General features: G+C 63.7%; 100 protein-coding genes and 1 pseudogene (1 of these 101 running past the window's edge). 56 read left to right on the top strand and 45 right to left on the bottom strand.

Annotated features, from left to right (window positions below; all coding sequences use genetic code 11):
* The 5 genes from WDU96_RS10860 to WDU96_RS10840 form a co-directional block, all read left to right on the top strand.
* Nucleotides 1-337: the 3' portion of a DUF305 domain-containing protein gene (locus WDU96_RS10860; RefSeq protein ID WP_337338539.1), read on the top strand. 119 nt of this gene lie to the left of the window's left edge; only the last 337 of its 456 coding nucleotides appear in the window; the start codon falls outside the window, past its left edge; the stop codon is at nucleotides 335-337.
* A 144-nt stretch (nucleotides 338-481) separates the two neighbouring features.
* A complete protein-coding gene (locus tag WDU96_RS10855) occupies nucleotides 482-1,321 on the top strand; it encodes a F510_1955 family glycosylhydrolase (protein ID WP_029153981.1) in 840 nt (279 codons plus the stop codon).
* 258 nt (nucleotides 1,322-1,579) lie between these two features.
* Nucleotides 1,580-1,774 (top strand): hypothetical protein, encoded by a 195-nt coding sequence (locus WDU96_RS10850; RefSeq protein WP_337338538.1) that lies wholly within the window; start codon nucleotides 1,580-1,582, stop codon nucleotides 1,772-1,774.
* 134 nt (nucleotides 1,775-1,908) lie between these two features.
* Nucleotides 1,909-2,310: a four-helix bundle copper-binding protein gene (locus WDU96_RS10845; RefSeq protein WP_247963183.1), complete on the top strand. Its 402-nt coding sequence runs from the start codon at nucleotides 1,909-1,911 to the stop codon at nucleotides 2,308-2,310.
* 156 nt (nucleotides 2,311-2,466) lie between these two features.
* Nucleotides 2,467-3,063 (top strand): DUF305 domain-containing protein, encoded by a 597-nt coding sequence (locus WDU96_RS10840; protein ID WP_337338537.1) that lies wholly within the window; start codon nucleotides 2,467-2,469, stop codon nucleotides 3,061-3,063.
* A 657-nt stretch (nucleotides 3,064-3,720) separates the two neighbouring features.
* Here the strand turns inward: WDU96_RS10840 and WDU96_RS10835 are convergent.
* From WDU96_RS10835 to WDU96_RS10815, 5 genes are all read right to left on the bottom strand, one after another.
* Nucleotides 3,721-4,170: a hypothetical protein gene (locus WDU96_RS10835; protein WP_337338536.1), complete on the bottom strand. Its 450-nt coding sequence runs from the start codon at nucleotides 4,168-4,170 to the stop codon at nucleotides 3,721-3,723.
* 9 nt (nucleotides 4,171-4,179) lie between these two features.
* Nucleotides 4,180-4,641, bottom strand: coding sequence for a hypothetical protein (locus WDU96_RS10830; RefSeq protein WP_337338535.1), 462 nt, complete (start codon nucleotides 4,639-4,641; stop codon nucleotides 4,180-4,182).
* A gap of 170 nt (nucleotides 4,642-4,811) precedes the next feature.
* Entirely contained in the window at nucleotides 4,812-5,567 is a 756-nt protein-coding gene (locus tag WDU96_RS10825) for a hypothetical protein (RefSeq protein ID WP_337338534.1), read from the bottom strand.
* Nucleotides 5,551-6,141 carry an RNA polymerase sigma factor gene (locus WDU96_RS10820; RefSeq protein WP_337338533.1) on the bottom strand — a complete coding sequence of 197 codons (591 nt, stop codon included), beginning with the start codon at nucleotides 6,139-6,141 and terminating at the stop codon, nucleotides 5,551-5,553. Before WDU96_RS10820 ends, WDU96_RS10825 begins: the two co-directional genes overlap by 17 nt.
* 184 nt (nucleotides 6,142-6,325) lie before the next feature.
* Nucleotides 6,326-6,502, bottom strand: a complete 177-nt coding sequence (locus WDU96_RS10815) for a thioredoxin domain-containing protein (protein ID WP_337338532.1) — start codon at nucleotides 6,500-6,502, stop codon at nucleotides 6,326-6,328.
* Here WDU96_RS10815 and WDU96_RS10810 point away from each other — a divergent pair.
* From WDU96_RS10810 to WDU96_RS10790, 5 genes are all read left to right on the top strand, one after another.
* Nucleotides 6,489-6,707: a hypothetical protein gene (locus tag WDU96_RS10810; RefSeq protein WP_337338531.1), complete on the top strand. Its 219-nt coding sequence runs from the start codon at nucleotides 6,489-6,491 to the stop codon at nucleotides 6,705-6,707. The two genes, WDU96_RS10815 and WDU96_RS10810, sit on opposite strands and share 14 nt — an antisense overlap.
* 333 nt (nucleotides 6,708-7,040) lie before the next feature.
* On the top strand, nucleotides 7,041-7,652 hold the full coding sequence (locus WDU96_RS10805) for a class I SAM-dependent methyltransferase (RefSeq protein ID WP_337338530.1): 612 nt from the start codon (nucleotides 7,041-7,043) through the stop codon (nucleotides 7,650-7,652).
* Nucleotides 7,653-8,563: 911 nt separating this feature from the next.
* On the top strand, nucleotides 8,564-8,803 hold the full coding sequence (locus tag WDU96_RS10800) for a helix-turn-helix domain-containing protein (RefSeq protein WP_337338529.1): 240 nt from the start codon (nucleotides 8,564-8,566) through the stop codon (nucleotides 8,801-8,803).
* Entirely contained in the window at nucleotides 8,800-10,026 is a 1,227-nt protein-coding gene (locus WDU96_RS10795) for a type II toxin-antitoxin system HipA family toxin (RefSeq protein WP_337338528.1), read from the top strand. The genes WDU96_RS10800 and WDU96_RS10795 overlap by 4 nt, the downstream gene beginning before the upstream one ends.
* A gap of 111 nt (nucleotides 10,027-10,137) precedes the next feature.
* Nucleotides 10,138-10,521, top strand: coding sequence for a YciI family protein (locus WDU96_RS10790; RefSeq protein WP_337338527.1), 384 nt, complete (start codon nucleotides 10,138-10,140; stop codon nucleotides 10,519-10,521).
* Between the two features lie 146 nt (nucleotides 10,522-10,667).
* On the opposite strand, the gene WDU96_RS10785 is transcribed toward WDU96_RS10790, so the two are convergent.
* The 3 genes from WDU96_RS10785 to WDU96_RS10775 all read right to left on the bottom strand — a co-directional run bounded on the left by WDU96_RS10785 (nucleotide 10,668) and on the right by WDU96_RS10775 (nucleotide 11,593).
* Nucleotides 10,668-10,826: a hypothetical protein gene (locus tag WDU96_RS10785; RefSeq protein ID WP_337338526.1), complete on the bottom strand. Its 159-nt coding sequence runs from the start codon at nucleotides 10,824-10,826 to the stop codon at nucleotides 10,668-10,670.
* Nucleotide 10,827: 1 nt separating this feature from the next.
* A complete protein-coding gene (locus WDU96_RS10780) occupies nucleotides 10,828-11,283 on the bottom strand; it encodes a DUF6325 family protein (protein ID WP_337338525.1) in 456 nt (151 codons plus the stop codon).
* Between the two features lie 136 nt (nucleotides 11,284-11,419).
* Nucleotides 11,420-11,593 carry a hypothetical protein gene (locus WDU96_RS10775; RefSeq protein WP_337338524.1) on the bottom strand — a complete coding sequence of 58 codons (174 nt, stop codon included), beginning with the start codon at nucleotides 11,591-11,593 and terminating at the stop codon, nucleotides 11,420-11,422.
* 205 nt (nucleotides 11,594-11,798) lie between these two features.
* Between WDU96_RS10775 and WDU96_RS10770 the strand changes: the two genes are divergently transcribed.
* The 6 genes from WDU96_RS10770 to WDU96_RS10745 are packed head-to-tail and all read left to right on the top strand — an operon-like array spanning nucleotide 11,799 to nucleotide 17,459.
* Complete coding sequence (locus WDU96_RS10770; protein WP_337338523.1) at nucleotides 11,799-12,494, top strand: DUF1684 domain-containing protein; 696 nt, start codon at nucleotides 11,799-11,801, stop codon at nucleotides 12,492-12,494.
* A gap of 47 nt (nucleotides 12,495-12,541) precedes the next feature.
* Nucleotides 12,542-14,032, top strand: a complete 1,491-nt coding sequence (locus tag WDU96_RS10765) for an ABC transporter substrate-binding protein (protein WP_337338522.1) — start codon at nucleotides 12,542-12,544, stop codon at nucleotides 14,030-14,032.
* A gap of 52 nt (nucleotides 14,033-14,084) precedes the next feature.
* Nucleotides 14,085-15,047 (top strand): ABC transporter permease, encoded by a 963-nt coding sequence (locus tag WDU96_RS10760; RefSeq protein ID WP_337338521.1) that lies wholly within the window; start codon nucleotides 14,085-14,087, stop codon nucleotides 15,045-15,047.
* Entirely contained in the window at nucleotides 15,044-15,898 is an 855-nt protein-coding gene (locus WDU96_RS10755) for an ABC transporter permease (RefSeq protein ID WP_337338520.1), read from the top strand. Before WDU96_RS10760 ends, WDU96_RS10755 begins: the two co-directional genes overlap by 4 nt.
* Entirely contained in the window at nucleotides 15,895-16,707 is an 813-nt protein-coding gene (locus WDU96_RS10750) for an ABC transporter ATP-binding protein (RefSeq protein WP_337338519.1), read from the top strand. Before WDU96_RS10755 ends, WDU96_RS10750 begins: the two co-directional genes overlap by 4 nt.
* Nucleotides 16,704-17,459, top strand: a complete 756-nt coding sequence (locus tag WDU96_RS10745; protein WP_337338518.1) for an ABC transporter ATP-binding protein — start codon at nucleotides 16,704-16,706, stop codon at nucleotides 17,457-17,459. The genes WDU96_RS10750 and WDU96_RS10745 overlap by 4 nt, the downstream gene beginning before the upstream one ends.
* Nucleotides 17,460-17,562: 103 nt before the next feature.
* Here WDU96_RS10745 and WDU96_RS10740 read toward each other — a convergent pair whose 3' ends face one another.
* The 3 genes from WDU96_RS10740 to WDU96_RS10730 all read right to left on the bottom strand — a co-directional run bounded on the left by WDU96_RS10740 (nucleotide 17,563) and on the right by WDU96_RS10730 (nucleotide 20,853).
* The gene (locus tag WDU96_RS10740) at nucleotides 17,563-18,660 is read right to left on the bottom strand and encodes an ABC transporter permease (protein WP_337338517.1); all 1,098 of its coding nucleotides are present in this window, start codon (nucleotides 18,658-18,660) and stop codon (nucleotides 17,563-17,565) included.
* Nucleotides 18,657-19,637: an ABC transporter ATP-binding protein gene (locus tag WDU96_RS10735; protein ID WP_337338516.1), complete on the bottom strand. Its 981-nt coding sequence runs from the start codon at nucleotides 19,635-19,637 to the stop codon at nucleotides 18,657-18,659. The genes WDU96_RS10740 and WDU96_RS10735 overlap by 4 nt, the downstream gene beginning before the upstream one ends.
* A gap of 205 nt (nucleotides 19,638-19,842) precedes the next feature.
* Entirely contained in the window at nucleotides 19,843-20,853 is a 1,011-nt protein-coding gene (locus WDU96_RS10730; protein ID WP_337338515.1) for a glycerophosphodiester phosphodiesterase family protein, read from the bottom strand.
* A gap of 155 nt (nucleotides 20,854-21,008) precedes the next feature.
* Between WDU96_RS10730 and WDU96_RS10725 the strand changes: the two genes are divergently transcribed.
* The gene (locus tag WDU96_RS10725) at nucleotides 21,009-21,926 is read left to right on the top strand and encodes a Bax inhibitor-1/YccA family protein (RefSeq protein ID WP_337338514.1); all 918 of its coding nucleotides are present in this window, start codon (nucleotides 21,009-21,011) and stop codon (nucleotides 21,924-21,926) included.
* A 261-nt stretch (nucleotides 21,927-22,187) separates the two neighbouring features.
* Here the strand turns inward: WDU96_RS10725 and WDU96_RS10720 are convergent, their stop codons facing one another.
* The 3 genes from WDU96_RS10720 to WDU96_RS10710 form a co-directional block, all read right to left on the bottom strand.
* A complete protein-coding gene (locus WDU96_RS10720) occupies nucleotides 22,188-24,074 on the bottom strand; it encodes a glycosyltransferase (protein WP_337338513.1) in 1,887 nt (628 codons plus the stop codon).
* Between the two features lie 1,414 nt (nucleotides 24,075-25,488).
* The gene (gene guaA, locus WDU96_RS10715) at nucleotides 25,489-27,072 is read right to left on the bottom strand and encodes a glutamine-hydrolyzing GMP synthase (protein ID WP_337338512.1); all 1,584 of its coding nucleotides are present in this window, start codon (nucleotides 27,070-27,072) and stop codon (nucleotides 25,489-25,491) included.
* Nucleotides 27,069-27,572 carry a DUF3817 domain-containing protein gene (locus WDU96_RS10710; RefSeq protein WP_337338511.1) on the bottom strand — a complete coding sequence of 168 codons (504 nt, stop codon included), beginning with the start codon at nucleotides 27,570-27,572 and terminating at the stop codon, nucleotides 27,069-27,071. Before WDU96_RS10710 ends, guaA begins: the two co-directional genes overlap by 4 nt.
* A 338-nt stretch (nucleotides 27,573-27,910) precedes the next feature.
* Here WDU96_RS10710 and WDU96_RS10705 point away from each other — a divergent pair, with 338 nt between their 5' ends.
* Entirely contained in the window at nucleotides 27,911-28,687 is a 777-nt protein-coding gene (locus WDU96_RS10705; RefSeq protein WP_337338510.1) for a siderophore-interacting protein, read from the top strand.
* 773 nt (nucleotides 28,688-29,460) lie between these two features.
* Here the strand turns inward: WDU96_RS10705 and WDU96_RS10700 are convergent.
* On the bottom strand, nucleotides 29,461-29,631 hold the full coding sequence (locus WDU96_RS10700) for a hypothetical protein (RefSeq protein WP_337338509.1): 171 nt from the start codon (nucleotides 29,629-29,631) through the stop codon (nucleotides 29,461-29,463).
* Between the two features lie 22 nt (nucleotides 29,632-29,653).
* Here WDU96_RS10700 and WDU96_RS10695 point away from each other — a divergent pair, with 22 nt between their 5' ends.
* Nucleotides 29,654-30,505 (top strand): hypothetical protein, encoded by an 852-nt coding sequence (locus WDU96_RS10695; RefSeq protein ID WP_337338508.1) that lies wholly within the window; start codon nucleotides 29,654-29,656, stop codon nucleotides 30,503-30,505.
* A gap of 432 nt (nucleotides 30,506-30,937) precedes the next feature.
* Here WDU96_RS10695 and WDU96_RS10690 read toward each other — a convergent pair whose 3' ends face one another.
* The 4 genes from WDU96_RS10690 to guaB all read right to left on the bottom strand — a co-directional run bounded on the left by WDU96_RS10690 (nucleotide 30,938) and on the right by guaB (nucleotide 35,020).
* Nucleotides 30,938-31,984 (bottom strand): SURF1 family protein, encoded by a 1,047-nt coding sequence (locus tag WDU96_RS10690; RefSeq protein ID WP_337338507.1) that lies wholly within the window; start codon nucleotides 31,982-31,984, stop codon nucleotides 30,938-30,940.
* A gap of 5 nt (nucleotides 31,985-31,989) precedes the next feature.
* Nucleotides 31,990-33,108, bottom strand: coding sequence for a GuaB3 family IMP dehydrogenase-related protein (locus WDU96_RS10685; RefSeq protein ID WP_337338680.1), 1,119 nt, complete (start codon nucleotides 33,106-33,108; stop codon nucleotides 31,990-31,992).
* Nucleotides 33,109-33,180: 72 nt separating this feature from the next.
* Nucleotides 33,181-33,459 (bottom strand): DUF2277 domain-containing protein, encoded by a 279-nt coding sequence (locus tag WDU96_RS10680; protein WP_337338506.1) that lies wholly within the window; start codon nucleotides 33,457-33,459, stop codon nucleotides 33,181-33,183.
* A gap of 58 nt (nucleotides 33,460-33,517) precedes the next feature.
* Nucleotides 33,518-35,020 carry an IMP dehydrogenase gene (guaB, locus tag WDU96_RS10675; protein ID WP_337338505.1) on the bottom strand — a complete coding sequence of 501 codons (1,503 nt, stop codon included), beginning with the start codon at nucleotides 35,018-35,020 and terminating at the stop codon, nucleotides 33,518-33,520.
* A 262-nt stretch (nucleotides 35,021-35,282) separates the two neighbouring features.
* Between guaB and WDU96_RS10670 the strand changes: the two genes are divergently transcribed.
* From WDU96_RS10670 to WDU96_RS10655, 4 genes are read left to right on the top strand one after another with little or no spacing between them, the layout of a single operon-like run.
* Nucleotides 35,283-36,605 carry a branched-chain amino acid ABC transporter permease gene (locus tag WDU96_RS10670; RefSeq protein WP_337338504.1) on the top strand — a complete coding sequence of 441 codons (1,323 nt, stop codon included), beginning with the start codon at nucleotides 35,283-35,285 and terminating at the stop codon, nucleotides 36,603-36,605.
* 9 nt (nucleotides 36,606-36,614) lie between these two features.
* Complete coding sequence (locus WDU96_RS10665; protein WP_337338503.1) at nucleotides 36,615-37,598, top strand: branched-chain amino acid ABC transporter permease; 984 nt, start codon at nucleotides 36,615-36,617, stop codon at nucleotides 37,596-37,598.
* 49 nt (nucleotides 37,599-37,647) lie between these two features.
* Nucleotides 37,648-38,664, top strand: a complete 1,017-nt coding sequence (locus WDU96_RS10660) for an ABC transporter ATP-binding protein (RefSeq protein ID WP_337338502.1) — start codon at nucleotides 37,648-37,650, stop codon at nucleotides 38,662-38,664.
* Nucleotides 38,661-39,398 carry an ABC transporter ATP-binding protein gene (locus WDU96_RS10655; RefSeq protein ID WP_337338501.1) on the top strand — a complete coding sequence of 246 codons (738 nt, stop codon included), beginning with the start codon at nucleotides 38,661-38,663 and terminating at the stop codon, nucleotides 39,396-39,398. Before WDU96_RS10660 ends, WDU96_RS10655 begins: the two co-directional genes overlap by 4 nt.
* Nucleotides 39,399-39,523: 125 nt before the next feature.
* Here WDU96_RS10655 and WDU96_RS10650 read toward each other — a convergent pair whose 3' ends face one another.
* Nucleotides 39,524-40,792, bottom strand: coding sequence for an ABC transporter substrate-binding protein (locus WDU96_RS10650; RefSeq protein ID WP_337338500.1), 1,269 nt, complete (start codon nucleotides 40,790-40,792; stop codon nucleotides 39,524-39,526).
* A gap of 240 nt (nucleotides 40,793-41,032) precedes the next feature.
* Here WDU96_RS10650 and WDU96_RS10645 point away from each other — a divergent pair, with 240 nt between their 5' ends.
* The 3 genes from WDU96_RS10645 to WDU96_RS10635 are packed head-to-tail and all read left to right on the top strand — an operon-like array spanning nucleotide 41,033 to nucleotide 43,847.
* The gene (locus tag WDU96_RS10645) at nucleotides 41,033-41,242 is read left to right on the top strand and encodes a heavy-metal-associated domain-containing protein (protein WP_337338499.1); all 210 of its coding nucleotides are present in this window, start codon (nucleotides 41,033-41,035) and stop codon (nucleotides 41,240-41,242) included.
* Nucleotides 41,242-43,533, top strand: a complete 2,292-nt coding sequence (locus WDU96_RS10640; RefSeq protein ID WP_337338498.1) for a heavy metal translocating P-type ATPase — start codon at nucleotides 41,242-41,244, stop codon at nucleotides 43,531-43,533. The genes WDU96_RS10645 and WDU96_RS10640 overlap by 1 nt, the downstream gene beginning before the upstream one ends.
* Nucleotides 43,533-43,847, top strand: coding sequence for a metal-sensitive transcriptional regulator (locus WDU96_RS10635; protein ID WP_337338497.1), 315 nt, complete (start codon nucleotides 43,533-43,535; stop codon nucleotides 43,845-43,847). The genes WDU96_RS10640 and WDU96_RS10635 overlap by 1 nt, the downstream gene beginning before the upstream one ends.
* 7 nt (nucleotides 43,848-43,854) lie before the next feature.
* Here the strand turns inward: WDU96_RS10635 and rarD are convergent, their stop codons facing one another.
* Nucleotides 43,855-44,793, bottom strand: a complete 939-nt coding sequence (gene rarD, locus WDU96_RS10630) for an EamA family transporter RarD (protein WP_337338496.1) — start codon at nucleotides 44,791-44,793, stop codon at nucleotides 43,855-43,857.
* 1,563 nt (nucleotides 44,794-46,356) lie between these two features.
* A complete protein-coding gene (groES, locus tag WDU96_RS10625; protein ID WP_337338495.1) occupies nucleotides 46,357-46,653 on the bottom strand; it encodes a co-chaperone GroES in 297 nt (98 codons plus the stop codon).
* A gap of 284 nt (nucleotides 46,654-46,937) precedes the next feature.
* Here groES and WDU96_RS10620 point away from each other — a divergent pair, with 284 nt between their 5' ends.
* The 4 genes from WDU96_RS10620 (at nucleotide 46,938) to WDU96_RS10605 (ending at nucleotide 53,162) form a co-directional block, all read left to right on the top strand.
* Nucleotides 46,938-49,001 carry an Hsp70 family protein gene (locus tag WDU96_RS10620; protein WP_337338494.1) on the top strand — a complete coding sequence of 688 codons (2,064 nt, stop codon included), beginning with the start codon at nucleotides 46,938-46,940 and terminating at the stop codon, nucleotides 48,999-49,001.
* Between the two features lie 30 nt (nucleotides 49,002-49,031).
* Nucleotides 49,032-51,533 carry a LuxR C-terminal-related transcriptional regulator gene (locus WDU96_RS10615; protein ID WP_337338493.1) on the top strand — a complete coding sequence of 834 codons (2,502 nt, stop codon included), beginning with the start codon at nucleotides 49,032-49,034 and terminating at the stop codon, nucleotides 51,531-51,533.
* A 97-nt stretch (nucleotides 51,534-51,630) separates the two neighbouring features.
* Nucleotides 51,631-52,572 (top strand): IniB N-terminal domain-containing protein, encoded by a 942-nt coding sequence (locus tag WDU96_RS10610; RefSeq protein ID WP_337338492.1) that lies wholly within the window; start codon nucleotides 51,631-51,633, stop codon nucleotides 52,570-52,572.
* A gap of 17 nt (nucleotides 52,573-52,589) precedes the next feature.
* A complete protein-coding gene (locus WDU96_RS10605; RefSeq protein ID WP_337338491.1) occupies nucleotides 52,590-53,162 on the top strand; it encodes a hypothetical protein in 573 nt (190 codons plus the stop codon).
* Here the strand turns inward: WDU96_RS10605 and WDU96_RS10600 are convergent.
* From WDU96_RS10600 to WDU96_RS10585, 4 genes are all read right to left on the bottom strand, one after another.
* Nucleotides 53,103-54,611 carry a dynamin family protein gene (locus WDU96_RS10600; RefSeq protein ID WP_337338490.1) on the bottom strand — a complete coding sequence of 503 codons (1,509 nt, stop codon included), beginning with the start codon at nucleotides 54,609-54,611 and terminating at the stop codon, nucleotides 53,103-53,105. The genes WDU96_RS10605 and WDU96_RS10600 overlap by 60 nt on opposite strands.
* The gene (locus tag WDU96_RS10595; RefSeq protein WP_337338489.1) at nucleotides 54,608-56,506 is read right to left on the bottom strand and encodes a dynamin family protein; all 1,899 of its coding nucleotides are present in this window, start codon (nucleotides 56,504-56,506) and stop codon (nucleotides 54,608-54,610) included. The genes WDU96_RS10600 and WDU96_RS10595 overlap by 4 nt, the downstream gene beginning before the upstream one ends.
* A 60-nt stretch (nucleotides 56,507-56,566) precedes the next feature.
* Nucleotides 56,567-56,830 carry a hypothetical protein gene (locus tag WDU96_RS10590; RefSeq protein WP_337338488.1) on the bottom strand — a complete coding sequence of 88 codons (264 nt, stop codon included), beginning with the start codon at nucleotides 56,828-56,830 and terminating at the stop codon, nucleotides 56,567-56,569.
* A 115-nt stretch (nucleotides 56,831-56,945) separates the two neighbouring features.
* Nucleotides 56,946-58,370 carry a midas domain-containing protein gene (locus WDU96_RS10585; protein ID WP_337338487.1) on the bottom strand — a complete coding sequence of 475 codons (1,425 nt, stop codon included), beginning with the start codon at nucleotides 58,368-58,370 and terminating at the stop codon, nucleotides 56,946-56,948.
* A gap of 210 nt (nucleotides 58,371-58,580) precedes the next feature.
* Between WDU96_RS10585 and WDU96_RS10580 the strand changes: the two genes are divergently transcribed.
* Nucleotides 58,581-59,777: a class I SAM-dependent methyltransferase gene (locus WDU96_RS10580; RefSeq protein WP_337338486.1), complete on the top strand. Its 1,197-nt coding sequence runs from the start codon at nucleotides 58,581-58,583 to the stop codon at nucleotides 59,775-59,777.
* A gap of 9 nt (nucleotides 59,778-59,786) precedes the next feature.
* On the opposite strand, the gene WDU96_RS10575 is transcribed toward WDU96_RS10580, so the two are convergent.
* Genes WDU96_RS10575 through tsaB form a run of 4 tightly spaced genes read right to left on the bottom strand, consistent with a single transcriptional unit; the run spans nucleotide 59,787 to nucleotide 62,606 of the window.
* On the bottom strand, nucleotides 59,787-60,380 hold the full coding sequence (locus WDU96_RS10575) for a hypothetical protein (protein ID WP_337338485.1): 594 nt from the start codon (nucleotides 60,378-60,380) through the stop codon (nucleotides 59,787-59,789).
* Nucleotides 60,377-61,441, bottom strand: a complete 1,065-nt coding sequence (gene tsaD / locus WDU96_RS10570) for a tRNA (adenosine(37)-N6)-threonylcarbamoyltransferase complex transferase subunit TsaD (RefSeq protein WP_337338484.1) — start codon at nucleotides 61,439-61,441, stop codon at nucleotides 60,377-60,379. Before tsaD ends, WDU96_RS10575 begins: the two co-directional genes overlap by 4 nt.
* Nucleotides 61,438-61,929 (bottom strand): ribosomal protein S18-alanine N-acetyltransferase, encoded by a 492-nt coding sequence (rimI, locus tag WDU96_RS10565; protein WP_337338483.1) that lies wholly within the window; start codon nucleotides 61,927-61,929, stop codon nucleotides 61,438-61,440. Before rimI ends, tsaD begins: the two co-directional genes overlap by 4 nt.
* Nucleotides 61,926-62,606, bottom strand: a complete 681-nt coding sequence (gene tsaB / locus WDU96_RS10560; RefSeq protein ID WP_337338482.1) for a tRNA (adenosine(37)-N6)-threonylcarbamoyltransferase complex dimerization subunit type 1 TsaB — start codon at nucleotides 62,604-62,606, stop codon at nucleotides 61,926-61,928. The genes rimI and tsaB overlap by 4 nt, the downstream gene beginning before the upstream one ends.
* A 65-nt stretch (nucleotides 62,607-62,671) precedes the next feature.
* Between tsaB and WDU96_RS10555 the strand changes: the two genes are divergently transcribed.
* Complete coding sequence (locus tag WDU96_RS10555) at nucleotides 62,672-63,643, top strand: alpha/beta fold hydrolase (RefSeq protein WP_337338481.1); 972 nt, start codon at nucleotides 62,672-62,674, stop codon at nucleotides 63,641-63,643.
* Nucleotides 63,644-63,834: 191 nt separating this feature from the next.
* Here the strand turns inward: WDU96_RS10555 and tsaE are convergent, their stop codons facing one another.
* The 6 genes from tsaE to coaA form a co-directional block, all read right to left on the bottom strand.
* Nucleotides 63,835-64,338, bottom strand: coding sequence for a tRNA (adenosine(37)-N6)-threonylcarbamoyltransferase complex ATPase subunit type 1 TsaE (gene tsaE, locus WDU96_RS10550; protein ID WP_337338480.1), 504 nt, complete (start codon nucleotides 64,336-64,338; stop codon nucleotides 63,835-63,837).
* Nucleotides 64,339-64,372: 34 nt separating this feature from the next.
* Nucleotides 64,373-65,497 (bottom strand): alanine racemase, encoded by a 1,125-nt coding sequence (alr, locus tag WDU96_RS10545; RefSeq protein WP_337338479.1) that lies wholly within the window; start codon nucleotides 65,495-65,497, stop codon nucleotides 64,373-64,375.
* Complete coding sequence (locus tag WDU96_RS10540; protein WP_337338478.1) at nucleotides 65,494-65,859, bottom strand: holo-ACP synthase; 366 nt, start codon at nucleotides 65,857-65,859, stop codon at nucleotides 65,494-65,496. Before WDU96_RS10540 ends, alr begins: the two co-directional genes overlap by 4 nt.
* A 240-nt stretch (nucleotides 65,860-66,099) precedes the next feature.
* On the bottom strand, nucleotides 66,100-71,433 hold the full coding sequence (locus WDU96_RS10535; protein ID WP_337338477.1) for a metallophosphoesterase: 5,334 nt from the start codon (nucleotides 71,431-71,433) through the stop codon (nucleotides 66,100-66,102).
* A 240-nt stretch (nucleotides 71,434-71,673) separates the two neighbouring features.
* On the bottom strand, nucleotides 71,674-73,527 hold the full coding sequence (glmS, locus tag WDU96_RS10530) for a glutamine--fructose-6-phosphate transaminase (isomerizing) (protein WP_337338476.1): 1,854 nt from the start codon (nucleotides 73,525-73,527) through the stop codon (nucleotides 71,674-71,676).
* Nucleotides 73,528-73,580: 53 nt separating this feature from the next.
* A complete protein-coding gene (gene coaA, locus WDU96_RS10525) occupies nucleotides 73,581-74,534 on the bottom strand; it encodes a type I pantothenate kinase (RefSeq protein WP_337338475.1) in 954 nt (317 codons plus the stop codon).
* Between the two features lie 40 nt (nucleotides 74,535-74,574).
* Here coaA and WDU96_RS10520 point away from each other — a divergent pair, with 40 nt between their 5' ends.
* The 4 genes from WDU96_RS10520 to WDU96_RS10505 are packed head-to-tail and all read left to right on the top strand — an operon-like array spanning nucleotide 74,575 to nucleotide 78,859.
* Nucleotides 74,575-75,519: a Ppx/GppA phosphatase family protein gene (locus tag WDU96_RS10520; protein ID WP_337338474.1), complete on the top strand. Its 945-nt coding sequence runs from the start codon at nucleotides 74,575-74,577 to the stop codon at nucleotides 75,517-75,519.
* Nucleotides 75,520-75,567: 48 nt separating this feature from the next.
* Nucleotides 75,568-76,878: a right-handed parallel beta-helix repeat-containing protein gene (locus tag WDU96_RS10515; RefSeq protein WP_337338473.1), complete on the top strand. Its 1,311-nt coding sequence runs from the start codon at nucleotides 75,568-75,570 to the stop codon at nucleotides 76,876-76,878.
* Entirely contained in the window at nucleotides 76,875-77,621 is a 747-nt protein-coding gene (locus WDU96_RS10510; protein ID WP_337338472.1) for a hypothetical protein, read from the top strand. The genes WDU96_RS10515 and WDU96_RS10510 overlap by 4 nt, the downstream gene beginning before the upstream one ends.
* Nucleotides 77,618-78,859, top strand: a complete 1,242-nt coding sequence (locus WDU96_RS10505) for a Dyp-type peroxidase (protein ID WP_337338471.1) — start codon at nucleotides 77,618-77,620, stop codon at nucleotides 78,857-78,859. Before WDU96_RS10510 ends, WDU96_RS10505 begins: the two co-directional genes overlap by 4 nt.
* 189 nt (nucleotides 78,860-79,048) lie before the next feature.
* Here WDU96_RS10505 and WDU96_RS10500 read toward each other — a convergent pair whose 3' ends face one another.
* On the bottom strand, nucleotides 79,049-84,931 hold the full coding sequence (locus WDU96_RS10500; RefSeq protein ID WP_337338470.1) for an SdrD B-like domain-containing protein: 5,883 nt from the start codon (nucleotides 84,929-84,931) through the stop codon (nucleotides 79,049-79,051).
* A 459-nt stretch (nucleotides 84,932-85,390) separates the two neighbouring features.
* On the opposite strand from WDU96_RS10500, the gene WDU96_RS10495 reads away from it, so the two are divergent.
* The gene (locus tag WDU96_RS10495) at nucleotides 85,391-86,140 is read left to right on the top strand and encodes an LPXTG cell wall anchor domain-containing protein (RefSeq protein WP_337338469.1); all 750 of its coding nucleotides are present in this window, start codon (nucleotides 85,391-85,393) and stop codon (nucleotides 86,138-86,140) included.
* 216 nt (nucleotides 86,141-86,356) lie between these two features.
* Here the strand turns inward: WDU96_RS10495 and glmM are convergent, their stop codons facing one another.
* Genes glmM through rplM form a run of 3 tightly spaced genes read right to left on the bottom strand, consistent with a single transcriptional unit; the run spans nucleotide 86,357 to nucleotide 88,680 of the window.
* Nucleotides 86,357-87,715 carry a phosphoglucosamine mutase gene (glmM, locus tag WDU96_RS10490; protein ID WP_337338468.1) on the bottom strand — a complete coding sequence of 453 codons (1,359 nt, stop codon included), beginning with the start codon at nucleotides 87,713-87,715 and terminating at the stop codon, nucleotides 86,357-86,359.
* 7 nt (nucleotides 87,716-87,722) lie between these two features.
* Nucleotides 87,723-88,205, bottom strand: a complete 483-nt coding sequence (gene rpsI, locus WDU96_RS10485; RefSeq protein WP_337338467.1) for a 30S ribosomal protein S9 — start codon at nucleotides 88,203-88,205, stop codon at nucleotides 87,723-87,725.
* A gap of 28 nt (nucleotides 88,206-88,233) precedes the next feature.
* A complete protein-coding gene (gene rplM / locus WDU96_RS10480; RefSeq protein WP_337338466.1) occupies nucleotides 88,234-88,680 on the bottom strand; it encodes a 50S ribosomal protein L13 in 447 nt (148 codons plus the stop codon).
* 196 nt (nucleotides 88,681-88,876) lie between these two features.
* Between rplM and WDU96_RS10475 the strand changes: the two genes are divergently transcribed.
* A complete protein-coding gene (locus WDU96_RS10475; RefSeq protein ID WP_337338465.1) occupies nucleotides 88,877-89,833 on the top strand; it encodes a glycoside hydrolase family 6 protein in 957 nt (318 codons plus the stop codon).
* A gap of 105 nt (nucleotides 89,834-89,938) precedes the next feature.
* Nucleotides 89,939-90,907 (top strand): response regulator transcription factor, encoded by a 969-nt coding sequence (locus WDU96_RS10470; protein WP_337338464.1) that lies wholly within the window; start codon nucleotides 89,939-89,941, stop codon nucleotides 90,905-90,907.
* Here the strand turns inward: WDU96_RS10470 and WDU96_RS10465 are convergent.
* Nucleotides 90,904-92,412: a glycosyltransferase family 2 protein gene (locus WDU96_RS10465; protein WP_337338463.1), complete on the bottom strand. Its 1,509-nt coding sequence runs from the start codon at nucleotides 92,410-92,412 to the stop codon at nucleotides 90,904-90,906. The two genes, WDU96_RS10470 and WDU96_RS10465, sit on opposite strands and share 4 nt — an antisense overlap.
* A gap of 210 nt (nucleotides 92,413-92,622) precedes the next feature.
* On the opposite strand from WDU96_RS10465, the gene WDU96_RS10460 reads away from it, so the two are divergent.
* Genes WDU96_RS10460 through WDU96_RS10450 form a run of 3 tightly spaced genes read left to right on the top strand, consistent with a single transcriptional unit; the run spans nucleotide 92,623 to nucleotide 96,544 of the window.
* Complete coding sequence (locus WDU96_RS10460) at nucleotides 92,623-93,714, top strand: hypothetical protein (protein ID WP_337338462.1); 1,092 nt, start codon at nucleotides 92,623-92,625, stop codon at nucleotides 93,712-93,714.
* Nucleotides 93,714-95,348, top strand: coding sequence for a sensor histidine kinase (locus WDU96_RS10455; protein ID WP_337338461.1), 1,635 nt, complete (start codon nucleotides 93,714-93,716; stop codon nucleotides 95,346-95,348). The genes WDU96_RS10460 and WDU96_RS10455 overlap by 1 nt, the downstream gene beginning before the upstream one ends.
* Nucleotides 95,345-96,544 carry a nucleotidyl cyclase domain-containing protein gene (locus tag WDU96_RS10450; protein ID WP_337338460.1) on the top strand — a complete coding sequence of 400 codons (1,200 nt, stop codon included), beginning with the start codon at nucleotides 95,345-95,347 and terminating at the stop codon, nucleotides 96,542-96,544. Before WDU96_RS10455 ends, WDU96_RS10450 begins: the two co-directional genes overlap by 4 nt.
* On the opposite strand, the gene WDU96_RS10445 is transcribed toward WDU96_RS10450, so the two are convergent.
* The 4 genes from WDU96_RS10445 to WDU96_RS10430 all read right to left on the bottom strand — a co-directional run bounded on the left by WDU96_RS10445 (nucleotide 96,531) and on the right by WDU96_RS10430 (nucleotide 99,576).
* Nucleotides 96,531-97,133 carry a hypothetical protein gene (locus WDU96_RS10445; protein WP_337338459.1) on the bottom strand — a complete coding sequence of 201 codons (603 nt, stop codon included), beginning with the start codon at nucleotides 97,131-97,133 and terminating at the stop codon, nucleotides 96,531-96,533. The two genes, WDU96_RS10450 and WDU96_RS10445, sit on opposite strands and share 14 nt — an antisense overlap.
* A gap of 103 nt (nucleotides 97,134-97,236) precedes the next feature.
* The gene (locus WDU96_RS10440) at nucleotides 97,237-97,986 is read right to left on the bottom strand and encodes a CPBP family intramembrane glutamic endopeptidase (protein WP_337338458.1); all 750 of its coding nucleotides are present in this window, start codon (nucleotides 97,984-97,986) and stop codon (nucleotides 97,237-97,239) included.
* A gap of 35 nt (nucleotides 97,987-98,021) precedes the next feature.
* Nucleotides 98,022-98,567, bottom strand: coding sequence for a hypothetical protein (locus WDU96_RS10435; RefSeq protein WP_337338457.1), 546 nt, complete (start codon nucleotides 98,565-98,567; stop codon nucleotides 98,022-98,024).
* A gap of 184 nt (nucleotides 98,568-98,751) precedes the next feature.
* Nucleotides 98,752-99,576 carry a CPBP family intramembrane glutamic endopeptidase gene (locus tag WDU96_RS10430; protein ID WP_337338456.1) on the bottom strand — a complete coding sequence of 275 codons (825 nt, stop codon included), beginning with the start codon at nucleotides 99,574-99,576 and terminating at the stop codon, nucleotides 98,752-98,754.
* 34 nt (nucleotides 99,577-99,610) lie between these two features.
* On the opposite strand from WDU96_RS10430, the gene WDU96_RS10425 reads away from it, so the two are divergent.
* The 14 genes and pseudogenes from WDU96_RS10425 to WDU96_RS10370 all read left to right on the top strand — a co-directional run bounded on the left by WDU96_RS10425 (nucleotide 99,611) and on the right by WDU96_RS10370 (nucleotide 114,590).
* Nucleotides 99,611-100,225, top strand: coding sequence for an arsenate reductase/protein-tyrosine-phosphatase family protein (locus WDU96_RS10425; RefSeq protein WP_337338455.1), 615 nt, complete (start codon nucleotides 99,611-99,613; stop codon nucleotides 100,223-100,225).
* Nucleotides 100,226-100,255: 30 nt separating this feature from the next.
* On the top strand, nucleotides 100,256-101,737 hold the full coding sequence (locus WDU96_RS10420) for a tyrosine-protein kinase domain-containing protein (RefSeq protein ID WP_337338454.1): 1,482 nt from the start codon (nucleotides 100,256-100,258) through the stop codon (nucleotides 101,735-101,737).
* A complete protein-coding gene (locus tag WDU96_RS10415) occupies nucleotides 101,737-102,681 on the top strand; it encodes a hypothetical protein (RefSeq protein ID WP_337338453.1) in 945 nt (314 codons plus the stop codon). Before WDU96_RS10420 ends, WDU96_RS10415 begins: the two co-directional genes overlap by 1 nt.
* Nucleotides 102,682-102,858: 177 nt before the next feature.
* On the top strand, nucleotides 102,859-104,415 hold the full coding sequence (locus tag WDU96_RS10410) for a sugar transferase (protein ID WP_420063957.1): 1,557 nt from the start codon (nucleotides 102,859-102,861) through the stop codon (nucleotides 104,413-104,415).
* A gap of 59 nt (nucleotides 104,416-104,474) precedes the next feature.
* The gene (locus tag WDU96_RS10405) at nucleotides 104,475-105,608 is read left to right on the top strand and encodes a glycosyltransferase (RefSeq protein ID WP_337338452.1); all 1,134 of its coding nucleotides are present in this window, start codon (nucleotides 104,475-104,477) and stop codon (nucleotides 105,606-105,608) included.
* Complete coding sequence (locus tag WDU96_RS13615; protein ID WP_420063956.1) at nucleotides 105,520-106,269, top strand: acyltransferase; 750 nt, start codon at nucleotides 105,520-105,522, stop codon at nucleotides 106,267-106,269. Before WDU96_RS10405 ends, WDU96_RS13615 begins: the two co-directional genes overlap by 89 nt.
* Nucleotides 106,259-107,374, top strand: a complete 1,116-nt coding sequence (locus WDU96_RS10400; protein WP_337338451.1) for a glycosyltransferase family 4 protein — start codon at nucleotides 106,259-106,261, stop codon at nucleotides 107,372-107,374. Before WDU96_RS13615 ends, WDU96_RS10400 begins: the two co-directional genes overlap by 11 nt.
* A pseudogene (locus tag WDU96_RS13610) lies at nucleotides 107,350-107,697 on the top strand (glycosyltransferase family A protein); the annotation flags it as partial. The gene WDU96_RS10400 and the pseudogene WDU96_RS13610, both read left to right, overlap by 25 nt.
* Nucleotides 107,698-108,015: 318 nt before the next feature.
* Nucleotides 108,016-108,237, top strand: coding sequence for a hypothetical protein (locus tag WDU96_RS10395; protein ID WP_337338450.1), 222 nt, complete (start codon nucleotides 108,016-108,018; stop codon nucleotides 108,235-108,237).
* Nucleotides 108,234-109,508 carry an MATE family efflux transporter gene (locus tag WDU96_RS10390; RefSeq protein WP_337338449.1) on the top strand — a complete coding sequence of 425 codons (1,275 nt, stop codon included), beginning with the start codon at nucleotides 108,234-108,236 and terminating at the stop codon, nucleotides 109,506-109,508. The genes WDU96_RS10395 and WDU96_RS10390 overlap by 4 nt, the downstream gene beginning before the upstream one ends.
* Before the next feature lie 3 nt (nucleotides 109,509-109,511).
* Entirely contained in the window at nucleotides 109,512-110,789 is a 1,278-nt protein-coding gene (locus WDU96_RS10385; RefSeq protein WP_337338448.1) for an O-antigen ligase family protein, read from the top strand.
* A complete protein-coding gene (locus WDU96_RS10380) occupies nucleotides 110,782-112,635 on the top strand; it encodes a DUF2264 domain-containing protein (RefSeq protein ID WP_337338447.1) in 1,854 nt (617 codons plus the stop codon). The genes WDU96_RS10385 and WDU96_RS10380 overlap by 8 nt, the downstream gene beginning before the upstream one ends.
* A gap of 687 nt (nucleotides 112,636-113,322) precedes the next feature.
* On the top strand, nucleotides 113,323-113,496 hold the full coding sequence (locus WDU96_RS10375; protein ID WP_337338446.1) for a hypothetical protein: 174 nt from the start codon (nucleotides 113,323-113,325) through the stop codon (nucleotides 113,494-113,496).
* On the top strand, nucleotides 113,493-114,590 hold the full coding sequence (locus tag WDU96_RS10370) for an acyltransferase family protein (protein ID WP_337338445.1): 1,098 nt from the start codon (nucleotides 113,493-113,495) through the stop codon (nucleotides 114,588-114,590). Before WDU96_RS10375 ends, WDU96_RS10370 begins: the two co-directional genes overlap by 4 nt.
* The last annotated feature ends 753 nt before the right edge of the window (nucleotides 114,591-115,343 follow it).

The following is a 115,343-nucleotide window of genomic DNA, read 5'->3' as shown; positions in this document are numbered from 1 at the left end:
GCAGGGCCCCGAGATCGACAAGATGCTCGGATGGCTCGAAGATTGGGGTGTGGAGTACGACCCCGACTCCATGGGAGGCATGGATCACGGTTCGATGGGCGGTGACGACAGCATGATGTCCGAAGAGGACATGACCATGTTGGAGAGCGCGGATGCTGTCGAGGCGAACAGCCTGTTCCTGGAGCAGATGATCGTGCACCACGAAGGTGCCGTCGACATGGCGCAGACGGCGCTTGATGATGCGCAGAACCCGGACGTCCTCGAGCTCGCGCAACAGGTGATCGAGGACCAGACGGCGGAGATCGCCACGATGCAGGAACTCCTCGGCCAGCTGTAGGAATCCTCCGGGCGGGCCGGTATCCGATCGTCCCGCCCGGACCTGTCATCCGTGCTGCCCCATTGCGGCAGCAGTCAGACGTCGGCGTGCTCTTGTTGCGCGTCGTGAAGCCAGGCCCGCTTGAGGCCACTAACGGAAACCATCATGAAACGCTCACTCCTTCTCGCAACCGTCACTGTGACCGTCCTGGCGGCTGTCGCCACCGGATGCACCGCGACACCGCTCGGCAACCCGGACTCAGCTCCCCGCATCGACCACATCCACGGCATCGCCCAAGATCCCCGGGGCGATGATCTGCTGGTGGCCACGCACAACGGAATCTTCACTCTCACACCAGATGGGGATATCTCCGGCCCGATCGGCGGTCACGCCTTCGACGCCATGGGATTCACGGTCTCGGGAGACGCGCTGTTCGCCTCCGGGCATCCCGGCGAAAAGACCCCGGCCGAACTCGGATCGCCCAACCTCGGCATCATCCGCAGCGACGACTACGGGAACACTTGGTCGCCTATTGCTCTCAACGGAACCACCGACTTCCACATCCTCACCGCGGCCCCGGACGGCACCCTCTACGGCGTCCCCTCTAGCCAAGTGAACCTGCTCACCAGCACAGACGAGGGAAACAACTGGACGGAGCGTGCGTCCCTCGGCGCCGCTGATCTCGCGGTCACCGAATCCGGTTTGTACGCTGCAGCCGAAGAAGGCGTTCTCTTCAGCAGCGACGGCGGTAACACATTCACTCCAGTCGACGGAACACCTGTGCTCTACGCGCTGGAGGCTCGCACTGACGGCACTCTTCTCGGCGCAGGCACCGATGGCGTCCTGTGGACAGAGGATGAAAATGGAACCTGGCATCAGCTCGAATCGCTCCAAGGCGCCGTTCAAGCCCTCACTGTCATCGACGACCGCGTCATCCTCGTCGATGACCGGGGCATCGTTGAAGTCTCACCGGACAGCACCACTGTGCTGAGTCCCGCCCAATAACGCGGCCCGTGCCCAAGGATTCCTCGTGAAAGCGCCCAAGAACCCCTTTCGGAACCTCGTGTTGTTCGTCATCGTGGCGACGATCGCCGTTGTCCTCCTCGCCGCTGCTAGTTTTCTCGCGATTGGAGCGATCTTCTGATGACCCCCACCGGCTCCAGATCACCCTTCGACCCGCTACACCATCTGGCGGCCGTGCACTCGTCCTCACCCGGCGCGCCTTCGCCTCGCAGTCCCGCGGAGCGGACGCATCGAAGGCTCGTGCGTCTTGGATATATGCTCTTGATCTGCGGTCCAGCCCTCGCGCTCGCGCATCTGATCAATGATGCCCAATCGACCGACGTCGCTTGGTGGACGTACACGATCGCCAGCTTTGACATCGCCGTAATCATGGTCATTGCCGCCCTGGCTCTGATCCTTCGAACTCCACCCAGTCACGCTGCAGAAACGGAATAATCGTCACCGCACAGCAATCGCTGCGACGATGATCTGCCGCTGAACTACCATGCCCTCCCGGGGTATTCAACGGGGTCCTCGGGAGCGAGGTGCGGTCGTAGTTTGAAGACTCCACAATGACGAGAGGAGCCACTATGACTGTCGCGGCGGAAATGCTCCGCACCTACCCGAAGGACCTTGGTCAGGCTGACCGGAAGGTGCTGGTGGAGTGTATCGAGGCGTGCGTTGAGTGCGCGCAATCATGCACCGCATGCGCCGACGCGTGCCTGAGCGAGGAAATGGTTGCCGAGCTGACGAAGTGCATCCGCACGAACCTGGACTGCGCCGACCTCTGCGAAACCACCGGACGCATCCTGTCCAGGCACACCGGGTACGACGCCAACCTCACCCGCGCGACCCTCGAAGCGTGCCGCACGGCATGCGCGAGCTGCGCCGACGAGTGCGAGAAGCACACGATGCACGAACACTGCACGGTGTGTGCTGCGGCCTGCCGGCGATGCGAAGACGCCTGCGCCGCGCTCCTCGCAACGCTCTGAATAGCCACCTCGACGGCGTCGTGCAGTTCTTCGCTACCCGCATCAATCCAGTGATGCCCGTTGACCGAGCCGAAGCAGACTAGCGAGCGCTCTTGCGCCACACGTCGTCATCAATCGCGCTACCGCGCAACGAGCTGAGACGAACAGGTGAGGCATATGTCGAAGGACACGCACGAAACAAGTGGACGACAAGCGGGGACGAAAAAGCACGGATCGCTGACGATGTACTTGCGATTCGCGGCGATGATTCTCACCGGCATGGTCGTGATGTATTGGACGATGTTCGCTGGAGTGTGGGAATGGGGGCACATACGCTTCAGCGAAAGCCGCGTCTTCATGGCGCTCACTATGGGCGGCGCCATGGGGCTGGTCATGCTGGCCTGGATGCTCAACATGTACAAGCACAGGAAAGCGAACATTGCGGTCATCATCGTCAGCGTTCTCCTCCTCGGAGGAGGCATCGCCCTCGACCGCAGCCAGATCACCGTCGACGACACCGCGTACATGCGCGCAATGATTCCGCATCACTCGCTCGCGATCACCCGATCCGAGCGAGCACAGCTGCAGGATGTCCGCGTCTGCGAACTTGCGGTTGAAATCAGTGAAGCGCAGCGCCGGGAGATCCTCGAAATGGACTGGCTCATCGCCGACATCGAAAGCAACGGACTCGCGCTGACGGCCGAGGACGCGCAAGACCGACCCGTTCCAGACTTCGAACGGGCAGCCGACCGCCAGTGCTCGGACGACGGATGACGATTGGTAGCGATAATCGGCCGATCATGGCTTGTGCTCCGAGAGCCTGCCGGAAACGATCGATTCCGGCGCTCACGCCGACGATGATGATCAAGTGCGCGACACGCCGAAGCGTGAGCCGCCGAAACCCCCCACCGAAACTTAACCGCGCCGAAACGCGTGTGGTAGGTATTCGGCGGAGCGCCGGACAACTGCTCTCGACGTTGGATGCGTCGATCACGATTACGTCGGAAGGTCCGGAACGAACAACTCCCCAGCGCTTTGTGGACTTCCTCAATCGGTCCGTGATTTCAGCTCGTCGAGGTGTCTCGTAACCTATCTGCCTCATAACCCATGGGATACGGGACAATTGCCCCGCCATGTGACATCGGCCGACGCTCATGAGTGTTGAGGACTTCGACAGAAGTGTCGACGACGTCGGACATCGAGGTGTGCGCCAGGTCGTAGGCGAGCTGCGTCCGCTGCTCTTCGGTGAGGTTGGCGCAGTATTGCGCGGGGCGGATCGAGCGAACTTATCCCTTGATTTCAGCGTCAGTCTCTGCGTTTCCGATGCCGACCAACTTGCTGCACTTTGACCAGTCCCGCTCTGCTGTGTCAGGAGAGAGGAGAGCTTGCCGCCGGCGACCGCGAGTCGGCCGCCGGAGGCAAGCCTCCTTGCTATTTACGCCCGTCTACGAGAAATGTCCCCACGACCGTTCTCCCGTCCTGCTCGTAGACAGTGACCGGGATCGGCTCCGCGCTCCGTGCTTCTTGCCATGCGAGCGCTTCCTCCGGCGACTTGAACGTGGCTACCGCAGCTGCGCCGGTAGCGATATCGAGCTCCGACTTTATGACGTAGCCGATTTTGCCGTTCGTGGCCATCGCCTCAATCAGGTCAGGTTCGAGTTCGGGGGTCGGTGCGAGTGCAGCGGACCCGTAAGTCTGCCCGGCATGGTTTGTGTTGTAGTCCGGCTTCGGCATCGTCTGCTCGTCGCCATCTTCGGTGGTGACTCCCCACGGGGCGAGTATTCCGCTGGTCTGCGCGACCGCTGCACCCCCGACCGATCCGACGGTGAGTGCACCGAGCGCGACGCCGACAGTGAGGATGATTTTGCTGATTCGCGTCATGATCTGCTCCTAAGAGGTCTGGTTGGGGCTTTGAAAGGTATAGTGCGCGTTGTACCCGGATCCGTTCCAGCCATAGGTAACCCCATAGCTTTTCCAAGTGCCTGATGAGTACCTGGTCGTTCCGGTCCCGATGGAAGTCGCCGACCCGCCGTTGTATTGCGTCCCGCCCTCCTGAATGAGAGTTGACCCACTGAACAGGCGTGCGCGGAGACCGATCCAGCCGCCGGGCACTGAGCCGCTTGTGGCCCAGACAGTTGTGCCGGCGACAGCTTTTCCGGCTGAGGTGCTGATCGTGGCCTGGTTTCGGTAGCTCACTCCACCGTCGGTGTAGTAGCCGTAGCTACTGGAGGCTGTGCCCGCGTTGGCCGCAACGGGAGCGTACGCGGTGGCGAAGCCGAACATCGCCATGATGAGTGCTACCAGCACCAATCGGCGCCGAGCTGCTGATTGAGGTGAAACTGCTGATTCCATCGTTTCCTCTTCCGCTGATCTGTGAGGACGAATTTGCCCGTCACCGGACGGTAGCAGCGGAATCGAAAGTTCCGCAAGGGACGTTTTGCAGGTCTGATCAGGCTTTTATTCACCAAAAGCAAACCTTTCGCTGAAGGGTTTGCGAGAGGCGTTGACACCATGGGAGATTTTTACCGGGTGATATCGAAACCACCGATCTGAGTAGTGCCGTCCGACTCGAATACGGGAATAGTCACTGTCGTTCCGCGCATCTCCTTCTGCCACTCGAGCGCGTCCGCCGGGGAATCAAAGCCGTGTGCGTTCGGGTCACCGTCCGCGTAGGCGATGTCGGTTGCGTACGCATAGCCGTTCTTCCCATTGGTCGCTTCCACTGCAACGAGGTCCGGAGCCCCCAAATCGTTGATGGCCCCGTAGGTGTCGCCGTTCTCATTGGTCGCCCACGGGCTCGTGTTCTTGTTGACGTACGCCGCGCGCAACTCCCACCCACCGTCCGGTGGGTTGACTTGAACGGTGAGGCGACCGCCTGGCACGGCCGCGATCGGAAGGTCGAAGGTGGTGGCAGACTGAATATCGCTGCCATCGCAGGTGATCGCTATGTCTGCGATAGTGAACGCCCCGGGCGTAGTGCACTTGAACTCGACTGCCAGGTCTGTTGTGTTGTCCGGAACAGCCCCAAGTTGCGTGTCAGCGGGCCCGGTTCCCGTGAAGGTCATCTCCTCGCTCAGCGCGACCACAACCGGCGCACCGGGCAGTCCAAGGATTGCGGCAGTCGCGACACCAACGCCCGAGAGAATCAAGACACCCGTGAACGTCGCGGCAGTAAGCTTCCACCGTCGGCTGCGCCGCGGCGGTAGCCGCACGAAGTCGACGAGCTCGCCGCGGAGAGCGGCACCGAACGCAGAGTTGAGTTCAAGAGCGGAGCTCATCGGGCACCTCCAAAGGAATCGATCCGAGCTGGTCACGGAGACGGGACTTGATGCGGTGCAATCGCGTCCTCGCCGCGCCGGGTGTCAAGCCAACCGCAGTCGCGGCAGTCGCGACGGGCATGCCTTCGACGGCGGTGAGCATCAGGAGTGCATGATCGGACGACGACAGCGCCCGCAGCGATGGGACTACGGTCGATAGTCTCCGTTGCGCGTCAAGGCGTGCGACGGAGAGCGCCTCCACCTCGTCGACTGTGGGGGCTTCCCGCGGGAGCCGATCCAGCACCGCGCGGTACCGGCGGCGAGAGCGGCCAAGGTTCCGTGCGACGTTAGTCGCCGTCACCAGCAACCACGGCAGCACGGACCCGTCGACGAGGACCACACGGTTTCGAAGCCGCCACAGCTCAAGAAATGCCCCCGCGGTAGCATCCTCCGCGTCTTCGCGTGTGCCGAGGTGCCACACGGTGTGGCGGTAGACCCGGTTCCGGTGCAAATCGAACAATCGGGCGAACGACCCCTCATCGCCTTTGCGCGAGAGCGCCCACAGCGCTGACTCGTCGTCTAGTTCGCCATTCATACTCTGAAATGTCCGTAGATGTAGGAAGCGTTACACGGCGACCACAAGCGTCAACGCGCATTGGAGGCCGACTCAGATGGATTCCGAAGGTGAAGACGTAAGCTTCGAGTCCGCGGCATGACTCTGAGGGCAACCGACTCTGGAACCCAACAGGTGGGCAAGCTAATTGTCACCGATTCGATTGTCATGCCTTTGCATCAGATGGCAATATCGCTTGTTTGACAAGTCGGTCGATCTGGTCGGGTTGAAAGCCGCTCCAGTGGTCCTGGTCTGAAAGGACTACGACAGGGGCCCCTGTGTAGTCGAGATCTTCGACCACGTCGTCACGAGCTGCGGTATTCTCTCGGATGTTGATCACCATGGAGGGCACCTTGCGCGACCTCACACGTGCGGCCCAACGCGGCGGGCGCTCAACTGTGGACGGCCTCGAAGCCCGGTTCGCTCCGCTCTGGGACCTCATGGCTCGCTGCGGCGGCTATCGCGTCGTGACGCAGCTCGCCGCGATCCTCGGACTGATCGACGCCGTGACCCTCCCCTCCCTCGCCCCGTGCGGCCACCGAACTTGAAGCGATCACGCCACAGCTTGCTGCACGCTGACCGATCGACTTGCGCGCGATCTGCTGCGTCACACTGTCTCATAACCGAACTGTCTCTAAACACATGCGATACAGGACAGCTCTGTCCCGGAGTTGCGACATAAAGCGTTCACAAAGGGCCGCCACCAAGCGATCAACTCCACAACCTCGGCGGTCACGACACCGTCGAGGCGCGCGTGGATTCGCGAGCGGAAGAGCTCGCGCCGTGCGACCCTGAATGCGCGTACGGGATCCCCCTTCGCGCACCGCGCGTATGGCGATCCTGAGTCCAGTGTGGCGAATCGGGCACGTAGGCTCTGGACGATGGACGTGAACGTCGCAGCGTCGTACGCGCACCGCGCGGACGAGTACATCGCGCTCCTCGGCTCGATGGAGAGCGTGCATCCCTCGGATGTACAACTCGTCTCGCACTGGGCGTCTCAGGTCGCAGGACCGATCCTGGATGCCGGCTGCGGGCCCGGCCACTGGACGGGATACCTCAGCGCTCGCGGCGCTCAGGCGAGCGGGATCGACCAGGTGCCGGCGTTCCTGGAGCACGCCCGCGCCCGTTACCCCGGCATCCCGTTCCTCGAGGGCAGCATCGACGAGCTGCCACTGGCATCACGCAGCGTCCGCGGGGTGCTCGCCTGGTACTCAGTGATCCACCACGATCCCGACACCATCGACCGCGCGCTCGATGAGTTCGCCCGCGTCCTGACACCAGGCGGAACCCTCCTCGCCGGGTTCTTCGTCGGCGCGAACGTCGAATACTTCGACCATGCTGTCGTGCGGGCATGGCGCTGGTCGCCCGACGCGTTCGCCGAGCGGCTCGCCGCGGCAGGCTTCGAGGTCATCGAGACACATACCCGCGTCGTGGCGCAATCGAAGCCGCGACCGCACGGCGCGATCCTCGCACGACGCTTGCCCGACCGTTGACACTCGTCGACGGATGCGGCCCCCTGGCAGACAGCGTTCCCTTCGTCGAGCGAGACCCCGATTGCGATCCTCAATGGCCGCGCTTCGCCACCCGCACGATGATCCCTCGCGGCGCTCCTTGCTTCCCAGCACGTCCGTCGCGCGGAGTGCGGTGACCGTGGAGTACCGCAGGACCGGAGCGCAGCGGAGGACCGAGGCTACGCCGCGAAAGCGCCGCATGGAGCGCGCCGGATGTGCCACGCTTGCGGAGGAGCCGTGATGGTTCGCATCGCGGTCAACGTCGTCGACCGGCATCCCTTCACCGGCTGCGGATCAGGCACGTCGCGGCATCCAAACTTGCCCACATTTTGCCCACACTTTCGCGAAAACGACCCCCGATTGACGTGACCGAGGAGCACCGAAGAGGCGTCAACTTCCGCGGAATTACGCGGAATTTGCGGGTACACGTCGTTCGACGTTAACGCGAAGGTTCAGTTCGACTCCCGCCGTCGCGTCGGTCAGCGCGGGCGACATATTCTGGGTCAAAGGGTATTTCCGACTTCCCCGCGGAGGTTTGAAAAGGCGATTTGCCACATTTTGCCCACACTTTTTGTGGGCACGCTTGTGCAGAAGCAGCGAGGCCGAATGCTGCAACTTCGAACCTTCCGGTGGCAGCCGCGTACTCGAGCCCAGCCCTTCACTCGTCGGCGTCGTCTGCCGCGTCGGCATCCGCGGCGGCCTCGGGCTTGTCGACAGCATTGCCCAAGGCCGACTCTGTAGACGTCGGGCGGGATCCTCGATCGACTGACTCGAGGCACGGCTATTACGAATTCGTAATAGCCTTCCCTTATCCGGAAATCGTAATATAGTAGCGCTATCCGGAAAACGTAATAGCGAAGTACTATCCGGAAATGTAATAGGAGGTTCGCCGCGTGGGTACTCAAACAACGACACTTCGATCGCCGGGAGACATCGGCCTTGCTCTCCAGCAAGCGAGACTCGAACGCGGACTCTCGCAGAATGCCCTAGCCCAAGAGCTCGGCATCTCGCAGCGCTCCGTGAGCGAGATCGAATCGGGGAAACCCACCATCTACATGCGCAAGGTCTTCGACATGCTTCGAGCCACAGGAGTCGAGCTCAGCGCGAAGTGGGATGACGGGAGTGCCGAATGAAGCTCGCCTTGGATCTATACGGCGTGAACGTTGGCCACCTGGAAGGTGTGGACGCTCGGACGTTCGACTTCGTCGCGACAGGCGACGCAACCGCAGCCTTCGGCGTGAATAGTCGGGTTCTTTCTGTCCTTATGCCCCTGACAAAGGCGGGTTCGCGCCAGCACGCGGGACGCCGTCGAAATTGGTTCGCCGAACTGTTGCCGGAGGGTGACCAGCTGGACTACATGCTCGCGCAGAGCGCGATACGACGTGGCGACGCGCCAACTTTCTTGGCCAGGTATGGACGCGATGTCGCCGGCGCCCTGCAAATTTGGGACCTGGATGACCCTACAGAGCCACAAACGCCAGACATCCTCCCGGTAGACGCACGCCGAATTCGGGAGCTTCTTCAAGATCCGCTTGGCGCGCCGCTTGCTAACGCGCCGGGCGCAGGGAAATCGTCGCTCGGGGGTATACAGCCCAAGATCGTCCTGGCGTGGGCCAGCGATGCCTGGAATCAGGCCCTCGGCGGATACCCATCGACTCACATCCTCAAGCCACAGATCGAGAAAAAGCCGACGGTCATCTTCGACGAAGAGTATGGTGCGCGCATCGCTCGCGGACTAGACCTCGCACGTTTCGACACCCGGGTTGAGGAGTTTGACGGACTGCCAGCATTGGTGGTCGAGCGGTTTGATCGCGCTCACGGATTGCGGGTGCATCAAGAAGACTTCAACCAGGCGCTCGGTGCGGCCGGCAACCAGAAATACCAGGAGATTGGCGGCGTCGTGAGCCTGCGCCGCGTCGCAGACACTCTCTACCGGTACGCGACCACCAGCGACATCGACAAGCTCGCTCAAATGACGACACTCGCCGTAGCGGTCGGCAACCTCGACATGCACACGAAGAACTTGGGACTGCTTCACCCTGCCTCCGGCGATGTGACGCTCGCGCCCGCGTATGACGTTGTGCCCATGGCACACCACCGCGATTCAGACGGGAAGATGGCCCTGGCAGTCAACAAGAAGTACCGTCACTCGGAAGTCACTCAAGACGACCTGATAGCGGAGATGCAAACTTGGGGGGTACGCCGACCAGAGCAACTCGTGCGGACCACACTCGAGCAGTTGTTCGAGACCGCCGAGCGTGAGCACCCGCTCGAAGGTGCGCACCCGCCATTGCGAGAGGACGTCCTCCGCTTCACTCGCAACTTGATTGAGGGTCGCGCCGTCGGAGGCGAGTGAGCACGCTTCGGCTGGGGTGAAGATCAGATTTTGCGCGACTGGCGGTATGGTCTGTCCGTTGGGTGAGCCGAAGAGCCGCGACATGGCTCTCGTTCCGATGAGGAGAGAACATTGCCGAAGTATCTGATCGCATTCAACGATGAGTGGGTGCCCGCGCACACCCCCGACCAGCTGCGCAGCAAGAGCGAGGCCTCGTCTGCACTGCTCGAGGAGATGAAAGAGGCCGGTGTCTTCCTCTATGCGGATGGAGGGATCGATGCCTCGACGGCGGTTTTCAGCGTCGTGAGCAAGGACGGGAAGGCGGTCTTCACCGATGGGCCGTTCGTCGAGTCCAAGGAGCACCTCGGCGGCTTCACCGTCGTGGAGGTCGCCGACGATGAAGCCGCGCGGTACTGGGCCGGACGGCTGGCCGTCTCGCTGGACTGGCCGCAAGAGGTGCACCGGTTCCCCTCCGACATCGCGGAGATCGTCGAACGGCACGCATCGGAGTCGTGACCGAGTCCGCCGTCGAGGATGCGATCACGCGCGCCCATGGCGAGGAGTAGGCGCGGCTGGTCGGCGATCTCGCCCGCTCGCGAAGAGGGCTAGAGCCTCGCCGCCCTAGCCCTCTTGCTACTTCGCTGACCTACTACGGCCGCCTACTAAAAGCGGCGACGTCGGCGGGGGGTCACCGCGGCGCCGACAACGGCAGCCTTGGCAACGGGCGCCGGGCCCGGCTTGATTGCAGCGCCGACAACGGCGGCTTTGGCGACGGGTGCGCCGATAACTGGACGTCGTCCTACTCGTGCGGCTCTGAGCATGTCATTCTCCTGCTGTCTCGAGGGTGTCTGCTTCGATCGAAGCAATGATGGCTTGGATAGGAATGCGGCCGTCAGCGATGAGCTGTCCGCCCGCGCGACGTGCAGCCGATGCGAACGGTGCAGCCCAAAGGTTCTCGTAAACGAGCACGCCAGCGACAGTTCCTGGATCCATTGCCGCTGCCAAGTGGGCAACGTCGTCAGCGGCCAAGAGTTCTGCAAGCTCCGCCTCGATCTGCACCAACGGCCCGAGGTTCTCAATATCCGACAGCTCGACGGCGTCAATCTCGCCGTTTTCATCTTTGGTCAGCACCAGCATGTCTACGACGCGTATCGTTCCTGCTTCAACGAGCTTGACGAGCTCGTCTGCCATCTCTCCGTTGAAGCTTGAGCTGCCTTCCGGAAACTCGATAATCAGGTAGTCGACGGGCCCATACTGGTCCAGCTCGCTGGCGGTCATCGAAAAGCTCCTCATATGTAGCCGTGCGGTGTGGTTCTGACCCTACGGGCGCACACCAACGAGGGCATCATGCGATCAACATGAAGGTAGCGTCGTGACACCGCCAAGCCAGGGCGGCCTCGAAGCGAGCGCGAACCTAGCGCCGAAAAGTGCGCTTCAGTCGGGCGACGATACGACTCGTCCATTCGTCGGTGAACTCGTTCGACAGTTTGAGAGTCTCGTCGCTCACGTTTGCGCCGTCGGCCACTGCCTTCATCACCTCTTCTGCGCGCTGCTTGCGCGCAGCTGCGGATTCCTCGGGGGTAGGCATGGCATTACGCTAACACTCGCATGTGAGGCCGAGAGGCGGTCATCGGCAGCTGGGATTGGTTCTGCGCTCGCATTGCGAGGGCCGCGCCGTCGCCTTATGTGACGAAAGATTTCATTGCTCGGGAATACGCGCCTTGCCCAGCGCCTTTGCTTGCGTGATGGTCGCTGCGCCGTCCACCCCCGCCCCCCAAAAGATTGATTTCACCATGCCTGCCACCTCTCACTCCGCCTGGCGCGAACAGCGTGCCCGCGCGGTCACCGCTGCCACCGGCAACCTGGCGCTGATCGAAACCCGCTGGACGGGAGCGAAGCCCGATCTCGCCGCAGAACGAGCCGCTTCGGCAGCCACCGTGACAGTCACCGAGCTCAAGCGCACCTCGCTCGAGAGCGGTGAGATCGAGCACGGGCTTCGTCGTTGGGATGCTGATTCGCCGGCGATCCGTGCGTTCGAGCGCATCGACGCGTTTGAATACGACGAGACCTGGGTGATCAGCGGCGAGTTCGTTCCCGTCTCGGGCGAACGCACCGTGCCGTTCGAGCACATTCGCGACAACGGCAGCACCCGCGAACTTGTCGTTCCGGGCGACATCACCGTAGAGATCGCTGGCGAGCAGTTCACCGTCGCCGCCTTCGACGATGGTGGAAAACTGTTGCTGGTCTTCGGTGATGCAACCAACGGCTCCGAGACCTACGCGCCCGGACGTTTTCTGTTCGTTGACCGTCCTGCGGGCGACACCGGGTTTGTCGAGCTCGACTTCAACCGTGCGTTCGTGCCGCCATGCGGCTTCTCGGCACAGTTCAACTGCCCGCTGCCCCCAGCATCCAATCGCTTCCCCTTCCCGATTCGCGCGGGCGAAAAGAACGTCGTCTTCGGTGACGACTTCGACATCTACACCGCCTGATCGACCACGCATTTCGACCTCCCCCGCACCACTACTGGAGTACCCGCATGAAAAAATCTCTGCTTTCTGTGTCTGCCCTCGCCGTGTCAGCCATCGTGCTGGCCGGTTGCAGCTCGTCTGGCGACACCACCGACGCCGCTTCTGACGACGCCACCATCTTCGTCGGCTCGCTCTACGAGCCGCAGAACCTCAGCAACACCCAGGGCGGCGGCCAGGGTGTGACCGAGGCGCTCAACGGCAACGTCTATGAGGGCCTCTACAAGCTCACCGACGGTGGCGAAACCGAGCCTCTGCTGGCCGACAGCGTCGAAGTCAGTGACGACGGCCTCACCTACACGGTCACCCTGCGCGATGGCGTGACCTTCCACTCTGGCGCTGAGCTCACCTCGGCTGACGTGAAGTCGAGCGTTGAAGCTGTCATCGCTGAAGACTCGCAGTCTGCCCGCAAGTCGAGCTTCGGCCCGATCAGCGAGATCACCACCCCCGACGATCAGACTGTCGTGTTCACGCTGTCAGAGCGTTCGATCTCGTTCCTGTACAACCTCACCTATGTGTGGATCGTCGGTCCTGAAGCGAGTGTGGATGCTGCCGATGGCACCGGCCCCTACACCCTCGATGAGTGGCGACAGGGCTCGACGCTGACGCTCGACCGTTGGGACGACTATGCCGGCGAGCCCGCCTCGAACGCCGAGGTCGTTTTCACCTATTTCACCGACGCCACTGCCGAGAACAACGCCTTGCTCACCGGCGAGGTCGACATCGTCACCAGCATTCAAAGCCCTGACGCACTCGCCCAGTTCGAAGACAACTCTGACTTCACGGTGAGCGAGGGCACCTCCACCACCAAGGAGCTGCTCGCATTCAACGACCGCGTGGCACCGTTCGATGACGCTCTGGTGCGCAAGGCTGTCTACTCGGCGATCGATACCGAACAGCTGCTCAGTGCAGTGTGGGGTGACTACGGCACGCTCATCGGCTCGATGGTGCCGCCCACCGACCCCTGGTACCTCGACTTGACCGACGTGAACCCCTACGACCCCGAGCTCTCGGCCGAATTGCTCGCCGAAGCGGGCTACGAAGACGGCTTCACCTTCACGCTCGACACTCCCAACTACGACCCGCACCCGGTCGTCGCGGAGTTCTTGCAGTCACAGCTGGCAGAGGTCGGCATCACCGTAGAGATCAACACGATCAGCGCCGACGAGTGGTACACGAAGATCTTCCAGGAGCGCGATTTCGACGCGACCCTGCAAGAGCACGTGAACGACCGCGATGTCGTCTGGTATGGCAACCCCGACTTCTACTGGGGCTATGACAACGCCGATGTGCAGCAGTGGGTTGCTGAAGCTGAGCAGTCTGAGACGATGCTCGGCCAGACCGAGCTGCTGATGCAGGTCAACCGTCAGATCGCCGAAGACGCCGCCAGCGTGTGGCTCTACCTCTACCCGCAGATCGTCGTCGCCGACAGCGATTTGAGTGGCTACCCGGTCAATGGCTTGAACTCGCAGTTCTACGTCTACGACATCGTCACTTCCTAGCTAGTCTCGGGGTGGGCAGCCCTCACGCCGCCCACCCCAACTCCTCTTCCTTATGCGCGCCTACCTGCTTCGCCGATCAGCTTTCCTCGTGCTCTCGCTCGTGGTGGCGATGGTCGTCATCTTCGTGCTGCTTCGGCTGCTGCCCGGCGACCCCGCAAACGCGCTCCTGTCGATCGACGCGACACCCGAGCAGATCGCCGCAGCGCGCGCACAGGTCGGCTCAGACCAACCGGTCTGGCAGCAGTTCGCCACGTGGGCCGGTCAGCTGCTGCGCGGCGACCTGGGCGAGTCATACATCAGTTCGCGCGAGGTCGGTCCAGAGATCACCGCCCGCCTGGGAGTCACGATTCCCCTCACCCTGATGTCCTTCGCTCTTGCGCTCGTGCTGGCACTCGTGATCGGCATCACCGCTGCGGTGAAAGCCGACCGTTGGTACGGCATCGCGCTTTCTGGGTTCTCGCAGCTGGGCGTCGCTGTGCCGGTGTTCTGGGTGGGTGTGCTGCTGGTGTGGATCTTCGCACTCCAGCTCGGCTGGCTGCCATCTGGCGGGTTCCCGCGAGACGACTGGGAAGACCCCGCCGATGCGCTGCGCTCACTCGCGCTCCCGATCATCACGATTGCCATCGTGATGAGTGCCTCTCTGGCACGGTACGTGCGCTCGGCCACCATCGACGTATTGGGCAGCGACTACCTGCGCACCGCCCGCGCCGGCGGGGCAAGCATGAACGAGGCGCTGTTGAGGCACGGTGTGCGCAACGGTTCTGTGCCGGTGATCGCGGTGCTCGGCATCGAACTGTCGACCACGCTTCTGGGTGCAGTCGTTGTCGAGAGTGTTTTCACACTTCCCGGTCTGGGCAGCATGCTTCTCACCGGAATCGAACAGCACGACTTCGCGAACATTCAGGGCGTGCTGGTGATCAGCACCCTCTTCGTCGTCTTGGTTGGCTTCGCCGCCGACATCGTGCAACGCGTGGTCGATCCTCGGCTGCGCGCGAGCATTGCGGGCCAGCGTTGACCGCCGCGATCGAAGTGCCCACCGCCGCGCCATCTCGGCGTCGGCGCAGACCAACGCTGATGATCGGCATCGTCTTCACAGCAATCGTCGTCGTGATGGCGGCGATATCGCTGTTCTGGCTGCCCTACTCGCTCACCGACATCAGCGGCGGCAGGCTCAGCGCACCCAGTGCCGAGCATCTGCTCGGCACCGACCGTCTGGGCCGAGACCTGCTCTCGCAGCTCATGGTCGGCGCTCGCATTGCCCTCACTGTCGGTGCGGGTGCGGTGCTCATTGCGGCAGTGCTCGGCACCGCGCTCGGCCTCGCTTCAGCGTTCGCTAGGCCGTGGCTTGACGATGCGTTCTCGGCTGGCCTTGATGTCGTGATTGCCTTTCCGGTGCTCTTGCTGGCGATGCTGGTCGTCGCCGTGCAGGGCCCGTCGCTCGGCTCAGCCATACTGGCCATCGGCCTGGCGATGTCAGCGGTGATCGCTCGCCTCACCCGCATTCTGGCGCGTCGTGTTCTACAGGAGCAGTACGTCACCGCCGCGCGCACCAGCGGCACCCACACGAGCGGAATCGTGTGGCACCACATTCTGCCGAACATCGCCCCTACGCTCGCCGTGAGCCTCGCGCTGCAGTTCGGTGTCGCGGTGCTCGCCGAGGCGAGTCTTTCGTACTTGGGCTTGGGCGCGCCGCCGCCCAACGCGTCTTGGGGGCGCATGCTGCAAGAAGCCCAGGGCACCGTGCTCACCGCCCCAGTGGGCGCGATCGCACCCGGCATCGCGGTGATTGTGCTCGTGCTTGGCGTCAACTTTCTCGCCGACGGTCTGCGCGACTTCACCGACCCGACGAGGAGGCGAAGTCGATGAGCTTGCTGAAGATCAGTCACCTCACCCTGCGCGCCGGGTCTACGACGCTCGTCGACGATGTGTCGTTCACCGTCAGCGCCGGCGAACGCCTCGGCCTGGTCGGCGAGTCAGGCTCGGGCAAGTCAATGACCGCTCTTGCGGCGCTAGGACTGTTGCCTGACGCGGTGACGGCATGGGGTTCGGTCATTCTTGACGGTCACGAGTTCGTCGGCACTTCGGATGCTGCTGTTCGTGGCCTGCGCGGTTCGGTGGCGAGCATCGTGTTCCAAGAGCCGCTCACTGCACTCAACCCGCTCATGCGTGTCGGCAAGCAGATCGCCGAGCCGCTGCGGCGGCACCTGGGTCTTCGCGGTGATGCTCTGCGCGCGGCAGTTACCCAAGGCCTCGCCGATGTGGCATTGGAAGACCCGCGCATCGCTCGCTCGTACCCACACGAACTCTCGGGTGGGCAACGCCAGCGTGTCGCGATCGCGATCGCTCTCGCGGCGAACCCGAGGCTGCTGATCGCCGACGAACCGACAACGGCTCTCGACGTCACTGTGCAAGACGGCGTGCTGACGCTGCTTGAGCGACTGGTGGCAGAGCGTGGGATGGCGCTGCTGTTCATCAGCCATGACCTTGCTGTCGTGTCGCGCATGGTCGAAGAGGCGCTCGTGCTGCGGCAGGGTGTGGTGGTCGAAGAGGGTGCGGTCACTCAACTGCTTCGCGCGCCTCAGCGTCCCTACACCCGCGCGCTTGTCGACAGTGCGCGCTATCTCGACGCCGCTCTTGACGTGCCTCGCTCAACAACCGGGGAGGCAACGCAATGACCCTGCTCGCTCTGCAATCGGTCGGCTTCTCGTACGCGAAGACAGCGGTGCTCGATGACGTCTCGCTCGCCATAGCACCGGGAGAGGCGGTCGGTCTTGTGGGAGAGTCCGGCGCCGGAAAGTCGACAGCGCTGCGACTGCTCCTCGGCCTCGACTCCCCCAATACCGGACGAGTCATCTTCGATGGCGAGTCACTAGATCGGCGCAACCGTCGCCTCATGCACCAGTTTCGGCGCAGCGTGCAGCCGGTGTTTCAAGACCCCTACTCGTCGCTCGATCCGCGCCAGCGCGTCGACCGGATCGTGAGCGAACCGCTGCGATCGCTGCGCATCTCTTCGGGCGATGCGGCGCGAGACGCCGTGACGACGGCACTTTCGTCTGTCGGCCTCGACGCCGACGCGCAGCGGCGATATCCCCACGAATTCTCGGGTGGGCAACGCCAACGCATCGCCATTGCGCGCGCGATCGTGTCACGCCCGCGTGTGCTGTTAGCAGATGAGCCGGTGTCGGCACTCGACCTGACCACCCGCGTGCAGGTGATCGATCTGCTCGCCAGCTTGCGCGCAGAAACCGGCCTTGCTCTCGTTATGGTTTCGCACGACCTCAGCGCGGTAGCTGCCGTGTGTGAGCGCACTGCAGTGCTGCGCGGGGGACGCATCGTCGAACAGGGCGCAACGTCTAAAGTGCTGAGCGATCCCGAGAGCGACTACGCCCGCACGCTTATCGCCGCAGTTCCGCGGCTTCCGATCTGATCAGAGCTGCGAGAGCGTTGCGCAGGCACCTGCGACACGGCGCGGCGGCTCGCGCCACGCATCCCGCGCGCCGGCGCGGCGCCGCCAACGGTCCCCTCGCGAACTACGCGATGCGCGTGCCTGGCGGCAGCTTGCGCGCGGGTGTGCGCGTGCGCGCCCAGGCCCACCACAGCAGCGCGGCGGCCAGCAGCATCTGCAATGACAACCCGACAAACCAGCTCGGCGTGCTGCCCTCGATGGTCTCTTCGGGCGTGGGGTAATACTCGTCTTGATAGGGCGCACACCCATCCCAGACATGTTCGAGCTCTGGCGGTTGCTGCGCCGAACGCACTCCGAGCTTGACCTGACCGAAGAGGTCTTCTGGGTAGCCCTGCGCGTTGAACGTCGTCGGCGTCGCATCGGCAAGGATCACGAATGGGTTCGCCGCCAGCATCCACCACACGCGGTCAAAGCGCGGCACGCTGTAGGTGTAAGTTTCCCACTCCGAACAGACTTCCCCGATGTCAGGGTTGCACGGGTATGCCTCGCTGGGCACTTCGCCGGGATAGCAGGGAAACTCGTCGCCGTCAGGCTGCGGGTATTCGGCGTAACGACTCGAGTTGGTGGCCTCGGACTGCACCGCGAATCCCACCAGGCTGAACGCGATGAGGGTTCCCACGGTGAGCGCGGCGACAACGAGATAGGTTGCCGCGACCGAGAACAGCGGCCGCGCCAGAATGCCGCTGAGCCCGACGCCGATTGCCGCGACCACGCCAATCTCGAGAATCATCACCGCGAGCGACACCATAACGGTCAGCGGGTGCGACTCGCCTATCAGGGTGGCGATGATCAAGAACGGCACCGAGACCAGCACGAACGCGAGGCCGGCAACCCACGCCGCTAAGAACTTGCCGATCAGAATCTCGCCGGTGGTTGCGAGCGTCACTTGAACGGGCGCGAGCACGGCAGCATCCCGATCGCCATTGATGGCGTTGCCACTCAGCGTCGGTGAGACGAGCACGACCAGAAGCAGCGTGATGTAGACGATTGTCGAGAAGATCCACTGGCCCGGCTCGGGCGCCCACGCCAGAGCGACGAACGAAAGCAGTGTGACAATCAGCAGCACTGCGGCGAATATGCCGAGCAAGACATACCAGGCGACGCTGCGCGTGCGTTGAATCAGTTCCAGGCGAATAATCGTGCCGAGTCGGGCAGCATTCATGACGAGTGCTCCTCACCAGAATCGGTGGATGCTGCCCCTTGCGCGGGTGGCACCCCTTTGCCCAAGTCCAAGAAGGTGTGCTCGAGGCTGCCCTGAGCAGCTGCGAACTCTGCCACCGGCAGTCCGGCTTCGACCAATCGCCGCAATGCCCCTGCCGCGGCATCATCAGTGATGAAGGAAACAAGCACGTCCTTGCGCTCTGTCACCACCATGGCGGGGTCGGCGTCAAGCGCTGCAGCGATGCGGTCCCGCGCTACGCCGGCCTCAACGTCGGCGAGGCGCACCCGCCAGGTGCGAGCACGCTTCGCGGCAGCGGCAACCCGGCGCGAGTCGACCGTTTCGCCTTCGAGCATGAACACCGCGTCGTCGACGACCTCTTCAAGCTCGGCGAGAACGTGGCTCGACACCAGGATGGTTCGCCCCTCGGCAGCGAAGCGACGCAACAGCACCCGCAGGTCGATACGCGCCTGCGGGTCGAGACCCGACGCTGGTTCATCGAGCAGCATCACCCGCGGGTTGTGCACCAGGGCGCGGGCTAATCCGAGCCGTTGCTTCTGGCCGCGCGACAGCACGCGCGCCGGGGCGGTAGCAAGGTCGTCGAGGCCGACTTCGGTCAGCAGCGCTTCTGCTCGTGTTGTGGCTTGCTCTTTCGTCATGCCATACAGTCGCGCCGTCACTTCGAGCGTCTCGGTGCAGTTCAGCGAGTTCCAGGCGCCGAGTGCGTCGGGCATCCAACCCAGAATGGCCCTGACTCCCTGGGGGTCCGCGATGGGGTCCATGCCCTCGATGCGAATCTCTCCCGCGTCGGGCGCCAGCAGCGAAGACAACATCAACATCAACGTCGTCTTGCCAGAGCCGTTGGGGCCCACAAGGCCCGTTACCCGTCCCGGGTGTACCTCGAGCGAGACGTTGCGCACCGCGGCCACCTCGCCGAACGAGCGCCTGATGCTGTGGGCCACTATGCCTGGAATCGTCACCGTCTCACCCTAAGACGAGTGGGCGCGAATGGCACAGCGCAACAAGCTTTACGCGTCGGGTTGGATGCTCGCCGGGCGCCAGGTCGAGCGACGCTGACGGCGCCGACCGGCACCTATCGCGGCCAAGAGACCAGCAAACGTCTTGCGAAACATGCCCCCATCGTGGCGAGGGCAGGTGAACGAGCGGAAAACGTCGACCTACGGCTCAACGACGAAAGAACGAAACTCCCAGATCAGGATGATCTACGAAGACACCGTCGATGTCAGCATCCCGAATCATCGCCCACTCGGCTTCGTAGTCGCCAAAGTCGGCCGGGTCGCCCTTGGTGCGCAGCGTGCGCGCGAGAAATCTGTTCTCGGGCCGGCAAGTCCACGTGAACACGAGCAAGCCACGCGCGTGCGCATCGCTGACAACATTTGTCGGGCCGCTCAGTCGCCCGAGTTTGTCGGGCGCCAGAATCATGCGCTTGTCGACGCTGATTCCGTCAACCCGGCCGGCGAGCGCATCGAGTCCCTCGGGTGCGGCAGTCTGCTGATAGGTGATCGCAGACTTTCCCTCGGTCGACGCCAGGTCGAACGGTCGGCCAGATGATTCGAGCAGATATATGAAGGATGCCGCGACGCCCCGCCGCTGCAGGTCGAACAACACCGTCGACTCGAACGACTCGATGGTGAGGGGCAGCTCTCCACTTGCCCAGCCAGCGGCGGCGAGTTCTGCTGCGACGACCTCGCCCATATTCCACCCCAGCGATGCGAAGTAGGTGGCATGTTTCACCTCGAGCACCACCCCGATGCGGCGCCCATGCTCGCGCGAGCCAGCGCGCACCAGGTCGAGCACATCGCGCAGTCGGAGCACTGGTTGCGAATCGTCAAAGGTGGCGCTGGCGGGGCGAATCTCGGCGAGCCGCTCCCGGCAGCGCAGGGTTGAGAGCTCATTCCAGGTGAAGTCTTCGGTGAACCAACCTGTCAGCGTCACCCCGTCAATGCTCTTCGTCGTGCGCCGGTCAGCGAACTCGGCGCGGTCGGCGACGTCGGTTGTGCCCGATATCTCGTTCTCGTGCCGCACCACCAGCACCCCGTCACGAGAGAGCACCACGTCGGGTTCGACTGCATCCACCCCCATCGCGAGGGCAAGGTCATACGACGAGCGGGAGTGCTCGGGGCGGTATCCGGGCGCGCCGCGGTGTCCGATCACGAGCGGGTTGCGGCGAGGCACCCGTCAAGGCTAGCTGGCGCGCAGCCCCGGTCTGATGCTGGCTGTGCGCTCATAGCGCACTCCCAGCCATACGGGTGATACACACGCCATAGTCCGATATCGTTGACTTCAGCACCTTTTTGGCGTCTATCCCACAACTTTGGAGTGTGAGAGCAGTGGCCCTCAACAACCCCGCATTCAATGACCCAGCGTTCCAAGACAAGAACGCTGTGAAGACTTACCCGGGCGGCTCGAGCGCCGCTAACCTCGGCAGCCAGACTCAGTTCGCTGCGACGCAGCACGCGGGCACGAATGCTGCAGCCCAGGCTCACATGGAGGGCATGTACGCAGCCCCCTCCGCTGGATCGATCGAGACCCAGCGCATGTCCGTCGAAGACACTGTCGCCAAGACGGTTGGCCTTTTTGCTGTTCTGCTCATGACGGCCGTTGTCGGCTGGATCTGGACGATGGCCCCCGTCACCGCACAGAACCCGAACCCTTCGGTGCTCCCGTGGGTCATCGGCGGTCTGGGTGGCTTCGTGATGTCGATGGTCGTCATCTTCGGCTCACGCAAGAAGATCCGCCCCGGCGCGATCTTCGCGTACGCCGCTCTTGAGGGTCTCTTCGTCGGTGGCATCTCGGCGTACTTCGAAATGCTCTTCCCCGGCATCGTCGTTCAGGCGTCGCTCGCAACCTTCTCGGTTGTCGGTGTCACCCTGGCGCTCTTCGCCAGCGGCAAGATCCGCGCGTCGAAGAAGGCCACCAAGGTCTTCATGATCGCGATGATCGGATACCTGGTCTTCTCGCTCGTCAACCTAGGCATGATGTTCTTCGGTGCCACCGACAGCGCCTTCGGCCTTCGCAGCGAGCCCAGCTTCATCCTCGGCATTCCGTGGGGTGTCATCATCGGCGTCTTCGTGGTCATCATGGCGGCATACTCGCTGGTACTCGACTTCGACTCGATTCAGCGCGGTGTTCGCAACGGCGCACCCCGCCAGTACGGCTGGATGGGTGGCTTCGGCATCATGGTCACCGTCGTGTGGCTCTACGTCGAGATGCTTCGCATGATCGCGATCATCCGCGGCAGCAACTGATCTAGCACCGCATACGAACGGCCGTCCAGCTTCTGGGCGGCCGTTCGTCGTTTGTATCGGGCTCGCTGAGGCGGGCTGCATGGGCGCGGCGAGGGCGTCACTCAACGCCACATGAGGGTCATCAGCCAGCGAGCCGCAGCAGTCGCAGCTAACGCGACACGAGGGTCATCAGCCAGCGAGCCGCAGCAGTCGCAGTCAGCGCGACACGAGAGCCTCAGTCAGCGCGACGCGAGAGCCTCATTCCGCGCGTCGCCAGGGTCGTCAGGGTGCGCGCCGCGAGGGCGTCGCGAGCACGCGCTCCAGCACGGGGACCAGCGCACGCGTCACGGCTTCCGGCGCCAACCGTCGACCCTCCTCGATTGCACGAACGGCCAGAGTCCTGCGGCGCTCGTCGTCGCTCAGCAACGCGATGACGGCGTCAGCGAGTGCTGCCACGTCGCCGGGCGGCACCAGCACTCCCGCATCGCCAATCGTCTCGCGCGGACCGTAGCGAACGTCGAACGAGACCACGGGAAGCCCCCGAACGAGCGCTTCGGCAATCGACAGCCCCTGCCCCTCATATGCCGTCGAGACGAGCATCAGCGCGGCACGCGAGAAAGCAGCGTCGCGATCATCAACGTGTCCGTGGAGAGTGATGGATGCTGCCACGCCAAGCTCGTCGATCAGCTCGCCGATCTGCTCTCGCAGCGGGCCATCGCCGTAGATGTCGAGGTGCGCGTCGGGCACCTCGACAATCACCCGAGCCCACGCATGAACCGCGAGGTCGACCCGCTTCTGCGCCGCTATGCGGCCGAGCATCACTACTCGGTGCGGATCGGTGGCGCCTCGGTGCAGGTCAGTGGCAGCACTCCGCGGATCGATGTCGCCAGCGCGGGGTTGGAGCAAGTCAGCATCGCTCGCACCAGCGCCGCGCTCCGCGGGTGCGTTCGTGCCGTTCTCCGCATCCGCCCCAGCACGGTGCCCCATATTCGCGGTCCGGCCGCGGTGCGCATTGGCACCAACGCCGTGCTCCACGTGCGCACCAGCGTCGTGCTCAGCGTGTGCGGTCGCGGTCCTGCCAACGCCGTGCTCCACGTGCGCACCAGCGCCGCCCTCCGCGTGTGCGGTCGCGGTCCTGCCAACGCCGTGCTCCACGTGCGCACCAGCGCCGTGCTCCGCGGGTGCGTTCGTGCCGTTCTCCGCATCCACCCCATTCGCGGTCCTGCCAACGCCGTGCTCCACGTGCGCACTAGCGCCGTGCTCCGCGTGTGCGATCGTGCCGTTCTCCGCATCCGCACCAGCGCCGTGCTCCGCATTCGCGGTCGTGCCGCGATGCGCATTGGCGCCAACGCGTTGCTCCACGTGCGCACCAGCGCCGTGGCTGTGCATCTGCTCGACGGGGTTCGGCACGACCGCGAACGTGTCGCGAGCGCCGAACCGTGCTTCAACGTCTGCGCGCTGCGCCGCGGTCGGCCACAGTACGGCGTCGAAACGATTGATCACGTCAAACCAGCGGGTCCACAGGCCGTTTATCGCACCGTTGGGGTCTTCATACGGCGGCTCTAGGTGCGAGTTGTGCACCGTGTGGATGATGCGCACGTGCGGGTCGCTCCACCCGGCGATCAGCTCCCCTAGTTGTCGCGACTCGCAAACGACCACCACGATTCGTTCTGGGTCTTCTGCGCGCAACCCGGCCACGACGTGTTGTAGCCAAGTGAGATAGAGCGCACCAAAACCGCCGGGAATCACTCCGTATCCGTGGACCACCACCGCGGCGTCGGTCAGATGCCAGTCGGGGTCACCGGCGATCACGGGAATCGAGAGCACGGGGCCGGTATTTTCACCCGCGATCTCACGATATTCCACACCAATGGCAGGTTCGCCCGACACCGCTGCCGCTCGCAACCACAACGGGTCGGCGAGTGCGTCGTCGAAAAGGTTGCGCATCCGGTCCACCGATGCGATCTCACCGCGATCGGCAAAAACCCGGCGGTGTTCGGCATGCGCCGATGGCGCTGCCGGGTCGAGCGTCAACAGCAGCGGGGCGGTAGCGCCAGCATCCTGAATCGAACGAGCGCGCGCCAGCGTCGCCACGGTATACCCACCGTCGAGTCCGGGCACGAGCCTGCTCGAAAGCACAAGGTAGGCAGCGTCAGCGATTGCGGTCACGCTTCCATCTTGCCTGTTCGCCCCGCGCTGCCTGCACCCCGCGCGCAGCGACAGCCCGCGCGCAGCGATACCTGGCGCGGGCGACACCCGGTGCGTAGCATCACCCGCGCGGGCGAAACCCGGCGCGGGGACACCCCGTGCGTAGCATCACCCGCGCGGGCGAAACCCGGCGCCATGCTTCCCCGCGCGCGACGCCCGGCGCGGCCGACACCCGGAGCCATGCTTCGCCGCGCGGTCTGGGCCCGGTCTCGGTCTCGCGACCCGCGTACAAGCGCGCCGGCCACGCAAAACGGCCGGGCATTTCGAAAGAACGCCACCAAACGGCCCGTCCCCACGGCATGTCACGCAATCCCCCGGCCGTTCCACACCTCCCCCAGACACAAGACACGGCAACGCCCCCTTGCGAGACCACCACCGCACACCCCTCGCGAGAGCACCACCACACACCAAGCCGCGTCAGCTACTCACGCAAAACGGCCGGACATTTCGAAAGAACACCACCAAACGGCCCGTTCCGACGGCGTGTCACGCAATCCCCCGGCCGTTCCACACCTCCCCCAGACACAAGACACGGCAACGCCCCCTCGCCACCACCACCGCACACCCCTCGCGAGAGCACCACCACACACCAACCCGCGTCAGCTACTCACGCAAAACGGCCGGGCATTTCGAAAGAACACCACCAAACGGCCCGTTCCCACGGCGTGTCACGCAATCCCCCGGCCGTTCCACACCTGCCCAGACACAAGACACGGCAACGCCCCCTCGCGAGCACCACCGCACACCCATTCGCGCGAGCGGCACCGCACACCCACCCGCCCGCAGGCACACCGGTCGCGCGGCACATCGGCGACGCAAAACGGCCGGGCATTTCGAAAGAACGCCACCAAACGGCCCGTCCCCACGGCATGTCACGCAATCCCCCGTCCGTTCGGCACCTGCCCAGACACAAGACACGGCAACGCCCCCTCGCGAGCACCACCGCACACCAACCCGCGCCAGCTACCCACGCGAAACGGCCGGGCATTTCACCGGAAATACCGACATTCGACCCGGGCGGCGGCGCGCCGCGTAAACCCCCGGCCATTCGGTCGTCCGTGACCACAAAGCGCCGCACGCCCCCGGCCATTCGGTCGTCCGCTACCCCGCGACACACGCACGGCTGGCGCTGCGCGCGCGTCGGCTGCGACCGCGCACCGACCACGACCCGGCGCGCTCGTCGAGCAGTGTGAGGCACTCGTAGCGCGGCACACGTCGCGCGACACTCGCACACGTCGGTCGCGCAACATCCGCATGTCGCGCTACCGTCGCCTGCACCCGCGCGCATCGCGTGCCCCGTCAACCCCGCGCAAGCACGACTCCACGCAAACGCCGCGCACGAGCACAACGCCGCGCACGTCGCGCTACCGCGCGACTACTCCCACTCGATGGTTCCCGGCGGCTTCGACGTGACGTCGAGCACGACGCGGTTGATGTCGCGCACCTCGTTGGTGATGCGATTGGAGATCTTCGACAGCACGTCGTAAGGCAGCCGCGTCCAGTCGGCGGTCATCGCGTCTTCGCTCGATACCGGGCGAAGCACGATCGGGTGCCCGTAGGTGCGACCGTCGCCCTGCACGCCCACCGAACGAACGTCGGCAAGCAGCACGACCGGGCACTGCCAGATCTCATTGTCGAGGCCTGCCTTGGTCAGCTCTTCGCGGGCGATGGCGTCGGCATCCTGCAGAATCGCGAGACGGTCAGCGGTAACCTCACCGACGATCCGGATGCCAAGACCTGGCCCCGGAAACGGCTGACGCCCGACGATCACCTCGGGCAGGCCGAGCTCGCGGCCAATTGCGCGCACCTCATCTTTGAAGAGGGTGCGCAGCGGCTCAACCAACTCGAACTGCAGGTCTTCAGGCAGCCCGCCCACGTTGTGGTGGCTCTTGATGTTTGCGGTTCCGGTGCCGCCGCCTGACTCGACAACGTCGGGGTACAGCGTGCCCTGCACCAAGAAGCGGATCGGCTCACCGTCGGCCGCGGCCTCAGCAATCAGCGCCTTCTCTGCAGCTTCGAACGAACGAATGAACTCGCGTCCGATGATCTTGCGCTTCTGCTCGGGGTCGCTGACGCCGGCGAGCGCACTCAAGAACTGCTCGCGCGCGTCGATGGTGACGAGGCGCACACCGGTGGATGCGACATAGTCCTGCTCGACCTGTTCGCGCTCGTCCTTTCGCAGCAGCCCGTGGTCAACGAAGATGCAGACCAGCTGGTCACCGACAGCTTCGTGAACGATCGCGGCTGCGACCGCCGAATCGACGCCGCCCGACAACCCGCAGATCACACGGCCGGTGCCGACCTGTTCGCGAATCTTTGCGACCTGCTCGGCGATGACGTTGCCGCTGTTCCAGTCGGCAGGAAGCCCCGCTGCGCGGTGCAAGAAGTTTTCCAGCACGGCCTGCCCGTGGTCGGAGTGCTTCACCTCGGGATGCCACTGCACACCATAGAAGCGCTTCACATCGTTGCCGAAGGCAGCAACCTGCGTGGCCGACGTCGACGCGAGAACGTCAAAGCCCTCGGGTGCTTTCGAGACCTGGTCTCCGTGGCTCATCCATACGTTCTGCGTGCCTGGCTGACCGGCGAGCAAGGTTCCGCCGTCACCTGAGACGACAGCATCCGTCGCCCCATACTCGCGAAGGCCGGTCTGCGAAACCACTCCGCCGAGAGCCTGCGCCATGACCTGAAAGCCGTAACAAATACCGAGCGTGGGAACGCCGAGTTCGAAGACACCAGCGTCGAGCGAGGGGGCGCCTTCTTCATAGACCGACGACGGTCCGCCCGACAAAATGATGCCGACCGGGTTCTTCGCGGCGAATTCTGCCGCTGTCGCCGTGTGCGGCACGATTTCGCTGTAGACGCCCGCTTCGCGCACGCGACGTGCGATCAGTTGGGCGTACTGCGCGCCGAAGTCGACGACAAGAACGGGCCGCTGTTCGGTTTCAGTCTGCTGTGTCAACGCTTGTTCTCCGTCGGGATGGCGTGGGTAAGAGAGGAGTGCTCGGAACGAGTGTGGTGCTCAGCAGCCTCACGCTCGTCGAGGTAGGTCTTCACTTCGCGGCCAACTCTGGCCTCCATGAAGAACGAGAGGAAGGGAATCACGCCGCCCGCGGCGAGGGTGGCAAGGCGCACGATGTTCCAGCGCATGAGGCTCCACATGCGGAAGCAAGCGAAGAGGTATACGACGTAGAACCAGCCGTGCACGACCAGAATGCCGAGCGAGAGGTTGAGGCCGTCGCCCGTCGAAACGAGCCCGTCGACGCCCTCGACAACCGGGGCGAACCACAGGAATCCGCCTGATCCGCCGAGGAAGAGCTCGACGTGAAGCGGGGTGTACTTGAGCACCATCTCTGCGCACAGCAGCAAAAGGCCGACACCCGTGATGACGGAGCACACCTGATAGAACTTCAGGGCTCCGCGAATCGCCGGGAAAGAAGCGAGTTTCGGGGCACGGGGCATGCGGTCCAGTCTACCCGCGTGCGTGTTGGGGCTCGCCTCGCGCAGGACCGCGGGTGCTCGTGCGCACGCGGGGGTGCGTGCGTGGCGTTGCGTGCGTGGCGTTGCTTGCGTGGCGTTACTTGTGTGGCGGGTGCTTGTGTGGCTGCACGCGGGTGCTTGTGTGCGGGGGTGGGTGTTTGTGCGTCGTGGGCGCCGCGTCGCATGGGGCGCCCCATCGCATGGCGTCGAGCGCTAGGCGCGCTGTTCCCTTTGCGCGCACATGCCGCGAGCCGTGACGCTACGCTGACGGCGCATTGTTGAGGCCCCGCGCCGCAGGCGTGCCGGGTAACGTGGAGGCAATGGCTCTCGCATCTCGTACCAGTCCCCGCGCTCCGCGACCGTCGATCGAACTTGTGGTCATCGAGACCCAGCGGCTTTCGCCCTACCTCGTGCGAATCACCCTCGGGGGTGACGGCTTCGATCAGTTTCACGACCGCGTAGAAACCGACAAGTACCTCAAGTTCAAGTTCACAACGCCCGAGCCCGAGTCGCATCCCGTCACCCGCACTTACACGGTGCGGCGGGTGAACGCCGAGGCGGGAACACTCGAGGTGGACTTCGTCGTGCACTGCGACGAGGGGCTTGCTGGCCCTTGGGCATCAAACGTCGAAGTCGGCGAGAAGATCAGCTTCATCGGCCCGGGCGGTGGGTTCACTCCGAACGTCGACGCTGATTGGCACCTCTTCGTGGGCGATCTATCGGCGGTGCCCGCAATCGCTGCCGCACTTGAGTCGTTGCCTGCTGACGCGATCGGTGAGGCCATCATCGAAGTGGATGCTGATGATGCCGCGCTCGAGCTGGCAGCGCCAGCGGGAGTGAACGTGCGCTGGATCACCAACGCGGCCCACGAGGTCGAGTGCCTGGCCGACGCGGTGCGGTCGCTTGAGTGGCGCGAAGGTCGGGTTGACGCATTCGTGCACGGTGAGCGCGAGTCGATGAAGGCGCTGCGCCGCGCGCTGTTCGATGAGCGGGCGCTCCCTCGCGAGCAGGTCTCGCTGTCGGGATACTGGGCCCGCGGCCGCACCGAAGACCGCTTTCAAGCCGAAAAGCGCGAGCCCATCGGCCAGATCCTCTAGCCCGAACCCCGCTCCGCATCGCGTTTCGCAAGTTGCCGTACCCGCGGCGTGCCGTAGCCGCAGCATGCCGCACGCGCGCTGTGCAGTAGCCGCAGCGTTGCCCCACGCGCGCAGCCGGGCTGCGCTTCCCCAGCCCTCCGCGCCGACACGGCACTCCGTGCTCAAAACAGGTCCCCGTGCGGCCTGTCTCACGCACCAAGTCATGTCTCGCCGCCGACACACCGACCGCGACCCGCACCCGCATCGTTGCCACACCCGCTGCGTTGCCACACCCGCTGCGTTGCTCTACCCGCGCCGGAGGGCTGCGCCTCCCCAGCCCTCCGCGCCGACACGGCACTCCGTGCACGAAACAGGTCCCCGTGCGGCCTGTCTCACGCACCAAGTCATGTCTCGCTGCCGACACGCCCACCGCGACCCGCCGACCGCGAGCACCACGCCCACCACACACTGCTCGCAGCTCGCACCACCGCGACCCGCAGCATCCTGAAGCCCACACGCCCCACCCACCTCGCTCACCCCAACGACACGGCACGCCGTGCACGAAACAGGTCCCCGTGCGGCCTGTCTCACGTACCAAGTCATGTCTCGCTGCCGACACGCCCACCGCGACCCGCCGACCGCGAGCACCACGCCCACCACACACTGCTCGCAGCTCGCACCACCGCGACCCGCAGCATCCTGAAGCCCACACGCCCCACCCACCTCGCTCACCCCAACGACACGGCACGCCGTGCTCGAAACAGGTCCCCTTGCGGCCTGTCTCACGCACCAAGTCATGTCTCGCCGTTGCGAATGATGGCCGCGGGCTCCTCCACAGTGGGTGCGCGAGAGGTCGCCACTCCCCACTCGAACATTCGCTCTTCGATGGATGCTGCGCCAGGCAATGCTGGAGCGATGAGCGACCACGGCGAGAAGATGCTGCGGAGCCACCGGTTCGCCCGCATAAGGGAGCAGTCTGGCGAAACGGTGCGCCTTCGAAGAGGCATCTACGTTGACAGCGCGTGGTGGCTGACTTTGCAGCCGGCTCAGCGCTATCGCGAGCGCGTGCGCGCAGCATCCTTATCGCTGGACAATCCCATATTCGCGCTCGAGTCCGCTGCTGCTGTCCATGGCCTTCCTGTGTTCGGGACACCTCGCATCCACCTGCACTCGCCTACGGCCAGAGGCAGCTACCGCCATAGCGACGTCACGGTTCACGCCAGTGTTGACGGGCGCGAAGTCGTACGCGTCGACGGTGTCCGGGCGACATCAGTACTGGATACCACGGTGGATTTGATTCGAGTGCTGCCGCTGGCGCTCGCTGTTGCGGTGGTTGACGCGGCCATCGATCGGGGAGTCACGCTCATCGCGATGCAAGAGCGCATCGACTCGCAGAAAAATCAACGTGGCGTTCGCAACGCGCGCGCAGCTCTCGAACTGGCCGACGCTCGTTCCGAGTCTGTACTCGAAAGCATCAGCCGAGTGGTCATCACCTATCTCGGCTACGAGCAGCCTGAGTTGCAGATCGCCTTCACGCTCGAAGAGCGCACTTCGCGCGTTGACTTCTTCTGGCGCTCGGTGAACATCGTTGGAGAAGCTGACGGCGAAGCCAAGCACCACGGGGGCTACGCGCCGACGGAGCAGACCATTCGCCAGGAGCGCGCCCGTGAGGTGTCGCTACTCCGCGTCACGCATCGCGTGGCGCGCTGGGGATGGGCAGACGTATGGCATCCGCGCGGCCTCGACAGGATTCTCTCGGGTGCGGGCGTACCGCGCCTACGGCCAGCGGAACCTGCGATCGACAGCATCCTTCGCAATGCACGCACAACCGCGCGCTGACGCAGCGCGACGGGCGCCAGAAAGCGTGACGGGTGCCAGAAGTAGCGCCGGGAGCCAGAAAGAGCGCCGGGAGCCAGCAGGAGCGCCGGGTGCCAGAAGTAGCGAGACATGACTTCGTGCACGACACAGGGCGCACGGCGCCCGGTCTGGTGCACGAACTCATGTTTCGGCGAGAAATGGGCGCTGCTTCGGCAGTAGCAGCGGTCAGCCGGCAGAGTCAGTCAACCGGCACGATACGTCAACGCCGTGCGGCAGTCGACCAGCAAAATCGTGACCCAGCAGTCAGCAGCACCAGTGCCGCCACCCAGCGCAACGCGTCACCCAGCCCATCACGTCACCCAGCGCAACGCGTCACCCAGCACAACGCGTAAACCCAGCGCAACGCGTAAACCCAGCGCAACGCGTCACCCAACGCCCGAGCAAACGCCCGCGTCACCCAGCAGCTGCAGCGGCGGCGTCTTCGAGGTCTTCGACCTCTTTCTCCCACTGGTCCTTCGCGAGGCGATACCAGAGGTAGAAGGCGAAGCCACCGAAGATCGCCCACTCGGCGGCATAGAAGATGTTCAGCCAGTTGATCGGGTTGGCCAGCTCTGGCGCGGGTGACGAAATCGCGACCAGCCCAGCGAGCGGCTCGACAGATGCGATGTACTGGCGATAGACGTCGAGGCCTTCAATGTCGTGCCACTGACTTAGCAGTGCGGCCGTCGACAGCGAAGACATTGCTTGCGGATCGCCGTCGTGCGGGGGCAACGCGGGCGTTTCATCTGAAATCAGCCGTCCCGTGATGACGTATGACGCGGGCACCGCGGCATCCTCTTCGAGCTGTTCCGCCGCCGCGAGTGCTTCTTCTTCGCTGGCAGCCCAACCAATCGCCACCGCAACCGAAGTGGCCACATCAGTGTTGTCCAGCCGCAACTGCCCGGTGACCCAATAGCCTTCCGCGCCATCGTTGAAACGTGACGAGATGATCAGAAAGTCGCCGGGCACCCACACGCCCTGCGTTTCGACTCGCTGCCCGACGAGCGGTTCTGGCAGATACTCCCCTGGGCCGGCCACCTCGTCGAGCGGCAAGACCTCTTCGGTCGCACCCGCCGGCGGAGGATTCGTATCAATCGCCCGATCGAGCTGCCATTGGCCGAGCCACGCGAAAACTCCCGCCACGATGAGGCACAGTGCGAGCAGACCCAGCCACTCCCGCCGCAGCATGACCTCACGCAGAGTCGGCGGAAAGACCTCTGGGATGAGGAGGCTGCGTGGCACTGCTGCTGGTTCTGCGCTCGTGCTCGTGCTCGTGCTCGTGCTCGTGCTCGTGCTCGTCGAAGCGGAACCGCTCAAGTCACCGTCAACGGAACCCGCACCAGCGTCTACGCCAGCGCTACCCGAACCGCTCAAACCAGCGTCTGCACCAGCACCCGAACGCCCCGAACCACTCAAGTCAGCATCCGCACCACCAGCACCCCGCGCAGGGTCACCGTTCACCGGAGTCACCGGTTGGCGTAGGGCGCGACGACGACCTCGACGCGCTGGAACTCCTTGAGGTCGGAATACCCGGTCGTGGCCATCGACTTGCGAAGCGCGCCGATGAGATTCGCGGTGCCGTCGGCGACCGGAGCCGGCCCATACAGCACCTCTTCGAGCGTGCCCACCTGGTCCACTGCCACTCGCCGACCGCGCGGCAGCTGTGCGTGGTGAGCTTCTGGTCCCCAGTGGTAGCCCTGGCCGGGAGCATCCGTGGCCCGAGCGAGCGCAACGCCGAGCATGACCGCGTCTGCGCCCATGGCGAGGGCCTTGACGATGTCGCCAGAAGTTCCCACGCCGCCATCGGCGATGACGTGCACGTAGCGCCCGCCCGATTCGTCGAGATAGTCGCGACGAGCACCGGCGACGTCAGCCACCGCGGTCGCCATCGGCGCATGCAGGCCGAGGGTCACGCGAGTGGTGGATGCTGCGCCTCCGCCGAATCCGACGAGCACACCCGCCGCACCAGTGCGCATCAGGTGAAGGGCTGCGGTGTAGGTCGCGGCCCCGCCGACGATCACCGGAACATCGAGGTCGTAGATGAACTTCTTGAGGTTCAACGGCTCGTCGACCGATGAGACATGCTCGGCTGACACTGTCGTGCCACGGATCACAAACAGGTCGACCCCAGCGGCGACCACGGTTTCGTATAGGTCCTGCGTGCGCTGCGGGGTGAGCGAACCGGCAACGGTGACGCCCGCGGCCCGAATCTCGGCCAGTCGGTCGCGCACGAGCTCGGGTTTGATCGGCTCGGCGTAGAGCTCCTGCATGCGACGTGTCGCCGCAGCCTTATCGAGCGCAGCGATCTCGCTGAGGAACGGCGTGGGGTCGTCGTATCGCGTCCACAGTCCTTCGAGGTCGAGCACCCCGAGCCCACCGAGCTGACCGAGCATGATGGCGGTCTGCGGGCTCACTACCGAGTCCATCGGCGCGCCCATCACGGGAATGTCGAATTGGAACGCATCGATCGACCACGCCGTCGATACGTCTTCGGGGTTTCGCGTGCGCCGCGAGGGCACCACCGCGATGTCGTCGAAGGTGAATGCGCGTCGCGCGCGCTTAGCGCGGCCGATTTCGATCTCCATGCTCACCCTCTCAGCCTAGTCGGCTCCTCAAAAACACAGACCACCAGACGATGGATGCTGCAGCCACTGGCGCTACGCGGCCGAGTAGCGACCCGACGCCACCGCCCGCGCGCGGGCCTTCGCCGCTTCTTCTTCGCGATTCTTCGGTGGCGCATTTGTCACGAGGTCATCGAGCAGATGCTGTGTGATGTGCGCGATCTCGTGCACCGCCTTGTCGAACGCCTCTTGGTTGGCCTGACTGGGCTTCGAGGTTCCCGCGATCTTTCTCACGTACTGCAGCGCGGCGGCGTGCACTTCTTCGTCCGTCGCGGCGGGCTCGAAGTTGTGAAGGGTGTGGATGTTCCGGCACATGCGGCAGACGATACGCCCGGGGGCCGACATCTGCTACCCCTTGGGTCCCCACCATCCGCTATTTGCGGTAGTTGGGCGCCTCTACGACGATCTGCACGTCATGCGGGTGCGACTCTTTGAGCCCGGCAGCGGTGATGCGCACGAACTTGCCCTTCGCCTTGAGCTCTTCGATGGTGCGAGCGCCCACGTAGAACATCGACTGACGAAGCCCACCGACGAGCTGATAGGCGACAGCCGACACCGGGCCGCGGTAGGCGACCTGACCTTCGATGCCCTCAGGAATCAGCTTGTCGTCGTTGGGCACATCCGCTTGAAAATAGCGGTCTTTCGAATACGAGGTCTTCTGACCGCGAGTCTGCATCGCGCCGAGCGACCCCATGCCTCGGTACTGCTTGAACTGCTTTCCCCCTACGAAGACCACTTCGCCGGGGCTCTCATCGGTGCCAGCGAACAGCGAGCCGATCATGACGGAATCGGCGCCCGCAACGATCGCCTTGGCGATGTCGCCCGAGTACTGCAATCCGCCATCGGCGATGACCGGAATTCCGGCCTCCCGCGCGGCGAGGAACGCCTCGTAGACGGCGGTGACCTGGGGCACACCCACGCCTGCAACAACGCGCGTCGTGCAGATCGATCCCGGGCCGACCCCGACCTTGACCGCGTCAACGCCCGCATCGATGAGTGCTTGAGCGCCCTCGCGCGTCGCGACGTTGCCGCCGATCACATCGATGTGATCGAAGCTCGAGTCTGCCTTCAGCCGCGTCACCAGATCGATGACTCCTGCTGACTGTCCGTTTGCGGTGTCAACGACAAGTACGTCAACCCCGACATCACGCAGCGCTTCGGCGCGCTCCCACGCGTCGCCGAAGAACCCGATGGCGGCACCAACGCGAAGGCGTCCTTGCTCGTCTTTTGTGGCGAGCGGGTACTTCTCGCTCTTGTCGAAGTCTTTGATCGTGATGAGACCGGCGAGCTTGCCGTCGTCGTCGATGAGCGGAAGCTTCTCGACCCGGTGTTTGGCAAACGTCGCAAGCACATCGTTCGCGCCGATACCCACCTTGGCCGTGATCAGACCCTCGGTGGTCATCACGTCTTTGACGAGCGTTGTCTGACGTTCAAATCCCGAGACGAATCGCATGTCGCGGTTGGTGACGATGCCCACGAGAATGCCGTCATCGTCGATGACCGGCAGCCCCGAGATGCGGTAGGTGGCGCACAGGTTGTCGACTTCTTCGATCGTCGTCTCTGGCGTTGTTGTGATGGGGTCGGTGATCATGCCAGACTCGCTGCGCTTCACGCGGTCAACCATCGACGCCTGGTCGGCAATCGACACGTTGCGGTGAATGATTCCGAGTCCGCCTTCGCGAGCAACAGCGATGGCCATGCGGGTCTCGGTGACGGTATCCATGGCACTCGAGATAAGCGGTGTGGCCACGGTGATCCGGCGAGTCACACGCGACGACGTATCCGCTTCGCTGGGAATGACGTCAGTGTGCCCCGGCAGGAGCAAGACATCGTCATAGGTCAATCCGACGAAACCGAACGGGTCGTTGTGCTCCATAGGTTCTCCCGCGCTCGTTGGCGCAATATCGAGGGTGTCGGCGAGTGCCGGTTGCGCCTCTGCGCGCCAGTACCGATCATAAACCGTGCGAACGCGCGATTATTCCTGCGCTCGTGAACTTATTCAAGGTCTCATCACGATTTAGCAAGGTTCTCGAAAGGTGCGTGCACGAAACACTCAGGACACATTAGGGTCGTAGCGTCGTCATTCATGGCCGAAGCGACCCGAGCGTCGGCATGCATGAGCCGGACTGGGAGGTTCAGTGAGGCCAACGATTGAGGCCGGATCGCGTCTAAGTCGCATCCGCGCCATATCTGCACTCATAGCTTTATTCATTGTCTTTTGTGGCATTTTCGTCACCTCAGCGCCCGCGCTGGCGGCGGAAGACGATCCCTATCGAATCAGCGGAAACGTGCAACTCGACGGCGAGCCACTCGAAGGTATCGTGCTGACTGTTGACGGCCCCGGCGGTCTTCAAGAAGTCGAAACCGATGAGAACGGCCAATGGAGCGCCCAAGTTCCCGAGCGCGGCGAGGTCTACACCGTCACGCTCGACGAGAACACGCTGCCCGAAGGCATCGCGGTTGTCGACGAAGAGAGCGACACCCCGAACGTCAAAGAAGCCGAGATGGGGCAGGGTGGCCGTCTCAGCGTCAACTTCTTCATCGGCGAGGGTGAACGAAACGTCACCAGCTTCTTCGACCAGCTGGTGCAACGCCTCGTGCAGGGTGTCTCGTTCGGACTGATGCTCGCTCTCGGCGCGGTTGGCCTGACCCTCGTGTACGGCACGACGGGTATTTCCAACTTCGCGCACGGCGAGATGGTCACCTTTGGCGCAATAGCGGGCTTTTTGATCGTGGGGCCAGCCAGTTTGGCGCTGCCCTGGTGGCTCGGCTATCCGCTCGCGATCGTACTGAGCGGTGTGTTCGGCCTCGTGCTCGACATGATCATATGGAGACCCCTGCGAAGACGAAGGGTCGGCGTAGTGCAGCTGATGATCGTCAGCATTGGCCTGTCGCTCGCGCTTCGCTACATCTTCCAGTACATGATCGGTGGCGGCACAGTTCAGCTGCCCGGAGGCAATGCACCGAGATTCGACCTGTTCGGTTCCGTCTCAATGAGCGTCATCGACATGGTGTCTATCGCCATCTCGATCGTGGTGATCGTGATCTTCGCTCTCTGGTTGAACCGTTCGCGGCTCGGCAAGGCCACGCGCGCCATCTCAGACAACCCGTCGCTCGCGGCAGCGTCTGGCATTGACGTCGACCACGTGGTTCGCGTGGTTTGGATCGTCGCTGGATCGCTCGCCGGCCTCGCGGGAATCTTGTTCGCCTACTACCGCCCCGGCATCAAGTGGGACATGGGAGCCCAGCTGCTGCTGCTCATGTTCGCCGCGGTGGTTCTGGGTGGCCTCGGCACCGCCTACGGCGCGCTGGTTGGCGCACTGATCGTCGGAATCCTGGTGGAGACTTCAAGCCTCTGGATTCCCGCCGATCTCAAGTACGCGAGCGCGCTCCTCATCCTCATTGTGATTCTGCTGTTCCGACCACAGGGCATCCTGGGTCGCAGCGAGAGAATAGGTTAAGGGCGATTCATGGACTGGATACAGATTCTCTCGAACACCGCGTCATCGATCATCAGCCCCGCCACGCTCGGGTACGCCCTGGCTGCGCTCGGGCTGGCGATGCACTTCGGTTACACCGGCCTCATCAACATGGGCATCGCGGGCTTCATGGCCGTCGGCGCCTACGGCTTCGCGATTACAAGCCTCATGTTCGCGTTCCCCTGGTGGCTCGCCGCCCTCACCGGCCTCATCGCCTCGGGTGTCTTCGCGTTGATCCTGGGTATACCTACCCTGCGACTGCGCGGTGACTATTTGGCTATCGTCACGATTGCCGCGGCCGAGGTCGTCAGGCTGCTGTTCCTCACCACCGCATTCGACGACGTCACCGGTTCTGCCGATGGCCTCAGCGGCTACCAGGGCAGCTTCCAAGACTTCAACCCGCTCGACCCGACGAAGACTTACGGCTTCGGCCCGTGGGAGTACAACGGCACGGCATGGTGGGTGCGCATCGTGGGCATCATCACGCTGGCGATCGGTGTGCTGATCGTGTGGCTGCTGGTTCGCAGCCCGTGGGGTCGCGCACTGCGCGGCATCCGTGAAGACGAAGACGCCGTGCGCTCGCTCGGCAAGAACGTCTTCGCCTACAAGCTGCAGTCGCTGGTTCTGGGTGGCATGCTCGCCGCGGCGGGTGGCATCATCATCTCGCTCGAACGAGCGGTCAGCCCCGGCGTGTACGTCACCTCGCTGACGTTCTTCATCTGGACCGCGCTTCTGCTCGGTGGCGCCGCGACGGTTTTCGGACCGGTTCTCGGGTCGCTGATCTTCTGGGCGCTGCAGACGTTCCTCAGCAACGTTCTTCCGGCAATGGTCAAGGCGGGCTACCTTCCGTTCATGACCGAGATTCAGGCAAGTACGGTGCGCTACATCCTGGTGGGTATAGCGCTCATGCTTCTGGTGATCTTCATGCCGCAGGGCATCCTCGGCAACAAGAAGGAGCTGACCTTTGTCAAGTGATCAGATGCCAGGTGGACCAAGCGAAGACAGCGCTCCCACTGAAAGCACGATGACTGCCCCTGTCGCCCGCGCGAAAACCACGGGCCTGCACGTTGGCGAGGCTGCTCCGGGCTGCGCCAAGGTCGATCCGATCATCATCGCCGACAATGTTCGCCGCTCGTTCGGCGGCGTGCACGCTGTCGACGTAGACCATCTCGAGATTCCCCGTGGCGCGATCACGGCTCTGATCGGTCCGAACGGTGCGGGTAAAACTACGCTGTTCAACCTGCTCACGGGTTTCGACCAGCCCAACGAGGGCAAGTGGAGCTACGACGGCCACGACCTCTCTGGCGTCTCGGCCTACAAGGTCGCTCGTATGGGTCTGGTGCGCACCTTCCAGCTCACCAAGGCTCTGGGCCTTCTCACCGTCATGGAGAACATGAAGCTCGGTGCGAAGAACCAGAAGGGTGAGAAGTTCTGGGCGAGCCTGATCCCGGCTCTGTGGCGCAAGCAAGACGACGACCTTGAAGACCAGGCCATGGAACTGCTGCAGCGCTTCAAACTCGACGCGAAGGCAGATGATTTTGCCGCATCGCTCTCGGGCGGGCAGCGCAAGCTTCTCGAAATGGCACGTGCGCTCATGACGGTGCCCACGCTGGTCATGCTCGACGAGCCGATGGCTGGTGTGAATCCGGCGCTGACGCAATCGCTGCTCGATCACATCTTGAACCTCAAGGACGACGGCATGACCGTGCTGTTCGTCGAGCACGACATGCACATGGTTCGACACATCGCCGACTGGGTGGTCGTGATGGCCGAAGGCCGCGTGGTCGCCGAAGGCGACCCGCACGAGGTGATGAAGAACCCCGCGGTGATCGACGCCTACCTCGGAGCCCACCAAGAGCTCGATCTGGGCGTGGTCACTGGTCGTATCGACATTCAGGATGCTGATCCCTCCGCGAGCCCCGAGGCCTCGGCGTCAGCAAGCGCTGACGCTCTGGTGGCCGACGGCATTGCTGAAGAGGAAGGCGCAGCGGCAAAGCCCGCCGAACCGTCCAGCTCTCACAACCAGGAGGACTCGAAGTGAGCACGACCGCCACCGAAACCCCTGTTGTACTCATCAAAGATGTGCACGCGGGCTATCTTCCGGGTGTCAACATTCTCAACGGCTGCAACCTGGTCGCGAACCAGGGCGAGCTGATCGGCATCATCGGCCCCAACGGCGCGGGCAAGTCCACGCTGCTGAAGGCGATGTTCGGGCAGGTCAACATCCGCAGCGGCGAGGTGTTGCTTGATGGCCAAGACATCACGCACCTGCGGGCGAACCAGCTGGTCTCGCGCGGAGTGGGCTTCATTCCGCAGACAAACAACGTGTTTCCCAGCCTGACGATCGAAGAGAACCTTCAGATGGGGTTGTACCAGAACCCCAAAATCTACGACGAGCGCCTTGAGTTCGTAACCGGAATCTTCGCCGAGCTGGGCCAGCGTCTCAAACAGCGCGCCGGGTCGCTCTCTGGTGGTGAGCGCCAGATGGTCGCGATGGGCCGCGCGCTCATGATGGATCCGAAGGTTCTCCTGCTTGACGAGCCCTCCGCCGGGTTGTCTCCCGTCCGCCAGGACGAAGCGTTCATCCGCGTGTCTGAGATCAACAAGGCAGGCGTGACCTGCATCATGGTCGAGCAGAACGCTCGCCGCTGCCTGCAGATCTGTGACCGTGCCTATGTGCTCGACCAGGGCCGCGACGCCTATACGGGCAGCGGGCGCGAACTATTGCACGACGCGAAGGTCACCGAGTTGTACCTCGGCACCCTGGGCGCCTGAGCCGACGTTTTTTGGGGTGGGATGCTGCGGCATCCCACCCCATTGCTTTGCCCGTCCAACAGCGCGCCGCACGACAAAGGGCCCCGAGTCCGAAGACTCGGGGCCCTTCAGCCTGCGAGGGGGTATTAGCCCTCGTAGCCTGCGTAGTTGTTGTCGTCACCGAACTGGTAGATACCGATCGATGCCTGGGTCGGGTCGCCGGCCTCATCGAACGTGATCGGGCCAGAAACGCCGTCGTAGTCAGCAACGCCGCCTCCGACGATGATCTCTGCACACTCAGCGAAGCTGGTGCACGTTTCGCCGTCTCCTGAACCACCAGAAACTTCGATGAGCTTCTCGGCGATCGCTGCGGAGTCGGTCGAACCTGCAGCCAGGCTGGCAAGTGCCAGCAGGATGGTGGCGTCGTAGGACTCTGCCGCGTAGCTGTACTCGGTGAGCGGCTCGCCACCCTCGTCGGTCAGGAACGTGTCGAGCGCGCTGGTGAAGTCACCGAGCGTGTCGATCGTCAGACCGGGCAGGGTGCCCTTCGCGCCGGTGAGTGAACCCTCTGGCAGCTCGTCGCCGAAGTTGGCCAGGTTGCCATCGACGAAGTAGAGGTCTTCAGCCGGGAAGTCAGCGATGACGCTCGGGAGCATCGTCTTGACCTCTTCGAACGTGATCAGCGCGATCGCGTCGGGGTCGGCTGCGAGAACCTCAGAGATCTGAGCGTCGAACGTGGTGTCACCCGTGTTGTAGGTGGGCTGCGCGACAACCTCGCCGCCGGCGGCTTCGAAAGCCTCGGTAACGTACTTGGCGAGTCCGGTGCCGTACGAGTCGTTCAGCACGATCATGCCGAGCGTCTGGTGTCCGTCTTCAGCGATGAGGTTACCGAGAACCTCACCCTGCAGAACGTCCGAAGGCGCGGTGCGGAAGTACAGGCCGCCGTCGTCGTACGTGGTGAACGCGTCTGACGTGTTGGCAGGCGAGAACTGGATTACGCCAGCGCCGGTGACCTGGTCGATGAACTGAAGCGAGACACCCGAAGATGCTGCACCGAGGATCGCCGAGACGTTCTCACCGAGCAGACGCGGGATCTCAACCTCGTATGCCTTGTTGTCGAGGTCACCGGAGTCACCGTAGACGACGTCCAGGTCGAGACCGGTGTCTTCGGTCGACATGTTGATTTCCGACATCGCGTATGCGACACCTGCTTCTTCGGGCGGGCCGAGGAAGGCGAGGTTGCCGGTCTGGGGCAGTGCCGTACCGATCTTGAGGCTCAGCGACTCTGAGGGAGTCGCCGGGTCTGTGGTCTCTTCCGTGCTGCTCGAGCAGCCTGCCAGGAAGAGGGCGCTGACGCCGACCGCGGCGATGCCGCCGAGGACCTTGCCGGCACGCGAACGAATGAAGACGCTCATGTTGCTCCTTGCTGTGTTTGACTCGGGCGCGACTCGGGCGCACACCCAGTGCAGTCAAACCTAGCCGCGCTAAGGCTTCCGCAATGTTGCCTTTCGTTAACGATGTGTTTCGCGTGCCAATCGTTACAACGCCGAGATCAAATGGAATTTTCACCTTTCGGCAGGGAATGCACGCTACGCGCGTAGTGTTGACAGACGTAGATACCCCCCTAGGGTAGCCACGTGCGAAAGGAGTCCCCAATGACAACGACTGAGTACAGCGTGACCGGCATGACGTGCGGGCATTGCGAAGCAGCGGTTCGTGAAGAAGTGGTCAAGGTGGCTGGAGTTCAGGCCGTCGAGGTCACCGCGGCCAGCGGCATCCTGACTGTTGAATCTTCCGCGCCCGTCGATGACGCTGCCGTGATCGCCGCCGTAGACGAGGCGGGCTACGAAGCCGCGCGCAGCTGATGTCGAGCCCGTCAAGTGCTCCCCTGACCCGTGTCGAGCTTGAGATCGGCGGAATGACGTGCGCCTCATGCGCCAACCGCATCGAGAAGAAGCTCAATCGCATCGACGGCGTGACCGCCTCGGTGAACTTCGCAACCGAGAAGGCGGTGGTCACCGCTGACAGTGCCCTCGACCCGCAGGCGCTGATCGCCACGGTCGAACAGACCGGCTACAGCGCGACGCTTCCTGCTGCGCCCGTGAACCCCGATGAGACGCCGCGCGACGAGGAGCTTGAGAGTCTGCGCCAGCGGCTGATCGGATCGGTGGTGCTCGCCGTGCCCGTGATCGCTCTGGCGATGATTCCGGCGCTGCAGTTCACGTACTGGCAGTGGGCATCACTGGCGCTCGCCGCACCCGTCGTCGTGTGGGCCGCATGGCCCTTCCACCGAGCCGCGTGGATCAATCTGCGACACGGCGCGGCCACGATGGACACCCTCGTATCGATTGGCGTCTCGGCGGCATTCTTGTGGTCGCTCTATGCCCTCTTCTTCGGCGACGCCGGCATGCCGGGCATGACCCACACCTTCGAGTGGACGATTCAGCCCTCCGACGGCGCGGGCGACATCTACCTCGAAGTTGCCGCCGGCGTCACCATGTTCTTGCTCGCGGGTCGGTACTTCGAAGTGCGCTCCAAACGGCGCGCGGGTTCCGCGCTTCGCGCTCTGCTCGATATCGGGGCGAAGGATGCTGCGGTGCTGCGCACGGCGGCCGATGGCGCGCAGCGCGAAGTGCGCATCCCGATTGCGGAGGTGCGCGTCGGAGATGAGTTCGTCGTGCGACCCGGTGAGAAGATCGCCACCGATGGCGTCGTTTCTGCCGGCACCTCGGCTGTGGACGCGTCAATGGTCACCGGCGAATCGATGCCGGTCGAGGTCGCCCCCGGCGATGCGGTGGTCGGCGCAACGGTCAACGCCGGCGGTCGAATTGTCGTTCGCGCAACGCGCGTGGGCAATGACACCCAACTCGCACAGATGGCTCGGCTCGTCGAACAGGCGCAGTCAGGCAAGGCAGACGTGCAGCGCCTCGCCGACCGCATCTCGGGTGTCTTCGTTCCGATCGTGCTCGTAATTGCGGCCGGCACGTTTGCCACATGGATGCTGCTCGGCTTCTCTGCCTCGATGGCGATCACCGCCGCAGTCGCCGTGCTGATCATCGCTTGCCCGTGTGCGCTGGGCCTGGCGACGCCGACCGCGTTGCTGGTGGGCACTGGTCGCGGTGCGCAGTTGGGCATCCTCATCAAGGGCCCCGAGATCCTCGAATCAACTCGCCGCGTCGACACCATCGTGCTCGACAAGACCGGCACGGTGACGTCGGGCCGCATGGCGCTCGATGATGTCGTGCTGGCGGGTGAGGGTGCAGCATCCACTCGAAGTGAACTGTTGCGCTTCGCGGGTGCTCTCGAGAACGCATCAGAGCACCCGATCGCTCGCGCCATCGCCCGCGCAGCCGAAGACGAGACCGGAGTTCTGCCCGGCGTCGAGTCGTTCCACAGCGCTGCCGGCAAGGGCGTCTCGGGCGTCGTCGACTCGCACGCGGTTATCGCCGGCACTGCCGCGCTGCTGGCCGATTGGTCGATGCAGATTCCCGCGGGTCTCGCCGAGGCGAAGCGGTCTGCAGAAGCCAACGGCAAGACTGCCGTGCTGGTCGGGTGGGATGGTGAAGCGCGAGGGATGCTGGCGGTCGCCGACCAGCTCAAGCCCACGAGCCGCGAGGCGATCTCACAGCTGAAGGCACTCGGCCTCACCCCGGTGCTGCTGACCGGCGACAATGCGGCCGTGGCGCAAAGCGTGGCCGACCAGGTGGGGATCGACCGCATCACCGCTGAAGTGCTGCCCCAAGACAAGGTCGACGTGGTCAAGTCGCTGCAGGCCGAGGGGCATGTGGTGGCGATGGTCGGCGACGGAGTCAACGATGCTGCCGCGCTCGCTCAGGCAGATCTGGGGCTCGCGATGGGAACCGGCACCGACGCGGCGATCGAAGCGTCTGACATCACTCTGGTTCGCGGCGATCTGCGAAGCGCAGCCGACGCGATTCGGCTGTCACGCTCGACGCTCGGCACGATCAAGGTCAACCTGTTCTGGGCCTTCGCCTACAACGTGGCCGCGATTCCGCTGGCGGCGCTCGGCCTGCTCAACCCGATGATCGCCGGAGCCGCGATGGCTCTCTCGAGCGTGTTCGTCGTGGGCAACAGCTTGCGGCTGCGTTCATTTCGCAGCCGCGCCCTGACAGACCCTGAGAAAAGGACTGCATGATGACCGATAGGCAGACGTCCGCCGAAGCCCATGCTCACCACGGCTACATCACTGACAAAGACAAGTACCTCAACCGGCTGAAGCGCATCGAGGGTCAAGCCCGCGGCATTCACAAGATGATCGATGACGAGAAGTACTGCATCGACATCCTCACGCAGGTGAGTGCGATGACGAGCGCTCTTGAAGCCGTCGCGCTGGGCTTGCTAGAAGATCACCTGCGGCATTGTGTAGTGGATGCTGCCAAAGTCGGCGGCGCCGAAGCCGACGCGAAGATCACCGAAGCGTCGCAGGCGATCGCCCGCCTCGTGCGCTGAGCCTGCGTCAGATCACTTCTCCCACCGGCGCGGCAGCGGGCCGCCGCCGCGAGCGCTGGCCGGCAGCGAATGAGTCAATGGTGAGCAGCGTAAGGGCAAGCCACACCAGGCCGAACCCGATCCATCGCTCGAGCGGCATGGGCTCGCCCAGCAGCAGCCATCCGGTCAAGAACTGCATGATCGGTGTGATGAACTGCAGCAGCCCGATGACCGAGAGCGGCACCCGACGCGTGGCGCTGGCGAACAGCAGCAGCGGCACCGCTGTGACGACGCCGGCGAGGCTCAGCAACGCGGCGTGCTCCCAGCCGTACTGCCCCATCGTCCAACCGCCGGTTGCGGCGACGACGGCGAGCATGACGATGGCAACGGGCATCAGCCACATCGTCTCGAGCGTGAGGCCACTGACAGCATCCACTGAGGGGCCGATCTTCTTCTTGACGAAGCCGTAGCAGCCGAACGACACCGTGAGCAGCAACGCGATCCACGGCACGGTGCCATAGCCGACGACAATCACAACGACGGCGAGGGCGACGATGCCGATGGCTATCCATTGTGTGATGCGCAGCTTCTCGTGCAGCACCAGCACACCGAGCAGTACGGTGAAGATCGGGTTGATGAAGTAGCCGAGGCTCGTCTCGATCACGTGGTTGGTCAAGGCTCCGATGATGAACACCTGCCAGTTGACGAAGATGAGCACACCGGCGAGCGCGGTCAAAGCCATGAGCCGCGGTTGCCGCATGATTGCCCACAGCATCGACCATCGGCGAGTGACCGCGATCAGCAAGGCGCAGAAGGCGAGCGACAGTGCGACCCGCCACGCGACGAGTTCAAACGGCCCCGTCGGAACGAGCAGCAGAAAGTAGAGCGGCAGCAGCCCCCACAGCAGGTAGGCCGAGACACCGTACAGCCCGCCGAGGCTGCGTTCGCGGGCGGGATCAGGTGTCACTGGGTCAGCCTATGCGCCGTTGCTGCTCCGCCGGGCCCAATGCCGCTTCACTCCCCGGCCGGATGGCCCGCCACCGCACAAAACGGCCGGGGGTTTACCCGAATCCGGGCAATTGGATGCCGCAGCGCGGCGCGTCGGCAAAACCCCCGGCCGTTTCGCCACCACGGTCGCTTCGCTGCCCCTACCGCTTCGCCACCCCGGTCGCTCCGCCACCCCGGACGTTTCGCTGGCCGACTGCTTCGCCACCCCTGCCGCTTCGCTGCCCCTCGCTTTCGCCGGCGCGCCGCCGCACAGAACGGCCGGGGGTTTACCCGAATCCGGGCAATTGGATGCCGCAACGCGGCGCGTCGGCAAAACCCCCGGCCGTTTCGCCACCCCGGTCGCTTCGCGGGCCCTGCCGCTTCGCCACCCCGGTCGCTTCACCGCCCCAGTCGCTTGCTACCCCTGCCGTTTCACCACACCGGCCGCTTCGCCACCCGGGACGTTTCGCTGGCCGACCGCTTCGCCACCCCTGCCGCTTCGCTGCCCCTCGCTTTCGCCGGCGCGCCGCCGCACAGAACGGCCGGGGGTTTACCCGAATCCGGGCAATTGGATGCCGCAACACGGCGCGTCGGCAAAACCCCCGGCCGTTTCGCCACCCCGGTCGCTTCGCCACCCCGGCCGCTCCGCCACCCCGGCCACTCCGCTACCCCGACCACTTCGTCACCCCGGTCGCTCCGCCACCCCTGCCGCTTCGCCACCCGGGACGTTTCGCTGGCCGACCGCTTCGCCACCCCTGTCGCTTCGCTGCCCCTCGCTTCGCCGGCACGCCGCCGCACAAGACGGCCGGGGGTTTGCCCGAATCCGGGCAATTGGATGCCGCAACGCGGCGCGTCGGCGAAACTCCCGGCCGTTTCGCCAGCCTGGTCGCTTCGCTGCCCCTTCGCTTCGCCGCCACGGACGTTTCGCTGGCCGACCGCTTCGCCACCCCTGCCGCTTCACTGCCCCTCGCTTTCGCCGGCGCGCCGCCGCGCAGAACGGCCGGGGGTTTACCCGAATCCGGGCAATTGGATGCCGCAACACGGCGCGTCGGCAAAACCCCCGGCCGTTTCGCCAGCCCGGCCGCTTCGCCAGCCCGCCCGCTTCGCCTCCCCGCCCGCTTGTTACCCCGAACCTGTCGCTACCCCCGCCGTTTCGTTAGCCCGGACGTGTCTCACCCCGGCCGTTTCGCTGGCCCGTCGCGTGTGCCGGCCCCTCGCGTTCGCCAGCCCGCCGCCGCACAAACCGGCCGGGGGTTTACCCGAATCCGGGCAATTGGATGCCGCAGCGCGGCGCGTCGGCAAAACCCCCGGCCGTTTCGCCAGCCCGACCACTTCGCCACCCCGCCCGCTCCGCTACCCCGCCCGCTCCGCCACCCCGGCCGCTCCGCCACCCCGGCCACTCCGCCACCCCGGCCGCTCCGCTACCCCTGCCGCTTCGCCACCCCGGCCGCCCGGCGCGTTGTGGCGAGTATCCCCGCACCACGCGCACGCAAAAGGGCCGGATGCCGAAGCATCCGACCCTCTGATCTCGCGAGGCGAGAAGTTAGCGAACGACGACTGCGAGAACGTCGCGAGCCGACAGAACGATGAACTCGTCTCCGCCGAACTTGACCTCGGTGCCACCGTACTTGCTGTAGATGACACGGTCACCAACGGCTACGTCCATCGGGACGCGGTTGCCGTTGTCGTCGATGCGGCCCGGGCCCACTGCCATGACCTCGCCCTCCTGGGGCTTCTCCTTGGCGGTGTCGGGGATGACCAGACCGCTGGAAGTGGTCTGCTCGGCCTCGACCTGCTTGATGACGATGCGGTCTTCGAGCGGCTTAATGGAAACCGACACGGTCTACCTCTTCTTTCCTTGAGACTAAAGAGTCGTTAGCACCCACACACTGAGAGTGCTAACGGTAAGTCTAGGGAACCGTTGGCACTCTTGCAACGCGAGTGCCAACTCTTGGCCCCTCTCTGTCGGCTCCCCCACCGACATCAATGTCTTGCGAGATGTATCAGTGGGCGAATATCACACTCCTACCGTGCAGAAGCTCGACCACCCTGGTCAAGCGCACAACGAAGTGGTAGAAAAGGCGTTGGGGGGAGTCCCACGTCCGATCTCTGGGGGAGAGGACCATGAGCAACAAAGGTTATCTACTCGGCGTTGATGTAGGTACCAGCAGGACAGCAGCTTCGATTGCGCCCGTTTGCAAGGGTGATCAAGAAGTTCGCACGAGATCATTTCCGCTCGGCCGCAATTCTGACAGCGCGCCCAGTGCGATCTTTGTCACTGATAGTGAGTTGCTCTTTGGCGAAGCCGCCGAACGACGCGGCCTGGTGCAGCCAGAACGGCTGATCCGCGAGTTCAAACGGCGCATCGGCGACGATGTGCCGATCGTCGCCGGTGGCGAGCGATTCGCTCCCGAAGATCTCTACGCCCGCACGGTCGCATGGGTCGTTGACGCTGTGGCCGAACGAGAAGGAAGCCACCCCACCGCGATCTGTGTGACAGTGCCGGCGACGTGGGGAGAATACCGCTCGGAGCTCGTCGCGACCGCTCTCGGTCGCGAGATCACCGCCGACATTCTGCTCATCAGCGAGCCCGAAGCGGCGGCTCATCACTATGAGTCGACCTCTCCCCTCGACACGGGCCGTGCGATCGCCGTCTACGACCTCGGCGGCGGAACATTCGACCTTGCGATCTTGCGCAAAGAGCCAAGCGGCAAAGTTCGCCTGGTGGGCGAGCCCGGCGGCATCTCAGATTTCGGCGGCGCCGACTTTGACGACCTTGTGTTGCGCCATGTGATCGCGGCGGCGGCTTTGTCGAGTGCTGAGCTCTCAACCAACGCCGATGCCCGCATCGGGCTAGCTGCGTTGCGCCGAGAGTGCATTGAGGCGAAAGAAGCACTCTCGTTCGACTCTGAAGCCGCCGTGCCAGTGCTCGTCGGGCAGTCCCCGTCGACCGTGCGCATCACCCGCGCCGAGTTCGAAGACATGATCGACGCGGGAATCTCTCGCACCGCCGACACTCTTGCGAATGCGCTTGAAACCGCACAGCTCGCAGCCGACGACCTTGACGCGGTTCTGCTGACGGGCGGCTCTTCGCGCATTCCACGCATCGCACAAATGCTCTCTGAGCAGTTCGACCGACCCATCGCCATCGACACCGACCCGAAAGCAATCGTCGCCCTGGGCGCTGCCCGCGCATTGGCAGAGCACCGCTCGCTCGCCGAGATCTCAGCAGAGGTAGCGCTGATCTCGTCGGGCGCGATCGTATCAACCGGAATGGATGCTGCGCCGGCCGGCGCGAGCGAATCCGCCACCGCGGAGCCCGCTGTCGCAGAGCCCGCCGGGTACGGCTGGCTCAGGCGGCTGCCTGCCACAGTGAGTATTGCCGCGGGTTCGCTGCTGCTTGCGAGCTCGATGGTCGTGGTGAGCGCGACCGGCCTCGGCAGCGCCGATCTGGCAGACAAAAACACATCGACCGAGTCGCTGCCACAGTGGCTCGGCCTGCAGCTCGCCAGCAGTGCCGGTGCGGCGTCGCTCGAGGGCGACGATGCGAGTGACACCGACAGCGAAGACAGCGCCGAGGCGAAATCAGACACCAGCGCCGATTCACCAGCGCGGCCGCCGCGAGCCCGCACTCCGCAGTCGAACGACGCGCCGGTCACCAGCACGACGCCGACGTCGCGCGTGACCCCGCGCACCACGAACTCCAGCGCTCAGATTCCAGAACTTCAACCCACGGCCCCCGCGAAGTCCAGTTCTCCCAAGTCGTCGTCCTCGTCTCCCTCCCCCACGGGGGCGGCGTCTTCGGGTTCGAGCACTTCGCCATCGTCATCCTCGTCGTCTTCGTCGCCGTCGACATCGTCTCCGTCAACCTCGTCACCCGCGACGCCGTCGCAACCGACTGCCGCCCCGGCTCCCCAACCGACCACGGCGCCCGCACCGCCGACTCCGTCACCGACCACGGCGCCATCACCAACCACACCCGCACCGGAACCCGCTCCAGAACCGACGTCAGCACCCGACCCGGTGCCCGCTCCGTCGCCTACGTCGGCACCGACCACCCCCGCACCGGCACCCAGCCCCGATCCGGAACCTGCTCCGACCCCCGAACCTGAGCCAGATCCCACGCCGTCGGCCACACCAACCGCCGCCGCACCAGAGTCAACCCCCGCTCCCACCGGCGGTGAGTGACGTGCGCGCCATCACCTGCGAGGTTTTGCGATGAGCACCATCGCACCGGCGGCACCGACGGCGGTGCTCTCGACGAGTTTGCGCTTTTCCTCTGTCGAACGAGCGATCGCGGCTCTGACCGCCGTCGACGAAGAGACGGCAGTGCGCGGCGTGCTCTCGGGCAACGCCGGGTCTGGCAAGTCCGTCGCGTTGCGGCGCGTGCGATCGCTGCTCGCCGCGCGGGGGCGATCAAGCATGCGGCTGCGCGCCGACACGAACATTGGCACGATCCCCCCAGCTGACGTTCTTCTCGTCGACGATGCACATCTGCTCGGCGACGAGGTGTTGCGTGAGCTGGTTGCGCGCGCCGAAGATCCTGATTCTGCACTCGTTGTCGCTGCCCGTTCGTGGCCCGCATCGGCAGAGCTCACCGAGCTGGTTCGCAGCCTCGAGCACTCCGGGCAAACAGTGTTGCTGTCTGACGCCATGCCTGGCGATGTGCGTGCAAGCCTCGCTGGCACCGCGAGGTGCGAAGACCGTGTCATTCACGACACCGGCGCAATAGCGTGGCTTGCGCACGCCTGCATAACCGCACACGAGAGTGTCGCGTGTCGCGGCGGCGAAGACCACGACGAAATCGACCGCGCGATCGAGCTTCGAATTTCCCACATGCTCGACCTGGTCAGCCCAGAGCTCAGCCGACTGATTGAAGACCTGGCCGTCGGAGGTGCCGCTGAGGTGCCGCCCGAACTGATCGCTTATGGCTGCGCCGAAGGCTTGCTGCTTCGCAACGGACTGCTCGCCCGTTTGGTGGCCGCGGCAGCGCGGCGGCGCATGCCAGCACATCGGCTGGTCGAGCTGGTGCGAACTGGCGCGATCGACTACGTACCCGATCCCGGTCTCGCCGTCGGCTTCGAGGGCGTGCGTGACGCTGAACTCGCGAAAGCGCTTGCTTCCCGCGCGCTCGGCACCATCTCTAGCGACCCCGATCTTGCCGCCGCGCTGTACGACCGCGCGCTTGCCTGCGGCGCCGACGATGCCGAAACACTGCCGGGCAGGGTCTACGCGGCGTGGGCGGCTGGCCGGCTCGATGACGTCGGCACGCTGCTCGATGGTCGCGAGTTCCCCTCTGACTGCCCGCAGCGCCAGCTGGTTGCCGATGTCGCCGCGTCATCGTGGGTAGAACGCGGAATGATGCCGCTCGCCGATCAGACCTACCGCGCGTTCGCGCTGACCGACGAGATCAGCCGCACCCATGCGTTTCTCGCAGCCGCCGGCAGCGGACGCCTCTCAGCGCAGCCGCACCGCACTGAAACCAACACCAACACCAACGCGCAGCCTGAGTCTGCCGCCGCGCCATCCACAATCGCCATCACGATGAACCTGCTCGAGCGTGGGTTGCGCTCGACGCTCACCAATGACGCTCCCACGACGGCGCTGACCGAGCTGCCGCGAGCCTCAGAGCTGTACACCGCCTCGCGCACTTCGACGCCGATACCCGAGTTGCCCGCCGTTATCGCTGCGATCACCGCAATCGGCGTCGGCGACCTGACGGCTGCGCACTCGATCGTGCACGATGCAATCCGTGACCAGCAGGGCGGCCCTCGCCAACAGCCGCACTTGTACCTGTGGTGCGCCTGGGTCTCGTTGCAGCGCGAACGACCCGCAGACGCCCGCGAGGCATTAGCTCGCGCGACCGCCAATGACCACACGCTGTCGCCACGAGACGACGCGCTTGCCGCGGCGATAACCGTCGGCTTGGCGCGCCGCCACGAAGACTCTGCGGGGCTTGCGAGCGCGTGGCAATCGGTGAAGGCGCGTCTGCAGCGCACTGAACCAGACCTGTACACCCTCTTGCCGTTGGGCGAGCTCATCATCTCGGCGGCACGCGTCGGCGATATCGCCTGGGCGCAGCGCGCCTTCGACAACGGCCTGCGCATTGTTGCCGATCTCGGTGATCCGCCACTGTGGAGCGCGCCGTTGCACTGGGCCGGAATCCAGCGCGGCATCCTGCTGAATCGGCCTGCCGATCTGGCTCCTCACGCGAAAGCGCTGGTGGCTGCCGCCGCCCATAACCGTCTGGCCGCCATGATGGCGCAAGCGGGTCGAGTGTGGACGGCGGTGCTCTCAGGGCATGTCGACCCTGAAGCAGTCGAGGTAGCCGCTCACGGTCTGGCGTCGGTAGGTCTCGCGTGGGACGGCGCCCGTCTCGCGGGCCATGGCGCGGGGCGATCCGACGACCGAAAGGTCATCGCGCGCCTGCTCGCGTGTGCACGTGAGCTGCATCCGCGAGAAACGCCGCGTGCTGAATCGCCAGCACCCGCGAGTTCCGCCGCAGACGTCTCGACCGATGAAGTGCTCAGCGAACGCGAGCGCGAAGTCGCGGAGCTGGTCATCCAGGGCAAGACCTATGCCGAGATCGGTGAGGCGATCTTCATCTCACCTCGCACCGCAGAACACCACATCGCACACATCCGTCGACGCGTGAATGCCACGTCTCGCTCCGAGCTGCTGTCGAAGCTGCGGATCATTCTTGACGATGGTGCCGCATGACCCCTTACTCACCCCCTATTGGTATCGGAGATTTCCCCGATGCCGGCAGGGTCCTACCTGCCTACCCTGATAACACCGCACGTGGAGGAGTCGACGAATGAGTACACCGCTAGCCACAGTCGCCAACGCGATTATCGACTTCATATTGAGCCTGCTGCGCGACCCTGATGCCCTGGCACAGTTCGAGCAAGACCCCGAGGGCACTCTCGCCAGCAACGGCCTTGACTGCGTCGATGTCAGCGCCATTCGCGCGGCCGCTCCCGTCGTCTACGACCGCCCCGAAGTGGCGGTCAAGCCGATCATTCCGCCTGCCTCAACGCACCACAACGAGATCGTTCGCGAATACTCCAACATGGCGCAGACCTTCACCTGGCTCGACAACCGCGCCACGATCGTCGACCAGTCCACCAACCAGAACATCTGGACCGAGGGCGGCGACGTCGATCAGGTCTTCGACCAGGTTGCGGGTGTCGCCTCGGGTGATGCGGCTCTGGCCGCCGGCGACGACATCGGTGTCGTTGGCGGCACCAACACGAATGCGCCGCAGAATGGCGTCTTTCCGACCGGAGACACGGCCACGCCGCTTTCTCCCGAAGCGGCCGCTGAACTCGCTGGCAATCCTGATGCGGCAGATCTGACGCCCGCTGAGGGTGACGACGCTGCCACGGCGGACGGTGCCGACACGCCGGTTGACCAAGCGGTGCTCGACGAAGCGCTTCTCGAGGGGCTGCCAGAAGATGCTGCCGGTCAGGTGTCTGATGCGGCCGACAGCGCTACGCAAGCCTATGAAGACGGCGCAGCGACGGCTCCGGTTGCCGAGACCGAAGCGGCCGGCGCCGAAGCCGCCGCGGCTCAGGCAGCCGCCGAGCCTGCTGCGACCGAACCCGTCGCCGAATACGTCGAACCTGTCGCTGAGTATGTCGAGCCGGTGGTCGAGTATGTCGAGCCCGTGGTCGAAGAATCTGATTGGGATGCTGGCGATGGCGGCGTGGTCGAAGATGACGGTCTCTACGAAGAAGACATGACTGGGGAGCAGTAAACGCCGTGACGGAAATCATGTCTCGACCAGAACCGCCCGCACGTCCCTCCCTCGAGAGCGAGAACGCCCCTCCGATCCTTGCCAAGCTCACGCCGCCCTTCTCGGTGCGCGTGAGCCAGCTGTTCTGGATTCTGAGCTTCATCGTCGGCGGCTCGGCGGTGGTGTACTCATTCATCATTCGCGAGACACAGCTGCCGCTCATCGCCGATCTGGCTCGCACCGTCGACGCCGATCGAGACGATCGCACGTACACCGCGGCGGCTGACATCATCTACTGGTCGATGTTCGCCCTCATGGTGGCGGTGATACTCGTTCAGATCACCCTGTTGGTCTCGTTCATGGCGCGAAAGCCCAACGTGAGGTGGTGGCAGCTGCTGACGTTCTGCGTGCAGGTCGCCACCTTCTCACTCGGCATCGAACTGGTGATCACCGGTGAACAAGCACAGCCGCTGCGCTATCTCGTTGTCGCACAGTGCGCTCTCGTGTTGCTCGCCCTGTTGTTCAGCGTCGTGCCCGGCGCGATGCGATGGTCAGCGCGGAAGCGCGATGTGGTTCGCCTGGGCGCCGACGGACCTGGCTCGCTCGACTGACGCGATCTGCTCAAGGCTGCGAATCACGGTGCGGCACAGCTCAACGGCCGCACGTTCCGTGAGCGGCGACTCGGCGATGCCATGCCACTTGGCCAGCAGCGCGTCGATATCTGCTGTCGAAGCCTCACCTGACGCGCCGGCAATCGCCAGGCGATCGGCAACTTCGGCGCCATGGCCGCCGACGATGCGCTCGGCTTCGGCGAGGTGTGCCTCGGGCAGCCGGTAGCCCCCGGCGCGGGTGCGCGACAGCGCCGACAGCTCACGCAACGAGTGCGTCGTCACGATGATGCGCTCGATCTCGATGAGCAGCTCAGCACTGCCCTCGCGTGGGTTCTCGCGAATGATGCTCTCGAGTCCCGGAAGCACTCCGTGCACTTTAAGGGTGGCAGCTCGAGCCCGAAACTGCGTGCGAATAAAGCTCTGCAGGGCGTTCAGTCCACTCTGCTGCACCAGCTGATCGGCAAGCTCGGTTGACGTGCGGGCACCGCCGCGAATCAGGGCCGACGAAAGCCTTACCCCGAACAGGCCGAACCGCGACAGCAGCTCTTTGCGCTCTTTCGGGCTGAGCGACGTGGAGTCGTTGGGTCGCACGAATCGATCCGCCGACATCAACAAGCGTTCCCGCTCACGTCGCTCCATGTCAGAGATCTGCACGAGTGCACGAAATTCCTTCTCTCGCAGCGTTCGCGCCGCCTCCGCCAACAGACCCGCGACTGGCAGCACATCCAGCACCAACGAGTGCAGATCGCCGTCTTGGCCGTACCGGTCAGCAACCTTCGCCGCCGAGAGCAACGAGTCGATTCGCGCTGAGCCGATCTCATCCGTGCGCGATAGCACGGCCACCGCGTTGACCGTCAGCGATTCACCCACGGCGGTGTCTCTGAAGGCTTCGAGAAACTTGCGGTCAGATTCGTGCAGATGCCGCATCAGGTAGATCACCGCGTCTGCCGCTGAGGCGCTGGTGTTCTTCGTGAGAAAGCTCGTTGAGCGCTCTGAGACCTCTGCCGAGAGTGAGGCGATTCCCGGGGTGTCGATCACCACGAGTGAGCGCAGGCTCTCTGACGGCCACCCGACGTCAATCCAGGCCACGTCATCGGCGCTCATTCCGTCGAGGCTCAGCACCACCCGCCCGTCTTCTCGGCGAAACGGCAATCGGCGTGGCGGCCCGACGTGCGGGTGCAAGGTGATCGTGGGCGTCTCAGCGCGGCGATACCAGGTCACAACCCGCGTGCACTCCCCCGCGTCAGTGGCGGCGATCGATTCGCCGAGCAGAGCGTTGAGCAGTGTCGACTTGCCCGCTTTGACGATGCCCGCAAGAGCGACCCGCAGCGGCCCCTGCAAGCGCTGATCATATGACGCGAGCGCTTCCGCGACGAGCGGGTCGTCGGCGTAGAGATCGAGCGCTCGCCGAGAGACACGTCGGGCGTCGTCGAGCGCGGGCTCTCTCATGAGGTGACCGCCTCGGGCACCCGCGCCGCGGCGATGCCGGGAATCTGCGCCCGCACGCTCTGCAACTGCCCAAGCTGCGTGCGCAGTTGGGTCATGCGCTGTTCGCGTTGCGCCGTGTCGGCGCCGGCCGAACGCTTCGCGGCGGCGACGGCTTCGGCGAATGACCGGTGCAGCTCATCGGCCATCGGCCCGAAATGATCACGTGCGGCACGCTGCACCAGCCGCAAGCGGTCTTTGAGCTGCTTGCCTGCTTGAAAGATCACCTCGTCAACGTGGCGCCGAACCAGATTCTTCGCCTCGTGCTGACGACGCAGCAGCCTCGAACTCATGTCTTCTCGGTAGGCGCGACGCCCCACCAACACACCCGCGAGCAACGAGAGCGGGTTGATCAGCGGAAGTCCCACCAGCCCCGTCGCGAGCCCGACCATCAGCACACCGCCGTACGAGCCGCGAACCCCGATGAAGATCTTCTCGGCCGCGCCCATCTGCCCAGCATCCAGATTGCCGATCGCATCGACCGGATCAAGCACACCACTGGCGTCGGCAACGTCGATTGCGGGAATGCTCTGCTCGCCCTCGAGAAACATCTCCGCAACCTGTTCCGACAACCAGCGTGCGCGCTCGTCGGTCCACACGAACGTCTCTGAGACGGCCGCCGAGATTCGCTGGTTGAGCCACTCGGTGGTTTGGTCCCAGATCGGACCGGGGTCGCTCTCGTCGATGGATGCTTCTGCCTCGCGCTGCACCTTGCGCAGCCGGTCGCGCAGGTCATGTTCCATGTCGGCGATGAGGTCGGTGATCCCATCGGTCAGAGTGAGCTGCCAGCGCGCGGAGCGGCCCCGAAACTCATCGGCGCGGCTCTTGGCTTCTTCGAGCTGCGCGATGAGCCGAGGTGTGTCAGAGGGGTCGGCGAGCGCTGACAATTCGGAGCGCAACGCGATCGTGAGTTGATCGAGCACCGAGACCAGATCGTGCACGGCACTGCGCTCGTGAATCACCTCGGCGCGCTCGATGATCTCGCTGCGCAGGTGGGTGACCAAGGCGGGAAAACCCGATTCCTCGTTGAGTTCGCGGTCCCGCTCTTCAGCGGCGAGCAGTCTCAGGTCACTTGAGACGGCAAACATGGGCACGTCGCCGATCTGTTGCAGATGACCGCGATCGATGCGCTCTATTTGGCGCCACTCGGGATAGAGGTCGGTCTTGGCGAGCACCGCGGCGACGTTCGGTGACACGCGCATCGCGTGACGCAGAAACTGCATCTCGGGCTCGGTGTACTCCTGAGATGCGTCTGAGACGAGAATGACGGCGTGAGCCGTAGACAGCGCTGAGAGCGTCGCGATCGCATTCGCCGAGTCGAGCCCGCCGACGCCCGGCGAATCGACGAGGCGCAGTCCGCTGCGCAGCAGCTCGCGAGGCAGCAGCACTTCGGCCGAGACGATGCGCCGATGATTCTCTTCGCTGGCTTGGCCGGTGATGTGTTCAGCCAGTTCGTCGAGCGAGATCGGTTCGCGGTGCGCCTCGTTGCCTGCGCTGTCTCCCTCTGCTTGCACCAACACCGTCGCCGATGGTTCAGACGCATAGCCGACGGTGGTGGGCACGGTAGTGGCGATGTCGTCGTCAACCGGGCACGCCGGCGCGTTCACCAGGGCGTTGACCAGCTTGCTCTTGCCCTGTTTGAACTCACCGACGACGATCACTCGAATGTGCGGGTCGAGCAGCCGCGCTCTGGTGTGCACGAGTCGCTTTGCGAGGTCGTTGCGCCCCGATTGCTCGGCGAGCTGGCGCACGCGCGCCACCTGGTCAACGAGAGCGACGCCGGTGCCTGGCGCAGAAGCATCCGCCGCACGTGTGAGCGATCCAGCGGATGGTGCGGTGTTGCTCGTTGCGTGTGTCAAAAAAACTTCAGCTCCCTCGCCCGACACGGCAGCCGTGCCCCTGTTGCATCAGAAATCGAGCTACATCTCAAAGTCGAAGGCTGAACCGCCGGGCTCGGGACCGAAATCTGCCGGGTCCTCGACGCCACCCCACAGTTCATCGGCATCGAGGTCCCAGTCAGACGCTGTGACGTTCTCAATCTCTTCGGCGAACGAGGTCATCAGACGGTAGCCGTCTGCGATCTCATCAAACGAGGCATCCACATACTGGCCGAACGAGTCGCCGCTCGCAGCATCAATCGGCGTGGGCGAGCCTGCCCCGTCTCGATCTGGTGTGTGTGCCATCGTCTTATCCGCTTCCTTGCGATGTGCTGGTCAGTTTACGGCTGTGAGCCCCGCCGCATAAGGGGTGTGCGAGTGCACCCGACCGTCGCTTCGATCGGGTGCACTCGCGTGAACATCAGAACTCGAGTTCGACTTCTACTTCGCTGTCGATCAGTCCGTTGTTCTCGTAGTCGTTGAACGAGTCGTCTACGTCAACGTCGGTGTCCCACTCTGCCGAGTTGTCTTGCTGGAACGAGTCTTCGATCTCAGTCGACGTGTCGGTGTTGAACGAGTCTTCGACCTCGATCTCGGTGTCGAACTCCGTGGAGTTGTCGGTGTTGAAGGCATCTTCGAACCGAGCATCGAGGTTGTTCGAGTTGTCGGTGTTGAACGAGTCGTCAAGCTCGACGTCGACCTCGAAGCGCGTGTCGTTGTTGAACGCATCGTTCATCTCGACCTGCACTGGGTTGAACGAGTCCTCAATGCGCATGTTCATCGAGTTGTCGATCCGAATGTCGTCGCCGGCAGCCATCGCTTCGTCACCCGAGGCCACGACCGCGCTGTTGCTGATCGTCTGACCCACGTCGCCGCCACCGCTCCAGATGTTCTGGTTCACCGACTGGTCGGTGATTGTGGTGCGGTTGTCGACGAACGAGGCGCCCATGCCGCTGGCACCCATCACTCCAGCTGCGCCGCCGCCGGCTGCACCGCTGATGTTCAGGTCGCGGAAGCCCGTCTGGTACTGCCGCATGCCGGTGCTGATCGAGTGGTCGTTCAACGTCTGCGTGTTGAACGAGCCGTCGATGTCGACATCAACCTCGAGGTCGGTGTTCGTCGAGTGGTCGTCGTTGAACGAGTCGTCCACGTCAACGTCAAGATCCACATCGGTGGAGTTGTCGTTGTGGGAGTCTTCGGTCTCAACCTCAGAGTTGTCGTTGTATGAGTCTTCGATCTCAGAGTTGTACGAGTCGTCGATCTCGGTCTCAACCTCAGAGTTGTCGTTGAAGGAGTCTTCGGCTTCGTTCGAGTTGTCGGTGTTGAACGAGTCGTCAGCCTCATTCGAGTTGTCGGTGTTGACCGAGTTGTCGTTGCCCGAGTCAGCGATCCCCACGTTCGTGGAGTTGTTCGAGTTGTCGTTCAGCGAGTCTTCGATCTCAACCTCGAGGTCGACATCAGTCGAGTTGTCGTTGAAGGAGTCTTCGGCTTCGTTCGAGTTGTCGGTGTTGAACGAGTCGTCAGCCTCGTTCGAGTTGTCGGTGTTGAACGAGTCATCAACCTCAACTTCGGAGTTGAACGAGTCATCAACCTCGGTCTCAACTTCGGAGTTGAACGAGTCGTCAACCTCGGTCGAGTTGTCGGTGTTTCCCGAGTCTTCGATGTCAAGGTTGTTCGAGTTGTCGTTCAGCGAGTCCTCGACGTCGAGGTCCAGGTCTGTCGAGTTGTCTGAGTTGTCATTGCCCGAGTCTTCGATGTCGACATCGGTGTCGATTTCGGTCTCAACGTCGATCGAGTTGTCGTCGTTGAACGAGTCGTCGACGGTGAGGGTGTTGTCGTTGGCCATGGTCTGATCCCTATCTGTGAGTGGGCCTATGGCCCTATTGCCGGTATCGAGACTCACGTTATGGCTGCGCCTCATTGACCGGCATCGGGGAAATTCCCCCCACCCTCCCCCCAATCACTAGGGGATTCGGTGGGGCACCCCGGGGTTGCCGCCGGGAACAGCGGCTGGTCGCAACGCTGTCAACCGGCGCGCGCGCCGTAGGCTGGGCCGATGGAAATCGCCGAGCTGACTGCCCTGCTCACGCCCGAGGGCCTGCGACTGCTCGATGAGGTGGGCGAGGTGTCATCGTCTGACGAGGCGCTTCGCGCGGTGTCGCAGCTGCGCAAGGCAGGTCACTCCCCCGACCTGGTGTCGGCTGTCGTCTCACAGGCACACCTGCGAGTAAAAGCACAGGCCAAGTTCGGCGAGTTCGCTTCGCGAATGCTGTTCACTCGAGCGGGCCTTGAACAGGCCACGCGCCTCGCGATCGCTGGCCGCCATGCGGCGCGGTTTCGCGATGCGGGCCTGACCCGGGTCGCCGACCTCGGCTGCGGAATCGGCGGCGACGCCCTCGGCCTTGCCGCTCTCGGTCTGCGCGTCGATGCCGTCGACATGGACGAGATCACCGCCGCCGTCGCCGCGTACAACCTCGCCCCGTTCGGTGATGCGGTGACCGTTCGCCACGGCTCTGCGGAATCGTGTGATCTCAAAGAAGTGGATGCTGCCTGGCTCGACCCCGCCCGCCGCACCGCCGGCCACAGCGAAACCTCGCGCACTCGGCCCGAAGACTGGTCGCCGTCGCTCGACTGGGTGCTCGACCTCGCGACTCGTCTGCCGGTCGGCGTGAAGCTGGGGCCTGGCCTCGATCGCACGTTGATTCCCGACGACGTCGAAACGCAGTGGGTGAGCGCAGACGGTTCCACCCTCGAGTTGGTGCTGTGGTCGGGCGCGCTTGCCCGCAAGGGTGTGCGCCGCTCGGCACTGGTGATGCGGGGCGACTCGGCACATGAGATGACGAGCGGGGCAGATGCTGAAGACGAACCCGCCCGCGAGCTCGGCGCATTCGTGCACGAGCCCGATGGTGCGGTGATCCGCGCGCGCCTGATCGGCGACGTGGCACGTTCGCTCGACGCGGGAATGCTCGACGAGCACATCGCCTACCTGACCTCCGATGCCGCTGTGACCAGTCCCTTCGTGCAGTCCTTTCGCGTGCGCGAAGTTCTGCCGATCAAAACGAAGGCACTCAATTCAGCGCTGCGCACGCAGAACATCGGCACGCTCGAGATCAAGAAGCGGGGCGTCGATGTCGATCCAGCCGCGTTCCGGCGCACGCTGACCTTGCGAGGCGATGCGTCGGCAACGCTGATCCTCGCGCGCATCGGCAACAAGCGCGTCGCCATTCTCGCGGATCGGGTCGCTGCTGCCTAGGTACCGTCGTCAGCCCCAGATGTTCGCAACGTATGCCGCGAAGATCAACCAGCCGACGCTGTAGAGCACCGATAGAATGCCCAGCGCCAACGCCCAGATCGCAACGGCGCGGGGTTCAAGCGGCCGAAACAGCGCCATGATCGCCGACACGATGCCGACGACACCGATCGGAAAGCCCCAGCCGACGAACATCGAGACGATCAGTCCCATGATCGAGAAGGCCAAGGCCCACGCGGCCAAGCCCCGATATGGCTCCGCGGGCGGGGGCATCACCCACTGCGCGAACGGAACCGGATTGGTTTCGGTGCCCGGCTCGGCGGGTGCGGTCTGCGACTGAATATCGGTAGGGGCAGTGGGCAGGCGTGAGAACCCGCCGCGATGCGCCCCGGGCATGCTCGATGCGGCGCCCGCTTCGGCGACATCGGGTGACGGTGCTTCGAGGTGCGCCGCGAGCGACTGCGAGCCCGCCGCGTCAGACGGCACAGCACCCACGCCCGAGCCCGCCACGTCAGACGTCACAGCACCCACGCCCGAGCCTGCACCCGCTGCATCCGCGGCCGGGGGCTGTGATTCCGCCGCCTCGAACCGGCCGTTGTCACTCATGACGGCGCAACGTGAATCTCAGTGACGGGAAGAGTGGAGTCGGCGCCGAAGGCGAGCGTAGAGGGCTCATGGCCCGACATGATGAGCTCTGCGGCGAGGGCAGCGATCATTGCGCCGTTGTCGGTGCACAGCGAGAGCGGTGGAATGCGAACGGTGACACCGGCTGATTCGCCGCGTTCGAGAGCGACGTCGCGCAGACGCTTGTTGGCGATGACTCCGCCGCCGAGCAACAGTCGCGGCACGTCGTAGTCGCGACAGGCATTGAGCGCTTTTGTGACCAGAACGTCGACAACCGCTTCGCGGAACGACGCGGCAACGTCGGCGACCGGCACTTCTTGGCCGGCGGCCTGGTGCTGCTCCACCCAGCGAGCGACGGCGGTCTTCAGCCCTGAGAACGAGAAGTCGTAGCGGTGGGCAGCCATGTCGGAGGCCCGCGAGAGTCCGCGCGGAAATGGGATTGCCTTCGGGTCACCCTCAAGCGCGGCGCGATCGATCTGCGGACCGCCGGGGTACGGCAGGCCCAGCAACCGGGCGACCTTGTCGAATGCTTCGCCCGCGGCGTCGTCCATGGTTTCGCCGAGCATCTCGACGTCGCTGGTCAGATCCCGCACGAGCAGCAACGAGGTGTGACCGCCCGACACCAGCAGGGCGACCGTGGGGTACTCGAGCGGCTCAGCATCCGCATCGAGAATGTCTGCCGCAATGTGCCCGACGAGGTGGTTGACGGCGTACAGCGGCTTTTCGAGCGAGACGGCGAGCGCCTTGGCTGCGCCGACCCCCACCATGAGGGCGCCCGCAAGGCCCGGCCCCGAGGTCACCGCGACAGCGTCGATGTCGGCCAGCGCAACATCTGCCTCTGCCAGTGCGGCTTCGATCGACGGTTGCAGGGCTTCCAGGTGCGCACGTGCCGCGACTTCGGGCACGACGCCGCCGTAGCGGGCGTGTTCGTCCATAGAGCTGGCGATCGTGTTGCTCAACAGCGTGCGTCCCCGCACGATGCCGATGCCGGTCTCGTCGCAGCTCGTCTCAATGCCGAGCACGAGTGGTTCGGTGCGGTTCATGCGTGTGCTCCCACGTCACTGGTGACGCCCGCGCTGCGACGGGCGCGCAGATCGAGTTTCATCACGACGGCGTCGACATCGTCTGGCTGATAGTAGCGGGGGCGTCTGCCGAGTTCGACGAACCCTTCCGACACATACAGGGCCTGGGCGACCGGGTTGTCAGCGCGCACCTCGAGAAACACGTCGTGTGCGTCGCGGCGCATTGCCTCGTCGAGCAGCGCACGCAGAATCACTCGGCCCAGGCCTCGACCCCGAGCCGACTCGGCGACGGTGATCGTCTGCACATCAGCATCCTTCGCCCCTTTCGCGGCTCTGAGTCCGGCATAGGCGACAAGCGCGTCGTCTTCTTCGTCGACGATGTACCAGCCGTGCGGCGATGAGAGCTCTTCTGCCATCATCGCTTCAGACCACGCGTCCGAGGGGAACGATGCGCGCTCGAGCGCCATGATCGCGTCGAGATCACCGGTCGTTGCGCCGCGCAGTGTCATGACCGCCGCCCCTCGTGAGCCGGGGTGACCTTCTTCGGCCCATGGGGAAGAGTCACGTCGGGTGAGCGCAGGTAGAGGGCGTCGGCCGAGGTGAGCTCACGACCAGCGGCCAATGCTCGGGATGCCGCCAGGCCAAGCAATCCGGCGGGAATCGATTCGGCATCACGCCGGATGATTCCCTGCGCGGCGAGAATGTCGTCGAGGTCGTCGCGGGGTGCGAGAGCTGGCTCGGCGAGGCGGATCGGAAGCCCGTCACTGTCAAGGCCGCGATAGACGGTGTAAGCGAACTCGCGTCGGCGGGCGTCGGTGACCACTGCGAAAGCTTCGTCGGCCGCCTCTTCGAAACCGCCGGTCAGGGCGTCATGCAGCAGCAGTTCGAGCGCGACCGCGTCGTGACTCGGCACCGCAACGACGGGAATGCCCCGCCCCAGGGCGAACGTGCGCGCGGCGGCAATGCCGACCCGCAGCCCAGTGAAGGGTCCTGGCCCCATGCCCGCAGCGACATATGAAAAGTCTGCTGGGGTGGCAGAGGCCTCGTGCAGCACCGATTCGATGAGCATGCCGATCACTTCAGCATGCCCGCGGGAATCAGCGCTCGCGGCGTGAGCGGCAACAACACCGTCGGGCTCGACGACCGCGACGGCTGTGCCGAGAGAGGTGTCGATTGCCAGAATCATTCCTCCAGGTTACTGGCGCTCTCGAGAAACTCGATCCGATCTGCCGTCGGCACCGAATAACACTCGTGAGCACCTCAACGACGCGCGCCCGTCGCGCAACGCACCTTCGGGCGTCAACGCCCCATCCCCTGCACACTGACGCCGCACAGCTGGGGCTGCGCCGTCTGGTCGTGCCGACGAGCGTGGGAAACATCGTGGTGCGCACCGGGCGCGAGACCGGCGAGAATTCAACGCCCGCAGCCGAAGCGGTGGCGACCATCTTTCTGCACGGTGCGGCCGGTTCGTGGACCACCTGGACGCCGCTGCTGGCGGCATCCGATCGACGCGAGAGCCCCCTCACCAACGCGATACTGATCGATCTGCCCGGGTGGGGCGAGAGCGGTGACGCTCGCCGCATCGCCGACGTCGAGCAACTGTCCGATGCGATCGTCGAGGTCGCGGCTGCGCTCGGGTACTCGCAGTGGTCGCTCGTCGGTCATTCGCTCGGCGGCTTCATCGCGCTCGACATCGCGGCACGGTTCAGCGAGCAGACCCGCGAGGTGACACTGATCTCGGCCAGCGGTATCGGCGTGATTGACGCGATCCGTCACCGGGTTCGCGGCGGGCTCGCATTGCCGGGCTTCGCGGGAATGCTGGCCGTGATGCGCCTGCTGAGCGCCTGGGATGCCGCCGGTCGCGCCGTCGTGCGTGGCGTTGACCGCGCCGGGCTGATGCGGGCGTTCACCGCACCGCTGTTCGTCTCGAACGTCGACGACTCGGTGATTGCGGCGTTCGCCGAAGAGGTGCGCCCCGCGTCGTTTGCTCACGCGGCGCGGATCGCTGCCGAATATGAGATGCGCACCTGGACGGCAATCGTCTGCCCGGTGCGATCGGTTCGCGGTTCACGTGATGTGTTCGCCGGCGAGCGCGATGCTGCGCAGCTCACCGAGCTGATCCGCGACTTTCACGAGGTGCGCGTTCCTGACGCCGGCCACTTCGCCAATATCGAGCGTCCCGACGCCGTGCTCGCATCGATGATTCGTCAAAACAGTCGATAAAACTCCAAAAAAAATCCTATTTGTCCCCAGAATGGGGGACAGACACTGCCCATATGGCTCGCTAGAATTGACCGAAGTGACTCGTCAACCCCCATGCGACGATGTCATTGCGCCCCGCACTTTCTTGCGCGGGGACCGCGTGCCCCTCAGCTCCCCAGTCTGAGGGGCACGCCGAGTTTCGGGCTGGTGCGCTAGCGTCGCCGGCTGATCGTGGCGATTCGCGGGCTGTCTGCGTCGAGCGCTTCGGTGGCGCGCGAGTACGTGCCGCATGCGGTGTCGACACCGCGCCCGTGCCATTCGCGGTCGAGTTCGATCTCCCACCACTCGTCACGAAGGCCCTCGATCATTCCTCTGCCCCACTCGACGATCACCACCGACTTGTCAAAGTCGATGTCGAGGTCGTCCATCTCAGCACCCGAGCCCAGCCGATAGGCGTCGACGTGCACGAGGGGGGCTCCCCCGACGAGCGAGGGATGGGTGCGTGCGATCACGAATGTCGGCGACTGCACCGGCCCGCGCACTCCAAGACCGGCACCGATGCCGCGGGTGAGCGTGGTCTTGCCTGCGCCGAGAGGTCCGGTGAGCACCACCAGTTCGCCGGGGCGCAGCATCCGCCCGATCTCTTCGCCCAGCGCTTCCATATCTCCCGGCGAGACGATCTCGCGCGTGCCGATAAGCGGGTCAAGTCCTGCCATGCTCATGCCCTTTTCAACGAATGGATGCTGCCACTCACGTCGAAACCTGCTTGCGCGCGACGCGGGGGCCGATGCGGGTGACGATGTCGTAGTTGATGGTCGATGCTGCGCGCGCCCAGTCATCGGCGGCGGGTGCGCCCAGCGTCGGGTCGCCGAACAGCGTGACTTCGTCGCCCACCGCAACGGGGTCATCACCGACGTCGACGATGAACTGGTCCATGGCGATACGCCCCGCCACGGTGAACCGCTTGCCGCCGATGGTGACCGGGCCAGCGCCCGACGCCTGGCGCGGCACACCATCGGCGTAGCCGAGGGGCACCAGCGCGAGTGTGGTGTCTGCAGCGGTGCGGTAGTCGAAGCCGTACGACACTCCGGCCCCCGCCGAGACGCGCCGCGTTGCCGCCACGGCTGCGCGCAGCGTCATGGCGGGTCGAAGCCCGAGGTCAGCCGAACTGCGGTCGTCGAACGGCGAAAGCCCATAGATGCCCACGCCGACGCGCACGCAGCCGAGGCGCGCTTCTGGCAGGTCGATGGCCGCTGCGGTGGCGGCAATGTGCAGCAGGTGCGGGTTCACGCCGACCAGCGCGGCCGCGGCCACACCTTCGTGAAAGCGCGCGAGCTGCGCTCGGTCTTCGTCTGGCGAGGCATTCGAGAGGTGGCTGAACAATCCGACGACGTTCAGACGCCCGAGGCGCTGCAGGCGCGCGGCCTCGGCGAACACCACCCGGTACTCGTCGGGCGCGATGCCGTTGCGCGAAAGCCCGGTGTCGAGCTTCAGATGCACGGCGACCGCGCGCCCCGCAGTCGATGCTTCAGCGGCCTGCAACAGCTGCTCGAAGCTCGATACGCCGATCTCGATGTTGACTGACGCTGCTTCGACGAACGAGGTTCCCGGCGCGTGCAGCCACGCCATGATCGGCGCGTCGATGCCGGCACGGCGCAGCGTGAGGGCTTCGGCGATGTCGGCTACTCCCAGTCGAGAGGCGCCTCCGGCGAGCGCGGCGACAGCCGCGCGCACGGCACCGTGGCCGTAGCCGTCGGCTTTGACGACGGCGATGAGTTCAGATTCGGTGAGTCGGCGCAGGTGTCGCACGTTGTCTTCGATCGCATCGACGTCGATGATCGCTTCGCGCATCACGCCAGCAGGCAGTCGGTTCATGCAGTGCTCTCCGCACTCTCGGCAATCACGTAGGCGGTCGCGAAACCGCCGTCGTGAGACATCGACAAGTGGATGCTGCTGATTCCCCGCTCCACCACCACGTCAGCGGTCGAGCCGCTGAGGGTGAACCACGGGCGCCCCGACTCTTCGGGGGTCACTTCGATCTCGCTCCAGTAGACACCGTCTGAACCGCCCAGCGCTTTGATGAGCGCTTCTTTCGCGGCGTAGCGTCCGGCGAGCGAGCGGTGCTTGAGCACGCGTTCCGCTGGCGAGAAGAGGCGTTCGAGCAGCCGTGGGGTGCGCTCAATCGTCTGCTCGAAGCGCGCGATGTCGACGAGGTCGACGCCGATTCCGACGATCACCCTGTGCTCCTCTCGCGCCGCGGTTGCGGCACGAGCCAGACTATCGCGGCGTCTGGCGCGCGGCGCCCGCGCGAGCCGCCCGCAGCGCGCGGCGCCTGCGCGAGCTACCCGCGGCGCGCGGCACTCGCGGCACCGCAGCATCCATCCCATCGAACCGGCCAGCTGCGACCTCAACTCACACCCGCGGCTCAACCAGGTGTCACGAACTGCCGCCGCGCGAGCGGCAGTTCGTGACAGCGCTCAGCCTCCGTGCGCTACGCGCCGCCGCCGAACCAGCAGCAGCATGACTCCCAACGCCAGCATCAGGCTTGCCGCAGCGGCAGCGCCTGACATCCAGGCTGTGGTTGCGCCGGTTGCGGGCAGCGCCTCGGCATCGGCGTCATCTGCGTCGTTTGCAGCCGGGCTGCCGACCCCGCTCGAGGGAATCTCGGTGACCGGCGCCTCGGTGGTCGCAGCTTCAATCTGCACCGACGCCCATCCCAGAACTCCTTCTTCGGTTTGCACGACGAGCGTGTGCACGCCGGGCTCGACCGTCGAGGGAACGACGCCCCAGATTCTGCCGTCGCTCGCAACCTGCGTCCACCCGCCGAGTGCGGTCGGCGTCGAGTGCAGCCAAAGCTGCGCCCAGGCCCCTGCGTTGCTGTCGTTCGTCTGCACGGTGAACGCTTCGCCGACCCGCAGCAACGTCGTCGAGATCGCTCCCTCAAGTGCGGGGTCGAGCTCATCGAGCGGCACGGGCAGCGAAGGCGTCGCGGGGCCGCCGTTGCCGGCACCACCATCACCCGAGCCGTCGCCTGATCCGTTGTCTTCCCCCGAATCGCCATCGCCATCACCATCGCCATCGCCGTCGCCGTCGCCGGGATCAACCGTGCTGGCTTCTTCGACGGTGAGCACGCGAACCTCTGAGTCGGCGGTCGCGCCGTAGGGGTCGACCGAGGTCACGTACCAGCCGTGTACACCGAGCCCGGGTTGCCATTGGGCACTCACATCAGTGCCGCTTTCGACGTTTTTGACAGTCGAAATGGCTGCAGATGCCAGCACCTCAGCACTGAATGCGTCAGTGGCCAACACCTTCTGCTGAGGCGCGATCCCGAGTGCCTCATACGAGATGGTGAAGTCCTGGTGCTGCAGCTCCAGCGAAGGGTCGTCTGAGTTGTAGTCGTCGTACGACGGTGTGTAGGTGCGAGAGATGATCTGCTCGCCCACGTTGTCGAAGTGCATCAGTCTCAGGTAGCCCTGGCCGCCCTCAGGCAAGCCCTGGTAGTCGAACAGAATCTGATACACCTGGCGGTCGTCGGTGCCATCGCCGTCGTCATCAAAAGCGTCGATGCGAGTGAAGGCATCGTGATAGTGGCCAGAGAACACGGTTCGCACGTTGGCATTGGTCGCGACGACCTCGTCATAGATCTGTTGCGGAATCGGTCCGAGCCCGCCGGTGGTCAACATGTACTCGTGCAGGTTGATCATGGCGATTCGTTCGGGGTACTGCGCGAGAATCTCGTTCATCCACGCGATCTCGGCGTCACCTGGTCCCCAGCCCACGTAGAGCATCAAGAAGTCGATGCCTCCGACGGTCATCAGATCGTAGTGACCACGGTTGTTCTCATAGCTGCCGCCAAACCACGGGTTGCTGGCGAAGCGTTCGTCACCGAAGAAAGTGCCGTAGTTGGTGTAGTCGATCTCCTTGTGTCCCACGTCGTGGTTTCCGGCGAGCACGCCGTAGGGCAGTTCTGCCGCGTCGAGCTTGTCGTACTCGGGCACGGCATAGTCCCACTGCCACAGCTGGTCATAGTCATCCACGATGTCGCCGGTGTGAAACAGGTACTGCAGGTTCAAGTCGGTGCGCTCTTGTAACAGGTAGTCGTGAATTGCGGTTTGGTGCTGGTGAAACTCTTCGTTGTAGTACTGCGTGTCTGATTCCCACGCGAGCGTGAAGTCATACTCCGACCGCGGGGTGTCTTCAACGTTGTTGGGCTCGATGACCGACTCCCGGCTCGAGAGATCGGTGCCAGCGAAGCCTTCGGAGTGCTGCACCAGCGCCGTCACGGCGCCGTCGATGACATAGTCGGCCGAGTCGACCAGCGCGTTCAGCGTGAACGACGTCTCGGCGCCGTCGGTCGTCAGCGCTCGATCAAGCTCATGCCAGTCACCATCGGTGCCAAGGCCGTAGAGCAGCACTTTCGCCTCGGAGTTGGCCGAACCATCCCAGCGCAGCCGAACCCGTGAGTCCGTGCCAGCCTCGGCTGGCACGGTCACCTCGAACATTTGATACGGGAACGCGGTGTCACTCGCTTCGCTCAGCGATACCTCGTCGATTCGGCCGATCTGCTCGATCTCCGCAGCGGTCAGCGCTCGCCCTTCGGCTCGTTCAAGAGTGTCGGCAGTGGTCACGGTGCCCGTGGTCACGTCGATTTGCTCTCCCAGTGAGAGGCGGTACGCCTCGGCGAAGGTCACGGTGAGCGCATCGCCGGTCGGGTCAGTTGCTCGCGCGGTCAGGGTGATGTCTTCGCCCTCGGTCGCGATCGTGCCGTCTTCGGGCGAGATCAACTCGTTGCCGGGCTCTTCTACCGGAGTGGTGAATGCGACTGACAACTCAGTCGTGTTGCCCACAGCATCCTTCGCTGAGAACACAACGGTGTGATCGCCATCGCTCAGCGTGATTGACGAGGTGGCGAATGGCAATTCGATTGCCTTGCCGTCGAGGCTCGCCGTCATCGATTCGAGGCCTGAGCCTTCATCGGTCGCGGTCGCGTCGATCACGAACTCGCCTTGGTAGCGGGTTCCCTCGACAAGGTCGGTCACGATCGACGGTTCAGTGTTGTCAACGAGAACGGATGCTGCCGCCACAAGCCCTTCAGTGCTGGCCTGTACAACGTGTGTGCCGTCGGCTGCAGCCGCGGTGTCCCAGCTGTAGCCTGCTGCGGTGTTCGCATCGGCAGGAATGGTGAACTCGGCGTCGTAGAAGTCGAGTTTTCCGGTGCTGTCGCCCATCGCGAGAATCGCGGTGGCGTCCTCGTACCCTGCGGGATACAGCGCCCGCCCGTCGGGCAGAATCAACCGCAGATTGCGAATGGTGAAATCGTCGTTGTTCTCGTCGAGGTTGATCTCTGGGGCAGCTTTGGTGCCTGCCCACACGCTGAGGGTGACTTGATCTGTTCCTGCCAAGTACGACAGCGGCACGGGAGTCGAGATCGTCTCCCAGCCCGAATAGATTCCGTCGTCGAATATGCGCAGCACATCGTCTCCGATACGCACGCCATTGCGGAAGAACGTATCGACACCGCTCGCTTCGAACGCGAAGACGGGCTCAGTTTCGAGCTGGTCGACGCTCTCGACCGCGACATCATCGACGCGCAGTTCGACATTCGATGGATGCTGATCTGTGCCAGCAACCACGTCGACCACTCCGTTGACCCACGCGCCATCTTCGAGGTTGAGGCGCAACGCCTCGGTGTCTGCGCCGATCACGGTGGCGCGTTGCACGTCGGTGACGACCTCATTGGATCCGTCGCGCACAGTGACGTAGTACTCGAACCACTTCTTGCCGGTGAGGTCAACGGCGTTGATTGCGTGGCTGTAGTGGTCACCGTCTGCCAGCAGCTCGACGTCTGTGTAGCGCTCTTCGAGGTTGCTGCGCACCGACAGAATGAACGTCTTCACCTGCACGTCGTCACTTGCGGTGAAGGCCATGGCGAAGTCTTCGCCGGGCGTGATCTCGGTTTCTGTGGCATCGACGATCGCCGGCAGTACAGCGTCTGGTGCAACGATCATCAACCCTGCCTCGACCTGCTCAGGGTAGATCGACCCCGGGGTTGCGACCGCAGTGCCGAGCTTGGTCTGAAGCGTGGTGTCGGCGGCGTTCACTGCGTATTGCACGGGCATGTCGGGCGTAGTGTCGTCGACGCCACCGAGGTTGTAGTAGGCGCGGTTCACACTGAACCCCGTGTTGGTGACGATCTCAATGCCGCGCGCAGCGGAGTTTGCCATTCCTGCGGATTCGATTTCGAACAGCGTGCTGTCGGCGACGAGGTTGCTCGAGAAGTGGGCGTTGAAGTCGTCTGCTGTGAGCGCGTCGTTCGCGCCGTTCTTCACCCAGAAGACGATCGCTTTGCCGGGCTCGATGATGGCATTCCGATTGGTGGCCGGCCAGAGTGCGGTCGCAGAGTTTGTCAGGTCAGCCAACGGGTAGAGGTACTTCAGCGTGTAGTCGCGAAAGTCGATCGGCGCGCTTGTCGAGTTGTACACCTCAATGAACTCGTAGGCGTCTGAGCCAGAGACGTTTGCGGTGTCAGGCGCGATTTCAGTCACCTGTAACGGCGAGGTCACCAGGTCGGGATCGGGTGTGGCGACGAACGGCTGCGCGACGAACGCTTCAGCGCTCACTGTTCCGGGCGTCGGGTCGGCAAGTGCTCGCAGTACAGCCATGGTCACGTCGTCCGTGCGGGTGGGCAACCGGTAGTCGACACCAAGCCCGTTGCCCACCTCGGAGCCGGCGTAGTGCGCGACCGACACAACGGTGTCGCCAGATTCGATGCGCAGCCCACGGTCGGCGGTGTTCGCGAAACCTGCTTGACCGGTGATCGGAATGATCGTGTAGTCGTCAGCGGTGGCGTAGAAGGCCCGAAAGTCTGCCTCGCTGAGGCCATCGGTGTTGGGCGAGTACTGCAACCACAGCACGGCGGTACCACCGGCGGGCACGGTGCTGTCTGCCGGGTAGTCGAGTGCTTTTTCGCCAGAGAGGTAGTCGTAGATGAAAGTGACGTCTGATTCAGCCAGATCGATGTCGCGATCGGTGGTGTTTACGATCTCGACGTATTCGTATGCGTCAGCGCCCACGTTGTTCGGCGCGAACTCTGTGATCAGTAGTTCTCTTGCACCGAGTGGAAGCGTTTCGCCGGGCGCTTCTGGCTCTGCGACCACCAGGGTGTTCTCCGCCAGAACGCCGGGGGTTGGGGCGGTCGTCGCTTCGAGCATGTCCATGCTCGTGCTCGATGTGGTCACCCGAAAGCTGGCACCGAGGTCGGTTGACACCGATCCCGCCGGGTAGATCGAGCGGCTGATCTCGGCGCTTTCGTCGCTGACGCGAATTCCGCGATCCCCGCTGTTAGCCATGCCCCCTTGGCCTTCGACACGCACGACGTCGTAGTCGAGATCAGGCTGCGTGGCTTGAAAGTGTTCACGAAACTCTTCCGCTGAACGAGCGAAGCTGTCGACCGTTGATGTGGTGTAGTTCAGCCAGAACACGACCGTCTCGTGGGCATCGATCACGGTGCCCGCGGGAACGCTGAGCGCAACGTCGCGGTCTCGGTCATCGGTGTCGCCGTAGACGTATGCGAATGTGATGCCCGCGGTGTCGAGAGCAATCGCAGCATCGGTGGTGTTGTGCACTTCGAAATACTCAAAGTCGTCGTATCCGACGTTGTCGGGAACGATTTCTGTTACGAGCAGAGCCGGCGCCTCAGCGATTTCAGCAGCGGTGGCGGTGGTCGGCGCGAGTAGCCCGACTCCTAGCGCTAGTACTGCAGACGCAGCAACGAGAACGGACGGGCGAAGGCGAGCAGGCGCGACAATCATCAAGAACTTTCAGGTCGAGGGGGAACAGCCTGAAGTTAGAGCCCTCGAGTGCCGCAAGGCTTCGTGTCGGTGAACGACTGTTGAACGCCACCTGACTGATTGCGCTTCCGCCGCGCCGCGCTTCCGCCGCGCCGCGCTCGCACAGCGTCGCGCTCGCGGCTCGTGCGCGCTACGTGCCCGGCGTCGTGCTCCCGCGCCCGTGCTCCCGCGCCCGCGCGCCCGCGCGCCACGCCGCGCTCGCTATTCGACGGTGACAGACTTCGCGAGGTTGCGCGGCTGGTCGACGTCGAGCCCCTTCGCCGTCGCGAGACCCATTGCAAAGATGTGCAGGGGCACGACTGCGAGCAGAGGCTCATACAGCCGACCGGCCAGCGGAATGCGCAGCACCTCGTCGGCGTAGGGAAGCACCGCGGCGTCTCCCTCTTCGGCGACGACGATCACCCGCGCGCCGCGCGCACGAATCTCTTGAATGCTCGAGACGACCTTCTTGTGCATCTCAGCTGACTCGCGCGGCGACGGCACGATGACGAACACCGGCTGGCCGGGCTCGATGAGCGCGATCGGCCCGTGCTTGAGCTCACCTGCAGCAAATCCCTCGGCGTGAATGTACGAGATCTCTTTCAGCTTCAGTGCACCCTCGAGTGCAATCGGGTAGCCGACGTGACGCCCCAGGAACAGCACCGAACGCGTGTCAGCCATCCACCCGGCGAACTGTTCGATGTGCGCCTGCTCGCGTTCGAGAATCTGCGAGATCTTCGCGGGGATCGCTTCGAGCTCGCGCAGCGCGTCGGCAATCGCCAGCTTCGACTGCGAACCGCGCACCTGCGATACGTGAAGCGCGAGCAGATACAGCGCCGTGATCTGGGCGACGAACGCCTTCGTTGAAGCGACAGCGACCTCGGGGCCTGCGTGGGTGTAGACGATCGCATCTGACTCGCGCGGAATCGTGGCGCCCTGCGTGTTGCAGATCGACACGGTCTTCGCGCCGCCCTCGCGGGCGAACTTGACCGCCATGAGCGTGTCCATCGTCTCGCCCGACTGGCTGATCGACACGACGAGCGTGCTCGGGCCGATCACGGGGTCGCGGTAGCGAAACTCGTGCGCGAGCTCGACCTCGACCGGAATGCGAGTCCACTGCTCGAACGCATACTTCGCCGTCATGCCGGCGTATGAGGCGGTGCCACAGGCAACGATGATCACGCGGTTGATGCCGGCGAACAGATCATCGAGTCCTTCGAGCTCGGGAATCGTGACGACACCGTCGTGCGAGCGACCGCGCAGCGTGTTGGCCACCGCTTCGGGCTCTTCTGACACCTCTTTGGCCATGAACGATGACCATCCGCCTTTGTCGGCGGCGCCAGCATCCCACAGCACTTCGAACGGTTCGACCTCGACCGGGTTTCCGTCGAAGTCGGTGACCGAAACGCTCGTCGGGGTGATCGCGACGATCTGGTCTTGCCCGATCGCCAGCGCGTTGCGGGTGTGCTCGACGAAGGCTGCGACGTCTGAGGCCAAGAAGTTCTCGCCCTCACCGAGGCCGATCACCAGGGGCGAGTTGCGGCGCGCGCCGACAACGAGCCCGGGCTGGCTCTTGTGCATTGCGAGCAGGGTGAAGGCGCCTTCGAGGCGTGCTGCCACCGCGCGAAACGCCGCCACCAGGTCGTTGCCGCTGTTGCGGTACTCACGGCCCAGCAGCACGGCGGCTGCTTCGGTGTCGGTCTCGCTGCGAAAGGTGTAGCCCTCAGACACGAGCTCGGCTTTGATCTCAGCGAAGTTCTCGATGATGCCGTTGTGGATGACCGCGAGCTCATCGTCGTCGGCAAGGTGCGGGTGCGCGTTCTCGTCGGTGGGGCTGCCGTGCGTCGCCCAGCGCGTGTGGCCGATTCCGGTCGTGCCATCGGCGAGCGGGTGGGCGGCGAGGTCGTCACGCAGCACGGCGAGCTTGCCTGAGCGCTTGCGCATTCCCAGGTCACCTTCGCCATCGATGACCGCTACGCCAGCGGAGTCATATCCGCGGTACTCGAGTCGCGACAGTCCCGCGATAAGAATGGGCTGGCTCTGGCGCGGGCCCACGTATCCGACGATTCCACACATGCACCCAATGGTAGGCGCGCGGGTATGCGAGGGGTCTGAACGAATGGATGTTGCTAAACCTTGCGCAGCAACACGCGCTCCACCGCGTGGTTCTGCCCCTTCTGCAAGACCAGCGTGGCGCGGTGCTTGGTCGGGGCGACGTTTTCGACCAGGTTCGGCAGGTTGATGTCGTTCCAGAACCCCATTGCCATCTCGAGCGCCTCTTCGTCGCTCAACTCGGCGAATACGTTGAAGAACGAGTTCGGGTTGCTGAATGCGCCGCGGCGCAGCGCCAAGAAGCGGTCGGCGAACCAGCCGGCGACGTTGTCGGTGTCAGCATCCACATAGATCGAAAAGTCGAACAGGTCGCTCACGGCAACCTCGTTCGGAGACGGCGGCGGCTGCAGCACGTTCAACCCCTCGACGATCACCACGTCAGGGCGACGCATCGTGACCCGCGCTTCGGGAACGATGTCGTAGCGCATATGCGAGTAGAACGGCGCGTGCACCTCGGGGTCGCCGCTCTTCACGCGCGTGAGAAAATCCACCAGCGCGCGGCGATCGTATGACTCAGGAAAGCCCTTGCGGTCCATGATTCCGCGGCGCTCGAGTTCGGCGTTCGGGTACAAGAAGCCGTCGGTCGTGACGAGTTCGACCCTGGGTGTTCCCGGCCAGCGGCTCATCAGTTCGCGCAGCAGACGGGCGATCGTCGACTTGCCGACAGCGACCGATCCGGCCACACCCACCACGAAAGGAGTGGTCGAATCGGGCTCGCTCAGAAACGCACTGGTTTCAGCGCCCAGGCGCTTGGTCGTCTCGGCATAGAGCGACAGCAGGCGCGATAGCGGCAGATACACCTCGCTGACCTCGGCCATGTCGAGGCGGTCACCGATGCCTCGAATCTGCACGACCTCGGTTTCGGCGAGGGGCTGCGAAAGCCCGCCGGCCAGGCGCGCCCACTCACCGCGGTCGATCTCGCGATAGAGAGAGTGCGCGGCAGAGGTGGTGGATGCTGCGTCAATGGACATCCCGCTCATCGTATAACCCCCCGCGCGCTACCCTGAAGCCGTGCGCTTGGGAGTTCTCGACATCGGTTCGAATACCGTCCACCTGCTCGTCGCCGATGTGAGGCCCGGGGGGCGCCCATTGGCGACCACGAGCCAGCGCACTGTGTTGCGGCTGATGCGCTACCTCGAAGCGGATGGCTCGATTAGCGAAGAGGGCGTTCAGGCTCTGGTTGCCGCGGTCAGCCAAGCGCGCGAGACCGCTGCCGTCGAGAGGGTCGACGAGCTGCTCGCGACGGCGACTTCGGCTGTGCGTGACGCGACGAACGGTGCGGCGGTGATCGCGCGCATTGAAGAGGCACTCGGTCAGCAGCTGCAGGTGCTCGGCGGCGAGACCGAGGCGCGCTATACCTTCTTGGCGGTACGCCGCTGGTTCGGTTGGGCCGCGGGCCAGATTCTGCTGTTCGACATCGGCGGCGGTTCGCTCGAACTGGCTGGCGGCGGCGATGAGCTGCCCGACCTCGCCGAGTCGGTGCCGCTGGGCGCCGGGCGCACGACCGTGCAGTTTCTGCCGAACGATCCCCCGAGCGACGATCAGATCGATGCGCTACGGCAGCACGCGGCATCCACTCTTGCGCCGGTGGCCGAGCGCTTCGCATCACTCCCCCGGCCCGATCACGTGGTGGGAACGAGCAAGGCGATCCGCTCGCTGGCGAAACTGGCTGGCTACCCGATGCCCGGATGGTCGGGTATCGACCGCATGGTGTTGCCCCGCCAGGCGCTCAAAGCATGGATTCCCCGCCTCGCGCGCATTCCCGCCGAAGCGCGCCAAGAGCTGCCGGGCATCACTCCCGACCGCACGTTCCAGATCGTTGCGGCTGCCGTTGTGGTGCACCAGGCGATGAAGGCGATGGACATCGACGAGCTCGAGGTGTGCCCGTGGGCGCTGCGCGAAGGAGTGCTGCTGCGCTACATCGAGTCGCTGTCGTGGAACGCCGTGGGCGCCTAGCGCCTAGCGCCAAGTGCCGCGCCACACTCACCCGATAGACTTGCCCCCATGCGGGTACGACGCCGATTGGCCTCTCTGGCGCTCGTGGTCACCGCGTTTCTGACGGTCACCGCGGGCTGCGCTGCGACGCCCGCACCCGAGACCCCCACCGCTCTCGACTTCGTGCAGGTGCCCGGCGATGCTGAGACCCTCGCCGAAGCATCCGAGCTGGTCGCCGAGGGCGGCACCATTGAAATCGGCGCGGGAGTCTGGACCGAGCAGCTTCTCGTCTCAACCCCAGATGTCACCGTTCGCGGAGCCGACCGCAACGCGACGATCATCGACGGTGAAGGGCTACGTCCCTATGGCGTGGTCGGCATCGCCGACGGCGTGCGCATCGAGAACCTCACCGTCACGGGCGCCACCTTCTACGGCGTGCTCGTCACCGGACTGCACGACGAGGCAGGCCCTGCCGCCCACGGCGCCGGCGCCTACGAGCCGTTTGACCCCGATGCCTTTCCGCCCCTGCAGCGATTTGCTATCCAGGGCGTCACCGCACACAACAACGGCCTTTACGGCATCTATGCCTTCAATGCACAGCACGGTGTGATCAGCGATTCATACGCTTCGGGTTCGGCCGACAGTGGTTTTTATGTCGGCCAGTGCGAAACCTGCAACATTCTCGTCGAGGGCAATGTGGCCGAGCGCAACGCGGTGGGCTTCGAGAACGCCAACGCTTCAGGACTCACGGTCGTCGGCAACCGCTTCTCAGACAACCGTGTCGGCATGACGTTCCTTTCGAACTACGTTGAAGCGTTCAGCCCGCAACGCGACAACGAAGTGGCCGGCAACCTCGTCAGCGACAATGTCTCGGCCGACTCCCCCTCGCAGGCCGACGGCGGTTTTGGCATCGGCATCGGCGTCTCGGGCGGCGTTGACGACCTCTTCATCAACAACCGCGTCACCGGCAACCCGCGCGCGGGGGTGTTGATCTCGAATACCGAAGACCTCGCCACGATCGGTTTGACCCTGCAACTGACGCAGTTTGCGAACAACGGCGTCGACGTCGCAAATGTCTCTGCCGAACGTGCACCTGCCACCGGCACGTGCATCGATGAGGCGTTCACCGCGTTGCCCGCGGCGTTGCTAGAGGCAGCGACTGCGTGCAGCGAAGGCGAAGACCCGGCAGCAACCACCGCCGACCTCCCGCAGGTTGAAGCGCCGCAAGGGGTCAGTTTCTTGAAGGTCGCAGCCCCCGTAGACCAGCCGCAGTTCTCTTCAGCGGCGGGGATGCTGCCCGACGAGATCGTGATGCCAGACATCACCACCTACCCCGTTCCCAGCGCCGATCTGTTCGCCGATCGGATCGGAACCCGATGAGCATCCGACGTCGAATTCTCGCCGCGGCGCTTGCGGCATCGCTGTGCATGTCGCTTGCGGCATGCACGGCCTCGGGCGGGGGCAACGCGCCTACGGCGACCGCGATCGGTGTCACCACCGAGCAGGCGCAGATTCTCGCAATCACCCGCTTTCGCAACTACGACGACACCAGTCGTCCGTTTCAGACCTCCCTCGAAGAGTCAGGTCAGCAGCTCGCAATCACCGGCTGGGTCGACTGGGTCTCGGGTGAGGGCTACGCGGCAGTGGCGAGCGACAGCGGTGAATCGGGTGTGGTCGTTTGGAACCACGAGACCACCGCCGCAACCGGCGCTGATCTGGCCGCCGGCGAGTTCCCGCCGTTGCCGGCGCCGACGCTCGCCGAGGCAGAAGCCGACCTGTCGTGGGGTGCGCGCCCCGTCGACATCTCAACGAGCGCTCTCGACGCCGTGCTCGCAACGACGCTCGCCCTGGGCAGCGATCGCCCCGACAACCCGCTCCTCGTGCAGCAGTCGGGGGCACTCTGGTTGCGCAACGATGCCGTTGACGGCATCGAGGTGTCGGTGTTCGTGGCTCCTCCGAGCGATGACGCTGTATCTGAGTTGCCGAGCGCTGATGAGTCGGGTTTGCGGCTTTGGATTGATGAAGAAGGCACGATGTGGCGCGCCGAGGTGCGCGTGGGCGCGTCGTGGAGCACGGTCGACTTCGACGCGCCTGACGGCACCCGCCTCGGAGCCGCCGAATGACCGGCGACACCTCGGGCACCGCGCAGCCCGACGAGCCAGAACAGAGCACCGGCATCTCGCGCCGCGCCGCGCTGTTCGGCGGCATTGCCAGCATCGGCGTGGGCGCGGCAGCGGGCGTCGCCGCAACGCGAGCCCTCGCTGACTCGACAACACCTGCCCCGGTCGCCACCGCAACTGCGGCGCCTGAGGGCCAACCCGTGGATGCTGCCGGCCCAGAACAAGCAGGCGTTACCCGACCTGCGGTGCGCCAGGCTCACGCGCTGATTGTCGTCGGCTTTCTTGACGTGATTGACGCCGCGGCAGACGACGCCGCAGCTCACGAGGCGATCGGCGCAGCACTGGCGAACGCTGGGTTGCGCATTCTCACACTCTGCACCCCTCCGGGCGATGACACGGTGACGCCCGACGGCCCCGGCGACCTGACGATCACGATCGGTCTCGGCGCTCGACCGCTTGAGCTCAGCGACGACCCGTCAACGGCTGAGTTCGTTGCCATCCCGATGTTCTCCGGCGATGATGCCCTGCCCGAGGCCGCTCTCAGCGGTGACGTGTTCATCAGCGTGAACGCGACCGACCCGGGCGTGCTCGACTCGTCACTTCGCGCGATGACCGAAGCGCTCGGCGGCGTCACGCTCGCCTGGTCGCAACTGAGCTTCCGCGGCTACGCCGCTGCGGGTGACGGCGTGAGCCGCAACCCGTTCGGCTACTTCGACGGCATCACCGTGCCGCGAACCCCAGAAGACCTCGCGTCTGACGTGTGGATCTCGTCCGGACCGCTCGCCGGTGGCACGATCTGTGTTGCCCGACGCTTTGAGCTCGACACCGCAGCGTTCGCTGCCCTCAAGCTGAGCGAGCAAGACGCCGTGATGGGCCGCGAGCGCGCTACGGGGGTGCCGCTGTCGGGCGGCGCGCGTGACGACGACATCAACCTGCTGTCGAAGTCACCCGAGGGCGACTTTCTCGTACCCGCACGCGCACACGCCCGCGCCGCGCACCCTTCGTTCACCGGCAGCCTGCTGATGCTGCGCCGCAGCTACAACTACGTCAACTCCGCCGATGACGTCGGCCACGTGTTCTTGAGCTATTCGATCAACACCGACGCGTTCGCCAAAACGATGGTGCGCATGGAAGAGATCGACGACCTCTTCGTCTATATGCACGCCACCGCGGGCGGCGCCTTCGCGATCCTCCCGGGCTACGACGCGAGAACCCCGCTCGGCGCAACGCTGTTCTCGTAGTCAACGAGGCGCCGCCCCGCGACCCCCGCCCTTGCGCAGCATCCACCCACTCATGTGGGCCAAGCTGCGCGAACTGGCCGAGCATTCGCGCACTTTCCCGCACACGAACTACGCCGCACGAACAGCAAACCGGGCCCGTGCATGATGCACGGGCCCGGTTTTGCGCTATGGCGTCTCGGCTGTCACCGTCTAGGCGGTGTGGGTGCGGCGGCGAAGCAGCAGCATCCATCCACCGACGAGGAACAGCAGGATCGACAGCGTCAGGGCGATCGGGCCCCACGCTGCGAACGTTGAACCTGTCAGCGGCAGTTCACCGATCGTCGGGGTGTCGGGCGTTTCTGCGACGTCGAGCACGATCACTCCGGCATCCCACGTCGGGTCGATACCCTCGGTGGCCATCACGGTACCTGCTGCGTAATCGAGCGTCAGCGAGGTGTTGGCCTCACCGAGCACGATCGTGGCAGTCAGCCCCGAGGTGGTGTCGGCATCAGAATCCGTTGCCGAACCGGTGCCCTGCGTGGTGAACGCGTAGATCTTCTGCTGAGCATCGGTCAACGTGAACTTCACCGTGTACTCACCAGCCATCAAGTTGTCGAACATGTACAACCCGTTGTCATCGGTCGTGGTGGTTGCCACCACCGTGCCCTCGGAGTTGTACAACGTCACGCCCACACCATCAAGGGTGTGCTCGTTGCTGTCTTGTTCGCCATCCTTGTCGGCATCGATCCATACGATGTCACCGATCGCATACGTGCGGGGCATGAAACCGAAGTCGAGCGTGCCATCGTGGTCGCCGTTGTCGGTGAGATCGCCCGAAGCTACCGCCCAGTCACTCGAGTCCGTGGCCGAATCGCCAGCACCAGCCGGTGCCGGGCGCAGCTCGGTCAACGCCTCGATGGTGGATGCGTCTTCCTGATCGATCGTGACCGTGTACGACTCGCCCTCAGGCAACGCCGGCAGGTTCACGAACTCATAGAAACCGTTCTCGTCGGTGTAGACCGGCGCAACCTCGTTGCCGTCGATATCAACAACCGGGTTGCCGTCAGGACCGGTCAGCACCAGCTTCACACCCTCAATGGGGGTTTCGAGCGGGCTGGTTCCCTGCACGCCGTCGCGGTCAGCATCCAGCCACACGTAGTCACCTACTGAGACCTTCTTGCGAATCACACCGGCATCCCACGTCGGGTCGACACCCTCGGTAGCAGCGAACTCCTGATCGCCGTACTGCGGGTCGAGTGCGTCCGAACCCTCACCCAGCTTGATGGTCGACGAGCGTCCTTCTGCGTCAGCGTTCGAGTCGCCTTCCGCGCCACCGACTGCTGCTTCACGTTCAGTGAAGGTGTAGAGCGCCTTCTGGTCGTCGGTCAGCGTGAACTCCACCTGGTACTTGCCCGGAGCCAGCTCGTCGAACAGGTACAGACCGTTCTCGTCAGTCACGACCGGGTCGACACCCTCGATAGGCATGCCGATCGCGTCAAGCAACGTCACCGTCACGCCCGCAAGCGGCAGCTCACCATCGGTCTGCGCACCATCACGGTTCTCATCAATCCAGACCACATCACCGATCGCATAGGTGCGGGGCATGAAACCGAAATCAAGCGTGCTGTCACGATCACCGTTGTTCACGAGATCGCCCGAGTCTTCGGTCCACGTGCTCGAATCAAGCGCCGAGTCGTCGCCAGCACCAGCCGGTACGGGGCGAAGCTCAGTCAATGCCTCAATGGTGGATGCGTCGTCCTGATCGATCGTGACCGTGTACGACTCGCCCTCAGGCAACGCCGGCAGGTTCACGAACTCATAGAAACCGTTCTCGTCAGTGAACACCGGCGCAACCTCGTTGCCGTCGATGTCGACAACAGGGTTGCCGTCAGGACCGGTCAGCACGAGCTTGACGCCCTCGATCGGGGTCTCCGCGTCGCTGGTTCCCTGCACACCGTCACCGTCAGCGTCGAGCCACACGTAGTCGCCGACCGAGACCTTCTTGCGCACCACACCCGCATCCCACGTCGGGTCAATGCCCTCGGTGGCGATGAGATCCGCGTCAAGGTACTCGGCACTGGCAACCAGCTGCTCGTTATCGTCGCCGAGCGTGAACAACGTGCTGAAGCCAAAGTCGGCACCCGCCGTGTCATTCGCGTTCGAGTCCGCGGCCACGTCATCGCCCGCCACATCCGTGGTGAACGTATAGATCGCAGCCTGATCACTCGTCAGCACGAACTCCACCCGGTAGCTACCCGGCGCCAGCGCGTCGAAGACATACAGACCGTTCTCGTCCGTGGTCGTCGTGGCAAGCACCTCAGTGCCTACGCCATACAGGTTGACCGTGACACCTTCAAGCATCAGCTCATCAGCATCCTGCACACCATCACGGTTCTCATCGATCCACACGTAGTCACCCACGGCATACGTCTTCGAGAACAACCCCGCATCCCACGTCGGGTCAATACCCTCAGTGGCAAGAACATCACCGAACTCGTACGACGCGGCAGGCACCAGGGTGCTGTCGGGGCCCAGCGTGAACGGCGCGGTGCGACCGGTGCTCACCACAGGGTCGCTGTTGTCGCTGTCGGCAACGCCGTCGGCGTCTTGAGTGGTGAAGCGGTAGGTCTGCTCTTGCTGTTCAGTCAGCGTGAACTGCACCTGGTACTCGCCCGCTTCAAGCTCGTCGAAGAGGTAGCGACCGTCGTCGTCGGTGACCGCGATCAGCGGTTCGCCGTCGGCGCCGAGCACGGGCTCGCCTTCGCCGTCAAGCAGTGCAACCGACACGCCGCCAACCGGCGCTTCGCTCTCGCCCTGCGATCCATCGCGGTCGTTGTCGAGCCAGACGACGTCACCGACGGCGTAGGTGCGAGTGATCACACCGGCATCCCACGTCGGGTCGATTCCAGCCGTCGCGTTCACAGTTGCGGTGGTGTAGTCGTCCGATGCCACGAGCTGCTCGTTGTCAGCGTCGAGCGTGAAGACGTCACTGCGGCCGACGAAGCGGCTGGCTTCGGTGGGGGTCGCGTCGGAGTTCTCGGCGATGCCATCCGCGGCAGGCTGCGTGAAGATGTAGCTCTGCGACTGCTCTTCGGTCAGCGCGAACTCCACCTGGTAGTCGCCGGCCATGAGGTCGTCGAACAGGTAGAAACCTTCGGCGTCGGTCGTGGTGACAACGGGTTCGTCATCGGCATCGAGCACGGGGTTGCCCTCGCCATCGAGCAGGCGAACGGCAACGCCGGCAAGCGGCGCCTCGCCGTCATCTTGCAGACCGTCGCGGTCTTCGTCAATCCACACATAGTCGCCCACGGCGTACGTGGTGATCGTGTTGGTCACCGTGATGTCGAGACCATCGACGCCCGCTGCGGGCAGGGTGGGGCTCACCGCGAAGTCGAACTCGGCACCGTTGGTCTCGGCGACCTTCGTGATGGTTCCGAATGCCGGAATGCTGAATTCATCCGAGCCACCGGCGGCAAGGTCGAACACATACGGGCTGTCTGGCAGTGCATCGCCGCGGAAGTCCTCGACGGTCACTGAGATCTCGAATGTCTGACCGGATGCTGCCGCAGCGCTGTCTTCCGAAAGCTCCTTGGCGACACCGATCGTCACGTCAGAGACGAATCCAGCGTCGATCGTGTGATCGTTCATGCCTGCACCCAGCACGCTGACCGGCGCTTCACCGGTCGTGGTGTCGGCGTTCGAGTCGTTCAACGTCGTGGCGACGTCGGTGCTCTGATCGGTGAAGGTCAGATCGCTCCAGGTCAGCCCGGTGATCGCGTCGATCTCGGGCACGTCGCCCCAGACGAAGTCCACGTCAGCATCAGCATCCAATTGACCGAACACGACCACGAGGTCTGCTGCCGGGTCGGTGAAGCGGTCTGCCCACAGTTCGCTGTTGAAGTAGTACTCGCCGAACTCATCGGTCGTTGTGCTCGAGAGCGCGTCGCCGGTCGGGTTGCCGTTGGCGTCTGCGAGGTAGAGCGATACCGGAGCGCCGGCGATCGAGGGCTCGTCAGCGTCTTGGCGGCCGTTCTGGTCGGCGTCAAACCACACACGGTCGCCGATTTCAGCGGGCGGCGGCAGCAGGGCGATAGCGAGTCCACCAAGACCGCCACCCTTCTGGAAGGTGCTCGACAGTTCGTACTCGCGGTTGTCGGCGGTGTGCTCGTAGCCGCGCACCGGGCTGCCGTCTGCGGTGTCGAACCAGGTCACGCCTGAAACGCGCACGCCAGAGAGCGGGTCATAGACCGTCGACTGCGATTCGGCGACACCGGGGTAGGTCACGACGGCGCCCAGGGCGGAGTCTTCGTGAATGTTTCCCGAGCCTTGGTTCTGGTTGTCGTTGTAGAACTCACGCGTGTCGACGCCCGAGGGGCCTTCGTCGTTCGACGCGGCTGTGGCGCTGTTGCGATCGCCGACGACACCGTCTTCTTCGAGCGTGAAGGTGCCGTCGTTGTTCGGAGCCGCCAGCAGCAGGTCACCGCTCGCGAGTGACTCGAAGTATTCGTCGTTCACTCCGTCAATTGCCGACAGGTTGCGGTTTCCGGCCTGCAGCGCGGTGCGGTCGGCGAAACCGAGGTTCAAGTAGCCTTCGGTGTCGAATGCGAGGCTGCTCAAGATTGCCTGCGGGTACAGCTGCACGTTGTCGGTGCCCCAGGATCCACCCGAGTACTGCAGGCCGACTGAGTCGACTGCGGTCGGGTTGCTTGTGCCGTCCCACGTCCACTCATCTGCCCAGGTGTTCCATTGGTTCACCTGCGGGCGGCTGGTCGGCCAGGCGGCGGCGTTGCTGCCGTTGCCACCCCAGTTCGATGCCGAGTTTCCCTTGGTGTAACCGAGGTCGGCAGTGAGCACGTTGGTCCATGCTGCATTGCCTGAGACGACGTCTTCGAGCGGAGCAGATACGACGTAAGCCTTCAGCTCAGCGTCATCGGCCGAGTCGCCTGCGGCGTCTCCGGTGTCGACATAGCCGACATACACGTCGCCCCGATAGATCGACAGGGCCCAAGGCTGCTGGTTTTCGCTGAGAGTAGATGCGAAGTCAACCGTCGTCGCTGAGGTCGGCGTTCCCGCGCTGATGTCAAGCACATAGAGGTTGCGGTCATACAGGTTGACCAGAATCATGTTGTCGCCATCGGGAGTCACCTCGAGCCCGCCGATGCCAACCTTGCCTGCGTTTGCGAAAGCGTTGACGTCGGTGGTGGCCGTCGCGGGGCTTGCGGTGAGACCGCGGGCGGCGTCGCTGATGATCTCGCTCTGTCCGACATCGATGAATGACGAGACATCAAGCCACTCAGATGGCGTCGCTGCGCCCGTCATCGCCCCGGTCATGGGGTCAAGCACGTCGGAGATCTTGTAGATTCCGCCGAGTCCGAGCGGGCCGAGGCCCGAGAAGCGCTTGTACGTGGCCGCGGCATAAAGCGCATTGCCGGTGCTGTCATAGGTCAGACCCCACACCGAACCAACCTCGCCGACGGTGGCCATCGTCTCGCGGTCGGGATAGTTGCCTGAAGAGTTGCCGCCCGATGACCAGGGCAAGCCGACGACCGCCGCGTCAGCCGACGTCTGGCCGCTGGAAAGGCCCGCGGTCTGAATCGCGGTGAATGTGGGGGCGTTCGCCTGTGCGAAGTCGTCGGGATGGTTGATCATCAGGTCGACATCTTCGGCGCCGGCCACTGTCATCTGCACCGTGGTGCCGTTGTCGTCACCAGCGAACGATGCAGCGTAGCCCTCTGGCAGCTCGGTGAACTCAACCCGCACGGCGGTGCCGTCGGCGACCGCTGAGGTGTCGAGCGTGTATTCACCAGCATCATCAGTGATGACGGTGTCGCCGAGCTGGGTGCCATAAACGTCGTAAGCGACGACGCTGACGCCTGCGATGCCGACGTCAGTCTGTTCGCCGTCTTCGGGAGCGCCAAGGTCGCGCACGCCGTTTCCGTTGAAGTCGCGATATGCGACACCGCTGATCGCGCCGGTCGCTGCGAGCGCGGGCGCAGCAGATGCCACGACGCCGGTAAGCGCGAGCGCGGCAGCCGCGCTCGTGGCGACGACCTTGCGTATCGCTGAAGTCTGTTGCTTGCGTTGATTGCTCACGCAAATCCCCTTAGTTCACTCTGAAAAAGAAACGGATCGCTCGTGTTCGGGCACGAGCGATCCCGTTGTGAACGCGGTCGCCTGCTGCATTCTGACTGACCCCGCCCCCGCGCCGGTGGCCTGGAACTGCCACCAGAGCACAATACTTGCCAAATTGCTCAAAATGCAAACCAAAATACCGAACAGAGCACTGTATTGGCATGCTTTAGACCCTCTTTACTGAGCATTGTGCTCAACCTGAGCAAAACCTTGGGCAAACCCGCGCCAAAGCGATTCGTGCGCGCTGGTCGAGGGGCTAAAGTTCGCTCGACTGCCTCGGCAACGCCCTTCGTCGAGTCGCTGTGTCGCTATCTGCTAGCGTGGTGGCCAGGAGAGGGCGCTGTCGCCGTCGTGATGCGCCCTGCCGCGCAGTCCTGCAAGCCATCACGATTTCTCCGTCATCATCTTTGGGGAGATCGCATGAAAACTCGGGTTAAATACGTTGCCGCAACGGCCGCTCTCGCGCTTGGCGTCGGCGCACTTATCGCCGCTCCGGCTCTCGCGGCCGGGATGGACGATGTCAGCGGTGTTGCCACCGTGACACTTGACTTCTCCAACTCGGGTTCGGTTGACGTCACGGTAAACACCCAGAACACCTCTGACGTGACCGTCTATGGCTGGGCAACAGTGAATGCCCCCGACGGAACTCCCTACGACTTCGGCCCGCGCACCTACTACCCGGGTGAGACGTGGACTTATTCCACCACCTTGCAGGGCTACGACTGCGACGACCTCGCCCTGGCTAGCGCGATCGCGTACGCATCGACGACCCCTCAGGGTGAGCCCGAGTGGACCTCTGGTCTGGTGTCCTACCCCAATCCGGCGATCACCGTGATCGGATGCCCGACACCCTCACCGACGCCAACACCGACTCCCACGCCGACACCGACACCGACGCCGACACCAACGCCGACACCAACACCGACTCCGACACCGACACCGACTCCGACTCCGACTCCGACGGTGAGCCCCACGGTCACGCCGACGCCGACGGTCACGCCGACACCGACGTCATCGGTGACGCCCACCGCAACGCCGACGCCCACCAGCGGCGTTTTGCCCGCCACGGGCAGTGACAACGCCTGGCTGTTGCCGTTTGGTGCGCTGGCAGCGGTCGGACTGTTCGCCGGCGGCTCGATGCTCGTAACCTCTCGCAAGCGCCGCGCATAGTCTGACGCCATAGACGAAGGGCACGCTCTCCACTGAGAGCGTGCCCTTCGTCGTTGCTGCTCGATGCCGCCGACACGAGCGCGTGCCGGACGGCGTGCAACCAAACAGCACCCAGCCAACCAGCGCTCAACAGCGCCGGTCCCAACGACCCGCAACAGCCTCAGCGCGCGCCCAACCCAGCGCCACACAGCGTCAGCGCCCAACAGCGCGAGCGACCTACAGCGCGAGTCGGTCCGCAACGATAGCGGCGAGGCCCTCGGCGATTTCGGCGGCAACCTCAGCCGATTCCGCTTCAACCATCACGCGCACCAGTGGCTCGGTGCCAGAAGCGCGCAACAGCACGCGGCCGGTCAGCCCGAGGCGTGCCGTGGCTTGCGCTACGGCGTCTTGCACGACCTCATCTGTCTTCACTCCGTCGCGGTCGACGTCGCGCACATTGATGAGCACCTGCGGAAACACCGTCATGACCGCGGCGAGCTCTGCCATCGTCTTGCCGGTGCGGGCCATCTCTGCGACCAGGTGAAGTCCGGTCAGCAGGCCGTCGCCGGTGGTGGCGAACTCGCTCATGATGACGTGCCCAGACTGCTCGCCGCCCAGCGAATAGCCACCTTCGTTCATGCGCTCGAGCACATAGCGGTCACCGACCGCGGTGGTCTCGACACGAATGCCGTGGGCCTGCATGGCGCGATGCAATCCGAGGTTGCTCATCACCGTGGTGACGAGCGTGTCTTCAACGAGCGCGCCGCGCTCTTTCATCGCGACAGCGAGAATTGCCATGATCTGGTCGCCGTCGACCACGTTGCCGGCAGCGTCAACCGCCAGGCAGCGGTCGGCGTCGCCGTCGTGGGCGATGCCGACATCGGCTCCCGCGGCAACGACGGCTTCTGAGAGCACATTCAAATAGGTCGAGCCGACACCGTGGTTGATGTTGAGGCCGTCGGGGTCAGCACCGATCACGGTCACGCGGGCGCCGGCGTCGCGGAAGGTTTCGGGTGACACTCCCGATGCGGCGCCGTGCGCGCAGTCAAGCACGACGTGCAGTCCGTCGAGGCTGTGTGGCAGCGATGCGAGCAGGTGCACGACGTAGCGGTCTTCTGCGTCAGCGAAGCGACGAATGCGGCCGACTGCGGCGCCGGTGGGCTGCAGTTTGTCGCCGCCCATGGCGGCTTCGATGCGCTGCTCAACCACGTCGGGGAGCTTCACACCGCCGCGGGCAAAGATCTTGATCCCGTTGTCGGGGGCGGGGTTGTGCGAGGCAGAGACCATCACACCGAAGTCGGCGTCGATGTCTGCGATCAGGTACGCGGCGGCGGGGGTCGGCAACACACCAGCATCCAACACATCGACACCTGATGAGGCGAGCCCTGCCTCGACTGCGGCAGAGATGAATTCGCCCGAAATGCGGGGGTCGCGCGCGACGACGGCGGTGAGGCGTTTGCCTTCAGCGCGACGTGCGTCGGCGGAACGACCCTGGCCCAGCACGACAGCAGTCGCCTGGGCCAGGGAGAGCGCGAGTTCGGCGGTGAGGGGGCCGTTGGCCAGCCCCCGCACGCCGTCCGTGCCAAACAGCGGCATCGAGCGCTTAGCGCTTCGAGTACTGAGGAGCCTTACGCGCCTTCTTGAGTCCAGCCTTCTTGCGCTCCTTGACGCGTGCGTCACGCGAGAGGAAGCCAGCCTTCTTGAGGGTGGCGCGGTTGTTCTCTTCGTCAACTCCGTTGAGCGAACGGGCAATGCCAAGACGCAGTGCGCCGGCCTGACCCGAGGGGCCACCACCCGAGATACGTGCGATCACGTCGTACGCGCCGCCGAGCTGCAGAACCGTGAACGGGTCGTTGATCAGCTGCTGGTGGAGCTTGTTCGGAAAGTAGTCTTCGAGCGTGCGCCCGTTGACGGTGATGGTGCCCGAGCCGGGAACGATGCGCACGCGGGCGATGGCCTGCTTGCGACGGCCGACGGCTGCACCGGGAACGCTGAGCACGGGGCGTGCTGCAGCTGCTTCGGCAGTCTCGTCAACCGGGGTCTCGGTCGAGTAATTGGTTTCGGTGGTTTCTTCGATCTTCGCCACGAGTTAGTCCTTAGTCAGTCTTCGGCGCTTACTGGGCGACCTGGTCGAGGGTGTACGTCTTGGGCAGCTGAGCCGCGTGAGGGTGCTCAGCACCGCGGTAGACCTTCAGCTTCGTCAGCTGCTGGCGCCCGATGCTGTTCTTGGGGAGCATGCCGCGAACGGCCTTCTCCACAGCGCGAACCGGGTTCTTCTCGAGAAGCTCACCGTAGGTGACCGACGAGAGGCCGCCCGGGTAACCCGAGTGGCGGTACGCCTTCTTCTGCTCGAGCTTCTGGCCCGACATGGCGACCTTCTCAGCGTTGATGATGATGACGAAGTCACCCGTGTCAACGTGGTTTGCGAAGGTGGGCTTGTGCTTTCCACGCAGAAGCGTGGCGGCGTGCGATGCGAGACGGCCCAGAATGATGTCCTGTGCATCAATGATGAGCCATTCGCGCTGGATCTCGCCAGCCTTGGGGGTATAAGTGCGCGTCACAGTAGTGCTGCTTTCTTGATCGAACGGAGAGGTTCGTGAATCCCACTCCGGGGGGTTTACGCTCGAAGCACGAGGGTAAACGCACCAGTGGAGGGCTCACGTTCGCGGCACCTAGCCAGCATGACAAAGGCACCAAAGGGAGAGCTTACGCTATATGCACGCCACGGCCAAACCGCGACGCGAGCGACGCCCGCGCGTGAGCATCATCATCGGCGCGGTGATCGCCGCTGTGCTCGTGATGCTGATCGGATTGGGCATCAGCGTGGCCAACTTGACTGAGCCCGCACCACCGTCGCCGGGCGAAGCGCTGCTGGTCGACGAAGACAGCAAAGCGCGAACTGCGTCGATGCTCGAGAGCGATCCTGATGCGGTGGCGGCTGCCACCTATCTTGCCGATGTGCCCACTGCGATCTGGCTCACGCCCGAGAGCTATCCGCTCGAGTCGGTGCGCGAGCTCACCTCAGAGCTGCTCGGCGAGGCAAAGCGGGCGGATGCTGCCGCCACCCTGGTCATCTACGGTTTGCCCGAGCGCGATTGCGGTCAGTACTCGGCGGGCGGCCTCGACCCCGAAGACTACGCACTGTGGACCGAGCAGATCGCGCTCGCGCTGGCTGACTCTCCCGAGGTGAAGACGATCATCGTGCTCGAGCCCGATTCGCTGGCTCTCGCGCCCGAGTGTGGCAATGTTGCCGAGCGCATCGAGCAGCTGAGTGGCGCGACCGACGTTCTCATCGGCGAGAACGTATGGCTCTATGTCGACGGGGGCCATTCCAATTGGCTGCCGGCGTCTGAGATGGCAGCCATGATCAGTCAGATCGGCAGTGATGGCGTGCGCGGGTTCGCCACGAACGTCTCCAACTACAACAGCCTCGATGACGAGGTGCGCTACGCCGCAGAATTGTCGGCGCTCTTAGATGGCGCACACGCTGTGGTCGATACCTCGCGAAGCGGAGCGGAATCGACCGGCGTGTGGTGCAACCCACCCCGCCGGCTCATCGGCGAGGCGCCTGCGACTTACGGCGACGACGTCGTCGACACCAATCTGTGGGTGAAGCCCCCTGGCGAAAGCGACGGCACGTGCAACGGCGGCCCGGCCGCCGGAGACTGGTGGCCGGCAGCCGCCGTCGAGCTGACTCGCCAGGTAGTTCCATGATGACGCCCCAGACAGTTCCTGGTCTGTGCAACAATTCAACCTCGAACAACTGTCATGTTTCTCGAAAACTCTGCCGATCCCCACGGTGAGATAGGACCCCCGCGAATGACTGAAGTTCCTTCAGAAACACGCACAGCTGTGATCATCGAAGATGATCCCGGCTTGCGCCACCTATTGAGTGAGGTGCTCGAAGCCGCAGGGTTCTCAACCGTCTCAGTCGGTAACGGCATCGACGGCATTCGTGCCGTGCTCTCATACAAGCCGATGATCACAACGCTCGACGTGAACATGCCCGGTATGGACGGCATCGAGGCGGCTCGCCGCATTCGCGAGCAGAGCGAAACGCACATCATCATGATCTCGGGCCTTGGCGACGAGGCCGACATCGTCATGGGTCTCACCGCTGGCGCTGACGAGTACTTGATCAAGCCGTTCCGCCCACGTGAGTTTCGCGCGCGTGTTGAGGCTCTCATGCGCCGCCCGCGGGCGACGCTTGCCGTGCAGCCGCCGTCGATTCGCACCCAAGAGACGGCTGGCCCGTCTTTCCCCACGCCACGCACTGCGCCGACCGCACCCCCAGCACCCACACGGCCCGCCGCGACGGTGGCGAACGAGAACGCGGAGTGGGTGATCGCCGAAGACTCCTCCGAGGCCGTGTGGGAGGGCGATCAGTCGCCAGCAGCTGACACCAACGGCGCACATCTGGCCGAGGGCGATTGGCTCACGCACCGCAATCTGCAGCTCGATGTCGATAGCCGCATCGTCTTGATCGACAACCGAGAGATCGATCTCACCCGCACCGAGTTCGATCTGCTGGCGGCTTTGCTCCATTCGCGTCGCCGCGTGCGCAGCAAAGCAGATCTCACGCTGCTGTTGCGCGGTGAGTCCTATGTCACGTCGTATTTCGTGGGGGATGCTGACAAGCGTGCCATCGAAGCGCATATGACCAACCTGCGGCGCAAAATCGGCGACAGCCCCACACAGCCTCGATACATCGAGACCGTGCGGGGCGTCGGTTATCGGCTCACGGCCGAACAGTCATCACCGCAGCGCAACGGCGAACTGGGCGCCTAGACCTTGTAGCCGTGCTGGCGGCGGATCAGGCGCAGGAACATCTGCAGCGTCTGCAGCACCGTGACCACACCGACGATCGGCCATCCGATCCACAGCAGGGTCGACTGCGCAGCCGGGCCGAGCATCATCCACACGGCGGCGACGGCGGCTAGCACTGCGATGGCGATGAACAGCGGCATCCAGTGCCCGAGTCCGCCCGAGCCCTTCTCAGCCTTGGCCTGCATGGCCCAGTTGTCGACCTTCTTCTTTGACAAGAACCTGGTCCACGCGCGAATGAAGTGCGCCATTCTGATCCACATATACATCTCGGCCGGCACGAACAGCAACGCGAAGATGATGTCTTTGTAGGTGCGCGAGTACATGGTCATCGCCATGCGCAGGTTGAGCAGAATCGCGACGATCACCGGAATCAGCCAGATCGGCGAGAAGACGAAGGCGTTCAGCGAGAGCGAGCCAGCGAGCAGCAGCGCGAACGCGAAACGAACGAAGATGTTCGTGAGCATGCCGAGGTTCTCGAACCAGCGAATGCGCAGGTTGGGGTGAAACGGCTGTCCCTTGGTGTCGCCGCGCTGCCCCGGCCACATCAGCTCGATTGCGCCGTACGTCCACTTCACCTGCTGGGCGTCGAGGCCGCGAAGCGTGGTCATGCCACCCACGTCGGCGCGCGCCACGGGGCTGATCTTCGTGAGGTAGCCCGCGCTCTTGATCTGCAGCGAGAGCAGCGAGTCTTCGACCTCACTGTCTTTCACCCACGGTGTTGACTGGCGGTTCTCGACCATGACCTCGCGCAGCGCCTGGGTGGCGAACAGCGAGAACTGACCGCCGAGAACAGCCATGTTGCGGCCGCGCAGCAGGTTCTGCAAGTTGAACGCGGCGAACTGCGAGCGCTGCCCGGTGATCAGAAACGACGCGAGGCCTTTGAACTTCGAGTTGTCGATGCTGTAGATGGCCGAGATGCCGCCGATGCGGGTGTCTGCGATGATCTCGGTCTCGAGGTTTTCTACCGCGTGGATCTCGGCGATGGTGTCACCGTCGACACCGAGCAGGTAGTCGTAGCCCTCGACGAGCGCGTAGCCGTAGTTGAGCGCACCGACCTTCTTGTCGGGGTTCTTTCCGATGTCGTGCACGAACACCTCGGTGAACTGCTCACCGAGCGCCGTCGAGACCTCGTGGGGCCCCGCATACTTAGCCGCGATGGCAACCGTGCGGTCGCTCGTGTTGTTGACCACCACGTGGATCACGTCGGGCACGCGGGTCTGCGCCAGCAGGCCTTCGATCACCTCGGCGATTGACTCTTCTTCGTTGTACGCGGGAATCACGCAGCCGATGGTCGAGCGCTGCGTCGACGCGTGATCGAAGACTGATTCGAAGTCTTCGGGAAAAGCGTGATCGTCTTCTTCGACCGGCGGCGGCGGTGGTGTCGCCTTGTGACGTGAGCTCGATCGTGAACGCAACGCCAACTCGTTCTTGGGAGCAACCGCGTTCGTGGTGATGTTGTCAGTCATGACGTGATCTTTCGGTTTAGAGAAGCCAGCGCCTTGGGGAAGCCAGCTGTTCAGAAAAGTGTGTCGCGGCAGAAATTGCCGCTGACCACGATCTTGCTATGCTGACGTGCACGTAGCATTCGTTTTTCGCCGATACGCCCCCAACAAACCCCCAAGGTTTCCTCAAGGCGCTTCGGGTCAGGCGCCAATTGAGACCGCGCGGGGGCGTCGATGGTCACGATCTACACGATCGCACTCACTGCGGCTTGTTGCGCCGCGGTGGCGCTGGTGGTCATTTCTGAGCGTGGCGCCCGCCCTGTCGGCTCATCGTGGGTCAGCGTTTCCACGCTCGCTCTGCTCGCCGGCACGTCGGCGACGCTGTCGACGCTCGCCTACGCCATGGCAGACGAGAACTCGCAGAATCTGCTGCCGCTGGTGATTGCCGATGTGACGATGCCGCTTTCGGTCGGGTTGCTCGCCGCCGCCATGCGCCGCGCCACCGCAAAGACACACACCTGGGCGATGTGGTTTCTGCTGGTCTCGCTGGGCGTCGGTGCGCTGACGGTCTACGTCTCGGTGGACGCCAGCTATTACGTCAAGCTGGTCGCGCTGTCGACGTTCAGCCTCATCGCAGCGACGGCTTGCTATCAGGGTCGAGAACACCTGCCGCGACTTGGCGCACTGCTGGTGGGCATCACGGTCACGGTCTACGGCGTCTACTGCGCCGCCCGCCTCATCGTGCCGCTCTACGTCGGCAACGATGACTTCTACGTGCAGTTGCTGCTCACGCAAGGGCCCGCGACGATCGTCGCTGCGATCACGGTCGCGGTTGCGGCCGCGGGCATGATTCTCATCGTTCGCGGCGTGAACCCCGACGACGCAACGCGCATCGTCAACACCCGCGCCTTGACGGACTGGATGGAGGCGCTGCTGGCGATGAGCCCGACCGTCACCACCATCGGCATCTCTATTCCTGACGCCCAACTGCACCGCACCGCTTTCGGCCGCCCCTGGGCACTGGCCATCACCCACGCGGCGACGACCGCGACGCTTGAGGTCATGCCCTCGGGCGCGATCATCGGTCGAGTGGCACCGAACACGCTCGTTGTCTTGCACTTCGGCGGCACCACGCTCGATGTCGATGTGATCAGAGAGCGGCTGCAGAAGTCTTACGCTGAAATGATGCCGCCTTCTGCCCCCACACGACCACCCGAGCTCGTGGTCGAGCGCGCGGTCTTTTCGTCGTCTGCAGAGTTGCGGCGCTTCGCCCGGCAGTCTCGAGCCACCGCTCGTCGTGCCATGTCTTCTGAGAGAGCGCGATAGTGGCAGAAATTCGGCGTCTTGAGTCACGCACCAACTCCATCTGGCTGTCGCAGCTGCTGCTCGCTGTCGTGGTGGTCGTCATCGTGCTGCTCGTGCAAGCGGTCGAACCCGAGACGATGGGCGAGTGGACGTTCTCGGTGGGCGTCTCGGCGATGGTGGTCATCACCGCGCTGGCGCTCATTGTGCCGTGGGGTCTGCTGCCCTCGTGGGCAGCGCTCAGCATTCCGTTTCTCGACATCATCGCTGTAGGCACGATGTCGGCGCAGACCACCATCGACCTCGCCTACCTGTGGGCTTTTCCGGTCATCTGGATCGCGACGCACTACGGGTTTGTCGCGATCGGCTCGGCCCTCGGCGTGATCGCCGTCTCGGTCGTGATGAGCGAGATCGGCTCTCCCGGCACGGCCGATGCCACGCTGCGGGTGAGCGTTATCACCCTCACGCTCACGTTCATCGCGATCAGCACCCGCCTGGCGGCGCAGCAGACCCGAGCGTTCAAGAGGCTGCTGGTGCGAGAGGCAAGCAAGCTCAACGACGCGTTGGCGCGAGCGAAGCGGCAAGAACGCAATGCCTCTCAGATGCTCGAGACCATCGACGTGGGCATCGCGCGAATCTCGGCCAACGGCGATGTCGACGAGTTCAATGACACCTACCGCTCGCTGTACGGCATTCGTGCCTCCGACCTGACGGCCCCGCCCTCGTCGGTCGAATACGACGCGTTGCGGGGTGCGCCCGTGCCGGCGGCGAACCGTCCGCTGCAGCGTGCGATGCGCGGCGAGCAGTTCGACGATGCCCGCACCTGGCTGTTCACCGCCTCGGGCGTGTGGCACGCCCTCTCGCTCACGGCGCGCTCGGTGCCGAGCGATGACGGCTCAGACACCCGACACGGTTCCCTGCTGATCGCTCACGACATCACCGCGATGCTGCGCGCCGAAAACCTGCGGCAGACGCTGACGGCGCGCATCTCACACGAACTGCGCAACCCGCTCACCACGGTTCTCGGCTTCTCAGAGATTCTGCTCGATGACGAAGAGCTGCCAGCGCGTGCACACAAGCAGATCAACGAGATCAGCATGGCGGGCCAGCGCATGCTGACACTGTCTGAGGCCATTCTGCAGTCGGGCGCCTCTGCGCAGAAAGACGAGTTGGTGATGGTGCCCACCGACCTGTCGAAGGTCGTCACGCAGTCGGTCGATTCGTTCGAGCCGATGGCGGGGTCAAAGGCAGTCGCTGTCGAGTGGTACCCGCACGCCACGACGTTCGTGCTGGGTGATGCTTTCCGCTTGCGCCAGTTGGTCGACAACCTGCTCAGCAACGCGATCAAATACACCCCGAAGGGCGGCAAGGTGATGCTCTACGTGACCACCACCGACGACGAGGTGCTGCTGAGCATCAGCGATACCGGTTCGGGCATGACCGCCGAAGAGGTCGATCGCATCTACGACCCCTACTACCGGGCACCGGGAGCCGTCACGAGCGAAGTGCAGGGCACCGGTTTGGGCATGGGCATTGTCAAGTCGCTGATCGAACAGCACGGCGGTAGCCTGTCGATCGAGAGTGAGCCCATGCGCGGCACAACGATGACCGCGTCGCTGAAACCGGCGCCCGAAACCGTTGAGGCAGGTGCAAAGTGATTGAGTCTGGCGAGTTTGCCGTCGTGCAGACCACGGTGGTCACGACGTGCGTGATCCTGATGACCTGGCTTGGTCTGGTCGGTCGCTCTGGGCGCCCCACCATGCTGTGGACGCTCGGCCTGTTTTTCTCGCTACTTGGTGTCTACGCCTCATACGCGAGCATTGCTTTGGGTCTCGAAACTGCCGTGTTGCCCGCCGGCCAGGCCTTCGGCTGTGGCATGCCACTGCTGTTGTGGTCGGGTTTGCGCGCACTGCACCGAAAACGCGCCTACTCATGGGCGGGCCCCGCTCAGGCTCTTGTGACTTTCGCGGTGCTGATGGCGACCGCCGGCTCGGCGTTCGGCGCATTCGCCTTTCGCACGGCGTTCTTTGCCACCGGACTCGCGGTCGTGGCGCTCGCCATCGAAGCGATGAGCGGCGACACCCGCGGTTCGCTCTATACGCCGCCTCTCGTCGCGGCGTGCGGGCTCGTCTTTGCCCTCGCGACGGTCGGGTTCTTGCTGCCTCTGATTACCGGCAACACGCTCGTCGAACTCGGTGACGCTCTGTTCACCCGCGTCAGCGTGATGATCTCAACCATGTTCCTCATCACGGCGACCGTCACGCTGCTCTTCTACGCCAATCGGCGCCCTGGGGCGCTTGACACTCTCGAGGCACTCGACGCATTCATGCCCCAATCGCTCATGCGGGGCGTGGCGCGTGAACGGTTGGTTCGTGCCGGGCGCAGAGACGAGAGCGACTGGACCTTCATCGAACTGTGTCTTGACGACCTCGACGATCTGCGCGACGCGAGCAACGGCTGGTCATTCCGCGCACTCGTCTCGACCTTCGAGACGATCATCATCCAAGAGCTGCGCGCCGAGGCTGACCTCAGCCGCGTGGTGCCCGGTCGGGTGCAGATTCTGGTGGCAGAGTCGGCCGCGTCGACTCGCGAGCGGGTGCGCCTTGTGATCAACCGGCTGTCAGAAGAAGCCTCGGGGGTCGCCAACGTGCGTGTCTCTGCCAGCGCCGGCATTGTGCCGGTGGTGGTCGGCACAGACACCTACGACCAACTCGCCACGCTCGCCCATGACGCCGTGCTCGAGGCGCAGAGCCAGGGTGGCGACCGGTGGGTGCGCCTACCCCCGCGCGACGGCCGACAGGCGCCCGCTACGACGACGATTGCGCTACAGCCACCGCCAGCTACGGCGCGATAGCGACGGTGAGCGTCTCTGAGGCGGTTTGCTTCGCATAGTCGCTTGAGGTCGGCGTCGACTGCACCAAGAACTCATACGTGAACTGCAGGGTCACATAGGTGGCGCCCTCGGGCACCGCACCGACCATGAAGGTCTGCGTATAGCTGTAGGGGTCGATCACGAGATAGCCGGGGCTGGTCGTGGCCGAGTCGATCTGTGCGCTGAGCGGGTCGAAGGTTTCGGTGGCCGATGCGGGCGTGGCGATCATGGTGGCACGCTGCAGATACACCGACTGGCCGTCGTCGGGGGTGATCTCTGTCGTGAGCGACACCGACACCGGCTTGAGCACGCCCGCATTCCACTGATCCATCGACAGCGTTGACCAGTAGTCGATGCTGACGTCAAGCGGGCCGGCAACCATTTCACGCGCGGTCGAGCCCGAAGAAAGATCGTTCGGCACCGGCTGCTCGGCTGTTGCCGTGGGCGTCGGTGTGGGCGTGGCGGTGGGTTCAGACCAGGGCGGGGTGAACGAGCTGCATCCGGTCAGTCCGAGCGTGAGCGCCGCCAGCACAGCGGTGGTTCGAACGGTGGCGCGGGTCGTGCGAGTCATATGCGGGCCCTTGATCGGTGGGGAGGTTTGGGGGTCACAGCCGGGGTCTTTCTCTTGGCCATAGTAGACGTGCAACAGTCTGGCGCGTTGACGAGCCGGCCGCTCAGGCGAGCAGCATGGCCACGCCGAGCGTATTGAAGAGTATGTGCGCGCACAGCGCTCCGCCCAGTCGCCCGGTGATGAACACCAGTGTGGCGCACCCGATTCCCACCGCCGCGGTGCCGACGAGTGTTCCAACCGGCACCGTCGCGCCAGCGACAATCGGCCCGATCGCGTGAATCGCGACGAAGCTGAGGGTCGAGACGGCAACCACGACAACACCAGTGATCACGCCGCGCGAGCCGAGCAGGTCGCCGAGTGATCGTTGCAGCAGCCCGCGAAAGAAGACCTCTTCGACCACGGGCGAGATCAGCACGGCTGTCGTCAGCGCAACGGCGATGGCGAGCACATTGACGGGTGCGCCAAGTGGCCCGGCGCTGAAGAACCCCGATGAGCCCGGCACGGTCGGCGCGACGATCTCTACCGCCGCGCGTGCGGCCAACGCGATCGCGGCACCGACAACGAGGTCGAGCGCGCGCCAGTGGCGCAGGCCAAAAGCAGACAAGAGGGTGGATGCTGCAACGCGTCCCGCGAGCGCTACGGCCACGATCATCGGCGCACTGAGCACAACAACGTCGGCGATCGCTATAAGAGAGGTATCAACCTGCCACCGCAGCCGCGCTGACGGCCACCACGCGATGAGAGCCGCCGTCAGCGCGAACCCGGCCACGGCGATCGCCAGGGCGAGACCCGGTCGCGCATACGCAGCGTGCGCCTCAGCAACGGCCCCGGGAACGCGAGAAACCCCGGGCACCTGGGTGCCCGGGGTTTCTCGATGGTGCGTTATGTTCAGACCTGCGAAGCCGAACGGCGACGTGCAACACCGGCCGCGACGGCGATACCGCCGAGGCCGAGTGCGCCAGCGCCCAGCCAGAGAGCGCCGAGCGGTGCGTCGCCACCCGTTGCGGGCAGCGCGTCTTCGCCATCGGTTCCGCCGGCAGCAGCCGACGAAGTAGCGAATGACGCGACTGCAACAGCGTTGCCGTCTGCGTCATAGCCGGTGAGGGTGTACGAGCCTTCGCTTGCCACGGTGACGTCCACGGCGACCGAGCCGTCAACGACGGTCTTGTCAACGCTCGCTGAAGTCGTCGAGGTGAAGACCATCGACGCGAGCGTGGCGCCGCTGGCGTTTTCACCGGTCAAAACGAACGAGAGGGTCTGTCCGTTGAAGGCAGCCAGGTCACCAAAGGTGAAGGTGACGACCGAGCCGGGGACGATGACTGACGTGCTTGCGCCGTAGTCAGTCGAGGGGGTGTAAGCGGCAGCCGAGGTTGCGGCTGCGCCAGAGAAGACGAGGGCGCCGGCGATTGCCAGGGCGGTGAGTGATTTTTTCATGTATGTGTGCTCCAAATGATCAGCAAAACCGGGTGCGGCGCGGGTTGACTGCTGCTATCAAGACCTTGGGGATCTCCTGTGCAACTGTACAGAGAAACCCCTGACTAAAGCGAATCGTCGAGGTTTCTAGATTGTTACGTTTTGGGGCTGGCGCCGCAATCGCGAATCTACGCGAATATGCAGATCAAGTCCAGAAAGTGCCCACGAGCGCGAGAACCACGAAACTCGCGTTGAACACCAGGTGAACGAGCACCGCACCCCAGATGCGTCCGGTCAGCATTACGAGCAGCGAACACACCAGTCCGACGAGTTCGATCGACAAAATCAAGCTGGTGCCCAGCTGCGCGGTGAACGCGTGCACGAGCATGAACACAGCGCTGCTCACGATCACGGCGGTCACCCCGGCGGCGACCCGACCGACCGGCCTTCGCAACACCGTGTAGACGCTCACCAGCAGCACCGCGCGAAAGAAGAACTCTTCAAGCAACGGCGCAACGAGCACCGGGCCCAGCAGATCGGTCACCAGCCACTGGCTGCCCAGCGACCCGTCCAGGGTCGTATAACGCGGAAAAGCCCCACTGCCGCCGAGCCCCACTTCGATCCACCCGGCCACCACACGCAGCGCAACCCCGAGCACGACCGCATACAGCAGGTCGACCGCACGAAAGCGCAGCAGCCCCGCCGGCCGCGATCGACTGAAGGCCCACACGATCGGCACCGCCATGCCTATCCACAGCAGCACGCCCGACGCGAGCGGCGCCCATCGCGCGTCGACGAGTGTGTCGATGGCAGCGGCACCGAGCGCGAAGAATCCCAACGAGAGAAACGCGACGGCGAGCGTGGTTTCGCGCCAGCGGCGCACCGAACGCCCACCTTCCCGCCAGTCGGTGCGCGCCGCCCTGCGGTAGTCGCCGCCCATTGCCGCGGCTTCCGCCTCAGCAGCGCCACCCTGCGCGCGCAGTTCGGCGCGCGTGAGGGGCTGCTCGACGTCGATAGAGTGATCTGGCACCCGCCCAACCTACCGATCTTCGAAAGGTTCCGCCGTGTTTGAGATCTTGACGGTCTGTACGGGAAACATCTGCCGCTCCCCCCTGGCAGAGCAACTGCTGCGCACCCGGCTCGCCGATTTTTCGCCGCAGGTCACGAGCGCCGGCACGCGGGGCCTAGCAGCGGCCGAGATGACCACCGAGGCGCAGCGCCTTGCGACGGATCGGGGTGTTCCCGAACCGGATGCTGCCGCTCACCGCTCGCGCTTCCTCACCGAACAGCACCTCATCTCCCCCGACCTGATTCTCGCGATGACCCGCGAACACCGCCGCGATATCGCCGAACTGGCGCCGTCACGACTCCGATCAACCTTCACCGTGCGCGAGTTCGCGCGGCTCTACGCATCAACGACGCCCGAGCAGATTCGCGCCGCTGCCGACGCCGCCGGTCCGGCCGCTGCCGACCGCGTTCGCGCGATGGCCGCAACCGTTGCTGGGCAACGGGGTCTGGCCTTTCCGCCCGACGATCCTGCCGATGACGACGTGATCGATCCCTACCGCCGCTCCTTCAAGACCTACGAATTGTCGGCCGACCAGCTGGTTCCCGCGATCGACTCCGTGGTCGACGCGATCACCGTGGCTCTGGCACCGAATTCTGTCGTGGCAAGATAGTCCCCAGACTTACCGGCACCGAAAGGCACCATGGAACTCTCTGACTACCTGCGCATTCTGCGCAAGAGCTGGTTGCTGATCGTTGTGGCAACCCTGGTGGGGGTCGGTGCAGCTGCCGCTTATTCGCTCACCCGCACTCCTCTCTATGAGGCGCAGAGCACAGTCTTCGTGTCGTCACAGGGTGGCGTCACGATCAGCGAACTGCAGCAGGGCTCTAACTTCACCGAGTCGCGCGTGACCACTTACACCAACCTCGTCACGACACCGATCGTGATGAACCCCGTGATCGCCGAGCTCGGTCTTGATGTGACTGCCGCTCAGCTTGCGAGCCAGGTGTCTGCCTCCAGCCCGCTGAACACCAGCCTGATCACGATCACTGTGACCGATGCTGATGCCCGCGAAGCCGCCGAAATCGCGAACGCGCTGGGCGCCAGCCTCACGAGTGCGGTCGAGGCGATCGAGACGCCCGCGGGCAGCGACACCAGCCCGGTGAGCCTGACGCGCGTCGAAGACGCGATCCCGCCGCTGTCCCCCTCCAGCCCGAACGTGCCGCTGAACCTTGCGCTCGGCTTCTTGGTGGGTCTCGCCGCCGGTGTCGGCATCGCTGTGCTGCGCGCAGTTCTCGACACCCGCATCCGCTCATCGCGCGATGTTGAAACGGTGACCGACACCCCTATCATCGGTGCCATCGCCTTCGACCCGAAGGCGAAGACGCGACCGCTCATCGTGCACGCCGACCCGCTCAGCCCCCGCGCCGAGTCGTTCCGCGCCCTGCGCACCAACCTGCAGTTTCTCGACATGGGCGGGCGCTCAAGCTTCGTCGTCACCTCGAGCCTGCCGAGCGAAGGCAAGTCGACCACCGCGATCAACCTCGCGATCGCCCTCGCCGACGCCGGCAAGCGTGTCGCTCTGCTCGACGCCGACCTTCGCAAGCCCAAGGTTGCCGAATACCTCGGCATCGAGGGTGGCGCCGGTCTTACCGACGTGCTGATCGGTCGCGCCCGTGTCGGTGATGTAATGCTGCCATGGGGTGGACGCAGCCTGTACGTGCTGCCCGCCGGCAAGATTCCGCCAAACCCGAGCGAGCTGCTCGGTTCGACGCAGATGAAGACCCTGCTCGACGTGCTTGAGCGCGACTTCGACGTCGTGCTGTGCGACGCTCCCCCGCTGCTCCCGGTGACCGACGGCGCCATCCTCGCGCGTGCGACCAGTGGCGCAATCGTCGTGGTGTCGGCCGGCTCGACTACAACGCACCAGCTTTCTGGCGCTGTTGACGCGCTCGACACCGTCGACGCGAAGATCGCCGGTGTGGTGCTCTCAATGGTGCCGACGCGCGGACCCGACTCCTACTACTCCTATGGGTATGGCTACGGATACGGCTACACCGACCAGAAGCCCCAGAAGAAGGCCAAGGGCAAGGACAAGGGCAAAAACTCTGCACCGGTCGCTGCTCCGTCGGCAGACAACGCCGCTGAACCCGCCACGCGCGCCGCGAGTCGCGCAGAAGGCTGATGAAACGGCGCACGCGCCACCGCAGCCGCGCCGCGCAGATTCTGGCGATTGTCGCGGTCGTTGTGCTCGCTATCGGTGTCGCCGCACTGGCGATGCTGGCGCTCACGCAGTCGAAGGGCACCTCGACGACAGCATCGGTCAGCCCGGTGCCGACCTTCGATCTTGGGGTCGACACTGACGCCGAGACCGCGTCGCCGACTCCTAGCGTGCAAGCGACGGTCAGTTTCGACCCCGCCAAAGAGCGGTTTCTCACGGTCGGCTCCGGTGTGATGTGGCGCGGCATCGCAGGCGAGTGCGGCTCGGTCGCCCCGGTAATCGAGCGCTCGCTCGACGACGGCGAGACGTGGGTTGACGTCACGCCGACCTATCGCGAGATCGGCCAGCTTCTGGCTCTCGAGTCTTTCGCCGACGGCCAGGCCGAGGTCATAGCGCTCGTGGGCGCCGACTGCGAGCCCCAGGCACTGCGCACCTTCACCCAGGGCGAGTTCTGGGAGCCCTACCCCGAGGTCTTGGCTAGCGCGACTTTCATCTCGCCCGATGCCTCAGGCACCGTGGTGATGGCGGGCGTCGAGGTCGAGGCACCGTGTGATGCGCCGCACGGCATTCGCACGGCCGGCGCCAATGTCGTGCTGATCTGTGACTGGATGGCCTACGTCGGCAACGTTGAACTCGCGAGCGAAAGCGGCGGGGATGAGTGGAACGCAGTAGACGCTCAGGACGTCATTGCTATCACGACGACGACAGATTCTGTGGCGGTCGCGCACCTAGATGAATCGTGCGACGGACTCGCCGTGTCGGTCATCAATTTCGCAGATGACGCACTCGCTACCGCTTCCAGCATTTGCGCAGAGGAAGCGGATGGCGCGTCTCCGGCTGCGCTAGCCATCGCCTCACCGGCCGGCGATGTGCTGTGGTCGGGCGACTCTCTCGTCCAGCTCCCGTAGCCGTCGCCGACGACGGCTGGCGAGCCAGCCGTCGTCGCCGGAGCTTTTGAAACAGTACGTTTCGAGCAACTTAACTTGCGCGAAACGCGGCACCGAAATGCCCTCCGATCTGGTCAAGAGCACCTCTCGTCTACTGCTAGCCTCTTTTTGGGGACAGGATCTACAGGAGCAATACAAGTGACGTCGAATCTCAATGTCGACGCGACACAGACGTCGCTTTCAACGGGGAAGCCAGCATCGATTGATGCGGCCGATGCTGCTCGTGCGCCCATGACTGAGGGCGCCAAGAGCCGCAACACCGTCGATTGGCGCAAGCGCTACGCACGCCGCCTGTACATTTCCGACCTGCTGGTTCTCGTGTGGGTTGTCTTCGGCACTCAGATCGCCTGGTTTGGCATGGGAAATGCCGATCTTGCGATGCGCGACGATGTGCGAATTACGGAGCTGTCGTATTGGATAGTTTCCGCAGTGCTCGTGCTCGTGTGGCAAGGGGCTTTGCGCTTCACCGACTCCCGTGACTATCGAGTGATCGGCGCGGGAAGCACTGAGTACGTACGGATTGCAACGGGAAGTATTCGCCTCTTCGGATTTGTGGCGATTCTCGCGTTCTTATTTCGAGTCGACATCGCACGCGGATATCTCCTCATCGCGCTACCGGTTGGTGTGCTCGTGCTCATCCTCGAGCGTTGGCTCTGGCGGCAGTGGTTGGTTGCGCACCGCTCGATGGGCGACTACTCCGCACGGGTGCTCCTCGTCGGTTCAGAATCCTCGGTTGCGCTGATCGCGACCGAGCTGAATCGCAACGTCAGCGCTGGCTACCGCGTCGTCGGCGCGTGTGTGCCTTCCGGGAAAATTGCGGACACCATCCCCGGCACAGACATCCCGATCATGGGCAACGTGGATGCTGTCGAGCAGGCAATGGTCGCTACTAGCGCCGACACGGTCGCGGTGACCAGTACAGATGATCTGCCGCCCCAGAAGGTCAAGCAGATCTCGTGGGGCCTTGAAGGCGGCAAACAACATCTGGTCTTGGCGCCTAGCATCATCGACATCGCCGGTCCTCGAATTCACATTCGCCCTGTTTCCGGGCTTCCCCTCATGCATGTTGAGACACCACGTTTCAGCGGTGGGCAGCGTTTCCTCAAACGCGCCGTTGACATCATCGCCACAGTCTTGGGCGTCGTAATCATCAGCCCGGTGCTGTTGGTCTTGGCGCTTCTCGTGCGGCTGTCGGGCCCAGGCCCGATTCTGTTCCGGCAAAAGCGCGTCGGCCTACGCGGAAAAGAGTTCACGATGCTCAAGTTCCGCTCGATGGTTGTCGACGCCGAGGCGATGCTCGCCGATCTGCAGACCGATCGCGATGCTGGCAACGAAGTTCTTTTCAAGATCCGTAACGATCCCCGAGTCACGCCGATCGGCCGTTTCATGCGCAGGTTCAGCCTCGACGAACTGCCCCAACTGTTCAACGTGATCGGTGGTTCGATGTCGCTGGTGGGCCCGCGCCCACCGCTGATATCTGAGGTCGCGTTGTACGCCGACCATGTGCACCGCCGATTTCTCGTGAAGCCAGGAGTCACTGGTGCATGGCAGGTAGGCGGACGATCGACATTGTCCTGGGACGAATCCGTGCGACTCGATCTTTCCTACGTAGAGAACTGGTCGCTTATCGGTGACATCGGAATCCTTGCCAAAACCGCCAAAGCAGCGATCGCTCCCGGTGAGACTGCGCACTAAACGGCGCTCGGCTACATCATCTGCTTTCCTCTGTCATCGCTCCTGTGAAAGGTGTTCCATTGCCCTCCATCGCTATTATCGGCACTCGCGGCTATCCGAGTTATTATGGTGGTTTTGAAACCGCCGTCCGCAAGCTTGCCCCGTTCCTCGCCGATCAGGGGTGGGATGTCACCGTGTATTGCAGGCCCGGAGCAACTCGCCTCGATGACCCCGGTCGCGACCACCGTATTCATGTCGTCGAAACCAAAGGTGTGGAGCGCAAGTCCCTCAGCACCCTCACATACGGGCTCACCGCCGCACATGACGCAAGCAAAAAGAAGCCTGATGTAGCGCTAGTGATGAATGTTGCAAACGGCTACTGGCTACCCTTGCTAAAGCGCGCTGGAATCCCGACCGTCGTCAACGTCGACGGCATTGAGTGGGACCGGGCAAAGTGGGGCAAACTCGCGAAGTGGATGTTTCGAATGGGCGCGAAGTTGACGGCCAAGTATGGCACCGAGCTCGTGGTCGACGCGCATGCCATCGGGGATCGCTGGCAAACCGATTTCGACCGAGGCGGCGTCTATCTTCCCTATGGCGGCGACAAATGGGCGCCTCTAAAGACTCCTATCGACCTCCAGAGGCGCCGCTATGTTTTGATGGTGGCACGTTTCGTTCCTGAAAACTCGATAGTCGAATTCTTCGATGCTGTCCCAAGCATCGCCGAATCAGCACCCGTGATCATCGTCGGATCGACCGGATACGGCGGAGACCTCGACCAACGAGCGCGAGAGTTGGCGGAGGCGCACAGCAACGTTCGCTGGCTCGGACACGTCAGTGATGACGAACTTCTTGCGGCCCTTTGGCAAAACTGTGGCGCCTACTTTCACGGGCACACCGTGGGCGGGACGAACCCTGCTCTCGTGCAAGCGATGGCAGCAGGCGCACCGGTGGTCGCAGTCGATACGGTCTACAACCGGGAGGTTCTCGGCGATGACTCTCAGACGTGCGCCCGCGACGCGGACTCCATATTGGAATCGATAGATGCTTTGCTCAACGATCCGGCACGTCAGGAGCGGATGTCTCGAACGAACATCCGACGCGCAGACGACCAATTCTCATGGGATGCCATCTGCCGCGGCTACGAATCGACGCTCCGCAAGGTTTCTTGTATCGCCGAGTCAGCGATTGGATCGTCGGATGAAGTTCGCTAGCATCTCAGGACCGCGGGCGCGTCTAGCTTCGTGTCAAGGTATCGTCAGAGCCGGGCTTATGTTCACCCGGGGTGTCTTCACATCACCCTGGTTTAGGCATTCTTCGGGGCCAGTCTTCCGCGGGAAATCTGTGACGATCCTCAATGCGCAGTTTGTGTCACACGTTGGACGGCTTGTGTTGGAAGATTATGTCGAGCTCCAGGGAGCTTCCCAACTCGGAATTAGTTTTGGCGAGAACGTTTCCATCGGCCGGGGTACCATGATCCGGCCCAGCAGCTACTACGGCGGTGAGGCGGGAGTCGGGTTGCGCATGGGAGATCGTTCGAGCGTGGGGGCAGGAGGGTTTATCGGTTGCTCCGGATGGATCGAGATTGGGAACGACGTGATGATCGGTCCCGGTGTGAGACTTTTCTCGGAAAACCATGCGTTCGATCGACTCGATATCCCAATCAAGGAACAAGGAGTCAACCGTGGTCAGCTGATCATCGAAGACGATTGTTGGATCGGGAGCGGTGTCACCGTGATGTCCGGGGTCCGTATCCGGCGAGGCACGGTCGTCGCTGCAGGTAGCGTAGTGACAAGAGATACCGCAGAGGGCTCAGTCATCGCGGGCACCCCCGCTCGACTCCTGAGAGTTCGAGGCGAAGACAGTGTCGCATAGCCCAAATCGAGCGATAAGCGCAACGTTCATCCATTCATCAAATGAGATGTACGGGGCCGACCGGATGCTCCTTCGTGTGCTGAGCGCGCTACGCCACGAAACGTCAGCAACAGTATGGCTTCCTGACGATGCACCAGCCACGGAACACAAGCTGTCGAACGAGTTGGCGTCGGAACGCATCGAGCATGAAGAACACCGCCTCCCAATCATACGCCGAGCAAACCTCACCCTGCTGGGCGCAATGCGGCTGGCTCGTGACACCATTGCAATGTCACGAGTATTCAGGCAGAACAAGCCGGACGTGGTGTGGTGCGCGACATCTGCGGCGCTGCCTGCGGCCCTCGCCGCTCGTTTTGCAGGCGTCGACAAGATTGTCCTTCACAACCAGGAAGTCTGGCGACCCCGCGAAGCCAGCATCTTGGGCCTGTTTGCCATTCCAGTCGATCGCATCGTTTCCATCTCCGACGCAGTGCACAATTCGCTCCCGGCAAACGCGCGCCGAAAGTCGATAGTGATCCCGAACTCTTCTGACGATGTAGCTCAGGTGTCGCTGCCAGCTGATATCGCCGTTACACGCTTCTTGATGGCCAGCCGATGGAACGGCTGGAAAGGACACGAGACCCTCTTACGCGCGTGGGCGATGGCAAAAGAGCCCGGAGTGCTTGTCATCGCGGGATCAGCCCCGCAGTCTGGCACAGCGGTCAACGTCCCAGAGCTTGTGGAAAGCCTAGGCATCGGCGCAAGCGTCGAAATCATTGGCGAAGTTGCAGATTTACATGACGAGATCAGGCGTGCTCATTATGTCGTCATGCCTTCCGATCAGCCAGAGCCATTCGGACTAGTTGCGATCGAAGCTCTCTCAGAGGGACGACCTGTCGTTGCCAGCGCTGGAGGCGGGCTGGGCCGAATTATCGTCGACGGCGAGTGCGGTCACCTTTTCCCCAATCGGGATGTGAGCGCCCTGGCCCGTGTCTTGGCTAGGACTTCAGTGGCCGAGTCATTGAGAATGAGTGCAGCAGCACGGGCACGCTACATGAGCAACTATTCCCGCGAGGCATTCGAACAAAGCCTGCGCGCCGAGTGGGAGAGGCTAATCGCAGAGTGAGTTCGACAGACTTCGATGTAATTATCCCTGCGTTCAACGCCCAGGCCTCCATACAACGTGCGGTGGCTAGCGCATACAGTGCTGGTGCCGCGAGAGTGATTGTCATCGATGACGGCTCTAGTGATGGGACCGCTCAATTGGCGATTGCCAAGGGGGCGCAAGTGGTGACCCAGCCGAATGCTGGCGCATCAATAGCACGCCGGAGAGGCCTTGACCTAGCCTCTTCACCATTTGTGATCCTTCTGGACGCCGATGACGCTCTTGTGTCTAAAGGAGTCGCGCATTCGCTGGCACTTCTCGACACACGTCCAGACGTGGCGGCAGTCGGTGGATCGGCACTCGGCTACGCTCCAAAAAACGCTCCCGTCTTGATTGCCCCGCCTGAGGGAGTGATAGATCTCAACGTGTTGCTCGCGCGCGGCTACTCGCCGGTTCCACCGGCGTGTTTCGTCTGGAGATTGGAAGAAGTGCGGCGCGCATCGTCCGGCTGCATTCCCCCACCGCTCCGACCTCGCTATGCCGAAGACTACGAGCTAGTTGTTCGTGGAGCCCTATCGAGCGCGATATTAATGCATCGCAGCATCACGGCCCGATACTCACTCACCGGCGGAAAATCCACGATCGACCCCTCCAGGTCGATCATGGCATCCTCAGAAATTCGCACATATTACTCGCGGTATCTGGGTATATCGATTCCGGTATGGACGGACCGTATGGTGGCGGCGCGTGTTGCACTTCGAGCATCAAAAGACTCTCCCGCAGGCCTATCTCGAGCGCGATTGGTCGCAAAAGCAGCAGCGCTGGATCCAGCACTCGTTCTGCCGCTCATCTTGTCAAAGCTCAAGCAATTCATCAAAAGATGACGTTCGCACGTAGCGTCGTCGTTTCGACTGCGGCCAATGTCGCCAGTCCACTTTCAATACTTCTCGCGTCCGCGATGGTGGCACAGCTATTCGGTCCGACCGGGCGCGGAGAAGTAGCTGCCGTGAACGCGGTGATCGTGCTCGCAGTTGCAGTTGCTTCTCTCGGCGCACCTGAGGCGCTCACCTATTTCATCGCCCGGAACGGCATCGCTGCCAAGGCGCCCAAACTGGCGCCGCTGGCAGTCACGCTCATCGGTGGCAGTGTGATCACCGTTGCAACCGTTGGGTTCAGCGGCGTTCTGAGCGGTCACGATCCCCAACTGGCACTAGTGATTCAGGCGGCCAGCCTCACGATTGTCCCGTCAATGTTTCTTGCGCTGCTGCGTAGCGGCGCCGCCGGACGAGAGCTTTGGGGACTCATCGCGTTTGAGCGATACGTGGCAGCCGGGGCCAGGATAGCCGGGCTCGCCATTCCCTTTGCGCTCGGCATACTGACTGTAAATCTGGCGGCCGTCATTCTCGTTGCGGCCCCGCTACTGGGTGCAGTGTGCTACCTCTGGCTACCTAGGCAGGCTGGCGAGCCAAGCGGCGTCCGGTTTGGTGCATTCACTGGATTCGCACTTCGGTCTTGGTCCGGCACGCTTGCAGGCATGCTGGCTGCGAGGCTAAGCCAAGCGTTGCTTTTACCTCTCAGCGACGCGTACCAACTTGGCCTTTTCGCGGTGGCTGTAAACCTTGCTGAGGTTCTCCTCATCAGCAATCAAGCATTTCGAGATGTTGTGTTTGCCTCGGATAGTAGATCAAATGACGTTGCGTTGCTCGCGCGAGCGTCTCGTATTTCTGGGTCTATCGCGCTCGTGACTGCCATCGCCATCGCACTTACGAGTCCGATGATTATTCCGCTGCTATTCGGGGAAGAATTCGTCGCCGCTGTGCCCATGACAGCCGCACTATCCCTCGGGCTTGTGCTGGGTATTCCCGGATCAGTGGCAGGAATGGGCCTTGGTGCCCGAGGTCGCCCCGGCCTTCGCTCGGTTTCCTTGGTCGCTGGGCTCGCTACCAATCTGACCGTGCTTCTGGTCCTCGCCCCGATTATCGGAGCATGGGGTGCAATCATCGCCTCAATCGCTACGAGTGCGGTGACCAGCAACCTGAATTTCTTCCACCTGCGACGGCATTTCGGACTCAGAGCTGGCCAATTCCTTTGGCCCAATCTTGCCGATCTGGCTCTCCTAGTCTCGATCGCGAGACGGATGATGGGAAAGGATTGACGTATGGAGATCGTGCTATTGCTCATCGCGACCCCGATACTGGTAGTCGCATTTTGGGCGATGACCAAGCCGGAGACACCGGTGACGATCTTGTTCCTTGCGTCGACGATGTCGAGTGTCAGTTTCGCACTCGGGCCTGCAAACCTCCGGATTGATGCCGTGGTTGCGCCGATCGTTCTCATCGCCGCCCTGTTCATGAAACGCAGTGCGCCGAGAACACCCCGCGATCGTTGGCGACGGATCTTTGGCGTCACGCTCGCAGGACTGGTGGCTCTGGCCATATTCTCCAGCGCGGCAAACGCTCCCGAACCGATAAGAAGCTATTTCATGCTCGGCAACTTCGCGTTGGGAGGCATGGTGTTCTTTTTTCTCACGCCGCTCGCGCTCAATTGGCGGCGCGTAGTAATCATATGCACGTGGGGGTTGGCACTCCTTTGCGCGTTGAGTATCGCAGAGCTTCTGATCGCACCAGGCGCAACGCAACTCACAGCGCCCCCGCAAGGTGGCGACGGATATAGAGTGCGCGGGTTGGCGCTTGAGCCCAATTTGATGGCAACCATGTGCGCTGGTTGGCTGGGCGTGTTGTTCTATTGGCGGTCGGTGTTGACACGCATTTATTTGTTGCCTGCCTGTCTTATTGCCGCGGCCGCGGTATTGACGAACACGCGAGCCGCCTGGGTGAGTATCGCGATCACCTGCGGGTTTGCACTTTGGACGCTCCGCTCCCGTCTAGTGTGGGCGCTACCAGCAATGGCTGCCTTGGTCGCTGCAATCACGGTCATTCTCGCGTCCGAAATTGGAAATGCCGAGAGAGGCTCTTTTGGCTGGAAGCTCCTCAATTTGTTTGCAAGCGATTCAGGGACAGGCCTCTACAGAATTAGGACATGGGACATCGCTTTTCAGGACCTATCTACAGCTGACGGCTATATAGCAGGGCTCGGCGTGAACTCGTATAGCCAACGACACCCAGTAGATCTAACGGGTGCAGTTGAGGGCTACTTAAGCAATGTTTGGATTGGCTGGCTGTACGACGGTGGCGTGCTTGCGCTTCTGTTGTTCGTCGTGTTAATTGTCTCAGCCTTTATGTACTCGAAGAATCGCTGGGACGCCATCCCTGCCTTCGTCGCGGTGTTGCTCGGCGCTTCCCTTACCAATCCTCTGTGGATGACATTCCCATGGCTGATCCTCGTATTCAGCACGGCTGTGGTCGAGGAGAACAGATCCCGAACTACAGCGCCCATTGCTGGAGGCGAACGAGAAAGAGACAGATTTTATGCCTGACACGGAATACCGATTCTTCCGCGAACGCGCCGCGAAGTCGCTTGCAGCGCTGGACGAGCATAGAGACCGTAGTCATGCGAACATTCGACTGCCGGGAGTCGCGAGCCGCAATGGTCGCCGTTTCGATTCGATGGAAGGCTTCTCTCGATCACTACTCTTGCTCTCGTTCCTCCGGGAGGATCGCTCCAGCACGGTGTCCACACAGTTCGAGAAGTATCGCCGAGGAATTGTTGCTGGGAGTGGGCTTGGGTCCGGTTCATGGCCCAGACCCAAGGACTTCGGCCAAGCAATCGTCGAATCCGCATCGATTGCGCTCGCGCTGGCGATCGCACCTGCCCGACTATGGTCACCTCTTAGCGCCGACGAAAAAATGCAGGTTGCTTCGTATCTGACGAGCGCTGCGAGGTGCGCAGTGTACCCAAACAACTGGGTCATGTTCCCCGCTGTAGTCGCGCGTTCTCTCGCCTCGCTCGGTCTGCCGATGAGCGATGAGCGTGTCTATATTTCTCGCGCGCGCGTGCGTCTTGAACAGTTATATGAAAGCGACGGTTGGTATTCAGACGGGGGTAAAGATCGTTTTGACTATTACAACAATTTCGCATTTCACTTTTATCCCCCTCTGCTCTCGCTACTCGAACTCGATCTCGTCGACCGGGATGTGACTGCTTCGCGCTTGCGTGACTTCACAAGGACGGCGTACGGCTACTTCAGCGCGGACGGAAGGATGGTCTATAAAGGCCGGTCGTTGGTCTACCGATTCGGCACAACCGCTCCATTTTGGTTGGCAGAAATGCTTGGTTGCAGCGATTTGCCCTCTGGGAGCGCGAGAATTCTGGGTGAGCGAGTATTTCAACGACTTCAATCGGACGGTGGCTGGGAAAGCGGCCTGTTCACCTACAGTTGGGCGGCTGGAGGTCACGTGGACCGCCAACCATACTCTGGACCAAGTTCTCCGCTGTGGAATGCGAAAGGGTTCGTCGGCTTGCTAGCGCCCGCTAATTCGCCTGTTTGGACATCTCGCTATTCACCGACAACGAAGCCAATACTTGTAGGCCAGCAGTTGCAGATGAGCACCGTCGACGTACCTGCAGTGTCGGTCGTCATGGCGCCGCACGCGACGCCAGATCGCCGTTTGGTCCGAGACTTCCTGTATGACGCCGATTTGTACAGCACACACGCCAGCGCTGCTCAGTCCAACCAACTCAGGGGTGGCACAAGATTTAACTTGCGGGCCAAGGAAATCCACCGAAGGAAAGCTGAAACAGTCGACGAGCTTACACAGAGCGAAGTCGTGCTTGGATGGGAACGAAAACTCCCGAGGCCGCTCGCGTACCGCATACGACCACCGCGCGTCACGGTGAAGAGCCTGAAGGTATACCGTACTTTTGTCCGTCTGGACTCCTCCGTGCTGGTAATTCTCGCAGTGCGAGCACTTCGCTCGGCTACTTTAGAAATCGACGGATGGGCTATCGGGAACGGCACCGTCGCGGAGGACGGACACAATTCGCGAGTAGTGGATAGCGTCGAGGGCATAGAGTCTTCTCTCATCCCCGTTGCGGGTCTTGACAGCAGTGTGTTCGGAAGCCGGCGAATTGCGTCGCCGTTTGGGGCTACTTCGCGGCAGCCAACGATCTCAACACGACTACAACGTGGTCTGCACGTGCTCGCGTATCAGACGATGATCGCGCCGATCGACACCGCACCAGGTCACTGCAACGCGCGGCAGATCTCGGCGGATGAAATCGTCGTCGAAACAAGCTCAAGCACGTTCACCGCGACGGCAACGGTCAGTGGTCTCCGCGTGCGATCATCGTGTGGTGCCCCCTGTCAAAGTGACAGGCAATAATCCGGGCGGAGACTGCCGCACGCCTGCGATAGCGACATAGTTTGATAGGCTACCCGCCTGGCACCGCGCGATTGCGGCATCATCATTACCATTAAAGTTGCGGCGCTGGGCGAGAACGTTACCGCCGGCCGCTCCCGCTGGCATCGCGAGCGCGCACGACGTCGCCCTCTTGCGCGTGTAAAGCGACTACGTTTTCGACAGAGCCCGTGACGGGGCCACCTCGAAAAGGACGCCAGCCATCCGCTCGGGATCTATGCACATGCCAAAGCAGCCGGCGTTGCCATCATCAGTATTCGTGCGCGCCATAATCCGGCTCGCAGAACGAAGCATCGATCCTGTCGCCAGCGACGACCAATTGTCAGACTCATATTCACCGACGACCTCGCCGCCGGTATCTACGAGCTGAGCAGCTAGTCACGGTCGTCGTCAGCATTCAATTCGTCTGCTCGGTCCCGTACTGATGACCCACACTTGACGCGGTGCCGAGATGCGCCTGAAACGAGAGCATGGGAGACTGTACCTCACTCCCCTATTTGGACGCGTCGGTGCGTGGGTGCCGACTGCATTCGCGTTGACGGACCGCTTCCGCGAAAGGTCCTGGCACCCCCAATGCCTCAACTCACATCCCCTTCGAGAGCATGCCGCCCGCTAAGCAGTGCTCTCGCGACCGTGGCTACCATCAGCGCGATGGTTTCCCCCCAGCGCGCACTCGCACCCGCGGCATTCGCCGCCAGCTCTGACGGCGCCCCCGCCCGACAGTCGTCGGGAACGACGACTGTCGGCGAGACGGTCTGGATCGACCGTGCGGCGGCCGATGCGGGCAATGTCTTCGCCCATGCCGACGCCACCAACGCCGCGTGATTGTCAAAACGAATACTCAGAGGAAAACATGGATCGATGTAGGGAAGGGGCTTTGTATAGTCCTCGTTGTTCTCATGCACGTGTCCCTCTGGATCGAAAATGAGTTCAACGAGGGCCCTGGTGCGTTCTGGTGGTTGTTCTCCGAAGCGCTTGTGCCCATCCGAATGCCGCTGTTCTTCTTCCTCTCGGGCTATCTTGCCGCGAATGCGATCAAGCGACCTCTTGGCCAATCGAAAGCGCGCACGATCGGCTTCTACTACATCTACGTTCTGTGGACGGCGTTGTTCCTGTTGCGGCTCTGGCTCCCCGTCCCTGGGTTCGACGACCAGCCGACAGCGGGCCAGTTTCTACTTGCCCTAGTCCTGCCTACGTCGTTTTGGTACCTCTGGGCGCTTGCAGTGTTCTTTCTCATTGCATGGGCGGCTTACCGCTTTTTGGGTGAGAATAGCAAGTGGCTCATTGTGCCGCTATTCGGACTGGCTCTCACTGCGCCCGCGGTTGATGCGGTATTCCGACCAGTGCTCGCGCCGCCCGCGGACCCATTGATGTTTGGCCATATGTCCGTGAACTTCGTGTGGTTCTTCGCTGGCGTCCATGGGCGAAAGGTGTGGGACTCGCTCATGAACAGAGCCACACTGTCACGAGTTTGCGCGACTACAGCCGCCTATGCGGTTGCGGTTGGAGCGTCGGCTCTGTTCGACACGGTGGTGCCAATGCGCGCCGTCCTGGCCGCCGTCGGGCTACTCGCAATTGCCAACGTGCTCGCGTTTCTGCCTCTCCAGAACAAGCTCGTGAAGTGGTTGGAGCAGGTAGGTTCGCTGACCTTGCCGGTGTATATTTTCCATATCTTCGCCCTGTCGGCGCTTAGCGGTATTGTCAAGCTCACGGGAGTTGATCAATGGATCATGGCCTTCCCGCAATTGTTTGGCGCGCTCCTCCCGCCCGCCGTCGCACTCAGCCTCGTCGTCGCATCCGCGTTCATTGGGAAACTCATTCTGCGCTCGCCTCTCAGTTGGTCGCTCTCTCCACGCTGGTTGCAGCCGAAAACGAAGAACCCTGCTGGGCCTCCCCCAAGCCTTCGAGCAGCTAGCTGAACGCCAATCGCACGGCTCTTTGCGGAGCCGCACTCTAATCTCCTGGATAGCGACGGCGAACGCTGCGCCTGCGAACTCAAGCGGGAAGACACACTCAAGTCCCTTCGCCTCGACGAGTATGCTTGGGAGCCTCCTGCTCCGCGCACTGCCCAAGAACTGACATCGCCCTCGCCCTGATAGCCAACTGGGCGCCTAGTCCCCACACGCAAGCACATTCCTTCGATCGACGAGCTGCGATGTAAAGCACAATTCGGTGGTTCTAACAGCGGACCGCACCCGATCACGCTATGCGTGTCCAAGCAGCTGATTCCGGATTGCGACAATCCAGTAACCTAGTCCCCCACTGTCGGCGATATTGCTCGTGCGTGTTCACGATTGGCACCGACTTCACCGTCGACGACAAGGTCCGTCTGGTGTTGGGCGACAACCGGCTCTATCGGCTGGCGCTCAATCGACACAGTGCGAACGTGTCGATGGCGGCGCGGTATGCGCCTAGGGGTCTCCGAACCCAGTGCTTGCGAGGTAGTCGAGTTCGACGGGAGTCGGCGAGCAGTGTCGTTGGAAAACAAGCCATCTGCTCTCAGAGCCAGCTACACAGTGTCGGGTCTGTAAACTTTGGACGTTTAGGTGACGGAAATTGCTCATAACTTGGTGACAAGCGCGCGTGGAAAGTACGAGATCACGGAGATCAACTCGACCTATCTCGAAGGAAGATCGCTGCTCTGGGCAGACGCAGTGGCCACGTTCGAAGCT

This window comes from Microbacterium marmarense (assembly GCF_037204165.1).
Lineage (GTDB): Bacteria > Actinomycetota > Actinomycetes > Actinomycetales > Microbacteriaceae > Microbacterium > Microbacterium marmarense.
The sequence above is the reverse complement of the archived record's forward strand: the minus strand, read 5'-3'. Positions and strand labels throughout refer to the sequence as shown.

Bases quoted from the DNA above. Each gene is read 5' to 3' on its own strand.
- WDU96_RS10855 (WP_029153981.1), top strand. From the start codon at position 482: ATGAAACGCTCACTCCTTCTCGCAACCGTCACTGTGACCGTCCTGGCG.
- WDU96_RS10845 (WP_247963183.1), top strand. From the start codon at position 1,909: ATGACTGTCGCGGCGGAAATGCTCCGCACCTACCCGAAGGACCTTGGT.
- WDU96_RS10840 (WP_337338537.1), top strand. From the start codon at position 2,467: ATGTCGAAGGACACGCACGAAACAAGTGGACGACAAGCGGGGACGAAA.
- WDU96_RS10835 (WP_337338536.1), bottom strand. From the start codon at position 4,170: ATGACGCGAATCAGCAAAATCATCCTCACTGTCGGCGTCGCGCTCGGT.
- WDU96_RS10830 (WP_337338535.1), bottom strand. From the start codon at position 4,641: ATGGAATCAGCAGTTTCACCTCAATCAGCAGCTCGGCGCCGATTGGTG.
- WDU96_RS10825 (WP_337338534.1), bottom strand. From the start codon at position 5,567: ATGAGCTCCGCTCTTGAACTCAACTCTGCGTTCGGTGCCGCTCTCCGC.
- WDU96_RS10820 (WP_337338533.1), bottom strand. From the start codon at position 6,141: ATGAATGGCGAACTAGACGACGAGTCAGCGCTGTGGGCGCTCTCGCGC.
- WDU96_RS10810 (WP_337338531.1), top strand. From the start codon at position 6,489: ATGTTGATCACCATGGAGGGCACCTTGCGCGACCTCACACGTGCGGCC.
- WDU96_RS10815 (WP_337338532.1), bottom strand. From the start codon at position 6,502: ATGGTGATCAACATCCGAGAGAATACCGCAGCTCGTGACGACGTGGTC.
- WDU96_RS10805 (WP_337338530.1), top strand. From the start codon at position 7,041: ATGGACGTGAACGTCGCAGCGTCGTACGCGCACCGCGCGGACGAGTAC.
- WDU96_RS10795 (WP_337338528.1), top strand. From the start codon at position 8,800: ATGAAGCTCGCCTTGGATCTATACGGCGTGAACGTTGGCCACCTGGAA.
- WDU96_RS10785 (WP_337338526.1), bottom strand. From the start codon at position 10,826: ATGCTCAGAGCCGCACGAGTAGGACGACGTCCAGTTATCGGCGCACCC.
- WDU96_RS10780 (WP_337338525.1), bottom strand. From the start codon at position 11,283: ATGACCGCCAGCGAGCTGGACCAGTATGGGCCCGTCGACTACCTGATT.
- WDU96_RS10775 (WP_337338524.1), bottom strand. From the start codon at position 11,593: ATGCCTACCCCCGAGGAATCCGCAGCTGCGCGCAAGCAGCGCGCAGAA.
- WDU96_RS10770 (WP_337338523.1), top strand. From the start codon at position 11,799: ATGCCTGCCACCTCTCACTCCGCCTGGCGCGAACAGCGTGCCCGCGCG.
- WDU96_RS10765 (WP_337338522.1), top strand. From the start codon at position 12,542: ATGAAAAAATCTCTGCTTTCTGTGTCTGCCCTCGCCGTGTCAGCCATC.
- WDU96_RS10760 (WP_337338521.1), top strand. From the start codon at position 14,085: ATGCGCGCCTACCTGCTTCGCCGATCAGCTTTCCTCGTGCTCTCGCTC.
- WDU96_RS10750 (WP_337338519.1), top strand. From the start codon at position 15,895: ATGAGCTTGCTGAAGATCAGTCACCTCACCCTGCGCGCCGGGTCTACG.
- WDU96_RS10745 (WP_337338518.1), top strand. From the start codon at position 16,704: ATGACCCTGCTCGCTCTGCAATCGGTCGGCTTCTCGTACGCGAAGACA.
- WDU96_RS10740 (WP_337338517.1), bottom strand. From the start codon at position 18,660: ATGAATGCTGCCCGACTCGGCACGATTATTCGCCTGGAACTGATTCAA.
- WDU96_RS10710 (WP_337338511.1), bottom strand. From the start codon at position 27,572: ATGCCCCGTGCCCCGAAACTCGCTTCTTTCCCGGCGATTCGCGGAGCC.
- WDU96_RS10705 (WP_337338510.1), top strand. From the start codon at position 27,911: ATGGCTCTCGCATCTCGTACCAGTCCCCGCGCTCCGCGACCGTCGATC.
- WDU96_RS10700 (WP_337338509.1), bottom strand. From the start codon at position 29,631: ATGCGGGCGAACCGGTGGCTCCGCAGCATCTTCTCGCCGTGGTCGCTC.
- WDU96_RS10685 (WP_337338680.1), bottom strand. From the start codon at position 33,108: ATGGAGATCGAAATCGGCCGCGCTAAGCGCGCGCGACGCGCATTCACC.
- WDU96_RS10680 (WP_337338506.1), bottom strand. From the start codon at position 33,459: ATGTGCCGGAACATCCACACCCTTCACAACTTCGAGCCCGCCGCGACG.
- guaB (WP_337338505.1), bottom strand. From the start codon at position 35,020: ATGGAGCACAACGACCCGTTCGGTTTCGTCGGATTGACCTATGACGAT.
- WDU96_RS10665 (WP_337338503.1), top strand. From the start codon at position 36,615: ATGGACTGGATACAGATTCTCTCGAACACCGCGTCATCGATCATCAGC.
- WDU96_RS10660 (WP_337338502.1), top strand. From the start codon at position 37,648: ATGACTGCCCCTGTCGCCCGCGCGAAAACCACGGGCCTGCACGTTGGC.
- WDU96_RS10650 (WP_337338500.1), bottom strand. From the start codon at position 40,792: ATGAGCGTCTTCATTCGTTCGCGTGCCGGCAAGGTCCTCGGCGGCATC.
- WDU96_RS10645 (WP_337338499.1), top strand. From the start codon at position 41,033: ATGACAACGACTGAGTACAGCGTGACCGGCATGACGTGCGGGCATTGC.
- WDU96_RS10640 (WP_337338498.1), top strand. From the start codon at position 41,242: ATGTCGAGCCCGTCAAGTGCTCCCCTGACCCGTGTCGAGCTTGAGATC.
- WDU96_RS10635 (WP_337338497.1), top strand. From the start codon at position 43,533: ATGACCGATAGGCAGACGTCCGCCGAAGCCCATGCTCACCACGGCTAC.
- WDU96_RS10620 (WP_337338494.1), top strand. From the start codon at position 46,938: ATGAGCAACAAAGGTTATCTACTCGGCGTTGATGTAGGTACCAGCAGG.
- WDU96_RS10615 (WP_337338493.1), top strand. From the start codon at position 49,032: ATGAGCACCATCGCACCGGCGGCACCGACGGCGGTGCTCTCGACGAGT.
- WDU96_RS10610 (WP_337338492.1), top strand. From the start codon at position 51,631: ATGAGTACACCGCTAGCCACAGTCGCCAACGCGATTATCGACTTCATA.
- WDU96_RS10605 (WP_337338491.1), top strand. From the start codon at position 52,590: ATGTCTCGACCAGAACCGCCCGCACGTCCCTCCCTCGAGAGCGAGAAC.
- WDU96_RS10600 (WP_337338490.1), bottom strand. From the start codon at position 54,611: ATGAGAGAGCCCGCGCTCGACGACGCCCGACGTGTCTCTCGGCGAGCG.
- WDU96_RS10590 (WP_337338488.1), bottom strand. From the start codon at position 56,830: ATGGCACACACACCAGATCGAGACGGGGCAGGCTCGCCCACGCCGATT.
- WDU96_RS10585 (WP_337338487.1), bottom strand. From the start codon at position 58,370: ATGGCCAACGACAACACCCTCACCGTCGACGACTCGTTCAACGACGAC.
- WDU96_RS10580 (WP_337338486.1), top strand. From the start codon at position 58,581: ATGGAAATCGCCGAGCTGACTGCCCTGCTCACGCCCGAGGGCCTGCGA.
- WDU96_RS10575 (WP_337338485.1), bottom strand. From the start codon at position 60,380: ATGAGTGACAACGGCCGGTTCGAGGCGGCGGAATCACAGCCCCCGGCC.
- tsaD (WP_337338484.1), bottom strand. From the start codon at position 61,441: ATGAACCGCACCGAACCACTCGTGCTCGGCATTGAGACGAGCTGCGAC.
- rimI (WP_337338483.1), bottom strand. From the start codon at position 61,929: ATGACACTGCGCGGCGCAACGACCGGTGATCTCGACGCGATCATGGCG.
- tsaB (WP_337338482.1), bottom strand. From the start codon at position 62,606: ATGATTCTGGCAATCGACACCTCTCTCGGCACAGCCGTCGCGGTCGTC.
- tsaE (WP_337338480.1), bottom strand. From the start codon at position 64,338: ATGGCAGGACTTGACCCGCTTATCGGCACGCGCGAGATCGTCTCGCCG.
- alr (WP_337338479.1), bottom strand. From the start codon at position 65,497: ATGAACCGACTGCCTGCTGGCGTGATGCGCGAAGCGATCATCGACGTC.
- WDU96_RS10535 (WP_337338477.1), bottom strand. From the start codon at position 71,433: ATGATTGTCGCGCCTGCTCGCCTTCGCCCGTCCGTTCTCGTTGCTGCG.
- glmS (WP_337338476.1), bottom strand. From the start codon at position 73,527: ATGTGTGGAATCGTCGGATACGTGGGCCCGCGCCAGAGCCAGCCCATT.
- coaA (WP_337338475.1), bottom strand. From the start codon at position 74,534: ATGTCCATTGACGCAGCATCCACCACCTCTGCCGCGCACTCTCTCTAT.
- WDU96_RS10515 (WP_337338473.1), top strand. From the start codon at position 75,568: ATGCGGGTACGACGCCGATTGGCCTCTCTGGCGCTCGTGGTCACCGCG.
- WDU96_RS10510 (WP_337338472.1), top strand. From the start codon at position 76,875: ATGAGCATCCGACGTCGAATTCTCGCCGCGGCGCTTGCGGCATCGCTG.
- WDU96_RS10505 (WP_337338471.1), top strand. From the start codon at position 77,618: ATGACCGGCGACACCTCGGGCACCGCGCAGCCCGACGAGCCAGAACAG.
- WDU96_RS10495 (WP_337338469.1), top strand. From the start codon at position 85,391: ATGAAAACTCGGGTTAAATACGTTGCCGCAACGGCCGCTCTCGCGCTT.
- glmM (WP_337338468.1), bottom strand. From the start codon at position 87,715: ATGCCGCTGTTTGGCACGGACGGCGTGCGGGGGCTGGCCAACGGCCCC.
- WDU96_RS10470 (WP_337338464.1), top strand. From the start codon at position 89,939: ATGACTGAAGTTCCTTCAGAAACACGCACAGCTGTGATCATCGAAGAT.
- WDU96_RS10465 (WP_337338463.1), bottom strand. From the start codon at position 92,412: ATGACTGACAACATCACCACGAACGCGGTTGCTCCCAAGAACGAGTTG.
- WDU96_RS10460 (WP_337338462.1), top strand. From the start codon at position 92,623: ATGGTCACGATCTACACGATCGCACTCACTGCGGCTTGTTGCGCCGCG.
- WDU96_RS10445 (WP_337338459.1), bottom strand. From the start codon at position 97,133: ATGACTCGCACGACCCGCGCCACCGTTCGAACCACCGCTGTGCTGGCG.
- WDU96_RS10435 (WP_337338457.1), bottom strand. From the start codon at position 98,567: ATGAAAAAATCACTCACCGCCCTGGCAATCGCCGGCGCCCTCGTCTTC.
- WDU96_RS10420 (WP_337338454.1), top strand. From the start codon at position 100,256: ATGGAACTCTCTGACTACCTGCGCATTCTGCGCAAGAGCTGGTTGCTG.
- WDU96_RS10415 (WP_337338453.1), top strand. From the start codon at position 101,737: ATGAAACGGCGCACGCGCCACCGCAGCCGCGCCGCGCAGATTCTGGCG.
- WDU96_RS13615 (WP_420063956.1), top strand. From the start codon at position 105,520: ATGCCATCTGCCGCGGCTACGAATCGACGCTCCGCAAGGTTTCTTGTA.
- WDU96_RS10395 (WP_337338450.1), top strand. From the start codon at position 108,016: ATGGCATCCTCAGAAATTCGCACATATTACTCGCGGTATCTGGGTATA.
- WDU96_RS10390 (WP_337338449.1), top strand. From the start codon at position 108,234: ATGACGTTCGCACGTAGCGTCGTCGTTTCGACTGCGGCCAATGTCGCC.
- WDU96_RS10385 (WP_337338448.1), top strand. From the start codon at position 109,512: ATGGAGATCGTGCTATTGCTCATCGCGACCCCGATACTGGTAGTCGCA.
- WDU96_RS10380 (WP_337338447.1), top strand. From the start codon at position 110,782: ATGCCTGACACGGAATACCGATTCTTCCGCGAACGCGCCGCGAAGTCG.
- WDU96_RS10375 (WP_337338446.1), top strand. From the start codon at position 113,323: ATGGTTTCCCCCCAGCGCGCACTCGCACCCGCGGCATTCGCCGCCAGC.